Source organism: Dokdonia sp. Dokd-P16, from assembly GCF_003095655.1.
Lineage (GTDB): Bacteria > Bacteroidota > Bacteroidia > Flavobacteriales > Flavobacteriaceae > Dokdonia.
In genome coordinates, this window is the sequence record NZ_CP029151.1 from 57,672 (window position 1) to 173,014 (window position 115,343).

The window sequence follows — 115,343 nt, forward strand, 5'->3', positions numbered from 1 at the left end:
TCAGCAGCTTACTGGAAATCAAAAGCTCATTAATAACATCCCGCTTTCCACAGAAAAAACGGTTACCATAAACGACTCTTTTAAAGACACCTCTGCATACTGGTTACGTGAAGAAGGAACTTTAGGAATGTACCGTGTAGACGATCCTACCATGATAGGAAAGCCAGAAACTCCACAACAAAACACGGTGAAGTTTGATCTTACCATTGCTGGAGTACCTATTTCGATAGAAAAACCAATTGTTTTTAAATACAATGATCGTGTGAAAGGTGAAGTGTACGAACCTTTTGAAATAGTACCAGCAGTCTCATCAAAGCTAGACTCGAAAGTGATTATTTTCGCGAAAGCGGAATCAAAAAATATCCCTGTAACGGTAACAGCACATCAAGATAATTTTAACGGTACCGTATCACTCGATGCCCCTAAGGGCTGGAAAATCACGCCAAAAAGTGTAAACGTATCCATCGCATCAAAAGGTACAGAACAGCAAGTTATGTTTTCTGTAACGCCTCCTAATACTGATAGTGAAGGTGATCTTACACCAATAGTCACCGCCGGAAATAAAACGTACACAGAGGAGCTTGTAACGATAGACTATGCCCATATCCCATTACAGTCACTCTTCTTGCCCAACAAAGCAAAAATTGTACGACTTGATATCGAGCGTAAAGGGGATTATATAGGCTACATTCAAGGAGCTGGAGATGCAGTGCCAGATAATCTCGCACAGATAGGCTACCAAGTTGCTATCATAGAACCTAATACTATCACTCCAGAGCTGCTTGCACAATTTGATGCAGTGGTTGTGGGAATTAGAGCTTATAATGTAGTAGATGAGATGCAAGCAAAGCAGCCACTTTTACTCGATTACGTAAAGTCCGGCGGTACACTTATCGCACAATACAATACCTCTGGTCGCTGGGGTGATACAAAAATAGGAGCTCCTTATGAGATGCAACTTAGTAGAGACCGTGTAACCGATGAAAATAGCGAAGTGAGAATCCTTGCCGAAAATCACCCAATCATGAATTTCCCAAATAAGCTCACTCAAAAGGACTTTGAAGGCTGGACGCAAGAACGTGGCCTTTATTTTCCAAACAAGTGGGATGCTGCCTACACTCCTATTCTCTCCATGAATGATAAAGGAGAAACGGCAAAGGATGGTAGTTTGCTAGTCGCTCCATACGGTGACGGATATTACATGTATACAGGCTTGAGCTTTTTTAGAGAACTGCCTGCAGGAGTTTCTGGAGCTTATAAATTATTTGCAAATATGCTAAGTATAGGAAAGCAAGAAAAGAGCGAGATAAAGCAATGAAAAATGTATCCAAATACCCATGGAAAAAAAAGTACACCATAGTACTGCTGGTTAATCTAGCTTACATTATCGTGTTTTATCTATTAATGACCTCATTCTCTTAATATGGAAATAATAGACTGGGCAGTACTAGCATTTACGCTCATTTTTATAGTTGTTTATGGAACCTATAAAACACAAGGAAGCAAGAACGCAGAAGAATATATAAGAGGTGGTAATACCTCAAAATGGTGGACGGTAGGCCTTTCTGTAATGGCTACACAAGCAAGTGCCATCACTTTTTTATCTACCACAGGTCAAGGATTTTATGACGGTATGGGATTTGTCCAGTTTTATTTTGGGCTTCCCATTGCGATGATTGTGATTTGCTTGGTGTTTATACCTATCTACCACAGACTAAAGGTTTTTACAGCCTATGAATATCTTGAAAGTCGTTTTGATTTAAAAACGAGATCACTCGCAGCTATTTTATTTTTAATACAGCGTAGTCTCGCTGCAGGGATTACTATTTATGCACCAGCTATTATTCTCTCGGCAGTATTGGGTTGGGATCTCACTATGCTCAATATTATTATAGGGATTGTAGTGATTATCTATACCGTTTCTGGTGGTACAAAAGCAGTTAGCATTACTCAGAAGCAGCAAATGGCGGTGATTTTTGCCGGTATGGCAATTGCCTTTTACCTCATTCTTGATAAACTACCGGAGGACATCAGTTTTACAGATGCCTTGAGTATCGCAGGTGCTGGAGAAAAAATGAATCTGTTAGATTTCTCTTTTGATTTAAGCAATAGATACACGGTGTGGACAGGCTTATTAGGAGGAACTTTTTTAATGCTTTCCTACTTTGGTACAGATCAAAGTCAGGTGCAACGCTACCTTTCTGGAAAGAATGTAAAGGAAATGCAAATGGGTCTTCTCTTTAACGGAGCCTTAAAAATCCCGATGCAGTTCTTTATTCTTCTTGTGGGAGTGATGGTTTTTGTTTTTTATCAGTTTAATAGTGCACCGTTACACTTTAATCCTGCCGCTACCGAAGCCGTGAAAACGTCAATCTATGCAAGCGAATTTGAATCACTAGAACAACAACTCGCTCAAAACCAAAACAACCAGAAAGAAGCTGCCTTTAATTATGCTAAAGATCCTACACTCGATATTTATGAAGAGAATGGAGCTCAAAAATCTTTAATAGATAAATACGAAGGTATTGACAAGGAAATAAGATCTGTAGGTAAAGTGCTCATTGCAAAAGCAGCTCCAGATGTAGAAAATAATGACAAAGATTACGTCTTTATCCACTTTATACTCAACAACCTTCCCAACGGACTAATAGGCCTCTTACTTGCTGTAATACTGAGCGCTGCAATGTCATCTACTGCGTCAGAACTTAATGCGCTAGGCGCTACTACCGCTGTAGATCTTTATAAACGTAATTATAAAGGAACTATGACAGACAGACATTACGTGCGCAGCACAAAAGGTTTTACACTCATGTGGGGTGTGCTCGCCATAATTGTGGCTTGTACGGCAAGCCTTTTTGAAAACTTAATTCAGCTGGTAAACATCATAGGGTCTATTTTTTACGGTAATATTCTAGGGATATTCTTACTTGCATTCTTTATCAAATTTGTAAAAAGTAATGCCGTGTTCATAGCAGCACTCATCACGCAAGTAATTATCATTATCGTGTACGGACTCATACATTTTGAGATTATAGAATTCCCATATCTATGGCTCAACGTGGTAGGATGCGCCCTCGTAATGGGACTAGCCATGTTACTACAAGTAAGCTTTGGAGGTTCTAAGGATGACTAATAATGGGTAATTATGCTTTCGCGAAAATGTGAAACAACTAATTAGTATCGCTATAATTAAATACGATCTACATGACTAAAGAAACTAACTGGGCAATACTAGGCTGCGGAAAGATAGCTGACAAATTTGCAAATGATGTGCAACTTACTGAAGGGGCACATCTTTATGCTGTAGCAAGTAGAAATATTGACAATGCAGCAGCTTTTAAGGATACTCATAACGCGACTATTGCATATGGTAGCTATGAGGAAATGCTTCTAGATCCTAAAGTAGATATCGTTTACATTGCTACGCCTCACATGTTTCATAAAGAGCAAACGCTTTTATGTCTCACACATAAAAAAGCAGTGCTTTGCGAGAAAGCTTTTGCAATGAATCTTGAGGAAGTTGAGGAAATGATTGCTTTCGCGAAAGCGCAACAAACCTTTTTAATGGAAGCGCTGTGGACACACTTCTTACCTCATTACCAATTTGTATTGGAAACTGTTCATAGTGGAGATTTAGGAAAAATCACAAATCTCGCTGCCAACTTTGGTTTTGACGCAGCTTATGATGTAAACGCGCGCTTGTATAATAAATCACTAGGCGGTGGTAGCTTACTAGATGTAGGTATTTACCCAGTCTTTGCTGCACTGACGCTATTAGGTTATACAGAGAATATGAGCGCTCAAGCCCTACTCGGGCCAACTGGTGTAGATCATCACTGCTCCATGAAATTAGAATATCCTAATCAAGTAGAAGCAAATTTATTTTCGGCTATTGATGAAAAAACAGACACTACTTGTCACATCACTCTAGAACATGGCGAAATACTCATAAACAGTCGTTTCCATGAGCCAACTAATGTTACCATAACTAAAGATGGTGCTTCAAAAACATATGATTTCCCTATTCCGGAAAGTGTGAATGGATATCATTATGAGATACTGCATTGCCAGAAAATGCTTGAAAGCAATAAGACCGAGAGTGATATTATGACTTTTGATAAGAGTAAAGACCTTATTAAAATGCTAGATACCATTAGAAAAAACATTGGGTTAGTGTACTGATAAATAACTACAAACGGATTTAGATTACGAATTCTCACAGTTCAGTCATTGATTTTTACAGTTGGGTAATAGAAGATTTTTTTCGCGAAAGCGTGATGATATATTTACATCATCAACAAAAAACAATAACTATCTAATACTATCAATTATGAGAACAATTATCTTTTTATTACTCGCAGCGGTATCAACAATTTCTTTTGGACAAGAAGCAAAAGGTGTTACCATCACAGTGACGATTCCTAACTTAACAAATAATGATGGTGCAGCCTCTGCAGCATTATATAACGAGGCAACTTTTATGAAAGCTGCACCCTTAGATTCTCAAGGAGCAACGCCAGAAAACAATATGGTTACCTTAGTTTTTGAAAATGTAGCACCTGGAGATTACGGGATTATCACATTACATGATCAAAATGGAAATAACCGTATGGATTTTGAAGCAAACGGGATGCCTAAAGAGGATTATGCAACATCTGGTAGTGGTACAGGTTTTGGACCTCCTAGCTGGAATAATGCAAAATTTACCGTAGGTACAGAAGATGTACAACTAGAAATTAAAATGTAATATCACTTTCTATATATTACAAAGCCAGCAGTCATCTGCTGGCTTTTTTTGCTATAAGAAAAAACTTATAAATTGATGTTGTACATAGGTACACTCAATGATTTTCTTACTTTTGTGTTATATATTAGAACATGACTATTACTCAACTTAAATATGTGCTAGCGGTGGCAGAGCACCAAAATTTTACAAGAGCAGCTCAAAAGACATTTGTTACTCAGCCTACGCTTAGTATGCAAATACAAAAACTTGAGGATGAGCTTGATATTCTCATTTTTGACCGTAGTAAGAAGCCTATAGAGCTTACAGAAATAGGGTCAAAAATTGTACACCAAGCACGTAATATTGTAAACGAAGCAAATCGCATTACAGATATTGTAGATCAGCAAAAGGGTTATATAGGAGGTGAATTTAAGCTAGGAGTTATCCCAACAGTAATGCCTACGCTACTGCCTATGTTTCTCACTAATTTTATAAAAAAATATCCAAAGGTCAAGCTCAAGATTGAGGAACTCAACACAGATCAAATCATGGAAAAGCTTGAGGAAGGACATCTAGACGCAGCCATTGCTGCTACTCCTCTTGAAAATCCTATGATTAAAGAAAGACCTTTATATTACGAACCATTTGTTGCTTATGTTCCGCATAACCACAGACTGAGTAATAAAGAGATTTTAGAAACTTCAGATCTAGACATGCAAGATATGCTAGTGCTAGAGGATGGACATTGTTTTAGAGATGGTGTGATTAATCTATGTGCTACGCCTAGAAATATGAATAATGAGAAATTCTCATTAGAAAGCGGAAGTTTTGAAACGCTAGTAAAACTAGCAAATGAAGGATTAGGTATGACGCTTTTACCTTACTTGCATACTCTTGATATACCTGTAAAAGAGCAAGAGCTTTTTAAATCATTTAAAGAACCTTCTCCTGCTAGAGAGATAAGTATTATCTATCATAAGAGCGAACTTAAGATACAGATTATAGAGGCCTTAAGGTCTACCATTGCTGGCGTGGTAAAAGGTGCAATCACCTTTCAAAATGTGCAAATTATAAGTCCTATTTCAAAATAAGACCCATTCTTATATTGAAAAAGCCCCATTGCTGGGGCTTTTTTTATGATTTTAAATAAATTAGACAATGACCAAGATCAGGATTGGTTTTAATCAATGCATTGATCCAGATTCTAAGTTCATCTATTTCATAAGGTAATAGTCGTTTAATTGCTTTCTCTAGTTCTTTACAAAATAGCGAGCTATCAAAACTTACCTTATCTAAAATAGTCTTCGTGTATTCAAACATTGCTCTCGCCATATTCGAAGGGTTTTATAGGGTTAGATTTTAAAAAGTAGTTTGATGCTATAGGCTATATTTTATGTTATTGAACTCTATAAATATAATGCTTAAAGAATTATAAAACACGTGTTTCGTCATATTTCACTATCTTAAACTTAAGTTAAACACTTGTTAAATAAGCAGTTGCAACAACTGTTAAAAACGATTATCGCCATCAAGCAAGTCACCTAATCCACCTAGTATAGAGCCTTCCCCTCTTTGCTTACCTCCCGCCTTTGGAGCCATTGCTAGCACACGGTTTGCAAGACGACTAAAAGGAAGTGACTGTATATAAACAGTCCCAGGACCACTTAATGTGGCAAAAAATAACCCTTCACCACCGAAAATGGTATTCTTAATACCTCCTACAAATTCTATATCATAAGCCACCGTACTATCAAACCCGATAATACATCCAGTATCTACTTTTAAACGCTCTCCAGGAGCAAGTTCTTTTTTAAGAGTAGTACCACCTGCATGCACAAATGCAATACCATCGCCTTCTAGACGCTGCATGATAAAACCTTCTCCTCCAAAAAGACCTCTACCTAGCTTACGCGAAAATTCGACTCCAATAGAAACACCTTTTGCCGCACAAAGAAATGCATCTTTCTGGCAAATAAACTTCCCTCCTATTTTATCTAGATCAATAGGTATTATTTTTCCTGGATAAGGTGAGGCAAAACTCACTTTTTTCTTCCCTACCACATCATTGTAAAAGGCTGTCATAAATAAGCTCTCACCTGTGAGTAGACGCTTTCCTGCTCCAAAAATTTTACCCATCACGCCAGTATCCTTTGCAGAGCCATCCCCAAAAATAGTTTCCATACGGATACCATCTTCCATCATCATAAAGCTACCAGCCTCTGCAATTACACCTTCTTGCGGATCTAACTCTACTTCTACATATTGCATCTCTTCTCCAAAGATCTCATAGTCTATTTCATGTGCGTTCATTCTTGTTGATTTTTTGATTGTAGCTATAGGTAGCTATAAACCTTAACTTGTTACACTCATACAAGCATAAAAAAAGCCCAAAGATCTCTTTGGGCTTCATTATGAATAACAATATTATTTATTATAGCGGTTGTAATGTAAATGACCTTGCAACAGTAATTACGTGACATTCATCTTCCTCTACCATAAAAGTCTCTGTGATGATGGTCTGGAAGTTTTCTTTTTGAATAATTAAGAAATAGCTTCCCACACGCTCATCCGGTCCTACATATACTCCAGGACTTTCTTCTGTAAGCGTAGCTTCAAACTGTTGGTCTTTGGCAACGATACTTACTCCTTCTAATAAAGAATTATCATCATTATTTCTAATGGTAATTCTAAAGGATGGCACCACTTCAGTAGTACAAATCTCCACTATTGGGTCTGGTTGGTCATCATCACCACAAGAAATAAACATCACTAGACAGCATACAACAAGTAAATATTTCATAGACTCTTATTATTTTTTCACTAAGATACTTCTTTTATAATACTACTTCAAAATGAATATGCGCACTATAGATTATCTAGCTGGCTACTATTCTTATCATCACTAATGGTCCAGAAAAAGCCTACAAAAAAGAATTGGTCTGTTGCTGGACGTAATGCTCTACGGTCAAAGGTACCTGCAGGATTAGGAGCATCTGCATATTGATATCCATTTACGTTTCTTAAGCCAAGTACATTGTTTACAGAAAAATACAGGATCTTTTGCTGCGATAATAAATACGCCCAGTTTATACTTAAACTATTAAAGGACTTTGCGTTTGCTTGTAAGAAACCACTTCTATTTCTGTCTGTGTACGTACGCCCAGAGCTATGCTGGAAACTTACACCCACTTGCGATTTCCAGTCCTCCACAAAATACTTCCCCACCACAGATAGGTTATGAGGACTCGCAAAAGACGGTCTAGCTTGCTCCTCAAAATTAAGATATTTCCTTTCTGAATCTAAGTAGGAATAGCTCACCCAGTAATCCATATTTTTTATACTGGTATTATCTCTCCAAAAAACATCCACTCCCTGCGCATAACCATTTCCCTCATTTGCAAAAACGCTCTCTGGATTATTAAATGCAGTATTAGAAGTAATCAAATCACTATAACTCTTACGGTACGCCTCTGCTCTAAATATTCGCCCATTGTTGCTATACTGATAGTTTGCTATGTAGTGCGTCGTCTTTTGAGCATCAAGATCAAGACTAAATTTTAAAAAGTCATTGAGCGGATTTTGATAAAAATCTCCATATGCCAAAGAAAACTGACTGTTTTTACCTGTTTTATAGGCTACACTCGCTCTAGGCGAAAATGTGACTCCTTCCATATAATCTGTATAACTCGCCCTAGCGCCCAGCTTCAATGCAAAATTGCGAGAGAAAATGATATCACTTTCTACAAAAACCGCAGAAATATTACTCTTAAAATCATAGGCTGCTACGATATTCTGATCATCAAAGACTCCATTAAAATCCTCTTGAAAATCTGTTATAAAATGCTCCGCACCAAAGGCTAGTTTAAGCCTATTTGAAAAACGCTTTTTAAGTTTGACTTTAAAGTGCGCACTATTCTCTTTATTCTCAATTGAAGTAGTCGATTGTAGGGATGTATCATTTTGAGCACTCGTATAACTTCCTCCGGTTTGTATACTCCAAGTATCACTTAGCATTTCAGTATAGCTAGTATTTAAATAGATATTTGTGTTTTTCAAACCAAGCGTGAATCCTTCTGGATTATTAATATCTTCTTGCGTAATGTCAAAACTTGTCTTGTCTCCTGCTGCATATAATTTAAACAAACCATTTTCTGTCCTGTAGCGATAGACCGCTTCTCCAGAAAAGGTTTGAAAAGGCTTATTAAAATTATTACGATTAGAAAACAATGCTACATAAGGAGCTAGGTTTATGTAAGAGGTACTGAGACTGAGCGAACTCTTCTCCCATCTTCTGGTAATTCCTAGTCCGCCGCCTACAGACATAAGAGAGATATCTGTCTTATTTTGATCTGGCTCATCTATGGTATTCAATAGTAAAACACTTGACAAAGCCTCCCCATACTCCGCCGAGTATCCTCCAGTGGAAAAAGTAATCCCGTCAAAAAGAAAAGGGCTATATCTGCCACGAGTAGGCGTATTATTTGCTGTAGGTGTATATGGAGTAAAGACACGTATGCCATCTATAAATATCTGCGTTTCTCCGGCATCACCTCCACGCACAAAGAGTCTACCATCCTCTGCAACGGTCGTTGTACCAGGTAGCGTTTGTAACGCACCTACAAAATCTCCTAACGCACTTGCCGTAGTCACAACATCCAGCGGCTTGAGCACAGAGACTTTACTATTATCACTAGCCTCAAAGGTCCCTGCCGAAAGTACAACTGTATCTAGTGAATTTACATCTTCCCGCAATGTGATTTTAAGATCTTTAAAAGTCGTTACTTCCATAAATGACTCATACGGTTCGTATGATAAGAAGGTGACTTTAAGTAACTGCGTTCCCTCTTCACTTGTGGTAAAAGAGAATGATCCATCTTCTGCTGTGCTGGCTCCATCATAAGTGCCATCTATAAAAATGTTTGCGCCTTCTATGGGAATTCCTTTGGAATCTGTGACTTTTCCCGAAACGACGGTTTGGGCAGCTAATTGATAACATAATAGGCAAACGAGAATGTGTAAGAGCGATTTCATAACTAGTTCGGTTGATTGATTGTTGAGCAAATATGGAGCGAACTACGCTTTCGCGAAAGCGTAATACTCCCAACCGTCATTTTAGAGTTCCCAGTTGTAAATCATAAGGTTGAAGTCCTAAAAAAATAATTTTTCACATAGAAGTTTAAGAAGGTTTTAAAGCAAGAAAAACATTTATAACGTTTGCGTAATGACCATAACATTTGCTTTTATCTGAGAAGTAAAAAAATTCAAAAAAAAATCAAAAAAAAATTAATTTTTTAATGAACTATAAACGTGTTTACTAAAGCTACAACAAGCAATATTTAGTAATTGATTTTACTTAAACGTAACATATGAGGATGTGCTTACACAACTATTATATCTATATTTATCCCGTTGAAAGTTCAAGAATTTAACAAGTAAGAAAAAACCTCTGCAATTAGGGAGCAGAGGTTTTTTTCTTTTAGGCATCTACTAATTGATCATCTCAGGCTTCAATTATATAGCGTCACTTGGACGTTACCAGAATTAGAATAAAACTTTTAGAATTATTCTGTAACACTTTGTAAGAAATCTCTACTTACCATTAACTAAGCCACCAACCATTGGATAAAACAGTCGAAGATAATTTTGTAACCCTTCTGGAAGAGAACCAGAACATTGTGCATAAGATATGCCGTTTGTATACCAACAATCGGGATCAACACAATGATCTTTTTCAAGAGATTACGATACAATTATGGCGTGCCTTCCCAAAGTTTAGAGGAGACTCAAAGTTCAGTACGTGGATGTACCGAGTGGGATTAAATACCGCCATCACTTTATATCGTAAATCTAAAAGAACGGTCCAGACTCAAGATTTTGATTCTGTCATGTTTCGTATATCATCACAAGAATATGATGATACCGTTGAGCAACAATTAAAGTTGATGTATAGTGCAGTAAAAGAGCTTAATGATATAGATAAGGCACTCGTCTTTTTATATCTAGAAGATAAAAACTACAGTGAAATCTCTGAAACCCTAGGTATCACAGAGGTAAATGCAAGAGTGAAGATGAACAGAGTGAAGAAAAAGCTCAAAAAAATATTAAATCCATAAGCTATGGTAGATGAACTAGAAATGCTAAAGAAAGATTGGCAAAAGCAGGAAGGATCACTTCCTAAATATACGAAGGCAGACTTGTACCCTATGCTACTTAAAAAGTCATCTTCTGTAGTAAAGTGGATACTTTTTGTAAGTATCATTGAATTTTCCTTTTGGATAGTACTCAACTTTGTTTTGGACCATAGAGATGCTAATGTAGCTTTTGAAGAAAAGGCCGGAATAACTAAAATTGATAAAATTTTACTTGTAATAAATTATATCGCCTTAGCTTACTTTGTTGTTTGTTTTTACTTGAATTACAGAGCTATTAAAGCAACAGATAGTGCTAAGGAATTGATGAAAAATATTTTAAAAGCGAGAGGTACTGTCAAGCTTTATATATGGTTTAATGTAAGCTTTATCTTCATAGGTTCATTACTAGTGTTTGGCGTAGCATATTACAATGACCCAAAAACCTTCGACATTGCAAGTCCTCTTGTTCTTATAGTAGTATTATTTCTACTATTAGGTTTATTTATTGGAGTCCTGCTTTTGATTTATAGACTTATATATGGCCGTTTAACAAAAAGGCTAAAAGCTAATTATGATCAACTTAAAAAATTGGAACTTTAAATCTAGGGGGTTTGAGTTCTGATTAAGGCAATAGGTCAAGCTGTTGCCTTTTAAGCATATAAAAAGCGAGAGCGACCTTACGGTTGCTCTCGCTTTTTTTCTTAGTAAGGTGAGTATATTAATACTCCCACTTTCTCTTTTTATTAAGCTCTTCTTCTGCTTCTATCTCTTCCATTGGGATAACCTTTAAGAAAGATGGATGTTGCTCGATTGCATATTCTAGTTGCTCTACAATCTTCTCTACAGAGTCGTTCTCATAATCAATTACAAGTGGTTCTTTTACCTCAAAAGATTGAAGAATACCACGTTTTTTAATACGCAGCCCTTTCTTGTCAAAACTCCTTCTAAAACCATCTATCACTATAGGCACTACAATAGGCTTGTAGTTCTTAATGATGTGAGCGGTTCCTTTTCTAATAGGTTTCCACGGTTTTGTAGTTCCTTGAGGGAACGTAATTACCCAGCCATCATCTAAGGCAATACCTATATTTTCTGTATCCTTGAAGTTTACCTGTCTATCTATTTCTTTACCCTTTTCTCTCCAAGTACGACTTACTGTAATTGCTCCTGCATATGCAAAAATACGAGGCAGTAAACCTGTTTTCATAGTTTCCCCAGCGGCAACGTAGTAAAGGTTAAGTTTTGGATCCCATAGATATCCTATATTTTTTATAGAATCTGTACGACCGCTTAAACTCGCGTTAAATACGTGAAACATGGAAACCACGTCTGCAAAATATGTTTGGTGATTTGAAACAAATAATACGTTTCTATCTGGAAGATTAGTCAGTATTTCAGACCCTTCTATCTGTAATTCATTAAAACCGCGATAACGTCTATGCGTCATTGCACCAGCAATTCTTATAAGCCAGCGTTTTAAGAATAGTATATGTCCAAATGGATTTTTTTTAAATATCCCCATTGTATCGTTTAAAAATTGGTTGTGTTTGAGTGCGCTTTCGCGAAAGCGTACTTGGTTACAAACAGCCTGTAAAGATACAAAAGGCGTTACAATTTTAAAGAAGTGTTAAGAAGCGATCGTACCTCACTGAGCATCATTGCCGTAGCCCCCCAAACGATATGACCTTGCAATTTATATGCGGGTACTTCCATATCATCCATATACGAGGTTGAGAGCTTTTGAGTCGTTATACAAGTATCAGAGAGAAACTCAGAAAGTGGTACAGGTATTAAAGACTCGACCTCACTTTCTTGAGCAATAAATGCTGGAGTATGATCTAGATGTCCTATAAATGACTGCACCCAGAAATTACTAGGTGGAATGTAAATATTTGTGAGTTTGCGAGTAATTACAACATGAGATTGCGGGACGCCCACCTCCTCTTCTGTCTCTCGCAACGCTGTATGAGCAAGGTCTCTATCTGTAAGTTCTACCTTTCCTCCAGGAAAACCTACCTGATTAGAATGAACACCTTCATAGGTCTTACGTAAAATGAGTATAAACTCCGTATCACCATCTGGCGTAGGATAAAACAAGCACATTACACCAGCCTGTCTAGGGTTACGCGTAGAGATCTCAAGTTCCTCGAATTCTTTAAGGCGTTCTGTAGGTGCCATCTCTAGTTGCACATCCCGTCCTGGAAGCGGGAGATTTCCTATTTTTGAAGCTAATTCTAAAAATGATTCAAATTTCATTTATGCGTACGTATCTCTGGATTATTATAGCGCTACTAGCGAGCACAAGTTGTCAAGATAAGAAATCTGCACCTAATTCTGTAAAGGAAGAAGTAGCAAAAAAAGACACGCTAGCACTGCAACAAAAAGACATAAAAAAAATAGACCCATCACTCGTAATGGGCACCATAAAAGAGCCTACTATTACGAGTCAAGAAATGGTTATTGATTTTCTTACAGCCTATGGTGAGTTAAATCCTGAGACTAAGGTTAAGATTACTACACGTTTTGGAGAAATCGAAGTAGCGCTTTTTACAGATACTCCGCTGCACAGAGCAAATTTTATCATGCTTGTAAAAAACGGTTATTTTAATACGACGCAGTTCCACCGAGTATCGCCTAATTTTGTGGTACAAGGAGGTAATAATGATACGCAAGGCACTGCGCGAAACAGAGCGAGCTTTGGGAGTTATTTAATTCCAAATGAAGCAAATCCTACACATACACACACGCGTGGAGCATTTTCATCGGCTAAATATACCGAGCAAAATGTGAGTAATGCGACTGCTCCTTTTGAGTTTTTTATTGTGCAGCCAGAACGTGGAGCCCATCACCTAGATGGAGATCACACCGTTTTTGGCCGAGTGACAAAAGGAATGGATGTTGTAGATGAAATTAATAAGCTAAAAGTGGACGGCAGCGAGTGGCCAGTTGCAAATGTATATATGAAGATTGCGCTTGTTGATTAAGCTTATTTTTATTCTTAAAACACCTATTATCCGCGTTGCCTGCGTGCTTCAAAAACTAAGATTCCCGCAGCAACAGATACATTCATAGAGTCTATTTTACCACGCATTGGGATTTTTATATTTGTACCCACCGTGCGCCATTCTTGAGATAATCCTGTAGCTTCTGTTCCTACCACAATTGCTGTAGGCGTTGTATAATCTTGTGCTGCATAGTCTACCGCCTCTTGTAAAATAGCACTGTAAACCGCTATTCCTTTTTCTTGTAAAAATGAAATCACCTCAGCGGTTGTTCCTGTTGCAATTTGTGTGGTAAACACACAGCCTACACTTGATCGTATGATATTAGGATTGTATAAATCTGTTTTGGGATTTGCGATAATTACTGCATCTACTCCAGCAGCGTCTGCTGTTCTTAATAGTGCGCCTATATTTCCAGGCTTTTCTGGTGCTTCGGCAATTAATAGTAGCGGATTTTTAGGTAGCGCCAACTCTTGTAAGGTTTTAGTTTCCGCTTTCGCGAAAGCGATAACTCCCTCCGTCCCTGCTCTATAAGCGACTTTCTGGTATACCTCGGTAGATAAGCTTGTCATCATCGCTGTGTCATTTACCATCCCAGCAACCTCATCTTCTGAAATTACAGCTTCATTAAAATAAACCTCTGTAATCTTGTATCCTCCGGCAATAGCAAGTGCTATCTCCCTCACACCTTCTATAATAAAACCACCCTCCTTCTTACGTGCGCGTGACTTATCTTGAAGTTGTAGTAGTCTTTTTACAGCTGGATTCTGGATACTAGAAATATATTTTGACATAGCACAAATGTAGAATATTCTGAAGATTAGAGAAAAACTAGAAGAAAATAATTGCCTGAGTGCACAAGAGTCTTGGCAAGCTGAGTAATTTACAGTTACCTCATTATTTTAAACAATAGATGCTATGCTTTTATCAAGCGATAGATGAATTTTTCTCTTTATCTGAAAATGATTGACGAGTTTTGTAAGACTATAAATTCAATACGACTACAATATAAATTCTAACCAATAATATACTATGAACAAATCTATCCTATTCCTTGCTGGACTTATTGCCTTTGCAAGTTGCAAAAATGAACCAACCGTAAATACCGAAGAAGTTGCTGTCGTAGAAACTCCATCAAGAGTGTACCCAGATCAAATTTCTAAAGTTTTTGAAGCGCACGGCGGTATTGATACTTGGAATAACATGAATAACTTATGTTTTACATTACCTAAAGGAGACATAAACGAAATACATACTGTTGATCTTAAATCTCGTAAAACACGTATTGAGACTAAAGATTTTGTTCTAGGATATGATGGTAAAGATTTATGGTTAAAACAAGATACCATCGCTTTCCAACCAGAGAGAGCTCGTTTTTATCATAACTTGATGTTTTATTTTTATGCAATGCCATTTGTGCTAAGTGATGAAGGAATCACATACTCAGAGGTTCCTGCTTTAGAAATGGATGGTGTAAGCTACCCTGGGACTAAAATTAGCTTTGGTAGCGACGTAGGTGATAGTCCTGATGATAATTACATCCTATATAATGATCCTACTACAAACGAAATGGCATGGCTAGCATATACAGTGACAGCAGGTAGTGATGGACCAAGTGAACGTTACAGCTTTATTAAATATGCAACATGGCAAGATGTAAATGGTCTCAAATTACCTAGCGAACTACAATGGTACAAGGTAGTAGATGGCAAGCCTACAGAAATGAGGAATGCTATGAATTTTACAAATCCAACAGCAACTACTACGCAACTAGATGTAGCAACTTTTTCAAAACCTGAAGGTGGAGTACTTGTAGAGTAATCGGTTACCACATAATTAGCAATACAAACGCCATTCTTGATGAATGGCGTTTTATTTTTACCACAACTCGCTGATTATCAAAATTAAAAGCCATAATCTACCACTATCAGCATATTGCATCTTACTGCTATTTAGGCATATTTCTGATTAAAATCTATTAGATTTACTTTACAAACAAAATGCATAATTTTAGTTAGCTAGTTGTCTATATATGAAATACTACAGCCTTAATAAGCAAGCGCCAAACGTTACTTTTGACGAAGCAGTAATACGAGGAATTGCTCCAGATAAAGGACTTTACTTTCCTGAAAATATCCCAGTACTTCCTGCTACTTTTTGGGAAAAGATTGAGCATTTATCTAAAGAAGAGATCGCTGTAGAAGTTATGAAACCCTTTGTAGGCGATAGTATGGACGAGGCTACGCTTACAGAAATTGTAGCAGATGTACTTTCTTTTGATTTCCCGCTAGTTCCTATAGAAGATAATGTGGCAACGCTAGAGCTTTTTCATGGACCTACTATGGCCTTTAAAGATGTAGGAGCTCGCTTTATGGCGCGATGTCTAGGTCACTTCTTAAAAGAACGTAATCAACAAGAAGAAGTTACTGTACTTGTAGCTACCAGTGGCGACACCGGTGGAGCTGTTGCTAGAGGTTTTTATAAAGTGCCAGGTATCAAAGTGGTAATCCTCTACCCTTCAGGTAAAGTATCTGATGTGCAAGAGCGACAGCTCACCACCTTAGGAGAAAATATCACCGCACTTGAAGTAGATGGCACTTTTGATGATTGCCAGGCAATGGTGAAGAAGGCATTTTTAGATCAAGAAATTACAAGTATAAAACAACTCACCTCTGCAAATAGTATTAATGTCGCAAGATGGCTTCCGCAGTCATTGTATTATTTATTTGCTTATAAAGAATTAAAGAAGCAAGGAAAAGCAGATTCCCTCGTGTTTTCTGTTCCTAGCGGGAACTTTGGTAATATATGTGCTGGTATGGTAGCTCATATGATGGGAATGCCTGTGCACCAATTTGTAGCAGCGGTAAATAGCAATACAACCATCCCTAGATACATGCAAAGCGGAAAGTATACTCCTACAGCAACCGTTGCGACCATAAGTAATGCAATGGACGTGAGTGACCCTAGCAACTTTATAAGAGTATTACAGTTATTTGAAAACGACAGACAGTTATTATCTCAAAAGTTTTCATCATACTCCTATTGTGATAATGCTACACGTGCTGCGATGCTAGATTTACATCAACATCATAATTATATAGCAGATCCCCACGGCGCTGTTGGGTACTTAGGGCTTAAGGCATATTTGCATGACAAACCAGCCGCTTACGGAGTCTTTTTAGAAACCGCACATCCCGTAAAGTTTTTACCAGCAGTAACGCCTGTAGTAGGTGAGATTGAGCTCCCTGAACAAATTAAGGAGTTGATGGATAAAAAAATGGAGACCATCCCCGTGAAGAATTATGAAGATTTAAAGACGTATTTGTTGGGATAATTCGCTTTCGCGAAAATCGTCCCGAATTCACTTCAGGAAGCATTAATAATATAATATCAATTAAGGAAGAACACTATCTTTTGAAATAACGATACCCAATAGCATTAATACTGAAGTGTTCTCACAACAGTCATGCAAACGTCTTATAAAATCATAAGCGGATTAGGTAATTAGTCCCAATCTACAATGGCTGCTGTATTCCCAGAGAGTACTCGTATGTATTTTGTGCCTTTTACGATCTCTGCGTGTTTAAGGGCAAGACGCTTTATTTTGTAGGTATATCTTGTATCTAGAAGATTACCTTGCTCATCATAGTATTCAAGTCGGTTGAAACGTTTTGCAGCATTTGATCTAAACACTGTACGCTTTTTTCCAAATCGTTTCTTTAAAATTTCATCAAAAGATTCAAGGTTTTTAATTCCATAATTAATCACCCAGATGTCACTTACTTCCTCTTCTTGTCCATTACCACTGTCTGAATCGGCATAGCTCATCCCAGAGATGATCACTTCGTTGTTTTCCTTTTGTAAAGCACTTGTAAGATATTCTTTACCAGAACCACCAAGTTCTAGCTCCCATCTTACGATACCTACTTTATTAATTTTAATAATAGAAAAGTCTTCTGTAACTCCGCCATTTTGAGTTGTACGATATTGATTTTTTGCTATAATTGCTTTTGTGCCTCCTAGTAAAATATCTCCATTATCTAGCTCTTGTAGGGATGTAAGCTTATCATCTGTAAAATTTCCAAAACTACGCTGCCACAATATATTACCATGACTATCTATCTTAACAACCCACCAGTCTGTTCCCCCTAGATTTTTAGTTGTTTTCGTTCCTCCTATTCCAGACTCAGAGATACCGCCTAGTATAAAACCTCCATCTTGAGTGGCAATAGTTTTTACAATCTGATCGTCTTTTGCTCCACCTATGGTGGTAGACCATTCTAATTTTCCTGCCTTCCCGTAACTTGCTACATAAAAATCTTTATCGCCTAAGGTAGTTGCGTCGTCTGTTATAGCTTTGGTCGTATATCCTGCAGCTAGTGTACTTCCAGAGGCAGCAGTAGTTACACTACGTAACTTACGCTCTGTACCAGCAAGCTGATTTTTATTCCAATTCATTTGTAAAGCTGGGTCAAGATGTAGTCTCCACAAATCATCTTGAGACGCTGTGACTTCTATTTCTGTAACTTCTTGTTCTAAAAATGTAGGGTCACTGTAGCTATCTTCTAGTGTTTTATAACTTGATCTACTGGAACGCACCATTCTAGATTGAATCTTTTGTGGTGGTTCAGGTTTTTGAGAAATAGCAAATTGGTCTGTATTTATGGATGCTATACTATCTGCGTTTATTACTGTAGATCTAATAAGCCTAGCCTCTTCTGGCGATTGAAAAATTCTTTTAAGAACGGCTTTATTTCTTGAAGCCACTAGTCTCTCCCAGTCTACAGCGCCTTCTCCATCTAGCTTGACCATCCAGACATCGGTCTCTGCAGTTGCATACTGGTCTAATGTGGTTTTTTTATTAGTATGCCCACCTATAATATAACCACCGTCTGTAGTTAATTGAGCCTCCGTAGTTCTATCTACAGGGTATGTATCAAGTCTTTTCTCCCAAATAATACCTTCTTGCGACCACGCAAGAGCTGGTATCAAGACAAGTAAAAAAAGAACGGTTATATTTCTCATAATCATTACTGTAGCATAACCGTCAAATTTAATTATTAATTAAATAACAGAAGATGCTATATATGCTTTAAGCCCATATTGCCACAGACGTCGTTTATTGAGGTATTACATCGATAATTTACTTTTTATTTACCTCGCAAACTGCCACCTTTTCATACATTTGTGTAACCAAAAGAACTATAATAAAGATGAAAAATACAGCCTTAACTGAAGTACATGAATCTCTAGGAGCAAAAATGGTCCCATTTGCTGGTTATAATATGCCGGTTTCTTATGAAGGTGTAAATGCAGAGCACGACGTCGTTAGAAGTGGTGTTGGAGTATTTGACGTATCACATATGGGTGAATTTCTTGTGTCTGGAGAAAATGCACTGTCATTATTACAATGGGTTTGTTCTAACGATGTTTCAAAAATAAAAGTGGGCGGAGCGCAGTATAACTGTTTTCCTAATGATACAGGAGGAATTGTAGATGATCTTATTGTGTACCGTATTAAGGAAGATCAATATATGCTTGTAGTAAATGCAAGTAATATAGATAAAGACTGGGCATGGCTAGAAACTCAAAATACATTAAAGAGTTTTAATGCAGAGCTACGTAATATCTCGGAGGGACACTCACTTCTCGCTATACAAGGGCCTAAAGCTATTGAAGCTATGCAATCGCTTACAGAAGTAGATCTTGCTGGTATTAAATTTTATACGTTTGAGGTGGCACCTTTTGCAGGTATTGAGAACGTAATTATTAGTGCTACAGGATATACTGGTAGTGGTGGTTTTGAGATTTACTGTAAAAATGAAGATGCTGCACAACTGTGGGAAAATGTCTTTAAAGCTGGTGCAGACTGGGGAATCAAACCTATAGGTCTTGCTGCTCGTGACACACTGCGTTTAGAAATGGGATATTGCCTCTATGGTAATGATATAGATGACAGTACTTCTCCGCTTGAAGCAGGTTTAGGATGGGTAACAAAATTCACTAAGGATTTTGTAAATAGCGAGCACCTAAAAACTCAAAAAGAACAAGGACTTAAACAGAGACTTGTAGGTTTTGAACTTACAGAAAGAGGAATTCCTCGTCAAGGATATGATATCGTAGATGCAGATAGTAATAAGATAGGTCACGTAACTTCTGGTACTATGGGCCCTTCGGTAAATAAAGGTATAGGTATGGGGTATGTAGATACCGCTTTCGCGAAAGCGGACTCAAAAATTTTCATACAAATACGTAAGAATCTTGTACCTGCAACCGTTGTAAAGACACCTTTCTATAAAGGATAATAAACCGAAAAGCTACTCCCGAATTCCAAAGGACTAACTTTTGGAATTCGGGAGTTTTTTATTTAAAAAATTGTAGTTATCGCATTTAAAAAATCAAAAGATAAAGTTTTAATACTAGGCGCTAGTGGCTTTCTAGGAGGTGCTTTATACAAGGAATTGTATAGGTACTACAACACCTATGGCACCTATCACTCTGGAAAGATATACAGTGATAATCAACACTATTTACGATTTGATCTTGTAGAAGATGATGTGTATGAAGTGCTACTCAAGATAAAACCATCTGTAATTATAGCGGCACTTAGAGGTCCTTTTGGCGACCAGCTAGAGGCTCATGAATCTATGATTGCTTATGCTCAAGAATCTGGCTGTCGTATTGTATTTATTTCTAGTGCAAATGTTTTTGATGCTTTTACGAATTACCCTAGTTATGAGAATGATAAAACACTCTCAGAAAGTATCTATGGTAAATTAAAAATTAGAATTGAGACGCTCTTAATGCGTCACTTACCAGAGTCGCAATATGCGATTGTGAGACTTCCTATGGTTTTTGGCGTAGGATCACCAAGAATTGAAGAACTCAAAAATCAATTATTACTAGGAGATGCTATAGAAGTTTTTCCGCATCTGGTGATGAATACTACTACAGATACCAAACTCTGCCAGCAGGTACACTATATCATAAACAGGAAACTCTCTGGTATTTTCCACTTAGGAAGTACAGATCTCATTCATCATAAAGAATTTATACATGAGCTAGTAATAATGCTAGACCTCAACAGGAAACCTATGTATAAAAACGTATTTACTAGTAACTCAGATCGCTATCTTGCGGTCTTACCTAGAGACAATAAACTGCCTAAACACTTACAAGTAACTAATGAAGGCGTAGTGGCAGGAAGCAAAAAATACAACGCCGAGTTTTAAGATACATCTTTCTTAATTTACAATTCACAGTTGTACCTTTATAAAACACCCTAATTTATAGCTTATGCCTTGGCATTTTTACGTTATGTCTATTATGTACACCCTTGCAGGTGTTATGCATTTTATAAAACCTCGAGTATATGGAGCTATTATGCCTGCCTATATTCCTAAAAAGAAAGCAATGGTCTTTTGGAGTGGTGTGGCAGAAGTTGCTGGAGGCATAGGATTACTTTTTGAAGAGACCAGAGTTATAGCAATCTGGGGAATTATTGCGATGCTCATTGTGTTTTTTACAGTACATATTGATATGCTAAGTAATGAGAAACTCAAGGGTAAATTTCCCGTGTGGGCATTATGGCTGCGCTTACCATTACAATTAGGGTTAATTTATTGGGCTTATCAATATTTATAAATGTCACTATTTCCAGAAGAACCATACTCACTAGATCTTCCAGATGCAGCAGTTACCTATTATAAAAACATGCTCACCGAAGAAGAGGCGGCTTCTTATTATGAAGCGCTTCTAGAAGAAATCTCGTGGCGTCATGATGACATCAAAGTTTTTGGAAAAGTATACCCACAGCCTAGACTTACTGCATTATATAGCTCTAATACAAAATCATACTCGTACTCAAATATTACCATGGTTCCTGAGCCATTTACAGATACGCTACAAGCTATAAAGAAACGTGTAGAAGACATCGCTGGAGTGACCTTTACTACTTGTCTCCTTAATTTATATCGTGATGGTAATGATAGTAACGGCTGGCACGCAGATGATGAGAAGGAGTTAGGTAAAAATCCTATTATAGCTTCTGTAAGTCTTGGAGCTCCTCGCCTATTTAAATTTAGAAACAAGGTTGATAAAAGTCAGCAAGCAAAGATTATTCTCGAGCCTGGGAGCTTATTATTAATGCAAGGAAGTACGCAACATCACTGGCATCACCAGTTACCTAAAACTGCGAAAAAAGTGGCGCCGCGTATTAATCTTACCTTTAGAATTATCGCATAAAAAAAGCAAACGTTTAGGGGAAACGCTTGCTCTTAAAAACTTCTCATTACAAGAAGGAACATTGTCCACTTAGGGGTGAAAGCCGTATACTTTTAAAAAGCCTTAGAAATTACTTATCTGCTAGTAATCTAGGGGTTACTCGACATCATTGTAAATAGTCTCCTAAGGCCAAATATTTTTATGATAAACACCTAATACTTCGCATCTTTTGCTGTGGTATTGGACATTTATTACAAGAAAGAAAGAGGTGCTGTATATGAAACATCAAGACATCGTGCTTCACTCTAACACATGTCTAAAAAAAAACCAACAAACTAACCTTAAAAACAAAACACCACAGCACCTCTGTAGTTTCTCTCTCTAATTCTGGTGCAAAGCTATGCGTGCATAGTATATTTTAACTTGTATAAAACTCATTTTAAATTGTACAATATTTAGAAAAACTTTAATATCTAACTAAATGTTTATTTAAAATAAGTTCGTATCTTAAACAGTATCAAATCTTTAATCCCCAAATCCTATGCAAAGATTCAGTTTACAAGATACTTTTCTGATAAAAAAGTTCAAGAAATTAGACAGACATCAAGACGAAGATAAACGTACTTATTTTGAGATAATTTTTATAGAAGAAGGAAAAGGAAAACATTTTATCAATGAATTTATTATCTCTTACAACGCAGGTGATATTTTTTTAATAGCTCCAGATGACACTCACTGGTTTGAAATAAATGAGATAACAACTTTTTGCTACTTTCAATTTACAGAGTCTTTGTTTTCAAGTAAGATGAATCTACCTGATAGATCTTACTGGTTACATCGTATAGAGCGTATTATACAAAACCCTAATCTTATACCTGGTGATGTTATAACCGCAGACTCAGATAAGGAACTCATCTGGCAAATTCATAACGCCATTGTACTTGAGTACGAAATGGCCAAAGAGTTTTACAAACACAATATCTCAAACATGGTAAGTACCACCTTGAGTATAATTGCGAGAAACATTACACGTGATTTGAAGCCTAGGTCTGTTTCTTCTAGAAAAGATCAACACACTACTATTGATGATATCTTAAACTATATAAGACAGCATGTTTATGATAGAGATAAAATGAAGGTAGCAGCAATTGCCGAGAGATTATCCATGACTAGTAGTGGCTTAAGTGCATACTTTAAGAAAAAGACTGGAGACTCGTTACATCATTATATCATCATGTATAAACTACACCTTGTAAAGTACAGACTAAAAAACACAGACTTTACAGTATCTGAAATTGCCTACCAGCTAGGCTTTACAGATGAAAGTCACCTCACTAGAATTTTTAAAAAATACAATGAGATGACTCCAAAACAATACAAAACTAAAGAGGACGAGGTACTAGAGGATGATATTACGCTAACCAAGTAACTCATTAAGAAGTTGAGCTAGGCGCACACCTCCCTTTTGTAATTGACCTCTTAATGTATCAAAGTAGTCATACATATAACGGTAGCCTAGTTTATCTCCTTTTTTAGTTTTTGAGTAGATATCTTTTACAAGATTCCTACTATCTTCCATCCACTCTTTATAGGTGCCTGCCGCCATTGCCTCACGTTGCCTTTTTGTGATTTCTGGCATATTATCTGCTAGTTCGGTATAACTCATACCGTAGCTTTCAATCATTTGTGTATCCCATACTCGGTGTAAGTTTGTACCATCATTATACCATTGTACTTGAAAATCATTACCACCTTTATCTTCTCCTATACCAGTGTGAAGTGGTTGGTGTAAGTCTCCTATAAAATGTACTAGCATGCGTAAGTTAAAGGCTTTCTCCTCCTTTGTAGAAGTTTCAGATTTTATAACATTTATACATGATTCAATCCCTGTAATAATATCTCCTCTTTCATTTTTAGGGTGTGCGTCATAGGTTGTGTCAAACGGTACATTTACATAATGTTGCGTACCATACTTTCTATATTGAGAATCACTTTTAATATCATCTGCATACGTAGACACTAGTGCTAGCGACTCGCCATCAAGCAATTCGGCGATGGCTTTTCTTGCTTTTTTAGACAGATATTTTTCGGCGATGGCTCCTGTGGTTCTATGGCCTGTCTTTCCCCAGTCGTACGCAGAGACGTTTGATGTAAACACAAGAACTAGTAATAATGAAATAAGTATACGCATTGAATATTTTTTTGCCAAATGTACAATGAAACTTCTATGTTGCGTGTTATAAAACTATTAAGAATAGATACGCTTTCGCGAAAGCGTGAAACTACACTATCTTTATCATGGCAATAATAAACATCCTTATGATTACATATACTTTTTTCACTAGAACCAAATTAATCTTTACCCTCATACTTATTGGGCTTATACAACAAGGGCTCATCGCACAAGAATATGGAGGAAGCAGTGATGTGCGTATAAGTGACATGGTCTATGGCACTTTACTTACTCCTGAAGTTCCTACCTCAAAAATTGCGATTATCATTCCTGGATCTGGCCCTACAGATCGCAATGGTAACCAGCAAATGATGCGTAATAATAGTCTTAAACTTCTGGCTGAATCACTAGCCAAAGAAGGTATTGCAAGCCTAAGATATGACAAGCGTACACTCACCCTATTAAAGAAAAACGCCTTGCAAGAGGAGCGTTTAGATTTTAATATGTTTATAGAAGATGCTGTTGCTACCATTGATTATGTAAAGCAGCAAGGACGTTTTAAAGAATTATATGTAATAGGTCATGAACAAGGTTCGCTCATAGGAATGGTAGCTGCACAGCGTGCCGATGTACAAGGCTTTATTTCAATTGCGGGTTCTGGGCAATCTATAGACCAGACAATCATCCATCAAATAGGATTACAAATGCCAGATCTTAAGGATAAAGCTATTCACGCTTTTAGTACTCTTAAAAAAGAAGGACGTGTCACAGATTACTCTCCTGCACTTACCTCTATTTTTCGTCCATCTGTGCAGCCGTTTATGGCAAGCTGGATGCAATACGATCCTAAAGTTGAAATAGGCAAACTTACAATCCCTACTCTTATTATTAATGGTACAAACGACATACAGACCTCCAAGCAAGAAGCTATTTTATTACAAGAAGGCAATAGTGAAGCTACTCTTGCTATTATAGAAGGCATGAATCATGTGCTTAGAATTATAGATGGTGACGATCTAGAAAACACAAAGTCTTATAATAATACGAAGCTTCCTCTAGCTAAAGAGTTAATAAGTACCGTTGCTGGGTTTATCACAACGCACTAGAACCTATCAAAATTTATAGATAAGATAGAATTACTACATTTGACTACTAACAGTCACTCATGTTTACAATTTTCAAGATGAAAAAGATCTATTATATTATTGCTTGCTCTATACTTATAGTAAGCTGTGATGTTCTCAATAAGCCCCTTGCTAGTTCTAATCTAGCTACTCAAAAAAACAAACTAACCCGTAGTGCCATAGATCTTGTAAGCTTGAGCAATGATCGTATTAAAGTTCGTGTACAACCTGCGCCTATATATAAGGACGTAGCAACTTTTTACATTCCTGAAACAGTACCGGGTACTTACTCTGATGATGATTATGGTAAGTTTATAGATAGTGTTGCTGCTTACGGTACTTTTGGAAAAAAGCTTAAGGTCACCAAAACCTCAGATAATACGTGGGATATTAAAAATGCACGTAACCTAGATTACATAGACTACTATGTAAATGATACCTATGACGTAGAAGCAGAACACACTATTTTTTCTCCTGCGGGGACCAATTTTAAAGAAAACGAGCAGTTTATGCTCAATTTACATGGAATTCTTGGGTACTTTAAAGACCAAGAGGAAATGCCTTATTATGTAGATATCAATAGACCAGAAGCTATGGAGGCTACTACTAGTCTTCCACGCTTTGCAGACTCACTCTATGTAGCGCAAGATTTTGGAAATACAGGAATTACAGATACTTACAAAGGCGATAGATATTTTGACATTGTCGATAATCCTATCATGTACAATGTACCTAACAAAGAGGTATTTACTATAGATGATATTACGATTGAGCTTAGTGTATACAGTCCTACTGGAACGGTAAAAGCGTCAAGCCTTAAGCCCAATATAGAGCGTATGATAAAAGCGCAAAAGAACTATCTAGGTAGTTTTAATGCAACAGATCGTTATACCATCCTACTATACCTTACCACAGGCGAAGCAGATGATGCACAAGATCTAGGAGCGCTAGAACATCATACCTCTACGGTGGTGGTACTTCCAGAGTCTATGCCTCAAGAAAATCTTGATGACGCCATGGTAAATGTGGTATCACATGAGTTTTTTCATATCGTGACTCCGCTTAATTTACATGCTACGCAGATACACAAATTCAAGTACAATGATCCTGAGATGAGCATGCACTTGTGGATGTATGAAGGAATTACGGAGTACTTTGCACAGCACTTCCAAGTGCAGCAAGGACTCGTTACTCCAGAAGATTTTTACAACACACTCGTTCAAAAAATAAGTAATGCAAAAAGATATGATGATGCCATGTCATTTACTAAGATGAGTGCAAACATTCTTGAAGAGCCATATGCATCAAATTATGGTAACGTATATGAAAAAGGAGCTCTTATCGGGATGTGTCTTGATATACTTATGCGTAAAAACAGTGATGGCGAGCGTGGTGTTCTTGATCTTATGAAGGAGCTTACGTATCAATATGGACCTCACAGACCTTTTGAAGACAGTAATCTTATTCCACAAATCACCCAACTCACCTACCCTGATGTGGGCGAATTTTTTACAAATCACGTGATAGGTACCCAACCAATACAGTACAAAGACTTTTTTGACCTAGTAGGACTTGATTATAGCACTACGCTAGTAGATACAGGCTTCTTATTAGGAAAGCAACGTCCTTATATTAATGGAAACAATGATGATAATACTATTTATGTACTACCAGGAAACCTCAATACATTTCTCACTGCGCTGGGCGTACAAGGGAATGATGTGATTACCGCAGTAAATGGAACTGCTTATGATCTTTCTAATGTAAACGACTTAATCACGATATCAAACACTTGGAAGGTAGGCGACGCTATTACTATGACGGTACAAAGAGATGGTGAAGAGGTGGAACTTTCTGGAACGATTATCACACCACAAACTCCGCAGGCAACACTGGTAGAATTACAGACGTACGACGATGGCTTAGAGCAAGTTCTACGTGAGAAGTGGCTAAAAGGTTCTTAAGTTTTATCGCATACAAGACATTTTTTTGATACATTCGGGGGAACTAACCATGCCTGATGTATAAATTGTTACTCTGTGTACTCCTTGCTGGAGTAAGTACAGCGCACTACGCTCAAACCAAAGAAGTAGGTGTCTCCTTTATAGAAACACCTATTACCATAGATGGTGTACTTGATGAAACTGCCTGGAACAAAGCAGTCCCAGCAACAGACTTCTGGCAATACTTCCCTACAGATACCATACAGGCTCCTTATCAGTCTGAGATACGTTTTTTATATAATGACAAAACCTTGTATGTAGGCATCAAAGTCTATGCGCAGGGCAACGATTATATAGTCCCATCGTTGCGCCGTGACTTTAGAGCTGGCGGGAGTGACAATATCACCTTGATGTTTGACACCTTTAATGATGGTAATAACGCATTTCTTTTTGGCTCCAACCCTGCTGGGGTGCGCAGGGAAGCACTAGTATCTGGTGGCGGAAAAGATTTAAGAGGTTTTACCACTAGTTGGGATACCAAGTGGGTGGGAGAAACCACGGTACATAACGGCTACTACGTTTGTGAGTGGGCAATCCCGATGAGCGCTTTTAAATATAGGGAAGGAGAAACCCGCTGGCGTTTTAATAGCTACCAGTTTGACACCCAAGATAACTCCCGCAATACGTGGATACAAATCCCTCAGAATCAGAATATTTTTAATCTCGCTTACATGGGAGATATGGTTTTTGAGAAACCGCTAGGTAGCTCAAAAAGTCCTATTTCTATAATTCCTTATGTAAATGCCATTGCTGGACAAGACAGAGAACTAGACGATAACTTTACCGAGATCAAGGTGGGCGGTGATGCTCGCTTTACAATAGGCAACAGTCTTAATCTTGATGTTACTATCAATCCAGACTTCTCCCAAGTGGAGGTAGATAATGCTATTACAAATCTCTCTCGTTTTGAGGTGGGATTACCTGAGCGCAGGCAGTTTTTTATAGAAAATAGTGACCTCTTTGCAGATTTTGGTGATCCCGGGGCGGCAAATCCTTTTTTCTCGAGGCGCATAGGCATAGCCGAAGATCTTGATGGGAACACGGTACAGAATAATATTGTGGCAGGTGCCCGCTTGAGCGGTAAACTGACAAACAAGCTACGCGTAGGTATTCTCAATATGCAAACAGAAAATGATGAACCCATTGAGATTGCGGCGACTAATAATACGGTGGTTGCCTTACAGCACAGCGTTTTTAGCAGATCAAACATAAGTGCCATTTTTGTAAACAAGCAGAATACCAGTGATGCTACCTTTGTACAACCTGATGAAGAATACAACAGACTTATAGGTCTTGATTATAACCTAGCCAATAAAGACAATAGCTGGAATGGTAAATTTTACCTCCATAAATCCTTTACTCCAGGTATTGATAGTAAGGATTACTCTGGTGGAGCGCGTATGGAGTACAATAAAAACAACTGGCGCGCGACGAGTGCTACGCTATTTGTAAATGAAGATTTCAACTCAGAGCTTGGCTTTATACCTCGTAAAGATATCTTTAGAAACTTCAGTAAACTGGAAAGGCTCTTTTTCCCGAAAGGGGGACCAATCAATAGGCATATATTTTCTTTAAACTCATTCTTTGTATGGCGGCCAGAAGTCGATTTTACCCTAGGCGACCGCACGCTCTCGCCACAGTGGGAAGCACAATTTAAAAATACCAGCAGCCTGAGTGCAAAACCTAGAACGCGCTACACAAAACTCTTTGATAGCTTTGATCCATCGCGATCTGACGGACTAGAACTACCAGAAGGAAGCGAGTACCGTTATACCAATCTAGAGGTGGAGTACAAATCTGACCAGCGCAAGAAGTTTTACTACACGGCAAATACTACCTATGGCGAGTTTTTTAATGGGGAGATACTCACCTTGCGAGCAGAAGCCACCTTGCGCCTGCAGCCTAAACTTGTGCTAGGAATAAACGCCCGCTATGATAAGATAGACCTCCCAGCTCCTTATGCAGATAATCGTATCTGGCTTGTAAGCCCGCGGGTAGATGTTACCTTTAGTAAAAACCTGTTCTGGAATACGCTTGTGCAATACAGCACCTTGCAAGATAACTTTGGGGTTAACTCACGCTTGCAATGGCGATTTGCCCCACTTTCAGACTTATTTTTGGTGTATAATGACAACTATTTTACAGATACCACCTTTGCTCCTCGCTTCCGGAGTATTAATTTAAAACTTACTTACTGGTTATATTTATAGGGATTTTGGTATTTTCGGATTCCTTTGGCGGTAAGCCTTAGTTTATTTTTTATGCTTCTCGAAGTGAAAGTGATCCCATTTTCGCGAAAGCGTAATTACCCACATTATTATGGAAAACACACCTTATTTTACAAATGACGCCATCGTTTTTGGCCTCATTGCGCTTGCACTTGCATTTATATTTTATACCTCGAGTAAGAAGACAGGCTTCTGGGGCAAATTTTATGGCATTGTACCTGCCCTACTGCTATGCTATCTCATCCCTGCGATTTTTAATAGCCTGGGACTGATAGATGCAGAGAGTAGCCAACTCTATTATGTGGCGAGTCGTTACTTGCTGCCGGCGTCGCTGGTGCTTATGACGCTTAGTATAGACCTTAAGGCAATTGTAAACCTAGGTCCTAAGGCGCTTATCATGTTTTTTACAGGAACGATAGGGATTGTGATAGGTGGCCCGCTGGCGATACTTCTCATCTCTTCCGTATCACCAGAAACAGTAGGTGGCGCAGGACCAGATGCGATATGGCGTGGTCTCTCTACACTAGCGGGAAGCTGGATAGGCGGTGGCGCAAACCAAGCTGCGATGCTTGAGATTTATAAATACAATCCAGAAAAGTACGGAGGTATGGTGCTGGTAGATATTGTGGTGGCAAATGTATGGATGGCGATATTATTACTAGGTATAGGTAAGAGTAAGCGCATAGATACATGGCTTAATGCAGATAATAGTGCGATAGAAACGCTCAAGGAACGCGTCTCCACCTTTGCCGAAGGGGTTAAGAGAAACCCTACGCTTTCTGATCTTATGGTCATGGTGGGGCTTGCCTTTGGCGCAGTGGGTATTGCACATTGGGGAGCTGGTGGTATGAGTGCTTTATTTTCTGATATCCCAAAGGAATCTGCGCTTGCATCCTTTGGCTCTACTTTTTTCTGGATGGTCACGATTGCAACTGCGATAGGGATTTTACTTTCTTTTACAAAAGCCAAAAACTACGAAGGTGCTGGTGCTAGTAAAATAGGCAGTGTATTTATTTATATACTCGTTGCGAGTATAGGGATGAAAATGGATCTCACCACTATTTTTGAAAATCCAGGGCTTATAGCCATAGGTTTTGTGTGGATGGGGATACATGCGGGACTTCTCATACTGGTAGCAAAACTTACAAGATCTCCCTTTTTCTTTCTTGCTGTGGGAAGCCAGGCAAACGTGGGCGGGGCAGCCTCTGCTCCTATAGTCGCCGCAGAGTTTCACCCGTCGCTAGCTAGTGTAGGTGTATTGCTAGCCGTTTTTGGCTACGTGGTGGGAACTTATGGTGCGATACTCTGTACAATTTTAATGGAAATGGCAGCTGCGGGCTAGTATTATATGTAAAATAGTAGCATATTTGCCGTCTATAATTAAAACCAATTATGAATAAAATAGTATACATTCTCTTATTAAGCATCTTGATGGTCTCTTGTTCAAAAACAGGAAATCTTACAGTCACTGGGACGGTAAAAGGTCTTAAAAAAGGAACTTTATATGTACAGCATATACAAGACACCATGCTTGTAAATCTAGACTCGCTACTAATAGATGGTGAGCCAGAATTTGAGTTTATACTTGATGTAAAAGAACCAGAGGTGTATTACTTACACCTTGATAAGGCAGATGAGTCTGGGTATGATGACCGTATTCCTTTCTTTGCAGAGGCTGGTATTATTAATATCACTACTTCTCTTAAAAACTTTGAAGGATTTGCTGCTGTAACAGGATCTGAGAACCAGATGCACTGGACGCAGTTTAAGAATATGAACAAGCAGTTTAATGATAAGAATCTTGATCTTATAAAAGGTTCTTTTAACGCTAGACAGCGAGATGATCAAGAAGAGATTCTTGCTTATGATGATTCTTTACAGCAACTACTTAAAAGAAAGTATCTATACACGGGGAACTTTGCAACAACAAACAAGGAACTTGAGATTGCTCCTTACCTTGTGATGACCCAGATACCAGATGCTACTACACCGTATCTAGATACTTTATATAAGACTTTCCCTAGAAAAACTAGAAATTCTAAATACGGGAAGCAGCTCAAGAAGCTTATAGAGGAACGCAAGAAACAGTAAGCACATTTAAGATCGTACTTACTATTACAAGCATGATGTGATTTTACATAAAAATGTAAGGTTCATGATTATAAATTAAACTACTTTTGCAGTCAAAATTAGAACAATGGCAAATATTAGAGATTTAAAAAAGGATATCAATTTTGTACTAGGTGACATCATTGACGCAGTATATGTTTGGGAAGCACTTAATCCTAAGGCAGACAGAAAGGAAAGTGAAGCGATTATAGATGATGCTATCGCAACTTTTGACACTTTAATTACAAAAGTAAACGACCGTAAAGTAGAGAATAGAGGTAAAAATCTAGTGGCTGTACGTGTAGATCTTGAGAAGGAAGGACAGGCACTTATAGACCGTATTAATAAGCTATAATTTTTTTAAAAAAAAGGGTTGCATATATAATAAATGCTATTATATTTGCACCCGCAATGCCGATGTAGCTCAGCTGGCTAGAGCAGCTGATTTGTAATCAGCAGGTCGTGGGTTCGAGTCCCTCCATCGGCTCAAAAAGGTCTTCTTTTATTAGAAGGCCTTTTTTGTTTTATATAAGTTCTTGATGTGGTGTAGTACGCTTTCGCGAAAATGTGAGGTTGTTATAAAAAGTCTAGCGGACTTTTAACCTGTTGCATAGACCTTGTTGTCACGTGAGTATAAATCATAGTCGTTTTAATATCACTGTGCCCTAAGAGCTCTTGTATCATACGGAGGTCTGTACCACTATCCATAAGATGAGTAGCATAGGCATGACGCAGACTATGCAACGTTACTTTCTTCTTGATACGTGCTTTCTTACAACTAGCTCTAAAAACCGAACGTAAGCTTGCAGCAGTGTATTGCGGCTTAGACTGCCCCTCAAAGAGATAATCTGTGGGTTTATATTCTTTATAATACTGACGAAGTAAAGGTTTTAAACTTTCTGGAAAAGGCAGCTGGCGATCCTTTTTACCTTTCGCTGCTTTTATGGTAATAGTGTTACGCTTTTTATCCATAGCGGCAAGCCTTAAATCTACTAGTTCACCTACACGTAAACCCAGTGCATATATAGTAGTGAGAGCCGCTTTGTGCTTGAGATTTGTGGTATGGTGTAATATGCTTTTCACCTCATAGGTAGATAGTATGTCTGGCAGTACACGCTGTGGCGAGCGCGGTCGCAAGCTGCTTAAATCTATCTCCTGCCTGAGCGCTTCTTTATAATAAAGGCTCACGGCACTTATGAGCTGCTTCTGAGTGTTGAAGGTATATTCTTTTTTTAAAATAAAGTCTCTTAGTGTTGTGATAAGGTATGACGGGTCAAGCCGGTCTAGGGGACGACTGTCACCTAGGTAATTTTGATAGCTTACTAGCAAACCTATGTAAGTGGTTACAGTGCTGTCACTATATCGCTTTGCTGTTAATATTGTGTTAAAGCTATCAAACATTCGTTTATACGTTGAAAATCGAGATTGCTCAATATAAGTAAAAACATTCGTTTATACACCCACTTCAGGTATGATAACTTATATGTTTTTAGTAACTTGCGTATATATATACGTTCTACACCATTTGACAACGCAATGAAACTTTTCAATAAAAACAATAATCACGAACACGAAAATCGATTAAGACTTCAAAAATTAGTCGATAAAACAATAAAATCTGAAATTCCGACAGGTTGGAAAAAAGAAACATTTGCAGTTGGAGGATTAAGCGAAGTTGGATTTTCTAAAGAATTCCCTGAATTGTTGTTAGTTGTTTCAAGTCAAGGTCGTGGAATAATTGACTGTTCAAAATTTGAATTAATTGACAGAGATAATAATGACGATTTTGATTGGTTTAATTCATACGAACTTTGGTCTATAGGAATAGGAAAACTTGCGAATGAAAAAATATCAGTTGGTGGATTATGTGGTGGTGGATTACCACTCTTGAATCAATTTGGAGATGGAATTCAATATATGGCGACTGAATGGCCAATAATTGATTTAATATTTGAACCGAATTTTAAAAGTATATATAAAGAAGATGACGGAAAAGATTGTTTCAGAATCTTTCACGATTACGAAATAAGAGCTTATGGATTTTCATACAATGGAGAATATTTTATTACAGCGACAAGTAGTGAAATAAATGTATATCGGAAAGAAAAAACGGTGTAGAACACCGTATATAATTTATTGCTGGCTTCTTACCTACTTGCGAAAGTCCTCGCGGACTTTCTTGGTCGGTAATTATTTACTAAATTAGTTGCTTGAAACACGCAACAAACCATATACAACAACGTGGACGGCTGATTGCCAAAGGACATGTTTTTTATCTCAAGATAAGCCACATCCAAGGCAGTAGCATACTTGCAAATTCCCGCCGTCGTATGGCTCCGCTTCAAAATAAGAACACCTCAAAAGTCATTGAAATATCGAAGAGTTGGGTATAGATCAAGTTAGAGCAAATCCGCTAGGATTTTAAAGCTCCCACCCTACCAATCAGCCGTCCACAGGCCACTACTCAAAAATGCCTAGGGTATATATCTCAATTATAGAAAGCTCACACGTAGTTGCAACCAGCCACAACTATTACATAACGCGAATACGACATTTTTGAAAGCTCTACGCGCGGCGCACAACTCCAAAATTCATTGTATATTTAGATCAAACAAACCAGACCGCAAACTAAAGCAGACCGGCAAAATGCCGCACTCGCTTTATGCAGTGGCCTGTTAGCAACAACCCAAAAAAAACATTCATCCAAAATATGAAACTCATAAAACAAACATTTTACTTTTTAGTTCTTCTAATCTTAATTCCATTAGCTGTTAACAGTCAAAATAAATACAATTTAGACTTTAACGATTTTAAACCAGAAAAAGAAAAAATGCCCAAAGGATGGTTTAAGTGGGGGAATTTTGAAAATTTAACGGGAGAAATTATTAGCGAGGGCAATTCTGTTGGGAAAGTTGTTTCCGATAAAGAAGGGAAATTTGGCTGTATTACTTATAGGATACCAGCAAATTATGTTGGAGACACCATTGTACTTTCTGGTCGAATTAAATACGAAAATGTAAAAGGATTTGTTGGGCTTTTAATGCGGATTGACGGAAATTCAAAAAAAAGTTCTTTAGCATTTAAATCAATGCAAAATCAAAAAATAAGAGGAACAAGTGATTGGAAAGAATATTCTATAAAACTACCTTTTCCATCTAATGCTAAAACTATCTACGTAGGCGGAATTTTAGGTAAAAAAGGAATCGCTTGGTTCGATGACTTCAAAGTGAGAATTGATGGTAAAGACATTCAAGAATTAAAGGAAACAGAAAGAAAAACTTTAGAAAACTATAATTCTAACGAGCTTGAATCGGCATTATCAAAATCTACAAGAAAATTAGACTTTTCGAACGAAGAAACTCTGCGTAGTAGTTTAGACCCATTGATAGAAAAAATCGGCAACAAAAAGATAGTTGCAATTGGAGAAAGCACACACGGAACGTCAGAATTTTATCGCCTTAGAGAAATCATAACAAAAAGACTAATAAAGGAAAAAGGGTATAATCTTGTAGTTTTGGAAAACCCTTACGATGATATTGAAATTTTGAACAAAGATTTGGATAAAACACCCTTAGATAGTTTAATGCGAAAACACTTATTTTCAATTTATCAAACCAAAGAAATGAAATCTTTCTTACAATGGTACAAGGAAAATAAAACCCAATACAACATTAAGTTTAAAGGTTGCGACGATTCATATTGGGTTTTCTATGAACTACTAAAAGACAATATTAATCCAATAAATGATAAAACGTTAAATAAGCTTTTGCAAGAATTAGAATCCAATATTGCAAAAAGTCCAACTGATAATTTGAAAAAAGAATACAAGGTGAATAATTCTATTTACAATAACATCTTAGAAATTGAGAATTATTTAGAAACTACAAATAAAATAACTAAATCAATCAGAGAAATTCTATTCAATGGAAAAAACACATACATCAACTATGTGAACATTAAAAACCAAAAACCATTTCAGAGTCGAGATGAAATAATGGCAGATAGAATATCATTTTTAGCAAAAAATTCGAATAGTAAAATTATTGTTTGGGCTCACAACGCACATATTTCAAACGAAATTATCACAGATAATGAAATAGGGATAATGGGTAGAAACTTAAAAAAAGAGTTCAATAGCGATTATTACACAATTGGACTTACGACATTGAAAGGCAGCTATGCGTATATGGATGAAAAATTTATAAACGGAGACCACAGTTATAAGGAGAAACTTAAAACTGAATCATTTAAACCTATCGACAGCTTGTTTTGGGAAAATAGACTATCTATAAATAACAAATCGTTTATTATAGATATGACGAACTTAAAAAATGAACTAAACACGGATGAAATAATCGCCCCTACAAGGCTAATTGGTTATGCAAAAGAATCGGAAGAGGATATATATTATCTTCAATTAATCAAAAATTTTGATTCGTTGATTTTTATTGAAGAAACTAATGCAACCAAATCAATATTCGAGTGAAAAAGGGCAGTTGCTAACAATGTATATAAAACATAGCTATTATGGGCTTTCCCAGAGGTTTGTGTGTATTTGCAAAGTCCACCAAATTTTTTAATTTGGCTTTTGTAGAAAATAAGATAAAAAGAAAATTAAAAAATTCGACTCGTGCATAATATGAAAGGTCAGCGTCTATTTACACGCTACGTTTCATATACGAGACGTGGACGGCTGATTGCCAAAGGACATTTTTTTCATCTCAAGATATGCCACATCCAAGGCAGCAGCATACTTGGAAATTCCCGCCATCGTATGGCTCCGCTTCAAAATCAGAACACCTCAAAAGTTATTGAAATATCGAAGAGTTAGGTATAGATCAAGTTAGAGCAAATCCGCAAGGATTTTAAAGCTCCCACCCTACCAATCAGCCGTCCACAGGCCACTACTCAAAAATGCCTATGGTATTTATCTCAATTATAGAAAGCTCGAAACGTTGTTGCAACCAGCCACAACTACAGCATAAAGCGAATGAGACATTTTTGAAAGCTCTACGCGCGGCGCACAACTCCAAAATTCATTGTATATTTAGATCAAACAAACCAGACCATAAATTAAAGCAAATCAGCAAAATGCCGCACTCGCTTTATGTAGTGGCCTGTTATGTGCAAGCTGAAAAAAATCCCAATTGAAATTTGAAAGAAGAAGTAACTTATAAACTTGACCGAATAGCTAATATATGGAATCACTTCATTTGGGAATATGACTTTTGTAAACGGAAAATAAAGTTCACACCGGAAATTCAAACCAATTACTTCGGAGATATATTAGACTATTTCCAAGATACTTTTGATATAATTTTTGACAATAAAGAGTCGGAATCACATTCTGACCGATTTTCAAACCAAATAAGTCTTTTACAGAGTATTTATGTACAACAAGATTTCATAGAAGAATTATTGTACATATTTAAATGCGGAATTGATAAAGGCGATTTAAAAAAAGATTCAAACTATTATATAAACAGAGACATAAGGAATGAATTGGTTGGTCATCCAATAAGAAAATACAAAGGAGAATTTATTTCTTCTTGTTTATTTGGTTACAATGGAGGTCAAAATAAAGTTGTTTATTTAAGGTATCACAAAGACAATGACTATAAGTTTGAATCGATGGAATTTCCAATCCCAGAGATTGTCGAAAGACACAAAGAATTTTTAAATGTTTATTTCGATAAAATTCTTGCAAAACTGAAACGTATTTTATTGAGTTTTGCGAAACAAATTGAAAAAGTAGAGAGGTTAGTTGATTCACAAGATTTTAATGAAATTCTGAATATAGCTTCGGTCTATTATGAATCAATATTCAAAGACACATACATATACGACAAAGAATCGCTATTAAAAATATATGCCCGTAAAGATGAACATAGAAGATATCAAAACCTAATTGATAAATTCTACAAAGATTTAAGAAACGGATTAAAAGAAACCAAAGAATATTCAATTGAGCTATTCGAGCCAAGAAAACAGATTGATATATCCGAAAGAGAAAAACCTATATTTGATATTAAATTTATTGACACCAAAGAAATAGGCTTCTCAGACATAGAAAGACCTGTTACTTATCACTATGAACTTGGAAAAATTGCTACAAAGCGAAATCCAATGGATTTTGATTTTTTTGGAGGTTGTTTGAAAAGAAAATGTGCGAAAAATAAATTAGTGCTAAATGAATTGGACCATATGGAAATGAATATGTATGATGATATTGAGTACTATACAGCTTATCAATTAATTTGTACTGAATTGAAAGAGGAGTAAAAGCCTGCACATAACAATGTATATAAAAAATAGCGCAAGTCATTGCTAACACTATGGTTTGGGCATTTTTGGAAAGTCGCCAAATTTTTAAATTTGACAAATTTCCAAAAACAAAATAATTAGTAAATTTAAAAATTCGGCTTGTGTTTAATCCGAAAAGTAACAGCTCATTTTCAGCGCTACTTTTCATATACGAGACGTGGACGGCTGATTGCCAAAGGACATTTTTTTCATCTCAAGATATGCCACATCCAAGGCAGCAGCATACTTGGAAATTCCCGCCATCGTATGGCTCCACTTCAAAATCAGAACACCTCAAAAGTCGTTGAAATATTGAAGAGTTTGGTATAGATCAAGTTAGAGTAAATCCGCAAGGATTTTAAAGCTCTTGGTGTCTTCTTATTGATTATTCGTTATGGGATGACTAAGCGGTTCTTTGATGCCTTCCTCTCGCTATGCTCGTCGGAGGCAGGACTCAAAAATGCCTAGGGCATACATCTAAATTATAGATAGCTCGAGATGTGGTTCCGCCTGTGCATTCCTCTCGCTCGTCCCTCACTCGTCGGATGCAAGAACTACAGCATAAAGCGAATGTTGTGCCTTCCTCTCGCTGCGCTCGTCGGAGGCAGGTTTGAAAGCTCTACACGCGGCGCACAACTCCAAAATTCATTGTATATTTAGATCAAACAAACCAGACCGCAAATTAAAGCAAACCAGCAAAATGCCGCACTCGCTTTATGTAGTGGCCTGTTGGCAATAATATAACAGACGAACAAAAAAATGAACAAATTGAATAAAACCGAAATTCTGACAAACCTATTGTGGACAGTATTTGGAATAATTGGCGGAATAAGTTATTATTCAAAAGCGGAATATTGGATTTGCGGAATTATGTTTTTAATCGGAATTTTATATGCCTATAAATTAATTAAAACAGTAGTGGAAAAATGAAAAGAATACATTTTGACAATTTAGGAAAAAATAAATATTGGATAATAATTATACTTTTATCTCTGGTTTTAATTTTTATAGAGGAATTACCAATTGAATTTGAAAATCCAAAATTTTATAAATATTTACGTGCAAGCGGATTTTTATTACAAGCAATTTATTGGAGTAAATTATTTTGGTTTAAAAATACTATTCAATGGAATAAAAAAGGAGCAGTAATTCGAATTAATTCTTTTATGGGGAAATCTTTGAGTTTTGACCAAATAAAGAAAACCGAACTGAACGAAAACAAATTGATTATCACAAAAAATGGCGGAGAAATAGTAACATTTGACTTAAATGAAATTGCGGAATCTGATGCACAGAAACTGAATGAAATAATCGTAAAAAATACTATTGCCAACAAAGAACTGAGTTAAAAAACAAGCCGTTTATAATTCATTGCTAGTTATCGCCTACTTACGAAAATCCTCGCGGATTTTCTATTCGGTTTGTATTTGCTAATTTAGTTGCTGAAACACGCAACGAAATCATACACAATCACGTGGACGGCTGATTGCATAAGGGCTCGCAGTTCACGACAAAATAAGCCACATCCAAGGCAGTAGCATACTTGTAAATTCCCGCCATCGCATGGCTCCGCTTCAAAATCAGAACACCTCAAAAGTCGTTGAAATATCGAAGAGTTGGGTATAGATCAAGTTAGAGTAAATCCGCTAGGATTTTAAAGCTCCCACCCTACCAATCAGCCGTCCACAGGCCACTACTCAAAAATGTCTAAGGTATACATCAAAAGCATAGAAAGCTCACACGTAGTTGCAACCAGCCACAACTACAGCATAAAGCGAATGAGACATTTTTGAAAGCTCTACGCGCGGCGACAGATCCACAAATAAGTGTATATTTAGACAATCAATTAAAAAACAAAAAACAGGCTATCCAGCAAAATGCCGCACTCGCTTTATGTAGTGGCCTGTTGTGTCTAATTTTCAAAAAATAGAAAAATATTTGAAAAAACTTAGTTTTAACATAAGATTGAATAAAGAATTTCAAATGCCAAAACTCATAGATTTGGCGTCTGAAATATCCAAGTTATTCAATCCTCAATCATACTTTTTTGAATATACTATTGATTTAGAAAAATTAATATACGCTGAAAAAACCTTCAACACCTTTGAACTCTTTAAAGCTTATTATAATAAAGAAAACTTCAAATTTGATTTATTAAAATTAGAAAAAGAAGACGACGACAGGTTTATTGGTTTTCAGCAAAGTAATGGAGCATTACGTGTATTTGGGACATTAGAAAATAAGGACATTATCTATAAACTTCTGGACATAGTTGACAACCAAATATTGTATGCTCACATTCATAGTAAGTTGGATATGATTTTAAGCCGTTCTAAAAAGTATAGAACATGGATAAGAAGATTAGGGGAAATTCCTTCTTATGTGAAAATCTTGGATAATCCTAGAAGTATGAGTGAGCGCGATAAATACATTATCGACTTAGAATCTATGCCAACACATCAACACTTGTTAAAAACTGGCGATAGATTATGGTTTGGAGCTTGTGCAGAAATGTATTTTTCTAAACAATATTACGATTACATACCTGAAGATAAATGGATAAAATTAAGTAATTGTAAATCGAATGAAGTTTTAGAAAATGGAGTTCGTAAAATAATCTTGTATGATAATTTTGATGAATTTGAAAATCCTGTAAATAGAAAAAAACAATGGGATTTCAGAAACGAACTGGAAATAGATAAGGTCGCAAGCAGGCTGAAAAAAACTAAACACAACAAAGCCTAAACGTAATGCGGTCTTTAGGGTAAAAACGAAAGGTCTGTGTATATTTATGAAGTCGCTAAATCTTTGGGATTTAGCTTTGAATAAAAAAAGAAAAAGCGAAACCAAAAGCTTTAGCTTTGTGCATAGACGGAAACGAAAAGTTTCCTTACTACCACACTACGCTTAGCCCAGCCGTTAGCAGCAAGCAAAAAAAACACCTCTGATAAATAATGAACAATCGTCAAACTGAATTTTTACAAACTGTAGGCTTCCCTAAAATAACACCATAGCCTTGTGAACCGATTTAAATCTAAAACTATACGAATATTTTCTTTTTTGTTATTTACCTTTTTGATAAGTTCTTGCGGTGTTAAAAGTTCTTGCGATAATAATGAATACCAGAAAATTGAATTCACAAAATCAAGTATTGTTCAGTTGAACAAATCGGTAAAATTTATACATGATAATCTTGACACGCTTTATTCTTTTGGCTGTTCAAGAGATGGTGAATGTGATTCTACTTCTATAAATGACAGAAATTATGTTTATTTAAATTCGCATTTAATTGAAAAGTGTCTAAATACCAACGACGTAAAATATTGGTATAAATTAACCGAAATTAAAACGAAGAAAAATACCTATAAAATAGACGAAGTCAACTTTAGTAGAGACAAGGTTATAAATTTTTCTAATATTAAAACTGAAACAAAAAGCGATACCACAATTAAACATAGTTTATTATATATACCTAAAGGTATAATACTAAACAAAAGAGGCTATTATGTAGAACATTCATATTCTGAAAAGCTAACTGATAATTGGGTTTATATCATTACAAAATGCGTTTATAATGGTGATGATTGCGAATACATAATAGAAAAATAATTTTTATAATGATGTTGAAATTTTAATAGGGCATAACTTACTCGCGTTATAAAAAGACACATTGCTCAAAATTTAAAATAATTCTATGAGATTAACCCTTTTAAACATTTTAATCATTGCAGTTCTTTCTTATTTTTTGATTGCCGATGGTCTAATATTAAAAGATAATTATCATGAAAACACTTTTGAACATCTGATTGAGAAAAAGGTAATTTCAGATAGTCTAAACTGGAATAGAAAAAAAGCAAAAATTACGGTTGTTAGTGAGAGTTATGGAAGAAAACACTTTTATAACAAAGTCCTTTTAGGGGTAGAGTACAATTATAAAACTTCAACAAATCGCAAAGCCTATAACCTCATAGAAATACCCTACTTGCTACTCATTGGAACCACAAAAAAAGTTGGTGACAGTGTTGATATAATCTATAACGACAACATAGAATGGTCAGAAAGAGTTAATGCAATTTATTTACCCTCGAAAAAAGATTTATTAGATAAAAAAATGATAAGCGGTATTAGACTACTAATCATGCTTATTTTTTTAGTGCTGTTTATACGTGATGAAAGAAAAAAAAAGAAGTCTTAAGAAAATACTTCTGATTTCCGATTAATATTTTAATATGAGAAAATTTTAAACACTACATTATGCATAGTATTCTGGTCAATCATGATCTACGCTTTAATTTTGGCATCAAAATATTTAAAGGCTACAAACCACAAATAACTGTATATTTAAAGAATCAATTAATAAACAAATAAATACAGGCTATCCAGCAATCCCGATAGCTATCGGGAGCCGCACTCGCTTTATGCAGTGGCCTGTTGTACGCAATATCCCAAAAAAACATTACGCAGAAATAAATGTTCAGCTTCAGAAAAAATAATTTAGATAAAATCAAGTCATTCATTCGGAATTCGGAAGAAATCGAAATCGAAAAATCCGACAAAGAAAAACTAATCAAAATGATTAGACCAACTGTCGGAATTCGGACTAAATCGAGTAATGATAAAAACCTAAAAGTTGGAAAATCAAAAATTGGTGGAAAACCTGATTTACCAAAAGACTTTGAATGGCCTAAATCAGACAATAAATCAATGTTATTTTGTGCTCAATATAATTTGTCTGAATTAACAAAATTTGACAAAGAAAACATCTTGCCGAAAAAAGGTTTCTTTTACGTCTTTTTAAGCCTTGACCAAGACTGGAAAGAATTTAATGGTATAAATCAGCCATATAAATTTATATTCAGCGAAACTGAAAATATCATCCGAACTGAATTCCCAAATGACCTTGAAGATAATCAGACATTCAAAACAGCGGAAATCGAGTATTTTCAATTTTACACAATACCAGACGACGAGAATTATAAACTATTCGAGTTTGAGAAAAAATATGATGATTTTTACTTTTATTTTTATCAACCAACCGATGAATATCTAATAGAAGAGCTTTATGAAGATTCAAATAAAATGCATCAAATTCTGGGATACGACAGGTCAATCCAATCAAGTGTAGTTTATGAATTCGCTTCAAAAGAATTAGGTCTTTATTTAACCGAAAGTTCAGAACATAAAAAACGTTGGAATGATATATTAGAGTTGTCAAAAACTTATGAATTACTCTTGCAACTGGATTGTGATGACTCAAATACTGATTTATCGAAATATGGTGGAAGTGGAACTTATTATTTCGGACTATCAAAAACTGATTTAGAAAATAAGAACTTTAATGATATTAAAATGTCGTTTCAAATGACATAAAATACTGCGTACAACACCGTGTATAATTAATTGCTTGGTCACTGCCGACTTACGTACATTCCTGCGGAATATTCTATCTGTGATTTATTTGCTAAATTAGGTGCTTAACCACGCAACTAACCATACACAATCACGTGGACGGCTGATTGCCAAAGGACATTTTTTTCATCTCAAGATATGCCACATCCAAGGCAGCAGCATACTTGGAAATTCCCGCCATCGTATGGCTCCGCTTCAAAATCAGAACACCTCAAAAGTTATTGAAATATCGAAGAGTTAGGTATAGATCAAGAAGGAGCAAATCCGCTAGGATTTTAAAGCTCCCACCCTACCAATCAGCCGTCCACAGGCCACTGCTCAAAAATGTCTAAGGTATACATCAAAAGCATAGAAAGCTCGAAACGTGGTTGCAATCAGCCACAACTACAGCATAAAGCGAATGAGACATTTTTGAAAGCTCTACGCGCGGCGCACAACTCCAAAATTCATTGTATATTTAGATCAAACAAACAAGACCGCAAACTAAAGCAGACCGGCAATCCCGATAGCTATCGGGAGCCGCACTCGCTTTATGCAGTGGCCTGTTGTAAAGCATTTAAAAAAAATAAATTGATAAACTATATTTTTGATTTTTGTAATGTTTTAAGAATAGATCTATTCTATACTTTTGGATTTTATTCAATAATCTACTTTATAACGACTAGATTTTCTAAAGATATAACTCTGCTAAATAAATTCGATAAATATGCTGTGAATGCAATAATTTCTGGTGGAATAATATGGTTTAGTTTATGGTTAATTGGTACTTTTCTTTGGTATTTTGAACTAAATGATGAACTAGATAAAATTGATTATATAGATAGAATTTTTTATTCGGATTACAGCTTTTACTATTGGGGACAAAATATTTTTTGGCTGATATTGACTCAACTCTTTCGTTTAAAAAAGATTTCAAAAAAATTGATTTTAAGAATATTAACAAGCCTTATGTTCGTTCTAACATTTGAAAGGATAATTATTCTGATTACAACAATTCATAGAGATTACTTACCAAGTTCTTGGTCTATGGATAATGAGTTTGGTTTTGTAACAAACAATTTGGCTCTAAATTTGACAATAAAATTATTGACCTTTATAACTTTAGTACTGATAATAAGTTATGGTTCTAAAAAAATAAAAACGCTTTACAACACTATATAAAAAACATAGGGCAGGTTAAATTTTTTCAAAAGGTTGTTGTTTTTTTGCTAGGTCGCCAAATATAAAATTTGACATTTACGTTTGAAAAGATAAATCCAAAATATTTATATTTGGCTTAGTGTCAAATCGAAATGCAGTAACGATCATCTGCCCTAAGATTTCTTATACGAACCGTGGACGGCTGATTGCCAAAGGACATGTTTTTCATCTCAAGATAAGCCACATCCAAGGTAGTTGCATACTTAAAAATTCCCGCCATCGTATGGCTCCACTTCAAAATCAGAACACCTCACAAGTCGTTGAAATATCGAAGAGTTAGGTATAGATCAAGTTAGAGCAAATCCGCTAGGATTTTAAAGCTCTTAGTGTCTTCTTATTGATTATGGGTTATGGGGTGACTAAGCGGTTCTTTGATGCCTTCCTCTCGCTATGCTCGTCGGAGGCAGGGCTCAAAAATGTCTAAGGTACACATCATAATTATAGAAAGCTCAAACGCTGTTGCAACCAGCCACAACTACAGCATAAAGCGAATGTTGTGCCTTCCTCTCGCTACGCTCGTCGGAGGCAAGTTTGAAAGCTCTACGCGCGGCGCACAACTCCAAAATTCATTGTATATTTAGTCCAAACAAACCAGACCATAAATTAAAGCAAATCAGCAATCCCGATAGCTATCGGGAGCCGCACTCGCTTTATGTAGTGGCCTGTTACCACACATTTGAAATGAAAATTGTTAGTGCAAATTTAAACTTCATTCTTCTCGACATAGTTGACGAGAAAAACTCAAGCGGATTAAAGTTAAAACTAACTCATACAAATCATTTTCCGAGAAAGTTGGAGCCAAACCAATTCAAGAATTATGAATTACAATTGAACGGAATAGAAAAAAAAGAAAAGCTAAAAACGGAACTCGAAAAATTTATTGATGACTATTTAGATATTGAACAAACCGAAACTAAAACGCTGGATTTTTGGAGTGACGGACATCAAATTGGGGAATTTAAAATAGACAGTTTTCTTGAAATTGTAACGGAATTAGAAAAAGAAGATTGGATTGAAAATTATCAAAATCTGCTGAATTTCTATTATCAACAATCTGACCTTACTAATAAAGAAAGTCGTTTACAAACTAAATTTCTTGACCGATTAAAAAAACTAAAAGAGGAGGAATTGAAAAAATACGAGCGAAAGTCGGAATTTTTCAAAGATAATAAGGACAAAATTAATGAGCTGAATGAAAGAAGGAATTTAGCAAATCGAATTGAACAACTACGACAGCAGTTTATATCTGAATTGAAGAATATCGGATAAAAAACGAGTGGTAACAACGTATATAAAAAATAGCACGAGTCGTTGCTAACAGAAAGGTTCGGGCATTTTTTGGAAGTCGCCAAATTTTTAAATTTGACAAATTCCAAAAAATAAAATAATTAGTAAAATTTAAAAATTCGGCTTGTGTTTCATCCGAAAGGTTAACGCTTATTTTCAGCGCTACTTTTCATATACACAACCGTGGACGGCTGATTGCCAAAGGACATTTTTTTCATCTCAAGATATGCCACATCCAAGGCAGCAGCATACTTGGAAATTCCCGCCATCGTATGGCTCCGCTTCAAAATCAGAACACCTCAAAAGTTATTGAAATATCGAAGAGTTAGGTATAGATCAAGTTAGAGCAAATCCGCAAGGATTTTAAAGCTCTTGGTGTCTTTCTATTGATAAACGGTGATTGGGTGACTAAGCAATTCTTTGATGCCTTCCTCTCGCTATGCTCGTCGGAGGCAAGAACTACAGCATAAAGCGAATGTTGTGCCTTCCTCTCGCTACGCTCGTCGGAGGCAGGTTTGAAAGCTCTACGCGCGGCGCACAACTCCAAAATTCATTGTATATTTAGATTAAACAAACCAGACCGCAAATTAAAGCAAACCAGCAATCCCGATAGCTATCGGGAGCCGCACTCGCTTTATGCAGTGGCCTGTTAGGCAACATATGAAAAAAAACATTCTGCTCATATTTACAATTCTGATTTTTACGGCAAAATTGTTTGCCCAAGATTGTGGATATGAGGAATATTATTCTTTAGTTGACATTGCTTCCAAAAATTACAATGACAAAAATTACAAAGACGCTGAAAAGAATTTAAAACTTGCTTTTACGAAAACAGACCATCCTTTAGGTGCTGATTTACATTTAGCCTTTTCGGTTGCAAAAAAACGAAATGATGAAAAATGGGCTGAGCAAATTGCTATCCGATTGGCAAAAGGTGGAATTCCTTTGAGATACTTTAGATATTACAAAAAGTCAAGTTGGTATGAGCAATTCAGCGCTGATTTTCAAACCTATTCTGATTATTACATTGCGAATTATAAACCAGAATTAAGAGATGATTTACTTGACTTAATAAGCCGAGATAAAGAATTCAATAGTAATTATCACGACTGGCGAACTCGAAAAATAGAATTATCTTTAGATAAACTGATAAATGGAGCGTCTAAAATTATATCAGATTTTAAACAGATGACTGATAAATACGGTTTTCCAAATGAGCGTCTGACTGGCTACAACTATGTTCGACGAAAAAATAGTGTGGAATATTATAATACCGATGTTTTAATAATTCATATTTATCAACGTGGCGTATTGATTTTTAAAGATGAAATTCACGACATAGTTTGTGAAGGTGGTTTACATCCAAATTATGAAGAAACGCTAAAAAAAATACGTGGTTTCGGAAATAGTACAGGTGTAGAACAAGAAATGAAAGTAAGATATAAAATGTATAGGCAGACGGAATAAATACGTTGCCTAACAAAGTATAAAAACAATAGGGCAATTGGTGGCTTAACCAAAAGGTTTGGGTATATTTCGAGGTCGCCAAATATTTAAATTTGGCTTATTGAGAAAAGAAAAATAATAATCAAAATTTAAAAACTCGGCTTGTGGCTCAACCGAATGGATAGTGTGCAAATCCGCCCTACTGTTCTTATACAAATCCGTGGACGGCTGATTGCCAAAGGACATGTTTTTCATCTCAAGATAAGCCACATCCAAGGCAGTAGCATACTTGCAAATTCCCGCCGTCGTATGGCTCCGCTTCAAAATCAGAACACCTCAAAAGTCGTTGAAATATCGAAGAGTTAGGTATAGATTGAGTTAGAGTAAATCCGCTAGGATTTTAAAGCTCTTGGTGTCTTCTTATTGATTATTCGTTATGGGATGACTAAGCGGTTCTTTGATGCCTTCCTCTCGCTATGCTCGTCGGAGGCAGGACTCAAAAATGCCTAGGGTATACATCTAAATTATAGAAAGCTCTAAACGTTGTTGCAACCAGCCACAACTACAGCATAAAGCGAATGAGACATTTTTGAAAGCTCTACGCGCGGCGCACAACTCCAAAATTCATTGTATATTTAGTCCAAACAAACCTGACCATAAATTAAGGCAAATCAGCAATCCCGATAGCTATTGGGAACCGCACACGTTTTATGTAGTGGTCTGTTAAGCACAATTCTAATTGAGTTTTATGTATACTAAACTTTCTAATAACCTAAATTGGAACTTTATTAAAATGAAAATTTATTTAATATCAATTATTTTCTTAACACTGTTTAGTACTTTATGAGGTATGCAAAATATATAGAGCCCATTTTGAGTATTTTGATATTTGTTGTGTTTTTTATTCACCTAAATAAAGTTGAAACACCAAGTATTGAATCAATTATTATAATACTTAGTGCAGATTTATTAAACAGAGTAACCATAAAATATTATTCATTAAGATTAATATCTAAAAGGAAATTAGTACTTATAAAAACTAAAAAATCATTTCTGATGAAATTGTTTGATGTTTTTTCTTTAATAACCGTTGCGGTACTCTTAGGTTTTACTTTCATTGTAATGAAACCATCAATAGTAAATAGTATAGGTATAATAATTCCTGCCTATATTGTACTTTCTCATTTTATTTTCTCAAATAAAAGAGGTGACTTTTATATTGACTCTTTTGGTCTTATACCTACCGAATTATTAAAGAAAAACTACTCATGGAATGAAATAGAAAATTTTAGAATTGATAAAGATTCCATTCAGTTTAAAATAGACGAAACGGACTATGAAGTTGAAATAAAAAAAACAATAAAATATCAACTTGAAAATCTTAAAACTGTACCTAACAACGGCTATGAGTAATGCGGGAGTAAACGCTAAATTCAAACATAGCGCTTCTTTTTCCGCGCGCAATTAGTATCTTTATTAAAGGAAATAACAAACATAAAAATGGCTCGCTACTTTAGTGCTGAATTTAAACTTTTAGACTTATTTGCCCCGCACTATACATAACCTGAAACGTGGACGGCTGATTACCAAAGGACATGATGTTTATCACAAGATAAGCCACATCCAAGTCAGTTGCATACTTGTAAATTCCCGCCGTCGCATGGCTCCACTTCAAAATTAGAACATCTCAAAAGTCGTTGAAATATCGAAGATTTAGGTATAGATCTAGTTAGAGCAAATCCGCTAGGATTTTAAAGCTCTTAGTGTCTTTTTATTGAATATCGGTTATGGCATGACTAAGCGGTTCTTTGATGCCTTCCTCTCGCTATGCTCGTCGGAGGCAGGACTCAAAAATGCCTAGGGTATATATCTCAATTATAGAAAGCGCGAAACGTTGTTGCGCCTGTGCATTCCTCTCGCTCGTCCCTCACTCGTCGGATGCAAGAACTACAGCATAAAGCGAATGTTGTGCCTTCCTCTCGCTGCGCTCGTCGGAGGCAAGTTTGAAAGCTCTACGCGCGGCGCACAACTCCAAAATTCATTGTATATTTAGATCAAACAAACCAGACCATAAATTAAAGCAATTCAGCAAAATGCCGCACTCGCTTTATGTAGTGGCCTGTTGTGTGTAATGCGATAAAAATCCGAACTAATAAGAAAAAAAAAGACGAAAACTATTTAGTTTTCGTCTTCAGGTTTGATAAATTCTGACTGATATTTTTCTAAAAATTTCTTCTGTCTTGCAATCATTTGTTGCCTTAATTTGTCAATGTCCATAAAGTCATTACCAAAATTACTTCCAAAAAAATCATCATTAAAGAAATGTTTGCTGAAAAGTGAATCTTGAGAAAAAACATCATCAAATCCTTGATTTTTAAATCCTGAATAGTTTGAGAAAAATCGTGATTTAAAAGATTGCATCAAACTATCTTTATCAGACAATGAGAGATTATTGAACTTATCGTTGGAAGACCAAGAATAAATACTGTCATATCTAATTAAGTTTCCGTTTTCATCAAATTCTTTATCAACTTTCCAAGTGCCTTTAGGCTCTTCAACTATATCAGTTTTATTATCTTCGTTTTCAACTTTTTTAGTTTCATTTTCTTGTCCTTTACAACTAATACTTAACAAGCTAACCATAAATATTAAAATATACTTTTTCATCACTTTATATTTAAGTTAAACTTAATTTTGGGTTTGTTGTAACTCTTTTTAACAAACCACCAGTTTCTATCAATTTAATCAATTTGTTTTGGTGGAATACTTTTGATTTTCTTTCACCATTTTTATACCAAACACATTCCAAATAAGTGTCATTATTAACTAAACCAAATATTGAATCTTTTTTTGGAACATATTGGATAACTTGCATTTTTGGGGAGGTAAGTTTTCCTTTAACTGTTACCCATTCCCCAGAATTGAACTTTCTTGGCATAACATTATAATTTTAAAGAATTAAACTTATTCTTAAGAGGATGCTGAAAAAAATCAGCATCCTTCTTAATATTTTACTCTAAAATTTAGTGAAACAATTATGAAATCTTAATGCTTCTGGCAGGCTTTTGTTTTGCCTCTTCTTTTTTTGGTAAAAGAATACTTAAAATACCATTTTCATAATTTGCATTAATCTTTTCATCATTTACACTTTCTGGTAAATTAAAGGTTCTTTTGAACGAAGAATAACCAAACTCTCTACGAGTATAATTTTCTTCCTTGTGTTCATTTTCTTCCTTTGTTTCTGTAGAAATCGACAATACTTGATTATCGAGGTCAAGCTGAAAATCTGACTTTTTTAAACCTGGAACAGCCATTTCTACCATAAAAGCGTCGGCAGTTTCCTTAATATTTACTTTTGGCAAAGTAATACCAGTATTGAAATTTGAAGTAAATACTGATGGTAGGTCTCTATTAAAAATGTCATCTAACCAATTTGACAAAGTTGGAAAGTTTTGATTTGAATTTCTGTTCGCTAAACTTCCATTTTTAGGAACAGTTGCTAAATTGCTCATAATTACAAAATTTAAATTAAACATTATTTCAAATTTGAAATATTTACGACTTCAGTAACCTTTAAACAAATAAAATACCAAAATCGATTAACTAGATTTTATCGCAATTATTACACATTATTCCGTGTAAATTTGTCATAATTCTGAATAATTGTCATATTTACTCACAATAATATGACATATTCACATTTAGAGTTTATAATAAAACTGGAAAATAATTGTGGAAAATATAAGCTTGGAATAAGCACTACACACAACACCGTGTATAATTAATTGCTTGTTTTAAGCCTACTTACGAACATTCCTGCGGAATATTCTATCTGTGATTTATTTACTAACTTAGTTGCTTAAATCACGCAACTAACCATACACAATCACGTGGACGGCTGATTGCCAAAGGACATGTTTTTCATCTCAAGATAAGCCACATCCAAGGTAGTTGCATACTTAAAAATTCCCGCCATCGTATGGCTCCACTTCAAAATCAGAACACCTCACAAGTCGTTGAAATATCGAAGAATTGAGTATAGATCAAGTTAGAGCAAATCCGCTAGGATTTTAAAGCTCCCACCCTACCAATCAGCCGTCCACAGGCCACTGCTCAAAAATGTCTAAGGTATACATCAAAAGCATAGAAAGCTCGAAACGTGGTTGCAACCAGCCACAACTACAGCATAAAGCGAATGAGACATTTTTGAAAGCTCTACGCGCGGCGCACAACTCCAAAATTCATTGTATATTTAGATCAAACAAACAAGACCGCAAACTAAAGCAGACCGGCAAAATGCCGATAACCATTGAGAGCCACCCTCGCTTTATGATGTAGTTTGTTATAGATAAGCTCATAAAAATCTCAATTATGGAAAAGAACTCATTCAATGGACCTTCGTGGATGACAGATGAAATAAAGCAACAATTGGAAAAAAGAGATAAGATAGTAATTAATGAAGATATTAAAGGTCTGTTTTCATTGCGTGATAATTCTGACTTCTCCATCGCTTTACATGAAATACTAGTAAAAAGATATAATAAAGACCCTAATTCACTAAACCCGAAACAACTGAATTTATTTCTTTGTATGCATTTAGAAAATGCGGGGCAAGCAGATAGTATATTAAGTTTTCTACAAGAATGGTTTCCTGAACACAAAGAGCAAGTAGTAATATCTTTAAATGAAATTGGCGCAACTGAGTCTGCCAAAATAATTAATCAAGCTATAGCTTTAATACCCAAAGATAATACTTGGTTTTTCAAAACTTCTAATGAAGTGAGTGAAGAAAAAATGATGGAGTTTGACAGTGCTTTTTCCAATTATCCAGATGGATTTATGCGAGATTTATATCGTAAATATGCTGATGATAATAAGAATTATTTCTAATCATAAAAATGTTGGCAAAGAAACCTATCTATAATATTATGAATAATATAGAGCATTTGTACTTGATTGAAAATTAGTTATCTAAATACAAAGTCCTAACTCCAAAATTCATTGTATATTTAGATCAAACTAAAAGAATAAAAACCAGAGACCACAGTCCTCACGATAGCTATCGGAAGTTGCACTCTTATTATGCAGTGGCCTGTTGTAAAACATTTAAGACACATGAAAAAAAATCTAAACCTCCTATTAGTAATTGCTGCAATTTTAACAATTTTCGGTTGTGGAAGTGACGAGTCTAGTAATGAGGAAATGACAATAACTCCAGTTAATAGTGCTCCAAACTCGTTCTCACTTTTGACGGTAAGTAATGAAGCAGTAAATGTAGCCCTAAAACCTACATTAACATGGAATGCGTCAATAGATTTAGATAATGATCCAGTCACTTACGATTTAATATTGGACAATAATCCTAGTCCAAATACAGTGATAGCTTCCAACTTAATAGAAACTGAATTTACACTTAGTGACCCGTTAGAATTTCCACAAATTTTTTATTGGAAAGTTATAGCTAAGGATAACAATGGAAATTCAACGGAAAGTGGCATTTTTAGTTTTACTACAATTGATTTATTTTCTCAAACAACAGATGTGGTGACAGGATTATCCAACCCTGCTGGATTAGTATTTGATGGAAATGATTTATACGTTGCCGAAGTTGGGGCTAATAAAGTATCTAAAATAAATGTTCAAGCTACTAACCCTGACGCAACAGATGTTTTAACAGGATTATTTACCTTCAGACTAGCTATCTCTGGTAACGAATTGTATATCTCACAGCCTCAGGCTAACCTTATCTCTAAAACGGATATCACAGCAACTACACCTACTGTAACACCTGTAGTCTCAGGAACTAATGGTGCTTCTGGATTAGCATTTGATGTAAACGACTTATACGTTACTGCACCAGATGCTAATGAAATCAATAAACTCGACATTTCAATTGCAAATCCTACGCTTGAGAATGTAACGATACTCGATTGCTGCGTAAGACCTGATGAATTATTACTAAATGGCAATGATTTATATATAGCATTAAGAACTGCTAATAAAATTATTAAACTCGATATCTCAACCACGCCACCTACATCAATAGATGTGGCGACAGGATTATCCAACCCTGCCGGATTAGCACTTGATGGTAACACACTATACATTGCCGAATACAATGGCAATAAAATATCTAAAATTGATATTACTTCTACTACGACAACTGTAACAGATGTAATAACGGGATTGTCTGGCCCAAGAGGATTAGCACTTAATGGCAACCAATTATTTATTGCCGAATACAACGGAAATAAAATATCTAAAATTTATGTTCAATAAGAGAAATGTCTCGAACAATAAGAAATGGACCTAAAGAAATGCTAGTGGTTTATGCTTTTTTCAATTAATGGTAGCATACCAATAATTCCATCATAGAGTAAAGGAAATAGGGTTTTACAAAACAACTTCTATGCAATACTGGCTTCGATGACATTCGAAGCTTTTGCATGTTAATTGAAATCTACAAAACCTTTAAAGTTTCACTTTCAACTAAAGATAATGACAAGAGATTTTGCTGTATTGTCGGCGGAAAGCAAATGCTAGTTTACTCCCGTAATCCTCATAGTTAAAGCCGTGGCGCATGAACACCAAAGGACATGTTTATCATCTCAACATAAGCCACACTTATACTGAGATTCAGGTAACCCTAGTTTGCGACTTTTTTTATTTTAAGTTTTAGCGAAAGCGCACTATTATAATTTATTTTTAATAATTTACCGAACCCTATTGCTCAAAACATATTAAAAATTTCTTGTTTATTACATTTGACTTAGGCAAAATAGTTACAATTGATATTTACCTTTATCTTCTATTTTGATTCTATTAAAAAAAAATAAAAAACAAATGAAAAGAACTCTTAAAATCATTCTGAAACTAGGTGTAATATTACTGTTGATCTTAGGAATTTTTATAGTAATAAACTATACCCTTTTAAAAAGAGTAGTGACCTACCCTACTAACAACGAAATTTCAAATACTGAATGGTATACACCTAAGGCCACCATAAAAGGTAACAACACAACAAACTACACACTTTCTGATAGTTTAACAATTGATAGAAGAGTGTTAGAAGAAATTAGCTCATATGCCGAAAATCAGAATAGTAATGCCCTCCTCATTTTGCACAAAGGTAAATTACAGTTAGAAAATTATTATAATCAAACCACTAAAGAGTCCACATCAAACTCGATGTCTATGGCAAAAACCATCACCTCTATTTTAATAGGTATAGCAATCGATGAGGGTTATATTGAGTCTGAGAAAGAACTCGCTTCTGCCTATATTACAGACTGGCAAGATGATCAAAGAAATACTATTACTATAGAGGATCTATTATTAATGCAATCTGGTTTGAGAGTTGATAATAATGTGCAGAATATCTTTTCTGACGTTATAAGTTTGTACATGGGGACAGATGTAGAAGGCACCGCTCTTAAAATTCCTCTAAGCAAGGAGCCTGCTACAGCTTTTGAATACAATAATGCAAACACACAGTTGCTAGCTATTATAATTGAAAAAGCTACGGGCTTACCAATTGAACAATATGCTTCTTCTAGATTATGGAAACATATTGGAGCGGCAGACGCTGGATGGTGGTTAGATAAAGAGGATGGTATGCCTAGAACATTTTGCTGTTTCTTTGCTCAGGCAGAGGACTGGATGATTATAGGACAATTACTTTTACAAAATGGTGAGTGGAGAGGTGAACAAGTAATTCCTAAAAAATGGATATCAAAGATGCTCACCCAGAGCACCCTAGAGAGAGATTATGGCTATCAAATATGGCTCAATTATGAATCAGGCGGGAATCGAGAAAAGGACAGAACATCCCCATTTTTGGCTAAGAATTTTTTAATAGACGGCACTCATAATCAAGAAGTAATGGTGGTTCCTCAAGAGGAGATTGTCCTTGTGCGCATTGGAGAAAAACCAGCTAGTTGGGACGAATCATTTATGATAAATAAAATACTTGTTTCTCTTAATAAAGAACAATCGTTAGACGTTAATTAAGTCCCATTGAGTTTAAAAAATAGTCTGACTTGGTTAAACTAAAACGGGATTTTGAGGTTATATTGATCTATAGTTTTCATCAAAAAATCTTCTTGAATTTGTGATGATTAAAGCTTATTTGAGGACTTGTTTTCTTAGATAATGGGTGTTTTAAATGTTCTTATTCTTGTTCCGCTTTCGCGAAAACATACTTATAACAAACATTCCTAAAAGCGCTACACACGACGTGCACCTGCAAAATTCATTGTATATTTAGTCCAAACAAACAAGACCGCAATTTAAAGCAAACCAGCAATCCCAAGAGCTACCGGGAGCTATACTCGCTTTATGTAGTGACCTGTTGTGCGTCATTTAAGAAAAATCTAGAATGAAATAAAAATTATGGGAATATTTGATTTTTTTAAGAAAAACACAAACAGAAAAACTAATGAAAATCCGATTGACGAAACGCAAGTAGAATTTATTGAAAAATCTACAAATAATGCTGAAAGACTAGTTTCAAGTTTCAACGAACGAGTTGATGACGGATTAGATTATAGTGAATCTAGTTTAACTGTTTTAGATGACGAAATTTTGAGTTTATTCTCGGAAAACAAAGACGATATGGATTCTAGCATGTTGGAAGATATAATCGCACAAGCTGGCTCATATATTTTTGAAGTTGCGAGACGAAATTATGGCGGAAAATATTATTGGCACGACCAATTAAACCAACCAATTTTAGTTACTGGACAACCTGAATTTGAAATTTCAATTCTAGCTTTTGAGAAAGTTAAGCAACGAATCGAAAACGGAACTCAAGATAATATTCCATTCTTTTTCATAGGTTATTCAGAACGTGTAAAAAAAGGAAAAAAAGGAGATAAAGCATTGATAACTTAAAAAACGAACGCACAACGAAGAACTCAGTAAAAAATAAGTATTGTTAAAGCTAATTTTGATCTATAATTCTAATAGCAGGGCCTTCTTGATTTTATGATGGCAAAGGTTTGTTTTAAAAACTTATTTAACTCTTTTAAGAGTACTCTTCCTACTCTTCCATCTTACTCATAACGTTTTCGCGAAAGCATACTTACTCCAATCAACTTTGAAACCATTGAGCATGGCGCACAACTTCAAAATTCATTGTATATTTAGACCTAACAAACAAGACCATACGATAAAGCAAACGAGCAATCCCGATAGCTATCGGGAGCAGCACTCGCTTTATGTAGTGGACTGTTGGAATTCATTAGACAGAAAAATGAAAATTGAATTAGATGACATCTTGAAATTAGTACCAAAGGAAGTTCTATTCTCTGAAATCATTGAATTTGACAAATTGGATGAACGAATTTCAGCAGTTGGGGTTTTATTTGCGAACACAATCGGTGTGAATGAGAAATCAATTGCATTTTGTCCAGATGACGAACCACCACTAATTGAAGAAATTATTTCTTGGATTTGGACTTTTAGACCAGATTTAGGAGTTGAAATTCTTAATCAAGAATTATCAGACGATTTAATGAAACTTATATCTGCATATGAAAATAATGAGATGGAAAAATTTTGGGTTTATATAAATGAATAATGCGAAAATGAAAAAAATAAACTTTGAAAATTTATCTTGGAATTGGACTAGAATTGCTCTTTTAATATTAGCATCGTTATGTTTATTAGTAGGTTACGGACTAATTTTAAACTATAAAAATGGACTGATTACAAGTTTAGGGTTTATGATTTTGGTAATTATGCTCAGTAAAAGATTTTGGTATAAAAATTATGTAGAGTATAATAAATTGGGAATTGTGATTAAGCTTAATTTGATAACTGATAGAACTATTAAATTTAGTGAAATTGACAAAATAAAACTCAATGATGATAAGTTAATCGTTCAATTAAACAGTGAACGAAAAATTGAATTTCAAATAACGGATATAGATAGTTCTGATATAAATAAGCTTCTTAGAATATTAGTTGAAAACTCAAAATCTATTTTTACTGATAACAGAACTGAAAAATTACTATTGCCAATCTAGTAGACGGCTCTGCTAGCAACTAACAGAGTACGCCTATTACATCACCGCACGTACTGGTCTATTGGCATTAATTAGGGGTAACACTCTCAAAACACTTATAATATGGAACAAAGAGCTCAAAAAAAGAAATGGATTTTTTATGTAAGCATTGGAATTGGAATTTTTATGTTTTTAATGATAAAAGACTATCTATGGTCAATGATTTTTGAATAACAGTAAAGGCGTAAAAAGATAAGGCCAAAACCATAGAATTTATTCTTCATCTTATAATAAACCATATCCAAATTAGCTACATCATTAGACTATACAAACAATAGTATAAAGCACATTACACTAACCTATTATAGGGCAATAACAACATGTTTATAGATCAAGAGGAAAAATTTAAAGAAGTACTATCGCAGATAGATGGGCGTGTTAATGAACAAAGTTTCTTTAATAAGTTCTTAGAACTGTATCCAGAAGTTTGGAAAAAGCATAAGATTACTTTCTCAAAATTTAATAAAAGTAAACAGGCTAGGCAATCAATTCCGTTGCCAAAACCTGAAGTTTCTTTGCGGAAAGAAATTAGGAAATGGTTACAAAAACAATGATTTCCAATTCGCTATTTTGAAAAAACATCAATACCATCACCCATTCATATTTTCGCGAAAGCGTAATTCCCTCAACCCAAAATGAGAAGATAGACACGCCTGACTATATTTCTTGATTAGAATGCTAGTTAGCTTTAGGTAGTGTCGTTCTTTTTACGAGTTTCTCTACGGTGAGTCCTTGCACTAAGATGGAAAATACCACAATGATGTAAGTCATCACGAGAAACATATCTCTATGCATATCTTCAGATAGACTGAGCGCTAGTGCTATAGAAATTCCACCACGTAGGCCGCCCCAGGTCATAATGAGGTTTGTTTTTGGTACAAAATCTAGCTTGTCTTTAAAGACTCTTATAGGTAACCATAATGACACATACCTGCTTGCTAGTACTAATGGTATGGCGATTACTCCAGCAAGTAAATAATTATTTTGATACGTAAGTATGAGCATTTCCATCCCTATGAGTACAAATAAAATGGCGTTGAGCAAGATGTCTATGAGCTCCCAGAATTTATCTACATAATGCTCTGTAGTCTCAGACATTGCTGCTGTGCGAACTCTATCATTCCCTATCAATAATCCAGCAACTACCATTGCTAGTGGAGCAGAAAGGTGAAGCTTTGTTGCTAGCACTGTACCCACCATGACGGCAGCAAGTGTGATAATTACTTCTGTACTAAAATCATCTATAGATTTCATCATTTTATACGTGATCCACCCTATAATCATCCCTAATAGTATACCTCCTAGTACTTCTTGACCAAATAATGTCAATATATCTACCGGTGTCACAGGGCTATCTTTTGCACTCGCTATCCCAAAAATGGTCAGAAACACCACAACTCCTACTCCATCGTTAAAGAGAGATTCTCCCACGATTTTGGTTTCTAGTTTTTTAGGCACTTTTGCTTTTTTAAGAATCCCAAGAACGGCAATAGGATCTGTGGGCGATATAAGAGACCCAAAAAGTAGACAGTAAATAAAATCTACCTCGAGCCCTGATAATTGTAGTAGATAAAACACGAGCGTACCTACTAGAAATGTAGAGACAAGTACGCCTAAGGTTGCAAAGGCGAGTATAGGCCAGCGCTGCGCTTTAAGCTGTTCAAAATTAGTGTGTAACGCTCCTGCAAACAGTAAGAAACTAAGCATATAGTCCATCAATACTTTCTCAAAATCTATCTCCTTGATGAGTTGTATTTCGGCTCTGAGTAAGGTGTCATCAAAGTAGCTTAAAGCGAAAACAGCTAGGGTGTACACGATGGTAATGAGCATAAGCCCTATGGTAGTAGGCAACTTAAGAAAACGGGCATTTATAAACCCAAATAGAGCGGCAAGAAATATTAAGGCTGCTATAATGATGTAATAATCCATAGTATATCTTCTTACATTGCAAGTCTTCTATCACGCAGATAGTCGCATTGCACATTTTTTATTGAATTTACAGGTGCCGTACCTACTGGCACATTACCATGGTAAAAATAATACATCTACTGTTGCTATAATTGCTTGTTTTGTTTTCTGTGTGTGTCAACTCTTTATCTACAATCAATGAGTACCTTAATTAAAAACTTGGCGCCACAAAAATTCCTTGTATATTTAAGACTAGTATATCATGATTGTGTAAAACAACTAATAATAATCTATCACTACATAATACCATCTTTTTATATGAAAAAGCTTTTACTACTGTTGTCTCTATGTGGCATACTCGCTAGCTGTGCTAAGCATCAAACACCTATAAATGATGTGATTCCAGAACATGATAGTCTTACTATAACCTCAACATTATTAAAAGAAGATCGAGAGATTAATATTTGGACTCCACCATCATACACCACATCTAGCGATCGTTTCCCAGTGCTTTATATGGCAGATGGAGGAATTAAAGAGGATTTTCCGCATATTGCAAATACGCTGGCCCAGCTTATTGCAGAACGTAAAATACCTCCTTACATACTCGTGGGGATTGAGAACACGGACCGACGCAGAGATTTATCTGGCAGTTCTCAAGTAGCTGCAGATGAAGAATATTGCCCTCTCACAGATGGCGCAAAAAACTTTAGAGCCTTTATTGCAGAAGAACTAATCCCAACTATAGATAGCAACTACAGGACTCAGGAACAAAAAGCTATTATAGGAGAGTCACTTTCTGGTCTGTTTGTGATGGAGACATTTTTCTTGCAACAAGCACTTTTTGACACCTACATCGCAATGGATCCTTCCTTGTGGTGGAATGACCAGTATCTAGTAAAAAGCACAACCGCACTCCTAGAAAATGCTCCACAAAAGCAAACGACACTTTGGTTTGCTGGTTCGAGTGCGCAAGATATTTTTATAGCGACTAACGAGCTTGCTGAGAAACTCCAAACTATAGAAAATCCAACACTTACGTGGAAGTATAGCGATGAGCCTAGCGAGCAACACAATACTATCTTTAGAGCTACCAAAGAGAAAGCACTTATATGGGCACTCAATAAATAGAAAACTTTATTCAAAATTTCTCTATGCGCTCTTTCCTACTACTACTTTATCTATGCTTTAGCGTAGCAGTGAGCGCAAATGAGTGGTTACCTGAAACCAAAGAACCCACCATAAAAATCCTCTTTATAGGCAATAGCCTGACCTACACTAATAATCTACCCAAACTTGTAAAAGCACATGCCAAAACCAAGGGGATAAAAATTAAGACACGCATGGTTGCATTACCTAATTATGCACTAGAAGATCACTGGAATGATGGCAACATACAGCAGCTCATCGCAACTGGCGGGTATGACTATGTCATTATTCAGCAAGGGCCGTCTTCGCAACAAGAAGGTCGCGACATACTTATTGACTATGGTAAAAAGTATGCTGCCCTCTGCAATAAGCATAATGCTAGGCTTGCTTACTTTATGGTTTGGCCTTCATTGAAGTATTACCATACGCTAGATGCTGTCATAAAAAATTATCAAGATGCTGCAACTATCAATAATGCCATCATACTTCCCGTAGGTATGACTTGGAAGGAACACCATAATTCCAGCAAGAGGAACGATTACTATGGTATTGATGGTTTTCATCCTTCGCTTAAAGGAAGTAAAGCAGCTGCGGCTACTATTGTCTCTAGTTTATTTTAGCCTTAAATCACAGCATCACTTTGAAAGCACTTATTGCAGCTCTTATTAGTTAAGATTGGTTTTAAGTACGCTTTCGCGAAAGCGTAACCACAATAACATAGCACTCTTATAATCACATGCGGCTCTTATAAAAGCGCTACATTCTCCTAAATGCTTATTAAGATACGAGTGACAACTCTTAAAATCACTCACAAAGTTTTACTAATTAAGCATCATTATTAAAAACTGAATTACATTTGCGACGTGAAAACAACGCTAAGACATATAAGTGCATTTATTCTAGTAGCCCTTTGCAGTATTGCAATGAGTGCTATGGATACATCATTTGTTAATCTAAGTGATAATACCACTACTTCTTCGTCTACAGAAAAAGTAACTGCCGCAGTTTCGGCAACTATTGTTGGAGAGTTACCGCAGTCTGAAGTTGTCATAGAGACGCCTAGTACTATGAGTACTCCCAGTCTCAAGAACTTCGTTTCTAGCTGTGGAAATTTATCACACACTACAGATGTACTCGCTAGTAGTACATATGCACAGTACACAAAGACCTCGATCAATGTTTTGATATATCATCGTAAGACAGATCACATCTTTCCTTTCCATTACTTCTGGTAATTTTTTTGTATTGCTTCCGGGGCGTTATAATCCCTTCTGGAAAACATTTAAGGCATTGCAATAATTGCAGTGCCCAGTATACCAATATCAAAAAAATAATATCATGGATTTAGGAAGTATTACCGTAGGAACAATCATTGTTGCAATTTGCATCATACCATTTGTGATGATGGCAATCAATAAAAAGAAGAAAGAAAATAAGATGCTACAAGCGCTTAATCATATCGCAACTACTCAGAATCACACTGTAAGTGATTACGAGTTTTGTGGAGATTTTGTAATAGGAAGAGATAAAGAATTAAATGCCATTTTCTTTTACAAGGAGAGTAATGGACAAGCACAATCATCCTCTGTAGATTTATCCACTATAAAGAACTGCCAGGCAGTAAAAGGGCATAGAAATATAAAGAGTGATGGTGAGCAACTTACTATTACAGAACGTGTAGCTCTAGCTTTTACCCCATCTAATGGCGCTAATCAAGAAGTAAGCTTCACATTATATGACGTAGATAATATGCAACTTAACGGCGAGATACAACTTGCAGATAGCTGGAGTGCGCTTATTAATAAAAAGCTACAGATAGCAAGCTAAATTTTAGAGCCCTATAAAATTTATAGGGCTTTTTTATAGTTACTTAATCCTTATCACATGCTTATATCTAAAAGTATGCTGCTTGGGACTAGCGAGTAACACATAATTTAAATCAACCTAATGAACTGGATACTATTAATTATTGCAGGACTTTTTGAAGTGGGCTTCGCGACATGCTTAGGTAAAGCAAAACAAGCCGAAGGAGCTGAGAGTACCTACTGGTATATTGGTTTTATACTATGCTTGATCATAAGTATGCTTTTAATGATTAGGGCGATACGTGAATTACCTATAGGTACCGCCTACGCAGTGTGGACAGGAATAGGCGCTGTGGGAACTGTGCTCTTAGGTATTTTTGTATTTAAAGAACCAGCTACCTTCTGGAGATTGTTTTTTATCTTAACACTAATTGCTTCTATAGTAGGTTTAAAATTTGTGTCGAATTAATGAAGTGGCTTAGAATTTAAAATTCGCATGTGATAATTCACCGCAGCAATTTTTAAAAAGCAAAAGGTCTAGCATATGCTAGACCTTTGTGTTTGTATGTTTCCATGTATGACACTTAGATACTATTTGTAATTATAGTCTTCGTCTTTTCTTCTCTGCTTTAAGTAATTCCAGTTCACGGTTAGTTTGTCCTGCTACTGAGGTATTCTCCTCTGCTCGTCTCATTAAGTATGGCATCACATCTTTCACTGGGCCAAATGGAAGGTATTTTGCTACATTATAGCCTTCCTTAGCGAGGTTAAAGCTTATGTGATCACTCATTCCATAAAGCTGTCCAAACCATACTCTATTGTCATCTTTTGCTATTCCCATTTCACCCATCAGTTTTACAGCTAGCAACGAGCTATCTTCATTATGAGTTCCTAAAAAGAGTGAAATGTCATTTAAGTTTTCAATAATGTAACGCATGGTTGCATTAAAGTTTTCATCCGTAGCTTGTTTACTAGCGCATATAGGAGTTGGGTATCCTTTTTCTTTAGCTCGTTTATTCTCTTTCTCCATGTAAGCACCACGAACGACCTTTATACCTATAGTAAATCCTCGAGCGCGAGCTTCTAGGTGTAATTTTTTTAAGTAATCTAAGCGATCATGACGGTAACATTGTAATGTGTTATATACAATAGGCTTTTCCTTATTGTATAATGCCATCATTTCTGTCACTAGATCATCTGCAGCGCCTTGCATCCATGATTCTTCTCCATCTATCAATACTTCTACATCACGCTCATAAGCAATCTTACAAATTGCGTTTACACGCTCCTTGATACGCTCCCACTCTACTTGCTCTTTGGCATCGAGTTCTTCTCCTTCGGTAAGCTTTTGCCAGATAGCAAAACGACCAACGCCCGTTGGTTTAAAAACAACAATAGGCATCGCTTCTTTCTCGTCTGCAAACTTCACTAGCCCTATTACCTTATTCATGCACTCATCAAAAGATGCTGCTTCCTCTTTTCCTTCTACAGAGTAGTCAAGTACAGAGCATACATTTGCACTGTAAAGCTTATCTACAGAGGTCATGGAATCTTGCTCATTTACACCACCGCAAAAATGATCAAACACCGTAGAGCGTATAAGACCTTCTACTGGTAAGTTTGCACCAAGAGCAAAACGGGCAGCAGCTGTACCTATACGCACAAGTGGTTCTTTAGAAATCATTTTAAATAAAAAGTAAGCGCGTTCTAGTTCGCTATCTGATTTAAGAGCAAATGCAGTTTCAGTATTTTCAAAAAGAGAGGTTTGCATATCAATATATTTGTTACACAAATATACACCCACTTTAAACTTTTTTTACTCAAAAGTGAGTAATTTGCAACCGTTAAAATTTCAAAAATAATGACTGCCATACAAGCCGCTACTTACGACATCGTTTTTAATGAATCTGGATATGATGCCCTGAATGTATTACTACTACAGAGCAACTACAGTAAGATATTCGTTATCGTAGATGAGCACACACACGAGCACTGTCTTGCACCTTTTTTAGGCAATCTCGCGACAGAGATTCCTATTGAGGTTATTGAGATTCCTCATGGAGAAATTAATAAGACTATAGAAACGTGTATTGGAGTGTGGGATGCACTAGCAAATCTAGATGCAGACAGAAAAGGACTTATTATCAATGTAGGTGGTGGGGTTGTTACAGACCTTGGTGGTTTTGTAGCAAGCACTTTTAAACGTGGTATGGATTTTATAAACGTTCCTACCTCTTTACTCTCTATGGTAGATGCTAGTGTAGGTGGTAAAACTGGTGTGGATCTGGGTACTTTGAAGAACTTAATTGGGGTTATTAATAATCCGCAGATGGTATTGATAGATGGTGGCTTTCTTGCAACCTTACCTCCAGAAGAGTTACGTTCTGGACTTGCAGAGATGTATAAACACGGTCTCGTAGCAGATAGGACATATTGGGATAAGCTCAAAGATCTGAGCAATATGACAACAGATGACTTGAGCCAACTCATCTACGAGAGCATTATCATTAAGAATGATATTGTCATAGAAGACCCACGAGAGCAAAATGTGCGCAAAGCGCTTAACTATGGGCATACGCTAGGTCACGCCATTGAGTCGTACTGTCTAGCATCTGAGGATAGAAAGACCTTACTACATGGTGAAGCCATTGCAATTGGGATGATTTTGGAAAGCTTCATTTCGGTGGCGCTTTCTAGTTTATCAAAAGATGAACTAGATGAGATTACTGCAACCTTTAATGATATGTATGATGCGGTAGCTTTCGCGAAAGCGGATATAACCTCCATTATAGAATACTTAAAGTACGACAAGAAAAATGCCAACGGGCAAATAAACTTCGTACTTCTAGAAAGCATAGGAAAGCCAGTGATAGACAAGCAAGTCTCAAATGACCTTATCCACGCAGCCTTTGATTATTACCAGGCTAGCACTATAGATTAAAGATAGCGCTCCTTAATAATTCTAATGTGGTGACGCTCGTGACCCGCTGTGATAAATGCAGCTGCGCGAGGACTCATCGGGCTTCCGCTTGCGGTGCCTATGTTTGCAATAGTCTGCGCTGTCATAGACGCATATAATAATAAACTACACTGTCTTACAGAGACATACTCGGCAATAAGAGAGTCTACAGTGCGACTGTTTGCATCACTAGATAGTACAAAATCATCTTGTTCAAAACCTTGTAAAGGCGTGCTATCCATTCTCGAGAAACGTAACGCACGATAACTAAAAATGCGTTCTGTATCTATAATGTGCAACAGCACCTCTTTAGGGGTCCACTTCCCTTCTTCATAACGCAACAACAACTCACTCTCAGAAAGCGACGTAAAGAAGTCTCGGGTCTCTTCCATACCTTTCTCTAGCGCTTGAGCGATGCCTAGTGAGCCGGGCACTTGATCTATATACTGTTTGTAATACTCATTGTACTCTCCTACTTTAACTGCGCTAGTGGTTATCATCGTTTTTGTTTTAAAATCTAAAAGTAACAAAAAACCCTTTCTCAACAGAGAAAGGGTTTTAGTAAAATGAATTCTTATTGTAATTACACTAGGTCTTGAAAGATAGAGTGCATTAATCGTTTTTTATCGTTGATGCTCTCTTCTAGAGAGATCATTGTCTCTGTACGGTACACGCCATCAATATCATCAAGTAAGAAGATTACATTCTTTGCATGATTCGTATCTCTTGCACGTATCTTACAGAAGATATTAAACTTCCCAGTAGTTACGTGAGCCACAGTTACAAATGGAATTTGAGCGATGCGCTCAAGTACAAATGTAGTTTGTGATGTCTTATTAATGTACACTCCTACGTAAGCAATAAAAGAGTAACCTAATTTTCCGTAATCAAGTGTAAGTGAGGAACCTGTAATAATTCCAGCCTCTTCCATTTTCTTAACACGTACATGGACTGTACCTGCTGAAATAAGAAGTTTTTTTGCTATATCTGTAAAAGGAGTCCTTGTATTTTCGATAAGCATATCGAGAATTTGGTGATCTACCTCGTCTAATTTAAATTTTGCCATGCAACTGTATATTTTGAGTATAATGCAAAAATAATAGAATAATACTGATTATTCTGTAATATTTTAATCTATTTAACGATAACGTTATCGCAGCCATTTTACCCATTAAAACGGGCACTAAATCGATAATTATTAAGGAAGTTTAAATGCAGGTGCACTATCTAGCAAAGCATGGGCAAATTTACCATTACTCAACGATGCCTCCAGTGTTGTTGGTTCAAAAACTATCTCCCCACCCTCTACACGCTCTACATAATATATCCCACGCTTGCCGTCTACATCCTTTACATGCACATCACAGTAACAAGCACTATGCTCAGGTATACTTTTATAGTCACTTACATCATACTCCAGCTCCTTACTACATGCTTCAATCGCATATAATATTGCAGCAAATACATAAGCTCTAGTTTTCTCTCTAGCATAATCACCTGGATAGTGACCAGCTTCAAATAACACAGTTGGTACTCCCGCTTCTTGAAAAGCATCACCCACACAATTATTATTAAAAGCGTCATTATACAACCCTATGTTACCATCAAGATTACTATGGAGATTGTTAAAAATATGAGCGATGATACTTGCAGACCGCTTTCGCGAAAATGTGAAACTCCTCTCCACATCTGCCGACGGTGCAAGAAAGGAAAGTATCGATGGCTTACCTGTTTCTTCAAAACCATAGATGGTTCTTTGCCCATGTAAATTGAAACAATAATCAGGTTTAAAAGAATCAAAAACACCACGCAAAATTTTTGATTCTGGCTGACTCAAATCTTGTGCATCGCGATTGAGATCTACCTCATTTGCATTTACTCTTGTCCAGTTTTTTGAGCCATCTGGATTAAGCATCGGGATCATAAAAAAGGTGCAATTTTCAATCACTTTTTTATAGAAATCTGAGTCTTTTTGTTGCTCTAAAAAACAACAAAAATCGAGCATAGATTTAGTGGTTGTAGATTCATTTCCGTGCATCTGTGACCACATAAAAATCTTCACTTTTCCTGTGCCAAAAACTACCGAATGAATAGGTCGTTTCTCTACCGAAGTACCTAGGGTATCCACGCTAAAATCTGACGATAATTGAGAGACAAAATTAGTGATAAATTCCGGTGATATATATCTGCCAGAAATAGATTCTTCACGGGATTGTGAAAACAGTTGTAATAACTCAGGTAACTCCATACGTATTCTTTGGACTACAAAGATACTTTTTTTACAACTCTTCATTAAAACGTACTGTTTACAATTGTAAACAGTACGTTTTATATACAGAAGTAACGTTTTACTGGAAGATTACCACCAATTAAACAAAATTCACTTTATAAAAACTCTAATAATTTTAAATCAGTATTTTAAGTACTCAAAACTAAAGTATTAATTTAATACAATAACCCACCCAAATTAACTATTTACACATAAGAACATCTATAGTTTACATTTGTAACGTATCTTTGCTGTATACAAATGGAAACACTCATAAACAACATAAAATTTGCGCAACGCCTCCAAGAAATCATGGATGCAAACGAATTGAGCGCAACTGCTTTTTCAGAAAAACTACAGGTAGGAAGAGCTACCATATCTCATCTTATGGCTGGAAGAAATAAGCCCAGTTTAGACTTTGTAATGACCGTGGTTGCCACCTTCCCAGAAGTAGAATTACAGTGGCTTCTTTATGGTACAAAATCAAGTCCAAAAATCACCGCTCCTACTCCATCAAACCACACTACTTTTTCGTCTGATGTGCCTTCAAAAAACGCTCAAGAATTTTCGTCAAAAACAAGTGCTACTCCACCATCAAACACGGAGCAAAAAACACTCAAAAACATCACTGCTTTTTCCTCTTCAAAATCACCTATTAAGAGAGTGATTATATTTTTAGAAGATGGAACTTTTGAGAGTTATGAGATTTAAAATTTGCCTACACCTCTTCTTCAAAAATCACCTTAATACGAGTACATTTTTGATAAGAAATTTTCAGTCATTTTACTTCTTTAAAATATCTTAAGACTTACTCTCTATTACTCACATTCCTGTCTTATTTTTGTAACCTATGAAGAATCAATGGAAAGCTTTTTTTGTGATAATTAGTGTTTTCGCTTTAAGCTGTGAAAGTCCAGAACGTGACTGTACAGATTTTAAAACAGGCACATTCACGTTTGAAACATTACTAGATGGGGAACTCGTTGCAACCACTTTTAAACGTAATGATACACTGGAAATTGATTACTTTAAAGGTAAAGCAGACTCCTCTTCTGTGCGATGGATTAACGACTGTGAGTACATCGTCAAGAAACTCCACCCACGTAGCATGAGCGAAGAAAAAGCGCTACACATGAAAATAATAGCTACTGACGGAGATTTTTATACCTTTGAGTACTCCCTTGTAGGAGAAACCAACAAACAACGTGGCATCGCCAAAAAAACAACTGACTAATGTTTGACATTCTTACCACTGCAGATGCTTGGGTAGCACTGCTTACGCTTACCTTTCTTGAAATCATATTAGGTATTGACAACATCATTTTCATCTCCATAGCCGCCGAAAAGCTCCCACAAAAGGATCGCAAGAAGGCTACAAACATAGGTCTAGCCCTTGCTATGGGAATGCGTATTGCATTACTCTTTGGTATCTCATGGCTAGTTGCGCTTAGCGCACCATTCTGGCACATTAATCAAAGCTGGATCACTGGAGGCATAAGTTGGCAAGCGGTTATATTACTAGCAGGAGGATGTTTCTTGATCTGGAAGTCTGTACATGAGATTCATGAAAAAGTAGACGAGACAGGTCTTGAGGAGGAAGAAATTTCAAAAAAGAGTTCTACTACATTAGGTAATGCCATTGTGCAGATTGCAGTGATTAACCTTGTATTCTCCTTTGACTCTATACTTACTGCCGTAGGGATGACTAATGGCCTTTCTGATAATCCAACAGATGCGTTAATCATTATGGTGATTGCAGTAGTAATTTCTGTTGGGATCATGATGCTTTTTGCAAACCCTGTAGGAAACTTTATTGCAAAGCATCCATCACTACAGATATTAGGCCTCTCATTCTTAATTTTAATAGGTTTTATGCTCATTGCAGAAGGTGCTCACCTATCACACTTAGAAATCTTTGGATCAAGCGTAGGGGCTATTCCTAAGGGTTATTTATACTTTACGATTGCGTTCTCGCTTCTGGTAGAGTTTATAAACTTTAAATACCGCGCTATGAAGACTAAAGACTCTGGTGCTCAAATCCAAATGAAGAAAAACGTAGAGCACCTTACTAAAAAGTAATATTCTGCTCGCTAGCATAAAAAATCCCCTTGAAACTACGTTTCAAGGGGATTTTTCTTTTCGTTATGACTATAACAAGCAGTAAGAAGTTTGATTAAAAATTCTCATCCTCCATAAGCTTTTCTACCTTTTTACGCTCCCACGCCTTGTTAAACAAAGGGCTCCACCCAAACACTTCTGATGCATGACCAGCAACTCCCCAGCCCCATCCTAGTATAGGAAACAAAGCCCAAGGAAAGCTTGTAGACTGCACGTTAAAGTATATAAATACAGGTACCATAACCGCATAAATCGTAAAGTGAATGTAAAAACCTTTAAGGTCTTCTACCTTCTTCTTTGCACGCTGGTAACGTTTATCTGCAAGGAGTTCGCTCTGCCTGGGCTCAAATGTCACCTGCTCTGCTTGTGTCAATAGCGGTATTCCAACTTGAAATGTCTCACTATCATCTACTATATGCACCTCACTATTGGATAGTAAACTATATCGCTGCTTGATATTTTGCAAGCCTACACCACTACTCTTTTTTACAACCTGTTTGGCCTGGATGTTATTTTCAATAAAGAGCCTATTCCCATCTTCGTAAATCTTAATGTATAGTTTTTTGTTAGGCGTTACCTGATTGTGTTTTACAGCGTTTTCAAGTAATAACTGTAAGGAAAGCGGCACTACTTTATATTCTTGATGTGAGGCACTTTCTGGGATTTCCACCACAATACTATCTTCAAAACGCATTTTGATGAGATTCATATATGTACGTGCAAAAGTGAGCTCCTCTTCAAGCGGCACTAACTCTTTATTCTTTTGCTCCAGTACATACCTGTACACTTTTGAAAGCGAAGTGGTAAACTTGGTTGCCTGTTTTGGGTTTTCCTCAATAAGACTTGCCAGCACATTTAAACTGTTGAATAAAAAATGAGGATCCAGCTGATTTTTAAGCGCATCAAATTTTGCCGAAGCGGCTCCTGCAATAATCTTAGACTGTTTTACCCTGCTTTCCTGCTTATTTTTCCAGCGGCTCACTGCATAAAATGAAGAAGTTGCAACGGCTGTTATCAAAAATGGAAAAATGTAATCCTCAAACCCTTCACTAGCCACATACTCATCAAATGGAATTTTATAATATCCTGTAATAAGTAATAATCGAAGTAGAAAAACGGTAATCAAAGTCACAACAATGTGCGTCACTAGTGCATAAGCGAGTACCTTAAAATTCCACAGACTGCCTGTAAAACGTTTTCTAAAGTTCACAATAACCATAGTGTTCACTGCATATAGCGCTACAGAGAATATTTGGTTTTGTATAAAAAAGGTTATTGCACCATCTCCATACCAAGGATTACCCAGCACATACAGTATGATACTGTGAACGATAAATATTGATAAGCCTACAATATTTGCCTTTGCAAACTCTTTTAGATAATATTTCATTTCTTCTTAATTACAAGCCTCGGCACTTTCTAAAGCTCTTTTTACATTTCCTTTAGGATGGAACTGCGACTCAGGTTTAAAGGTAGCAAAAAGCGTGATGGCACGCTGCAACTCTGCGCAATATGGCTCTATTGAGCTCCCAAAGTACTTTGCACTCCCCATGTCCCATTGTGCCTTTTCTGCTATAAAAATAGGATTGTCTGGCTCCTTATTTACTATTTTTTGATTGAGTTCTCCTATAGTACCTGCATATTTCATCCCGTATTTCATGCCATCGTGAGCAACCCAAACTGTATGAAGCTGCGCTTGCAAGTGATCTGCATACGGATTATCTGGAGCTATCGTACGCATTGTATTTATAAACTCTTGCGCCTTACCTAGCGTCGCCTTCATAGTAGCTTCCTCTCTGTTTTCAAAGTCTCTCCAGTTACGTATTATAGCAATTTGAGCAACATAATACGTAGGCAGCCAGTTGTCTTTTTCTACAGTAGCAATGCGCTCAAAGAGATTTGAAGCCTCATCGAGCTTGTTTTCTTCCCAAAACTCCATAGCTTTTGTCATTCCTTGCTCGTACTTAGTTTGAGCCATAAGAAATGTACTGCTGCATAATGCGATAATAAGAAGTAAATGTTTCATAATATATTGATTTGTGATTGATGATGTAAAGATGGTTTTAAGTACGCTTTCGCGAAAGCGTAACCTACCCAACCGTCGTTTATAAAGTCTCAGTTGTAGTTTTCTTGCGAGGTTTTGTTTTACGTAACCAATAACCAATGAATAAAACACCGAATATAGTAGGCAGTAACCAGCTCAATAGCGCTGGAAGTACTTGATTTGTGACAAAGAAAGCAGTAAAAGCGGCGATATACCCGCCTGTTATTTTGCCTATATGAAGTCTAAGATATTTTTTACGCAATGACGCTATATCTCTCATTGCACGTATATCTCCTACAGCATTAAGAACACCAATTCCTCCAAAGATTATAAGAATCCACCCCATAGAAGAACCAGAAAGCAATGATAACGCACCATAAACTATCATTGCCAGACCTATGAAGAGCATAGACCAAGAAATGATTTTGTCATCACGTAACTCACTCGCCTCCTTTATCTTTTTAAAACGGAGTGCTCTATACCCGGATAGCACTAGATACACACTAAAGAGTCCTACCACAAACAGAAACGGATTGTTATGATCTGGAAGCAGTGATGCCACAATACCTGAAATACCAGCGGTAAGCATCCCATAATAAAAAACCATTCCTGACTTTTTATGCCAGACATTTCCTTTGGGAGCAATTACAGATATAGTTCCCGCTATGAGGGAGATAAAACCACCTATGGCGTGTAGTGTTATAAATATCTTGAAGAAAGTATCGTAGTTCATCGGTAAGATTTTTAAATATTGAGACGCTATCTCTCATGATTGACAGTACAAATATGAGCCAGAATTCAGTAATCATAAAAAGGTTGCTACTCAATTGCCATAACAGGCTACCGAATTGTAGTTTTACAGCACCTAGTATAGATACCTATGATAATTAAAGAGCTTTTTCCAAGATTTCATCCAGACCTCATTAAGGAAATAACTACACACGGCATCATAAAGCAACTTCCTGCGCAAACAGAATTACTGCGAGAAGGACAGTATGCAAAGGTTATTCCCATCGTAATACACGGACTCATAAAGGTATATTCTCGCTATGAAGATAGAGAACTTCTACTTTATTATATAGAACCGGCAGAGAGTTGCATCATCTCTTTTTCTTCTGGAATCTCACAATTACCCAGTCGCGGATATGCAATTACAGAAACAGATACAAAACTTCTTCTTTTACCTGTAAACAACGTACAGCAATGGCTTAAGACGCACCCTGCGCTCAACACCTTATTCTTTAAAAACTATGATGCGCGTTATCTTGACATGATGAACGCTGTAAATCATCTCCTCTTTGATAAAATGGATGCACGCATTCTAGATTACTTAAGAGAAAAAGCGCGTGTTAAAGCAACTCAAACACTACATATAACTCATAAGGAAATAGCAATAGATCTAGGCACGGCAAGGGAAGTCGTAAGCAGGATCTTAAAAAAACTGGAGATTGAAAATCACATAACCCAAGAAGGACGAACCATAAAAATCATGTAAGTGTGACTATAGTCACCGTTTACAAGAAATCCTCCCATTACATTTGTGCTGTATTACTTCTAAAAACAACACACTATGAAAAAGAATATGGGAAATTTAGATCGCGGTATACGCATAGCGGCTGCAGTGATTATTGGTATATTATATGCAGCTAACGTTATAAACGGCACGGTGGCAATTATACTGGGTGTGGTTGCACTTATTTTTATTGCGACTAGCTTTATTTCTTTTTGCCCGCTTTATGCTCCCTTTAGACTAAGCACCTACAAAGTAAAAAAATAACATACCCTTACATCTTTAACCCTTACAAGTTATCTTGTGAGGGTTTCTTTTTTTTACTTGCGCGAAAACGTTACCGTAACTCCCGTAAATGCGCTATAGCTATCCCTTAAGAATACACTATCTTTGCGGCTTCTTAAAAACAGCCTTATGAAGCGTCTTTTCAACAATTTCACCTCTAATCCTAAGAATGATATCGTTTCTGGTATTACGGTTTCATTAGCCATGATACCTGAAGTAGTTGCATTTGCATTTGTGGCTCAAATAAGTCCAATTGTGGCATTATTTGGGGCATTTGTAATTGGGATTATCTCAGCACTTTTTGGTGGTAGACCAGGATTAATCTCGGGAGCAGCAGGAGCAGTTGCCGTGATTTTTGTACAGATGATTCAAGAAGGGCATGCAAAGGGATTACTCTTTGATCAGCCTGTTGAAAATATGGGATACTTCTATTTACTCGCCGCGGTGGTATTAATGGGAGTTATTCAGGTTTTTGCGGGTTTATTTAAGTTGGGGAAATTCGTACGCTTGATTCCGCATCCTGTAATGATGGGGTTTGTAAATGGTCTTGCTATTGTGATATTCCTTGCACAACTAGGGATGTTTAAAGAAAACAAAAAGGATTATGCTGGTGACAACATGCGTAAAACAGCTTCAAAAGAGCTTGTTTATACTGTATCTGATAACGAAGTAAAAGACAAAGTCTCTAATACTGTATTATTTACAATAGAAGGAAACTCTGTAATAAACAAGGCAACAAACAAGGAGGTGTTTGTATTATCTGACGGACAAGTATATGATACAAATACGCAAAAGGTAGTTTTTAATGCTTCACAAGATGGTTTCTACTCTGTAAAAGACAAAGGAGTCGTAAAAACGTGGATGCAAGGAAAGTCACTATATACCATGATAGGGCTAGTATTACTCACCATGCTCATCGTATGGGGACTTCCTAAAATTACACCTAAGATTCCTGCAGCATTAACGGCCATTCTTATTGTATCGTTAATATCAATTTTTGGCGGATTGGACTCTGTAAACGTTGGCGAATTTATTAGAGATGGAGGTGGCGCAGGGCTCAATGGTATGGCAGAAATATCGAGTAAACTCAATGTTTTTGATTTATGGAGCAGCCTACCTTTTAATTTAGATACGCTTAAGTTTATAGCGCCTTATGCTTTTCTTGCAGCCTCAGTTGGTTTGATTGAAACGCTTATGACCATGAACTTGGTAGATGAGATGACAGACTCAAGAGGTAATGGAAACAGAGAGTGTGTAGCACAAGGAGCTGGAAATATCGTGAGTGGTGTTTTTGGAGGAACTGGTGGTTGTGGTATGATAGGCCAAACGGTAATAAACATTAACGCTGGAGGACGAGGACGACTATCTGGGGTGATGATGGCAATTACACTACTTACCTTTATCTTATTTGCAGACCGCTTTATTGAGCAAGTACCTATCGCTGCACTAGTGGGTGTAATGTTTATGATGGTTATTGAGACTTTTGCTTGGTCTAGTTTTAGAATTTTAAAGAAAATACCAGTATCAGATGCATTTGTGCTTATTATAGTATCTGCTGTAACTGTATTCTTTGATCTTGCCATTGCAGTATTTGTAGGTGTCATTATTGCTGCCTTATCATTTGCTTGGAGCAGCGCTAAGAAAATTAGAGCTAGAAAGAGATTTAAAGCAGACGGAACAAAGGTGTACGAAATCTGGGGCCCATTATTCTTTGGAAGTATTCAGAGTTTTAATTCTAAGTTTGACATCAACGGTGATCCAGATCATATCGAAATTGACTTTATCGAAGCAAAAGTAGCAGACCACTCTGCCCTTGAAGCTATTTTTGTACTCCTTGAGAAGTATGAGGCGGTAGGTAAAACAATTACGCTCAAGCACCTGAGTACCGAGTGTAAAGACTTAATGCGCAAAGCCTCTCCTAAGTTTGACAAGGTAATTGAAGAGAGCGTAGACGATCCTCGCTATCACGTACTTTCTGGAGTATTAGATACGGAGTCTTAGATGAAGTAGGATTGAGGAAGGCTTTTTTCTGAAAAAAGCTTTTTTCCCCACCCTGAAGGGTGAGCTTAGTTTGAAAAAGCTTTTCCCCGCCCCTAAAGGGAGAGCTTTTTTTTGTACGTAAAAATTTTTCTTGGCATTTGAAGGTGAATTTTTGATTCCAAAAAGCTTTCCCCCGGCCCTAAAGGGTGAGCTTGTTTTAAAAAGCTTTTCCCCGACCCTAAAGGGTGAGTTTTTTTCTCTCAATACTCTTTACGACCATCAGTGATAAGCTTTTCCTGATTAACAACTGCACTAACTGCTAGCCCCGATTGTAATGGAAATCCCGCAGTGTAGCGATAGCGAAGCGAGGAATTGCAATGAAAGCGGGAGACTACTATTGTGAATAAGCGCAATGTGAGCGCTCCAAATACTTGCTAAAAACGTAAATAAGAATCCCGCAGTGAAGCGAGGAATTGTAATAACATGCCAGCTTTTAATTTCAAAAAGCTTTTCCCATCTCTGAAGGGTGAGTTTGGTTTGAAAAAGCTTTTCCCAGACCGTGAAAGTGAGCTTTTGATTCCAAAAAGCTTTTCCCCAGCCCTAAAGGGTGAGCTTTTTTAAACCTAAAGATTTTTACGTACTCATAAAATTGAGCTTTTGCAGATTAACAACTGCATTAGCCACTAGCCCCGATTGTAATGGAAATCCCGCAGTGTAGCGAGGAATTGTAATGCAAAGCGGGAAACAACCCTCGCAAAGAAGCAAAACGCTAATGCTCCTCCAGCTAACGATTAGACACAAAAAATCCCCTCAATAACTATTGAGAGGATTTTTTTATACTTAAACGAACTTCTTATTGATTCATTGAAATCAAGAATTCCTCGTTATTTTTTGTGCTCTTAATACGATCACTCATGAACTCCATTGCTTCTACTGGATTCATATCTGCAAGGTATTTACGTAATACCCATAGACGCTGCGTGGTGTCTTTACTGTGTAGTAAGTCATCACGACGTGTAGATGAAGAAGTAAGATCGATCGCTGGGAAAATACGGCGGTTTGCAATATTACGATCCAGTTGTAGCTCCATGTTACCTGTACCCTTGAATTCTTCAAAGATTACTTCGTCCATTTTTGAACCTGTGTCTGTAAGTGCAGTAGCAAGAATGGTAAGTGATCCACCTCCTTCTATGTTACGTGCTGCTCCAAAGAAACGCTTAGGCTTGTGTAATGCATTTGCATCTACACCTCCAGAAAGAATCTTTCCAGATGCTGGCTGTACGGTATTATATGCACGTGCGAGACGTGTGATAGAGTCTAGAAGTATTACTACATCGTGACCACACTCCACAAGACGTTTTGCTTTTTCAAGAACAATGTTTGCAACTTTTACGTGCTCATGCGCTTCTTTATCAAATGTAGAGGCTACCACCTCTCCATTTACATTACGTTGCATGTCTGTAACTTCTTCTGGACGTTCATCTATAAGAAGTACAATTTGGTATACTTCAGGATGATTTGCTGCAATAGCATTTGCCACATCCTTAAGTAACATGGTTTTACCCGTTTTAGGTTGTGATACAATCATACCACGTTGACCTTTACCTATAGGTGCAAACATATCCATCACACGAGTAGATATACTCGCTTGACGATCTGCTAGGTTAAACTTTTCTGTAGGGAATAATGGGGTTAAGTGCTCAAAAGAAACACGATCTCTAACGATGTTAGGGTTCAAACCATTAATCTTACTTACTTTAATAAGAGGGAAATACTTTTCTCCTTCTTTTGGAGGGCGTATTACACCTAATACAGTATCACCAGTTTTAAGACCAAAAAGTCTTATCTGTGATTGTGATACATAAATATCATCTGGAGATGCAAGGTAATTGTAGTCAGAACTACGCAAAAAGCCGTAGCCATCTTGCATAATATCTAAAACTCCTTCACTCTCTATAATTCCTTCAAATTCATAATCTGGCTCGCGGTAACGGTTACGGCTATCCTTGTTACCATTGTTACCATGCGTATTTCCGTCTTTTTGATTACGGTTATTGCGTGGCGTATTAGCACGTGTATTTGAGTTGCGATTATTATCGCGAGGTGCACGCTTATCATTGCTTTGACGGTTGTCATTGCTGTTGCGCTTATCGTTATTACGAGTATCTTTTTGATTATCTCGTTTTTGTGGTGTCTTTGTATCGTCTCCACCTTTACCCTTTGCAGGCTCACGTTTTACCGCTTCTCTTTTTGCTTGAGGTTCTCTTTTTGCAGGAGCTTCCTTTTTTACAGGAGATTTTCCTTTTGCAGGAGCATCTTTAGCTTCCTCAGTGTTTGCTGCAGGAGCATCCTTGGTATCTTTTGCAGTTTTTGCTGGACGTGGAGCACGAGGTTTACGCTCTTCTCTAGGCTTACGTTCTGTCTTAGGAGCAGGAGCTTGTGCAGCTGCTTCCTTTACTTTAGGCACTACTGCCTCAATTTTTTTTGGGTCTGCTGCTTGTAAATCAAGTATTCTGTAAACAAGGTCTAGCTTTTTTAATGTTCTGTATTTAGGAACATTAATCCCTTTTGCAATCTCTTGAAGCTCGGGAAGCTTCTTTGCTTTTAATTCTGAAATATCAAACATCTAGTAATGTGGGTAAATTATTAATCGGGTGATTAGAGCGTACCAAAAGAAGAATTTGATACTGTAAATATTAAGCAATTAAGTAACAAGCGGAGAGCCTTTTACATAATCACAAGACAATGATACAATTTTATTTTCAAAGTTTTCTTAGCAATATCACAAAATGAGACTTATTTTTACCACAGTTTAAAATGAGAATCACGTGATACAACGTATACAGACTATATATCTTTTACTAGCAGCCTTAGTTTCACTAGGATTGCCATACGCCTTTAGCCTTTATTCTAATATGGATGGTGAGGCCGTGTGGGCAGTAGATGACATTTCTTACATAACACTTTTTAGTCTTAGTGCTGTATTCTCATTTATTTCCATATTTTTATGGAATAATAGAAAGAACCAATTCGTCTTAGGACGTCTCAATATCTTATTAAACTTTGCATTATTAGGTATTTTGGTATATCGATCACAAATGTTATCTGGAGGAACGGCGGTTCTTGAGAAGGGTATTGGGATGATCATTCCGCTTGTTTCTATCGTTTTACTAGTCTTGGCAAACAAGGCAATCAAGCGCGATGAAGATCTTGTAAAATCTGTAGATAGGTTACGATAAGTCTATAATCTTAGTTTTATTAGTGCGTAAAGCCTCTCATTTATTTGGGAGGCTTTTTTTATGCTTACGCGAAAATGTGAAACCAAAAATTACCCGTTATCAAATAAGCCCCCTTCCCTCTTGTATATAATGCTCGTCAATGAGCAGTAAAACTTAGGATTCACTTTTGTGCTATTTAAATCAGTAATAAACATACAGAACAAAGAAGTTTAGTAAATTACAAGCTCAATAACCCCACACGCATTAAAATCTCTATGAGCCAAAAAGACTTAACATACGATTATATTATAGTAGGAAGTGGCTTTGGTGGCTCTGTAAGTGCTCTACGCCTATCACAAAAGGGATATAAAGTGCTCGTTGTTGAAAAAGGAAAATGGTACAAAGCAACCGACTTCCCCAAAACCAACTGGAATCTTAGAAAATGGCTCTGGATGCCATACCTGCGCTTTTTTGGGATTATGAAACTATCCATATTTAAACACATTGCCATTATTTCTGGAACTGGTGTAGGTGGCGGCTCCCTAGTATATGCAAATACATTACCTACTCCTAAAAGTGCTTTCTTTAACTCTGGAAGTTGGAAATCGCTTAATGATTGGGAAACCGACTTAAAACCTTACTATAAGGAAGCATTAAGAATGCTAGGTGCAGCGCAAAATCCTTCCTTATATGACGGAGATAAAGCTCTCAAAGCCGTAGCAGACGATTTAAATATCGCACAAAAGTTTAATCCTACACGTGTCGCTGTATTCTTTGGAACTCCTAATAAAACAGTAAAAGACCCTTATTTTAATGGAGAAGGACCAGATCGCGCTGGATGTAATTTTTGTGGTGCTTGTATGACTGGTTGCCGCCATAATGCAAAAAACACGCTTGACAAGAACTACTTGTACCTTGCTCAAAAACACGGAGCCACCATACTAGCCGAAAATGAAGTGTATGATGTACAACCATTAAATAAAAATGACAGCGCTCTAGGATATGAAGTCTCCATAAAGAGAAGTACACGCATCTTTGGTAAACATCAAAAAATCACCACCAAAGGCGTTATCTTTTCTGGCGGCGTACTAGGAACAATAAAGCTCTTGCTAGCTTTAAAAACTAATTCGTTACCACATATATCAGATCATCTAGGTGAGGATATACGTAGTAATAATGAAACACTCATAAGTGTCTCTACACTTGAAAAAGATAAAAATCTCTCAAAAGGTGTCGCTATAGGAAGTATTCTGGATACAGATGAAAATAGTCATCTAGAAATATGTAGATATGGAGAAGGATCTAATGCTTGGAAACTTGCACATTTACCTTACGTGACAGGCTCAAACGTGTTCTCAAGACTTTTTAAAACAGCCATCAAGCTAATCAAAAATCCAGTAGACTATTTTAAAATCTACATTGCTAATGGCTGGGCAAAAAATACGGTTGTCTTATTATTTATGCAAACGCTAGATAGCACATTACGTTTTAAAAGAAATGCTTTTGGGAAGATGACATCTACAGTAAGTTCTGGAAAGGCTCCTACCCCATTTATACCAGAATCTATAGCGCTTGTGAAATCTTACAGCAAGGCTATAAAAGGAGTAAGTACCTCTTTTGCTTTAGAAACACTTGCTGGAATACCATCTACAGCACACATACTAGGCGGTGCAGTAATGGGAGAAAATACAGAAAGTGGAGTTATAGATAAAGACAATAAGGTTTTTGGCTATAAGAATATGCTTGTGGTTGATGGGTCTATGATTTCGGCAAATCCTGGTGTAAATCCGTCACTTACCATTACTGCCATTGCAGAACGAGCGATGGATCAAATACCAAATAAGCAATAAGACAAAGATTAAGATGCGCCTCCCTTTAACCAACAAGGTATCATCTCAAACCACAAAAAAATCATCTTCCCAGATATAAAAAAGTGATACTTTTCCCTTTTAAACACTACCTTCACCGCCACTATGGAAAAAACAGAATTTTTAGAACAGCACTTATTTAATGGTTTGACTAATCTTAACAAAGAGTCAGAGGCAGATGACTCTTATCAGTTCTCTGAGGCAGATTTTGAGATTGTACTTCAGCGCGCAGAGCATTTTGGATTAGGTGTCTTTACCATCGAATCATGGTACAACGGAGTAACTACTGGTGTATCAAAGCATGAAGATTTTAGAAAAAAGGCAACAGATGCCAAGTGGTATAAAAAAGCTTTTTTGACTTCTAGAAAAGGTCAAGCAGGACTTACCTATGCTGGAACATATAAGATTTCTAGTAAATTGTTATCAAGAGAGTCTTTTCAAGAAGAGGAAGAGTAAGTCCCACAGACAATTTATTGAACGTCTACAGGTTTTTAAAAGTAACAGCTCACAAATGTTGGCAATTATTAAATGACTTAGAATTTTTTTTGCGAAAGCTTAATACATCTATTTTACAGCATAATGATTACTAAAACCGACACATAAAAAAAACGCAACCATTGCTGGTTGCGTTTTCCAATTGAGTGTTCTCACCTTTTACTAATCAAACTTAAACAACATCAACTTCATTCTTTTTTACAGCTAGTGCATAAATCACTAGTCCAAACCCTATCTTATTGATAGCATCTGCAATGTTATAAGCGACATCTACACTTCCTTTTCCTAATATGCTCGTGTACCATCCATCTGTACCTAGCATATATCCTAATGGATAAATAGCCCAACCTACGAGTACGAACCAGCATAGTATTTTATGTGCTTTAAGAATATCTCCACCAGCAGCAACTGCAAGTTTCTTTGCGCTTCCTAACCATATTTCATATACTATATAGAAATATGCAGCTCCAGAAATAGCTCCCCATAATGCTGCTTGATCTTGGAATACCGCTTCTCCAAAGTATCCTGTTACTAACATGATAACTGAGAATAAGATAAGCTTCCACATAAGTGCAGGTTTTGCACCAGCTACTTTTAAGATTAAGTAGAATTCAACACACATTAATGGAACGGTAAGCACCCAGTCTACATATCTAAAAAATGTAGGAGACTCTTGAATAGCAAACCAGTAATCTCTCATGTACCAGTAGTGCACTGCGGCAATAAAAGTAATTAAACCAGATACAAGGACTGAGGTTCGCCACTTCTTGTTAAATTGGTTAAGCGATAGAAAAAAGAAAGCAGAAGCTGCCATCATCGCCATCGCACCCACAAAGAATGTAAATCCTACATAATCACTTGGATCAAGTTTTGTAGGGTCGGCCAGTAATAGTAATAAAAATTTCATAGCATTGATATTTTTAATTAAACATTTGTTTAAGTAAATTTAAATAATGTTAAACAAATAAATAATTATTTTCTCATAATTTTTTACTTAAAATTATCAATACAAAAATCATTAATGAAAAAAATTCATAATATCACAATTATAGGCAGTTTTGCAGGATTATGGGTTGCCACACTATTTTCTACTAAAGTTGAGCTGATTTTGGGTTTTTTACTTATTCTCACCTTTGGTATCATACACGGATCAAATGATATATTATTAATAGAGAAGTTATTTACTAAGGAGAAAAAAAGGAACTTCCTTAAATCGCTCTTCTTTTATGTGCTTACAGTGTTGCTTACTTTTCTAGCATTTTATACCATCCCTTCTATCACAGTAATTCTATTTATCATTTTTAGCGCATATCATTTTGGTGAACAGCACTGGGAGTCTAAAGTTGATTCAAAACACAAGTTATTATCCACTATACTACAACTCAGTTATGGGGCGCTTATACTCATGATATTGTTTTATTTTAATGAGCAGCAAGTGGAGAGTATTGTTATGGCAATTACTGGAGTAACTTTTCCTCATTTATTTCTCTTATACTCCTTATACATTGTGCTCGCAGTATTTATTATAACAGGAGCCATACTAACTTATAAAAGTGATAGTTTTAAAAAACTCATATTAAAAGAACTCTTCTTTTTAGGCTTGCTTATTGTAATCTTCAAAATGTCATCTCTCATCTGGGGTTTTACTATATACTTCGTGTTGTGGCATAGTCTTCCATCTCTTTTTGAACAAATACACTTTATATACGGTAGATTTACTAATCAAACTATCTGGCTCTATATAAAAAATGCGTTGCCTTATTGGATTATTTCAATCATCGGGATTGGTTTAAGCTACTTTTGGCTTAAGGAAAGTGTGCTTTTCTTTGCAATTTTCTTTTCCTTTATCGCCGCAGTGACATTTCCACACTCGTTGATTATATCATTGATGTTCAAAAAGAAAAACAATAACAACAAAACTCCATAACATGAAATATACTTTCTTACTTTTTTTAAGTCTCGCTTTCGCGAAAGCGTATGCTCAACAACCCGTATCTACTCCTGGTAATGTCATAAGTGAGTTCGGAAAAACCTATGAGGTTGACAATCCAGATTTTAAAACAGATACTACGGCTATTTTCAAAGTAGTGTTTGATGTGGCAAAAGCACCTGAAAATCCAAGTCAGCGCAATCCATACATCGAGACAATGGCTAGATTTCTTAACATGCAAGAGAAAGCAGGAGTTCCCGTTGCAAATATGAATATACGCGCTGCTATCCATGGACAAGCAGCCTATGGAATGCTTACCAATGAATTATATAAAGAGAAATTTGGCGTAGATAATCCTAATATTGAATTACTAGAAGCCTTAAAAGAAGCAAACGTATCACTCATCCTTTGTGGTCAAACTGCTGGAGCGCGTAATATTACTAAAGAGCGAAGACTGAAAATGATTGATGTAGGACTTTCGGCAATGACAGTTTTAAGTCAATCGCAAATGGAAGGTTACACGCTCATTGCTTTTTAAAGCTACTTTACATTCATAAATCTGCACCATTAGATAATTACACTCACATGCGCTTACTATTTACCCTAGTTTTTTCTTTTATCACACTATCTGTGTTTTCTCAAGAGGCTACCCGTCAAGACAGCCTTCGCGGATCAATCACTCCACAAAGAGCCTGGTGGGACCTTGTTCATTATGATCTTTCTGTTACGGTGATGCCAGAATCAAAATCTTTAATGGGCACTAATATAATGACCTATCGTGTACTAGAAGAAGGCACGACCGAGTTACAAATAGATCTTCAATCCCCTATGGAGCTCACAGCAGTAATGCAAGACGGACACTCTCTTAACGTGCGTTCTGAAGGTGCGGCCCATTTTATACAACTAGAATCTGCTCAAAAAGCAGGAGAACTAAAAGCAATAAGATTAAGCTTTGAAGGTAAACCTCGCGCTGCTGTAAACCCACCATGGGATGGCGGTATCACTTGGCAGCAAGATAGTAACGGCAAACATTTTATCGCGTCTTCAAATCAAGGAATAGGATCCAGTGTCTGGTGGCCTAATCGTGATCACCCAGCAGACGAAGTGGACAGCCTAGACATGCATGTTACAGTACCTAAAGATCTTGTAGATGTATCTAATGGACGATTAGTGGGTATAGATAGTACAACATCTTCAAAAACTTATCACTGGGCTGTGAGAAATCCTATAAATAATTACGGAGTTAATCTTAATATAGGAGATTATGTAAACTTCTCTGAGGTATATAAAGGTGAGAATGGGCAACTAGAAATGAGCTACTGGGTACTTCGTGAAGATGAGGAAAAAGCGAGAGCTCAGTTTACACAAGCCCCTATGATGATGGAAGCTTTTGAACATTGGTTTGGTCCTTATCCATTCTATGAAGATAGTTTTAAACTCGTGCAAGCTCCTTACTTAGGCATGGAACATCAAAGCTCTGTAACTTATGGAAACAAGTTTGAGAATGGCTATTTAGGAAGAGATTTATCTGGTACAGGACAAGGACTCAAATTTGATTTTATAATCATACATGAATCTGGTCATGAATGGTTTGCAAACAACATTACAAATAAGGATGTTGCAGATATGTGGATTCATGAGAGCTTCACTAACTACTCAGAAAATCTATATCTAGATTATCATTTTGGAAAAGACGCTGCTAGCGAATATGTAATTGGACTGCGTAAAAACATTAGAAATGATAGACCGATCATAGGCACTTACGATGTAAATCGCTCTGGAAGTGGCGACATGTACTATAAAGGTGCAAATATGCTACACACCATACGCACCATTGTAAATAATGATGAGCTATGGCGAGAGACGTTGCGTGGACTTAATAAAGAGTTTTATCATAAAACTACCACAAGCGCAATGGTAGAAGATTTTATGTCTAAAAAACTGAATCAGAACCTCACTCCTATATTTGATCAGTATTTAAGAACGGTAAAAATCCCAACCTTTGAATATAAAGTGAGTAAAAAGAAGCTGAGTTATCGCTACACAAATGTGATAAGTGATTTCTCTATGCCACTTTCTATAAAGATAAATGGTACATTACAATGGCTCGCGCCTACAGATCAGTGGCAAGAGTTTAAAATGTCTAAGAAAATAATTGACATGAGTATACCAGAGGATTTCTATATACATACAAGGAAACTGTAGTTAATTAAACCAATACACTGTTGCTTTATAATGAGCAACCATCTATCATATGCTATTAAAATGGAGTTTACTCTTCTTATGCTTGTTCATTACTGTGCCTTCAGTGACCTTAGATGAATTTTCAAAAGGAAAACAGCAACAGCACTTCCCAAAAAAGCTTAAAAAGAAACAACTGTACCTTGGTATGACTTTAAAAAAGTTCCACAAGAAAGCGCCAAATGCTACTCGTATAGATACAGCGTCGGAGTTTAAAATAGAATATACAGAAGCTATAAGTGATAGCTCAATTACATCATATAGCTATTTATTTACAAAAGATCAAGAGCCTTTATTATATGCCATCACCATTGCGTATAAAGATATGAGCACCGTACGAGCCCTTGCCGAATCACTGATGGGCAAACCTAAAAATAACGAGGAGTGGCGTATGGAGCCCTCCATGATAAAAGAAGACTTTACAATGGGCGCATGGACCTTTGGTCACAAGCTAGTTTATGGAGCAACTATTATCAATAGCGAATGGGAACAAGGATTTCAATCTAATTAATCACTATAATCAATTACTCAAAACGTATTGCTTTTACTGGGCTTATTTTAGTTATGATATAAGATGGGATAAGAAGTATAAGAACACACACGACAAACACACCTACATTAAGAGATAGAATATGCCAAAAGTCTATAAGCACTGGCGCCTCACTTACATAGTATGTGGATGGATCAAGCTTTACAAAACCAAATATTTTCTGAGCATATAATATTCCTAAGCCTATAAGATTACCCCAGAAGAGCCCAAGACCTATTAAGTACATTGCATTATAAATAAAAATCTTACGCACACTCCAGTCTGACGCTCCAAGTGCCTTGAGTACTCCTATCATTTTTGTACGCTCTAGCACTAGTACAAGCAGCGCCACAATCATATTAATACCAGCAATCAATATCATGATAACAATGATTAAAATGATATTGAAATCAAATAGTTTAATCCACTCAAAAATATTGTAATTACTCTGTATTACAGAGATAGATCTTAAAGTAGAACCAGAGTTTTCATACACCTTATTATTCAGTGCCTCAAGATTATCAAAATCATCTACAAAAACCTCAAAAGCTCCTACCTCATCTTTCTCCCAGTTATTAATACGGGTAAGGTGACGGCGATCACCCATAATGTACACTTTATCAAACTCTTGATATGCACTTTCATAAAGTCCTACAATCTCTAAGGCCCTCGGTCTAAAACGCGTGTTATCTTTATTTACAAATTGTATGATAGCTTTATCACCTACTTTAAAGCCTAAGCGGTTTGCTAGATACGTACTAAAGATAGTCTCATTATTAAGCGCTCCCGTAAGTTCTGGTTTTCTGCCTTCTACTATATATTCCTCGATACGATTCCAGTCATAATCATCACCCAACCCTTTATATATTACTCCTTCAAAGGTTTCTGCAGTCCTTATAACGCCAGCTTTTACAGTAATTGCTTGTACATGTGTAACCTCTGGTACTGCGTTAAAATCTGGGTAAAAATCTTGATCTATAGAAATTGGATTTGTCGTCTCTTCACTATTATTTCCGTCAAAATTTGACACGACAATATCTCCAGAAAAGGCAGACACTTTTTGTCTTATCTCTCGCTGGAGTCCTAGTCCTGTAGCAATCGATATAAGCATCATCACCATTCCAATCGCAATTGCTACGATAGCAATTTTAATTATCGTACTGGAAGCACTACTTTTATACGATGTCGCGCTACTTAGGCGTTTGGCTATAAAATACTCTAAATTCAAATGCGTCTCATTTTCTTCAAAAATACCCTTTTTTTAATGCTCACACTGCTTATTTCTTGTGCAAATAGCGGTGGAGATAGTAACGCTTTCGCGAAAGCGGAATTTAAAAAAGAAACTGTACTACAAGAAACTCCTTCTCAAGAACCCATCGTTACCGCTGCCAATAGGACAGCGCTCTACTTACCGTTACTTAAAGATAAAAAAGTAGGTGTAGTAACTAACAAAAGTGGACTCATATTTAAAAGCACTCCGCATACTGAAAAGGAAAGTACACACCTAGTAGATTCTCTTATCTCAAGCTTGATTACAGTTACACGTGTTTTCTCACCAGAACATGGATTTCGCGGTGATGTAGATGCTGGAGAGCAAGTAAAAGATGGTAAAGATCCAAAGACTGGTCTCAATATTATCTCTCTTTACGGTAAAAACAAGAAACCAAGCCAGGAACAACTAGAAGAACTCGATGTAATCCTCTTTGACATACAAGATGTGGGTGTTCGATTTTATACCTATATATCTACACTCACCTACGTAATGGAAGCCGCTGCCGAGAAAGGAATTCCTGTGATTGTACTAGACAGACCTAACCCTAACGCTCATTACATAGACGGTCCTACGCTAGAAAAGGAGCACTCCAGTTTCTTAGGGATGCATGAAGTGCCTTTAGTGTATGGTATGACCATAGGTGAATATGCGATGATGGTGAATGGTGAGGGCTGGCTCAAAAATAAAATGCAATGTGATATTACGGTGATTCCATTAGAAAATTGGGATTACACGACTCCATATTCTTTACCTACGCGTCCTTCTCCTAATTTACCTAATGATAAAAGTATTAACCTCTACCCTAGCCTAGGCTTCTTTGAAGGAACTACCATTAATGCCGGAAGAGGAACAGAAATGCAGTTTCAAATCTTTGGGGCTCCAGATTTTTCACCTAGCAATTTTACATATTCTTACACTCCTCAGCCTAACTTTGGCTCAAAAGATCCTAAACATAATGGACAGCTTTGTTATGGCATGGACTTACGCGATCAAGAGTACATGAGCCGTGTAAATCTTGAGTGGGTCATAGAAGCTTATACCGCAAGTACTGATAAAAAGAACTTCTTTAAAACCGCTAGTTTCACGCTTCATGCAGGTAATAAAAAATTACAGCAGCAAATTCAAGATGGATATACCTTTAAAGAGATTAAACGTGACTGGATAAAGGATATAGAAAACTTTAAAAACATACGTAAGCAGTACCTTATGTATGAATAACGATTCTTTTAATAGTGCGCTTAAAGCGAAAATTGGACAGGTTTTCACTCAATTTAAAAGTCAGTCTATAACAGCAGAGCAACTAGCTATAGCTGAAGAAGGATTTGTATTCTCTGAAGTAAATCCTCAAGCCAAAATACTAGTAATGGGCATTAATCCCTCGTTAAGAAATGACTTTGTAAGCAGTAATGGATATAGCTACAACTATGACCACTTAAGTACTGATCGCTACTTCAAAAAATTCTCCACGCTACTTAAAGATTTTGAACAGTTTGGAATTACCTATTGTGATTTATTTTATCAACGTCATACAGAGCAAAAACAAATAGAACATTTCCTAAAAGATGAGAATGGCCGCGACTTCTTAAAAAACCAATTAGCCATCACAAAGGAAGTTATTGAGCATATTTCACCAGAGCTCATCTTACTATTTAATAGAAAAGGAGCTATGTTTTTTTCTAAAGAATGGATTGGTTATAGATTAGAACAACAAGCACAGCAAGAACCTCACTTTGAACAGATCGATGATTTATATAATATAAACGAGCTAGAAACCTTAATATATTGCTCCTCTTTCCTAGGTTACAGAACCCGCAAAGAGACATACACTCGCATCTACAACGATATCGCACTGTTAATCAAGTCGGTAACACGGTTCTTAAAGAATTAGCATAAAAGTCAGTGACAATGGCTGCTCGCATCCTCTTTTCTAATGAAAAATATAAATTATCTGATTTTTATTAAAAAATAGATATGAAATATCAGTTTGCGTTGAATTTTTATCTTAGTTTTAACACAAATTAACAGGTATTTAATATCTGTTAAAATTTATAAACTAACAAATCAACTATGCTCAAACTCAAGTTAACTCTTTTAGGTCTATTAATTGGTATGACCTCATTTGCCCAAGTTACTGTTACAGGTACGGTGACAGATAAAAACAATGTTCCCATCTCTGGCGCAAACGTCATTGAAAAAGGAACTACCAATGGCGCTATCACCGATTTTGATGGTAATTATAATATCACGGTACAAAGCGACGGTACTTTAGAAATAAGCTACTTAGGTTTTGATACAAAACGCGTAGCAGTAAATGGTAAATCATCAATTAATGTAACACTTGAAGAAGGTGTAGGTCTTGGTGAAGTGGTACTTGTGGGGTCAAGAACTGCTCCTAGAAGTCAGGTAGACACTGCTGTACCAGTAGATGTAGTATCTGCAAAAGAATTACAAACTACAGGACAAGTGACATTTGATAAAGCCTTACAGTATAAGATACCATCATTTAATACAGTACAAACTCCTGTAAATGATGCAACTTCTCTTCTAGATCCTTATGAAATAAGAAACATGGGGCCTTCTAGAACCTTAATCTTAATTAATGGTAAAAGAAAGAATTTAAGTGCACTTCTTTATACTCAAACTTCTCCAGGACGTGGAGAGACTGGTGCAGATATCTCTGCTATACCTACAGATGCAATAAAGCGAGTAGAAATTTTACGTGATGGTGCATCTGCACAATACGGATCTGACGCAATTGCCGGTGTAATGAACGTTATCTTAAAAGACAATGATAATCAAGGATCGGCGACGCTAAGAACAGGAATCACTTCTGAAGGTGATGGCGAAATGGTAGGAATCAGTGTAAATAATGGCTCTACTATAGGAGATGACAAAGGTTTTATAAATTATACTGTAGACTTCTCTAAAGTAAACCTTGCAAATAGACCTGGTACTGTTGATGCTGCTGGAGAAGCTGGTGACTTTGAAGCAGACCTTGCAGATGTTCAAGAATTTTTATCTCGTAACCCAGATGCAAATAACATTAACGGATCACCGGAAACTGCATCTTCAAAATTTCTTGTAAATGGAGGTTTTGATTTAAGTGATAATACTGAGTTGTATTTCAATACCGCTTATGTTTATAAGAAGGTAAATAGTTTTGCAAACTACAGAACTCCATATTGGAGAACTATAGAAGAGTTTCCTTATTTAGCAGACTTTTTCCCAGGTGATAACCCTAACAACCCAGGTGGTTATGATGGATATGTACCTACCTTCGAAGGACTTCTTAATGATTATAATGGTACAATTGGAATTAGAACTACCATTAATGACTGGAATGTTGACGCTAGTTATACAACGGGTGGAAACACACAAACGTACCAAGTAAATAACTCTCAAAATGGAAATTTTGTCTACTCTCCTGCCGTATTTATTGATGAAAATGGTAATGGTACTGTTGAGGATGGAGAACTTACGGAAGGATCTCAACTGTATAGAGAGAACAGTGCTAGATCATTTGATCCGGGTGGAACAAAGTTTACTCATAATGTAGGTAACATTGATATCTCTAGAGTACTTTCAGACAAAGTAAGTATTGGATTTGGAGCTGAGTTTAGAAACGAAGTTTTTGAAGTAATTGAAGGAAAACTAGACTCTTATGATGGTGGTGGAGCAGATTCTTTTGCAGGTAACAGCCCAGAAAACTCTGGAAAATTCAACCGTTATAACTTTGGAGGATATTTCTCTTTGGATTATGACGTTACTGATGCCTTCTTGTTAAGCGGAACAGTTAGAACAGAAAATTACTCTGACTTTGGAAATACGTTTGTTTATAAATTTAGTTCTCGCTATAAGCTTACAGACAATCTTACAGTAAGAGGTTCACTATCTACTGGATTTAGAGCTCCAACATTACACCAGATTTATACACAAAAAGCACAATATAGCTTTATCCCAGGACAGGGGATACAAGTGGGAGGTTTAGTAAATAACGTGTCTACACAAGCACAATTATTAGGAATCGATGAACTAGATGCAGAAACATCAAATAACTTCACCATAGGTTTTGGTGGTAAACTAGCAAACAATCTTACGTTTACAGTAGATTACTACAACATTGCTGTAAAAGATCGTATTGTTTTAGGATCTGAAATTACAGGAACTGCTTTTGATGATGATGGTAATAATATAGGTACTACTCCACTAGATGATATTTTAAGAGACAATAACCTGAGCGATGTAAGCTTCTTTTCTAATGCTATTGACACAAGAACTTCTGGACTTGACGTGGTTATTAGTAAAAGAAATATCGAGCTTGGTAACGGTAAGCTTGGACTTAATCTATCTGGTAATTATACAATTACAAATGAACGTGATGGTTCTGTAAAAAATCCACAACTTGTTGAGGATTCTGGACAGTCTGTAGTAAATGCTACGCAAGAAGCATTATTCTTCACGTCTAGACCTAGAACTAAATGGATTTTAGGTGGTAACTATGATATTGGGAAGTTTGCTTTCTCTCTAAACAATACATATTTCGGAAAGACTACATTTAAGCAACAAGGGCTTGATGACAACTTACGCACAGAGTTTATCCCTAAGATTGTTACAGATCTTGGTATCAACTATAACGTAACTGAAAAGATCACGCTTGCACTTAACGTAAACAACTTATTGAATGTATTACCAGAGTGGGAATTTAAAGCAGAAAATGCAGCAGGGTCAGCTATCCTAGCAGATGCTGCAGCAACGCAAAATCAGTCTAATTTAATAACTTTTAATCAGCGTTATTCTCAGATGACGTATGATGGTTATCACTTTAGCCAGTTAGGTACGATGTTTAACTTATCTCTTAACTACCAGTTCTAAGGATCTGATTTTTAATAAAAACCTCTCTATATTCATTTATAGAGAGGTTTTTTTATGAAATTACGTGATTCCTTGTAATCTTTGCTGTGCTATTACGTTTAACTATATTTACAGTAAGTCACATTAAACCCTCATTATTGATGAAAAACATAACACTCCTATCACTTTTACTTCTTGTATTCTTAAGTTCTTGTGATGATGACCTTGATGATAATCTAAGACCAGCTAGTAGCACAGAAATCTCGGACTTTGTATATCGAGGGCTAAATTATTGGTCTTTATACAAAGAAGACGTACCAGAACTAGCAAATGACTTTTTTGATAATGACGCCGCAAGATTTGATTATTTAAGTCAGTTCTCTTCTCCAGAAGCGGCTTTTGATGCGCTTACATCTACAAGAGATCGCTTCAGTATATTAAGAGATGACTATGTTGCTCTTGAAAACTCCCTTGCAGGTATACGTACTTCTTCTGGATTAAATCTATCTTTATTAATTATGCCTAACGATCCTACTACTGCTTTTGGAGTTGTACGTTACGTAGTAAATGATAGCCCAGCAGATCTTGCCGGAGCAGAGCGAGGAATGATATTCACACTTGTAGATGGACAACCACTCACAAGTAGCGATGGACAAGCGATAGATGGAAGCACAAATTTTAATAGCTTTTTTGCTCCAGATACTTACACCATAGGATTAGCAACCTATGATGGAACAGACTTTACCACGACAGGGGAAGAAATTGTAATTACAAAAACTGAACTCACCATAAACCCTGTACATACGGTAAACGTACTAAGTGTAGGAGGTAATGAAATAGGATATTTACATTACACAGGATTTACTAATGAATTTGATAGCGAACTCAACGCTGCTTTTGCACAATTCCGTAGTGCGGGAGTTACAGATCTTGTTCTTGATCTAAGATATAATGGAGGTGGATCTATAGAAACCGCAAATGATCTCTCTACAATGATTACTGGACAGTTTAACGGTGAAGAATTCATAACGCAAGAGTATAACGCAGATAGAAATCAAGCAAATGAATTTGTGAGAAGATTTAATAATAACCTGGGCTCTGGAGATGATGGCCCTGCTATAAACAGCTTAGGCTTAACGAGAGTTTTTGTATTAACAACAGGAAGATCTGCAAGTGCGAGCGAGCTTATACTAAGTGGTCTTGATCCTTACATTGAGGTAATTCAAATAGGAACTAACACCGTAGGTAAATTTGAAGGTTCATTTTTATTATATGATGCTCCTTCACCTAATTTCCGTCGTTCTGAGGCAAATCCTAATCACCGTTATGTAATGCTTCCATTAGTATTAAAATCTGTAAACGCTGATGGGCTAACAGACTACTTTGATGGGTTTACACCAGACTTACTAATTGCCGAAGATTTTGAAAACTTTGGACAACTAGGTGAACAAGGTGAGCCACTATTAGATGCAGCTATAGACATTATATTAAATGGTAGAAGTAGCACAAACTATAATACCAGCATACAACGATCTATTTACGATTCAGAACAAGAAGATCCATTATACCAGCGTATGATGGTGGATCGCATCGATTTATAAACATCAATTTAAGAGTAATAAAAAAAGGGGTAACAATACGTTACCCCTTTTTTATTATAATCTATTCTAGAAATGAATACTACTCATTAAAATAAATGTTTTCAGGTATGACACCAACTGTAAGTGTATTAATTAACTCTCCTGTTGAAACATTATAAACTTCAACCGAACCGTTGCTTGCAAAATCTCCTGCATTTGTACCTAATAAAGTATCTCCTCGTACAATCATATTAAATAAAGATAATCCTGTTAATTCTGGAGTCGTAGGTATTTCAAAATCTGTAGTAGAAGAAACAAAAACCTCCCCATTTAAATAGTAATAAAGGTTCTGGCCTTCTATATTAATATAGTTAGGGTGATCTGTCACTCCAAAATCAAATGAAGCAGATACAGTATTGGTAGTTGTATTGATTACAGATAAACTCCCTGCAGTCTCAGTACCTGTAAATGATGGTGAACCACCGGCAAGCACCCATAAATTCCCTGAGCTATCTAACTCTAATCCATTAGGCGCATCACCTACTGGTATTGTTGTTACCACAGTATCTGTAGCAGGATCAATTACCGTAACAATGTCATTTACGCCAAAACCACCTTGGTTTGTAACATAAAGATAAGTCCCGTTGTAAAGGATTTCCTCAGGTCCTTCTTCTACTGCGATAGTATTTGTAACTGTATTAGTGCTAAGATCTATAACTGCGATATAATCATCTGTAGCATCTGCTCCATCTCCCCAGTTAGTCAAATATCCTTTCCCGTTTGCACTTGTAAAAAATCTTGGATTAGATAAACCAGTCTCTATACGAGCTACTTCCTCAAATGTAAATCTGTCTACTATCGTTAGTCTATTCCCAATATTTGCAACCACATAAGCATTATCCTCTGTAAACCCTATTGATTGTACAATGTTACCTAGGTTATCATCATTTACCGTTTGATAAATATTATTTTCTGAAGTAGTTAATCCTTCGTCGATAAACGAGACTGTTCCAAAACCATTATTAAAAGGTCCTTGATTAGTCACTAAAAATCCATTCTCGTAGGCCTCATCTTCTACTTCTACTTCTATAATCGGCTCTGTGAAGTCATCATCACTTTCACAAGAGAAAGCAAATAGCGATAGTACGGATAATAAATAAATTGTTTTTTTCATAATTGTGTTTAAAAAGTGTACGTTGTTTGTATTAAAAAGTTGCGGCCAGGATTAGGTCTAAAAGCGACCGTCTGGTAATTTGTATTCAAGACATTATTTAATTGGGTAGACAAGGTCATCTTATGATTTCCATTCTTAAAAAGCTCTGCACTTATGCCTGCATTTGCAACAAAAGACTCTGCCACTGTTGAAGTATTATCTGTTGTAGTAAATACACTTCCATTATAAATACCCTGCACATATGAACTAAGCCAACTATAATTATAACTCACTCCCGCAGTTCCTTTATTTTTAGGAACATAAATAAGTTGCTTATTAGTTTCTACATTCTCTGCAATTGTATAGGCGTATGCTGCGCTTGCTGCAAGACGATGCTGTCCTATTTTCTTATCTATATTAAAAGAAAATTCAGCACCATAATGCTCCGTATCTTCAATGTTTACTGGACTCCATATTCCCGCACTATTGGGTTGCCACTTAATGAGATCGTCCGTATCTATATAAAAACCTCGCAAACCTAAGGTGATGTTGTTCTTGCTTCTAGAAACCCCTAACTCGGCTTGTTTACTAGTTTCTGGTTGAATATCTGGATTCCCTCTAGCCCCAGATCCTGCCCAGTAGGTGTCATTAAATGTAGGTATACGGTAATTGCGGGAAGCGTTGAATGAAAATTTATACGCTTTCGCGAAAGCGTAATCCAAACCAACCCCTAGTAAGAATGGACTACTATAATCTTCAACAACTTCCTGCCTTACCTGTATTTCATAACTTAATGCCGACAGCAATTGGTGTTTCCACAATGCAACAGCAGATGCACTCGTTCTAGATGCTTTCTCAATAGAAGCTCCCGCTGCCGAAATGGTGTTTATTTCTCCCAAAAAAGTAAACCTCTTGGATGGATCTATTTTTAAAGTCCCCTCATAATTTGCTAGATAGCGCGTGGCTTTTCCTAAGTCATTGAGGTCTGACTCATTGTTTGCAAAATATCTGAATTGCTCGTAAATATGAGCTAGTCTCAAGATTCCATCATATCGCTTGCTTAGATTTTCCCAACTTACTAAGGTTCTCGTGTTGCAATCCTCATAAGCATCATTAGATGGTGCGGTAAGCGTACCAGAAAAATTACGATCGCCTACGTATGTGTTATGGTGTAATTTTAAAATTTGAGTATTATCTCCATCACTTGATAACAGGTAGCCAGCATTGAGATTGAGATCTAGATTCTCGTATTGACCGTTAGCATTGAACAAGTTATCTGTATCCAGATAGTCAAAATCATTTTCAGACTGCTGGAAATCTGCTCCTACATCGACATATAACTTCTCTGTAGAAAATCGAGTTTTGGCATGTGCTACCTGCGTATCAAAACTCCCGTAACCAGCAGAAATTGTAGTCTCAGCACGTTTGTAGAACTGGATTTCATTATTAAGGTGGACGCTCCCTCCTATTGCTCCTGATCCATAAATGATACTACCACCACCTGCACGTACATCAAGATTGTCATAATTATTGGTGGAGATAGTATTAAAATCAGTTTGACCTGTGAGCTGACTGTTGATGTTGATACCATTCCACACCACGGCTGTTTGAGAAGCATTTGTTCCTCTAAAAGACGCCGAAGAAACCCCACCAGGACCATTTTCTCTAAAGTATATACTTGTATTATTCTTTAAAACATCTGTAAGAGATGTTCTAGATTGCTGTAATATACTATCAGATATTTTTTGAATAGCAATCCCCACGCTGTGCTCTCGCAACTTTATGTCACTCAAAATCACTTCAGGTAAAACTTGAAGTGTATCTATCTGTCCAACAGATGCGTGTGCATACAGCATCACTGCAATAAAAAGAAAAATATGTCTCATTATCTACCGCCTCTTTACCCGAGAGTCGCTTGATTTTAATTAAGAATTGTGGCAGGTCTCCTGGCTTGCTTTTGTTACACCTTCCCATCACAACACCTTGTGACAGTGGCTTTGTAGTAGTAACAAACCCATAACGGGCTTAGCTTACAGTTGCGGGAACAGCTTCCGATTTTAACGGAATTCCCTATTAATCCTCCGTGCTCGTGTGACACATCAGAACCAAAATTCGGCACAAATATACATAACTATGTTTCAGTCTATCTATAAATAGTTGAAAACTAATCACAACCTCAAGTCGCAAATTTCTAAACTTAAATGAGCCCTTGTCGCATTGATTATTTTAATGCTACTTTTGACAGATGAAGAATACTACCCTATTTCTAATTGGCATATTATCGCTTTTCATTTCATGTAAAGAGAAATCAAAAAAGGTTAAAAACAACGAAAGCCAAGGCACTTCTTTGTCTATAGATTATGCAAACGGATTCTCTATAAAACAATACACAAATCATACAATTATTACAGTTACAGAAGCATTTCCTGGAGCGCAAAAGGAGTTTAAATATGCTCTAATACCGAGAGATTCTTCTGGAAATAATACAGATATAGAGCTGTCTAAAACACTAGAAGAAACGCTTAAATCACAAGGTGTTGATGCAATTCTCAAAACGCCGTTAAACACTGTTGTCGTTACTTCTACGACACATATTCCTTCGTTAGAAATGCTAGGTGTAGCAAAGACTTTAAAAGGCTTTCCTAATCTTGATTATATTTCTAGTCCGCTTTCGCGAAAGCGTATTGCAAACAAAGAAATTATTGACCTTGGGCAAAATGAATCACTCAATACAGAACTCACTATCGAGCTGCGTCCAGAAGTAATTATAAGTTTTGGTGTAGAGGGAGAAAACAAGTCGCTTAACAGTGTAGAACGAGCTGGAATTCCTGTACTATATAATGGAGATTGGGTAGAGAAAGACCCGTTAGGAAAAGCAGAATGGATAAAGTTTTTTGGCGCACTATATGGCAAAGAGCGAGAGGCAGATAGCATTTTTAATCACATAAAAACGAACTACAACCTACTAAAAGAGCAAATAGCCAATATAGAAAATAAGCCCACAGTTTTAAGTGGCGGCATGTTTAAAGATATCTGGTATCTACCTAAAGGTGACAGCTGGCAAGCAAAAGTACTTGAGGATGCTGGCGGTAATTACTTGTGGTCTGAGACCGAAGGAGCTGGAAGTATCGCACTAAGTATAGAATCTGTGTTAGAAAAAGGACAGCAAGCTGACTTCTGGATAGCACCAGGACAGTACACTAGTTATGCTAAGCTTGCGAGTGACAATCCCACTTATGCTCAATTTGACGCATTTAAAAACAAGAAGGTTTACACGTTTGCAAAATATAAAGGAGAAACTGGCGGATTGTTATATTACGAGTTAGCACCTAACAGACCTGATTTAGTATTGCGAGATCTTGCAAAAATCTTACACCCAGAAATAATCACAGAAGACTTTACATTTTTTGACACACTAGATGAATAATAGTAGTTACAGCCTTACTTTTCTCATTCTTGCTCTTGTTTTGATAGTATGTATACTAGCAAATCTAAGTCTAGGATCTGTTGCTATACCTATAAAGGATGTTATTGCGAGCCTTGTAGGTTCTGAGGTTTCAAAATCTTCTTGGGAATATATTATTTTAGACTACAGATTACCTAAAACTATCACTGCAATTATTGCCGGATCTGGACTTGCGGTATCTGGATTGCTCATGCAAACACTTTTTCGTAATCCGCTGGCTGGTCCTTTTGTATTAGGTATTAGTAGTGGAGCAAGTTTAGGGGTTGCATTATATATTCTGGGAGGTACCGCTCTGGGACTTTCTACAGCACTTCTTTCTGGAAAATGGGGTCTTATAATCGCTGCCAGCGCAGGTAGTTTTCTAGTATTACTTATGGTTATAGGAGTTGCCACACGTGTAAAAGATACCATGGCATTGCTCATTATAGGCCTTATGGTAGGCAGCCTTACTAGCGCCGTAGTGAGCGTTCTCGCTTACTTCAGTAAAGCTGAGGAGTTACAGCGTTTTGTTTTTTGGTCTTTCGGGAGTCTTGGTGATTTATCCTGGAGTGGCGTTGGAATTTTGGCACTTTGCTTTGCCGTAGGATTAATTTTATCCATCGCAAGTCTAAAATCACTTGATAGCTTTTTACTTGGCGATGCCTATGCAAGAACATTAGGAACTAGATTCTCACGTTCAAGATTACTTATTATCATCGCAACTAGCCTGCTAGCCGGTAGTATTACTGCCTTTGCAGGTCCTATTGCTTTTATTGGGCTTGCAGTACCGCATCTTATTCGTCAGGTGATAAAAACCACAAGACACATTATATTATTACCAGCGGTAATTATGGGAGGTGCTATTTTAATGCTTATTTGTGACACAATTGCGCAAGTACCTTTTAGCGAATTTACACTTCCCATCAACGCAATTTCTGCGATGGTAGGAGCTCCTGTTGTAATTTGGTTATTAGTCCGCAAAAAGAAATTACTTTTCTAGATGAATAACCCGAGCTCACATAGCATTTTACAAACTAGAGATCTTTCCATAGGCTATCTGGCATCGCCAGTAAATACTGTCATTGCTAGCGACATAAACCTAGATATAAACAAAGGAGAACTCGTAGGTGTTGTGGGAATTAACGGCGCAGGAAAGTCCACATTGCTCCGCACATTATCAGGATTGCAACCTGCTGTGAGTGGTGAGGTTACGCTTTCGCGAAAGCAAATAAAAAACATTACTCCATCCCTACTCGCACAACAACTTAGTGTTGTACTTACTAACCAACCTATCTCAAAAAATCTATCTGTTGCCGAACTTGTAGCCTTAGGAAGACAACCCTACACCAACTGGTTAGGAACCATTTCTGATACCGATAGAAAAGTAATTATCGAGGCTCTTAAAAATACGGAGACCTTCACACTCAAAGATAAAAAATGCTACGAGCTTAGTGATGGGCAGCTGCAGCGAGTTTTAATAGCACGTGCGCTCGCTCAGAACACAGACGTAATTTTGCTTGATGAGCCTATGACACATTTAGACCTACATCACAAGGCTTCTTTGTTAAAACTACTTACGTCTATTGCCCATACGCATGGTAAAACAATATTATTCTCCACACATGATATCCCTTATGCGCTAAACGCCTGTGACAAAATGATAGTCATGAAAAGTGGTACAACGCACTTTGATACACCATCTACCTTGATAAGCGACGGAGTTTTTGATACATTGTTTCCTTCTAAACATGTAGCGTTTGACAGAGAAAAGCGTATCTTTTTTCTCAAATAATCAAAATGAAACGTTTTTACACAAGTATAGTACTCCTAATAATCATTACGAGTTGCTCGACGTATACCAATACTATAAAAGACGTTGCCGAGATTAATAAAATACACGCAGAGGATCCAATAACGTCAAATGAAGTTTATAAAATTATAGATACCACAAAACTGTATAAGCTTGTCGCTCATTATTATAAGTATGATGAAGATAAGGTAAACGCAGTGACTACTTATAATTATAAAAAATACTTGAAGTTTTATAAAGACGGCAGGCTAGCGGTTTTTGATGCATTTGACTTGAATAGTCTAGATACACTAAGAGCTCAAAAAACAGACCAGGGCTATTATGACTATAATTACAACACCTTATCTACGAGGAACTATATTACAAATAAAAATGGCAAACAGCTCTATAATCCGCAATATCAAGAGCTCGCGGGAGATACCTTATCTCTTTATTCTCAAAGTACAAAGAACATAAGCCACTATCTTTCTGTCGATATCCCATCACATGTTTTTGTTGAAAAAGCAAACTGGTAAATCGAGTGTATGTTTACCACTTCTCCTATCTTTATAGCATATTTCCAAATATTAGGAATTACTATCAAAAATAAAGAGATCGATGACTGATAAAATAAAATGCCCTAATTGTGCTCACAACTTTGACGTAGAAGAGGCGTTATCAGGAAAACTACAGGCGCAGTTTAAAGCGCAATACGAACGTAAAGTAGCCGAACAAGCCGAAAAATTTAATGCAGAACGTGCAAAGCTTGAAAAGGAAGTAGCACTCTTTGAAGAAAAAAAAGAGCGTGAGAATGAGCTTTTTAAGGCAAAATTAGAGCAGCGCCTAGTTAAAGAGCAGGAGAAAATCGAAAAGTCAACTCAAGAAGCTTTTGAGCAACAATTAAAATCACTTCAGTCAGAAAACGACAAGCGCAAGGAAGAAAACCGCGCATTAAAGTCGGCTGAAATAGATTTACTCAAGCGTGAAAATCAGCTAAAAGAACAAGCCGAAGAGTTACAACTCACCATGCAAAAACAGCTCCTTGAAAGTCAAAAAGAAATAGAAGATAAAGCTCGAGCAAAAGAGCGTGAAGCCATGTTCCTTAAAGAAAAGGAATTTGAAAAAAAGCTGAACGATCAAAAGAAGCTTATAGACGAGATGAAGCGCAAGGCAGAGCAAGGAAGTATGCAAATGCAAGGAGAAGTCCAAGAACTTGCACTAGAGGAGCTACTGTCTCACTCCTACCCTTTTGATAACATTAGTGAGGTAGGTAAAGGAATACGTGGTGCAGACTGTATTCAAACCGTGATGAATAGACTCCAGCAACAATGCGGTTCTATCGTTTATGAAAGTAAGCGTACCAAGAATTTCTCAAATGACTGGATAGAAAAACTCAAGCAAGATCAAATACAATGTAAGGCAGATATTGCTGTTATTGTTACCGAAACGTTCCCTAGCGATATGGATCGTTTTGGGGAGAAAGATGGTGTCTGGATTTGTGGCTTTCATGAGGTAAAAAGTGTATCATTTGTGCTGAGAGAAATGCTCATTAAAACGCAATCTGTAAAATCATCTGACGAGAATAAAGGAGACAAAATGGAGCTTCTTTATGGATACCTTACCAGTAATGAGTTTGTCCAAAACATAAAACGCATTGTAGAGAACTACGACGGTATGATTAATCAGCTCAACTCTGAGAAAAAAGCGATGCACAGAATATGGGCATCTCGTGAGAAGCAAATTTGGGTGGTACAAGAAAATATTTCGGCGTTATTCGGCTCTATAAAAGGGATTGCTGGTAATGCGCTCGAGACTTCTGCCGTATTGGATTTACCAGACACTCAGATAGATTAACTCTAGTAAATAGCCATTTTCAAAATTTCTTATCACCTCTTTAATTATATGGATAACACACTTCTTCTTATTATCGTTGGTTCCTTGGGCATTCTCGTAGGAGGACTATTAGGGTTTTATATTGCAAATCTTAAGAAGAAAGGACAGCTTATAAGTTTACAAGAACGCCTTCACAATGAGCAAGAGAAGGTAGTTGAGGGTAAGACCGCTTTCGCGAAAGCGCAACAAGAAACCACATCGCTTCGACAAGAAAGCAGTAATCAGCTTCATGCACTACGCGCCGAAAGTGACAAGCAAATAGCTTACATAAGAGAAGAGAAAGATCAATTTCAAAATGAGCTTACGGCACGTAATGTTGCCTATGAGAATCTCAAACTTCGCATGGATGAGAAGACCAACGAGCTAGAGCAATTACAAGAAAAATTCACCAAGGATTTTGAAATTATAGCTAGTAAAATACTCGATGAAAAGTCGAATAAATTTACGCTACAGAATCAAAAGAATATTGACAGTATATTAAAACCTCTTCAAGAAAAAATAGAAAAATTTGAACTTAAAGTAGAATCTACCAATAAGGAGGCAATACACAGAAGTTCTGCCTTGCACGAGCAAATTAAAGGTCTTACCGCTCTCAATGAGCAAATGACTAAGGAGGCAAATAATCTCACCAAAGCACTCAAAGGAGATAGTAAGATGCAAGGTAACTGGGGAGAGCTTGTACTAGAAAGAGTGCTAGAAAAATCTGGTCTAGAAAAAGATAGAGAATATTTTATACAACAAAGCTTTACAACAGATGAAGGTAACAGAGTATTACCAGATGTGGTGATTCACCTCCCTGATAACAAGAAAATGATTGTAGATAGTAAAGTCTCACTTCGCGCTTATGAACGTTTTGTAAATGAGGAAGAATTACATTTACGTGACGCACATTTAAAAGATCATGTAGCTGCTCTAAAACGTCACATACAACAGCTAAGTGATAAAAATTACCACGATCTTTACCAGATTGAAAGTCCAGATTTTGTATTACTTTTCATCCCTATTGAACCAGCGTTTGCGGTTGCGATAAACTATGATAACCAACTATATAATCAAACTTTTGAGAAGAACATTGTGATTGTTACTCCATCCACGCTGTTAGCAACATTGCGCACCATCGATTCCATGTGGAATAATGAGAAGCAACAACAGAACGCACTAGAGATTGCAAAGCAAGCCGGAGGATTATATGATAAATTTCACGGCCTAGTGACCGACTTAACTGCTGTAGGCAAAAAAATGGATGATGCTAAGACAGGATATTCGGCAGCAATGAATAAACTTGTAGAAGGGAATGGAAACCTAATTACGAGAGTTGAAAAATTGAAAAAAATGGGAGCAAAAGCAAAGAAGCAACTTCCAGAAAACATCGTTAATCGCGCTATTGCAAGTGATGACGATATAACTTTAATAGAATAAATCAATTATGAAAAAAATATTATTTGTAGTGTTAACTACCATATTTCTTATGGCTGCGGGATGGTTTGCATTTATATATTATGTGCCTTATAGTAAAGGAACTCGCGCTGGAGAACTTATAAAATTTTCAAATAAAGGAGTGGTTTTTAAAACTTGGGAAGGTGAGATAAGTCAAGGTATAAGTGGCGCACAAATATTTAGTTTCTCAGTATTAGATCAAGAAAAAGAAGCTATTGAAGCGCTTAATGAATATCAAGGGCAATATGTGAAGCTAGAATATATAGAACGATTTGGGACATTTTCTTTTTGGGGAGATTCAAAATACTTTGTGACAAAAGTAATTCCAGAACAATCACCACATTTTAATAGACAATAAAAAAAGCCGCAAATTGCGGCTTTTTTTATGAGTATGATTTTAGTGCTAATTTTTAACTAGCCTCTTTGTAGTAGTGCGTTTACCATCTGTAAAAGAAACTATATAAATACCCGCTTGTAATCTTGTTATATCAATGTAATCATCATTTCCAGTGACGCTTTTACTTAGCATGGAATCTCCTAAGATATTATAGATTTCGACCTTAAGTTTACTATCAGAATCATTAGAGATTTGAACTTTATCAATCGCAGGATTAGGATAAATAGATACCGCTTCTGCAAGAGAATTTTGGCTTACATTATCGAGCTTTTTATAGTTATTTTGAGCAACAACCGCACTTACCGATAGGAAAAAGAAGCTCAATAAAAGTAATTTTTTAATCATCAATGGGGGGAAAATTAATTGTCTGTTCTTACAATATAAGATTGATTTTTTTAAAATCTTATCATTGAAAGAATAAACCTACAATTATCTTACAATAGCACGTCAAAATGCAAAATTTTTAACAATATTAAGCAAAGAAAGTAAACATTATACTCTCATGTACAGCTTGTTAGTTTTATTTGAGCCAACTGTTTAGCACAAAAAAGCCTACTTAATCAAGTAGGCTTTTCAAAATTATTATGAGGTAATATTTAATTACTCAAGTACATTTTTCTACGAGCATATAGATCATAAAATGCATCATCTCTTAAGTTGTCAATAAAGAGTATACTTTCTCCAGTACTCTTCATTTCTGGTCCTAAGTTTTTATTCACATTAGGAAATTTATTGAAAGAGAATACTGGCTGCTTGATCGCATATCCTTCTAGTTTCGGGTTAAAAGTAAAATCCTTTGCTTTTTTAGCTCCTAGCATTACCTTAGTTGCATAATTTACATAAGGTTCTTTGTAAGCCTTAGCAATAAATGGAACCGTACGAGATGCACGAGGATTTGCCTCTATAATAAACACCTTATCATCTTTAACAGCAAACTGGATGTTTATAAGACCTACCGTATCAAGAGCTAGTGCAATTTTTCTAGTGTGATCTTTTATTTGCTCCATTACAAGATCTCCAAGGTTAAAAGGAGGTAATGTTGCGTTAGAGTCTCCAGAATGGATACCACACGGTTCTATGTGCTCCATAATACCTATGATGTAAACATCTTCACCGTCACATATAGCATCTGCCTCTGCCTCTATAGCTCCATCTAGGTAATGATCTAATAATAATTTATTGTTAGGGATTTTACGAAGTAAATCTACTACGTGCTCCTCAAGTTCATTGTCATTTATTACAATCTTCATTCCTTGCCCTCCTAATACATAAGATGGTCTTACAAGAATAGGGTAATCAAGTTTTGCTGCTACGGCTAGAGCTTCATCTGCTGTTTCGGCAACATCAAATTCTGGATAAGGTATATTAAGATCTTTTAGAAGTGTAGAAAAACTTCCACGGTCTTCGGCAAGATCAAGTGCTTTATAGCTTGTTCCTAATATTTTGATACCGTAACGATCTAACTTTTCAGCCAACTTAAGAGCTGTTTGCCCTCCTAGTTGAACAATTACACCTTCTGGTTTCTCATGACGAATGATGTCATAAATATGTTCCCAGAATACAGGTTCAAAGTAAAGTTTATCTGCCGTATCAAAATCTGTAGACACCGTTTCAGGATTACAGTTAATCATGATTGTTTCATAACCACACTCTGCAGCTGCCATTACACCGTGTACACAGCAGTAATCAAATTCTATTCCTTGACCTATACGGTTAGGACCAGAACCTAATACGATAACCTTTTTCTTATCTGAAACAACACTCTCATTGTGAGTAGTTAATGTTCCGTCTGCAAGCTCTACATCATTCTCAAAAGTAGAATAGAAATAAGGAGTTTTTGCAACAAACTCTGCTGCACAAGTATCTACAAGCTTAAACGTTCGGTTTACACGCAGTTCGTCGCGTTTAAATGTTACTTCGCTTTCTAAGCATCCTAACATATGTGCAATCTGACGATCTGCAAAACCTTGTTGCTTAGCTTCCATAAGTAAATTTCGCGGAAGCGTATCTAATTTATAGGTAGAGATTTCTTTCTCCATTGCATGCATCTCCTCATATTGTTTAAGGAACCACATGTCAATTTTAGTAATCTCATGAATACGATTTAATGGAATACCCATCTGGATGGCATCATAAATTACAAATACACGATCCCAACTCGCATACGTAAGCTTCTCTATAATCTGATCATAGCTTTTATAACCCTTACCATCTGCTCCTAATCCATTACGCTTAATCTCAAGAGATTGTGTTGCTTTGTGTAATGCTTCTTGAAAAGAACGACCTATACCCATCACTTCTCCTACAGATTTCATCTGTAAGCCAAGTGTGCGATCACTTCCTTCAAATTTATCAAAATTCCAACGTGGGATTTTTACAATAACATAATCTAATGTAGGCTCAAAAAGTGCCGATGTAGACTTTGTAATTTGATTATCAAGCTCATCGAGGTGGTAACCTATAGCTAGCTTAGTTGCAATTTTTGCAATAGGATATCCAGTTGCTTTAGATGCTAGTGCAGATGATCTTGATACACGTGGGTTAATTTCAATTGCAATAATCTCCTCTTCATTATCTGGATTTATTGCAAATTGTACATTACATCCTCCTGCAAAGTCACCTATACTACGCATCATATGGATAGCCATATCACGCATTTTTTGATAAGTCACGTCAGAAAGTGTCATCGCTGGAGCTACTGTTATAGAATCTCCAGTGTGGATTCCCATAGGATCCATATTCTCTATCGCACAGATTATTACTACGTTATCATTTGCATCACGTAATAATTCTAGCTCATATTCCTTCCAGCCTAAAAGAGCCTTATCTATCATTACCTCGTGTACTGGCGATGCTTCAAGACCATGTGAAAGTAATTTATCAAAATCTTTTTCTTCAAATACAAATGAAGCTCCTGCTCCACCTAGTGTAAATGAAGATCGTATTACTAATGGAAAACCAAACTCTTGCGCAATCTCCTTTCCTTTCAAGAACGAGTTTGCACTTGCTTGTGGTGCCATTGGTATACCTATGTCGCGCATTAAGTTTTTAAACTGATCGCGATCTTCTGTAATATTAATCGCAGCAATATCAACCCCTATAAGTTCTACACCAAAGTCTTTCCAGATTCCTTTTTCATCTGCCTCGATACAAAGGTTAAGCGCAGTTTGTCCACCCATTGTAGGAAGTACAGCGTCTATCTGAGGATGTTCCTTTAAGATTTGAACAATTGACTTCGTATTTAATGGTAATAAATAAACATGATCCGCCATTGTCGGATCAGTCATAATAGTAGCAGGGTTAGAATTGATAAGAATTGTCTCAATACCATCTTCTCGTAAAGAACGTAGAGATTGAGATCCAGCATAATCAAATTCACACGCTTGACCAATGACTATAGGCCCTGAGCCTATAAGTAGAATCGATTTTAAGTTTTGATTTTTAGGCATTTACTTAATTTTTTTTCTAATGTTTTCTAAAATTAGGAACTTACAGGGTATAAAAAAAGGTGTCACTTAAAAAAAGCAACACCTTATATATACATCTTAAAGATGCATTATTTTTTGTGACGAGTTTCAGAAGATACACTGATTTTCTTTCTTCCTTTAGCACGACGACGTGCTAAAACTTTACGACCGTTTACTGAAGCCATACGCTCTCTAAAACCGTGTTTGTTTCTTCTTTTTCTTTTTGATGGCTGAAACGTTCTCTTGCTCATTTTGTATCTTCTTTAAGGTCTTTATAAGACCGCCTTTAATTTCTTTTTATTACAGCTCTCTAAGCTGGGCGCAAATATACGAGAAGTTTTTACTTCTGCAAATGGAAAAATGAAAATATTTTATCTCCTTTTGTATACCTTTGCAATCGCCTCACAGAGTCAGGCAAAAATAACAAATCATTCGACCTAAATACAATATATGTTCAATAAAAATATCAAACTTGTTCTTGCCCTAGCCACACTGGCCGCTGCTGTATGGCAGTTTATTGAGAATGAAATAGGAAATGGCATCATGCTCTTACTATTAATGGGAATATTTATATTCTTATACTTTAAGAACGAAATTATACTCCTAGCCTTCTTACGCCTACGTAAACAAGACTTTCCTGGAGCACAGAAATGGCTTGAAAAAATCAAAACCCCAACCACTGCACTCGTAAAAAAGCAAGAAGGATATTACAATTACCTGCAAGGATTAATGGTATCACAAACTAATATGAGCCTTGCCGAAAAATATTTTAGAAAAGCTATAGAGCTAGGTTTATCTATGGACGCAGATCTTGCAATGGCAAAACTTAGCCTTGCAGGTATCGCAATGAGCAAGAACCGCAAGCGAGAAGCACAAGTCCTTATGAAAGAAGCAGAGTCTCACGATAAGCACAATATGCTAGGTGACCAACTCAAAATGATGAAAGAGAATATGAAACGTGCGGGTAACCAACCTAAACAACAGTATGGACAGCGCACATCTGCCCGTGCTGGAAGAAGGCAAGGGAGATAACATAGCCCTTATTATTCTTTAGAAAAACGTGTTTTTGATTTCGCTTTCGCGAAAATTTGAGATCTCCCAGTGTCATCTACTATTATATGAAATCAGATTTCCTCACCTACCAAGCGCAAACCACTCCGCATCCACTAGCGATGGAAGTGGCACGTGCAAAAGGAAGTTATATATATGACACTGCAGATAAAAAATATCTAGATTTTGTCGCTGGAGTTTCTGCTTGCAGCTTAGGACATCAACACCCTAGAGTAAAAAAAGCAATTACAGATCAGCTAGACAAATATCTACACGTAATGGTCTATGGAGAATATGCACAATCTCCTGCCGTACAACTCACAAAACTTCTTGCACAACATCTTCCTGAGTCACTAGAGAGCACGTACCTCGTAAATAGCGGCACAGAGGCAATAGATGGTGCTATAAAACTCGCAAGACGTGCAACAGGAAGAACAGAAATAATTGCTGCCGTAGATGCATATCACGGTAATAGCTATGGAGCGTTAAGCTTGATGAGTAACGAGGAGCGCACAGCGCCCTTCCGCCCTATGATAGGTGATGTCGCTTTTATTAAGTTTAATTGCGAGCGTTATCTTGAGCGTATAACAGAAAAAACTGCTGGTGTCGTTTTAGAAACAATCCAAGGTGGAGCTGGTTTTATAGAACCTACTCATAATTTTCTAGCAAAAGTTAAAGCAAGATGTCAGGAAGTTGGCGCTTTATTAATCTTGGACGAAATTCAGCCAGGAATGGGTCGTACTGGCAAACTCTTCGGTTTTGAGCATTATAATGTGACTCCAGATATTCTTGTTACTGGAAAAGGATTAGGTGGCGGTATGCCTATAGGCGCATTCACTGCTTCACGAGAGATCATGTCTTTGCTTTCAGATAATCCAAAACTTGGTCATATCACCACTTTTGGCGGTCATCCAGTAATTGCAGCGGCAGCGCTGGCTACACTTCAAGAAATTACCGAGAGCAACCTAATGCAAGAAGCATTAGAAAAAGAACAATTAATCAGATCATTATTAGTTCACCCGCTTATCACAGAAATACGTGGCCGCGGCCTCATGCTTGCTGCCATGACACCTTCGGCAGAGATTGCTTCTGAAGTTATCCTTAAGTGCCAAGATCGCGGTTTGATTTTATTCTGGCTACTTTTTGAAAGTACTGCGATAAGAATCACACCGCCACTTACTATTTCAATGGATGAAATTAAGGAAGGTTGTGAGATTCTTTTGAAAGCTTTGGACGAGGTTCACTAAGCACTTTCTCTATAAATAGATTAGGTTTCATTATTTCTAACATTTCATTGGGAGTCTCACGCTTTCGCGAAAGCGTAAAAACTCGTAATTTTATAAAAAATTCTGCTCTTGAAATTCAAACTTGAATCACCCTTTAAACCTACTGGCGATCAGCCCACTGCTATTAAATCGCTAGTAGATGGCGTTAACGCAAACGAAGCTTACCAAACACTACTAGGTGTGACCGGAAGTGGAAAGACATTTACCGTGGCAAACGTGATTCAAGAAACGCAAAAACCAACACTGGTTCTTGCACATAACAAGACTCTTGCTGCCCAATTATACAGCGAGTTCAAAGCATTTTTTCCAAATAATGCCGTAGAGTATTTTGTTTCTTACTATGATTACTACCAGCCAGAAGCGTTTATTCCTTCCTCTGGAGTTTATATTGAGAAAGATCTGTCTATTAATGAGGAGATAGAAAAAATGCGATTGAGCACCACCACTTCCCTACTTTCAGGGAGACGTGATGTGATTGTGATAGCCTCTGTTTCTTGCTTATACGGTATAGGAAACCCTGCCGAATTTCAAAAAAATATTATTGAAATTAAGCAAGATCAGGTCATTGCACGCACGATGTTACTTAAAAAGCTAGTGCAAAGTTTATATTCTAGAACAGAGAGCGAGTTTAATCATGGGAATTTTAGAATTAAAGGAGATACCGTAGAGGTGTTTCCTGGATATGCAGATATGGCTTTTAGGATTCACTTCTTTGGTGATGAGATTGAGGAGATTGAAGCTTTTGACCCAACGTCTGCAGAGGTGATAGAGAAGTACTCGCAGTTACGCATCTACCCTGCAAATATGTTTGTAACCTCGCAAGATGTTCTGCAAGGAGCAATAAATCAAATAGGGGAAGATCTCACGAAGCAAGTTGGCTTTTTTGAAGGCGTAGGCAAACACCTAGAAGCAAAACGCCTTGATGAGCGCACTAATTTTGACCTTGAGATGATACGTGAACTAGGCTATTGCTCAGGTATAGAGAATTACTCAAGATATCTTGATGGCCGTGAGCCAGGCACAAGACCGTTCTGTTTATTAGACTTTTTTCCAGACGACTATTTAATGGTAGTAGATGAAAGTCACGTGACAGTTTCTCAAGTAAGTGCAATGTATGGTGGCGATAGAAGTAGGAAAGAAAATCTAGTTGAATACGGTTTTAGACTCCCCGCAGCGATGGATAACAGGCCTCTTAAATTTGAGGAATGGGAAGCAATGCAGAACCAAGTCATATACGTATCTGCAACTCCAGCAGATTATGAATTACAGAAAACGGAAGGAGCCTATGTAGAGCAAATCATTAGACCTACAGGCTTACTAGACCCTATTGTAGAAGTACGTCCATCCCTTAACCAGATAGATGATCTTATAGAAGAAATCACAAAAGTTACTGCCCGTAATGAACGTATTCTAGTCACTACACTTACCAAGCGTATGGCAGAAGAACTCACAAAATACCTCACAAGAATAGACATAAGAACTCGCTACATACACTCTGATGTAGATACGCTAGAACGTGTAGAAATCATGCAAGATTTGCGTAAAGGATTATACGACGTACTCGTAGGAGTGAACTTATTAAGAGAAGGACTGGATCTTCCGGAAGTCTCTCTAGTGGCTATTCTAGATGCAGATAAGGAAGGTTTTTTACGTAGCAATAGATCGCTCACACAAACGATAGGTCGTGCTGCCCGTAATATTAACGGTAAGGCGATCATGTATGCAGATAAAATTACTCGCTCTATGCAAGAAACCATAGATGACAGTAATTACCGCAGGCAAAAACAAATAGACTACAATACCAAGCACGGATTGAGCCCTATGGCAATTAAAAAATCGCTTGATAATGCAATGACTCAAAAAGAAGCTTATAAAATAGAAGCCGAAGAGCTTGTAAACCTAGCTGCCGAAGATGCTCAAGAATATCAAACAAAACCACAGATTGAAAAGAAAATAAGAAGCACTCGTAAGGCTATGGAAGCTGCTGCAAAAGAACTAGACTTTATGCAGGCTGCAAAGCTCAGAGATCAGATTAAGGTCTACCAAGATAAACTTAAGGAACTCGCATAAATAAGAAAGGGTCTCCTTACGGAAACCCAATCTCAAACTAACCAACTTAAATTGTTATGCTATCTCGATTAATCGAGATGGCTGCACACGTGCTTCCTCACGTTTAGGCAATCCTATTGCAAGAATTCCATCTACATATTCGGCTGTTATTTTTGCTGTATTTACAGACTCAGGTAAGTTGAACGAGCGCTTAAACGAAGTGTAATTAAATTCTCTTCTCGTAAATTTCTGAGTTTCTACAGTCTCTTCATCTTTCTTAATTTCAGAAGAGATTGTGAGCAAATCATTATCTAACTGAATATTAAAGTTTTCTTTCTTGAGACCCGGAGCAGCTACTTGTACCGTAAAGGAATCGTCCTTCTCTATAATATTTACAGAAGGAGTTGCAGTTGCAAATGTGTTTGTTCTTCCACCTAGCCAGTCAGTATTTAATAATTCTTCAAAAACTGATGGTAAATATGGAGCTGTATTTTTTCTAACTAAAGTCATAATTATAAATTTAAAGTTTAACTGATTTTGCTATGGGTTAGGCAAATTCAGTTCCAATGTAAATTTTATGACGTTTTGACAGATTTACAGTATTTAATACTGTCTTTTTGTCAATTTTTGGTTAATTATAAAACCGTCTAAAAATCTCAACAAGACGATGAGAAGGAATCATTTTATGCTCATAATCTCCCATTTCACTTAGGATTTGCTGCACTGCTTCTGCGCGTATACCTAGCTTTAAGCCGTAATTGCGTAGCGTGTCAATTTCAACAAATTGAGTTTCCTCGTCTACATTCATAACCAATAAGAGCCTATGAAACTGCGTGAGGCGTTGCATTTCTGTCTTATACACCATCTTATCTTGAGGACTTTTTACAAGCGCATCAACCTCATCTTTTGATATTCCCATGCGTTTTGCAACCATAAGTATAAAATCATACTCGCGTTCATGTAAGTGATTATCTGCTTTTGCCATGAGCAACATATCAGATATAATTTGGAGATTTTCGGAGTTCATAGTATTTCTTTAAAGCGCAATGTAATTGATAATTTAGAGCGAGCGACATCCCTCCTATTAATAGTTGGCTATTTTGTAATTTTAGGACTTAGCTTTCAGGAACTACGCTTTCGCGAAAGCGTAACAGTAAAACCAACTAAAACAGATACCATCAATTATATGAAGTATATATACTCAATCTTAGCGATACTTTTACTACTAGTAAGTTGTAAACCTAAGGACACAACGCCCGCTTATGACCTCAAGATAAGCAATGTCTCCATTATAGACGAAAATGGAGCGCTAAGTAGTAATAAAAATGTGTATCTCAGTAATGATTCGATTTATAAAATTGAAGAGATAAGCACTCTTTTGGATGACAAAGATGGTAATGTAATAGACGGTAGTGGTAAGTTTTTACTTCTTGGGTTTTGGGATAATCATACTCATTTTCGCGGAGGCGAAGCTCTTATTCCTCAGAATGAAAAATTTCTTGAACAATTTATAAAATATGGAATTACAACCGTGCGCGATGCTGGTGGCGATCTCACTACTCAAGTACAGCAATGGAATGAAGAAATAAAAAATAAAAAGCGCATAGGTCCTACTATTTATACATCTGGACCCAAACTAGATGGAAAAAACGCTCGCTGGGCAGGTTCTATAGGCGTGAATACAGATGACGAGATAAGCAAAGCACTAGATTCTTTGCAACAACTAGGCGTTGATTATGTAAAACTCTATGATAGTACGATCGCTAGAGAGACTTACCTATCCATAATAACACAAGCCGAAGAGCGCGGAATGATCACTTCTGGACACATGCCTTTTACAGTGACACTAGATGAAACCGTAGCTGCTGGAATCGATAATATTGAACACCTCTATTATATCTTGAAAGGATGCTCTTCTCGTGAAAATGAGATCACTCAAGACATAAAAGATGGAAAGCTAGGGTTTTGGGGAAGCATGGAACAGCTTATAGCAAGCTATGATGAGGAAACAGCGCTAAGTACTTTTGAGAAATTAAAAAGCAATAATGTTTACGTCACTCCTACTTTATACATAGGCGATGTGCTAAGTTATATGGACGAGGTAAATCACAGTGATGATGCCTATTTAAAAACGTTAGATGCAGATTTTATAGCCACTTATGAAGGGAGGAACAAAGGAGCATTGAATGCTAGCCCAAAAGCCAAGCAAGATAGAAAAGAGCTGCAGCAATTTTTTCTAAAACTCGTTGCTTCATTAGATAAAGCTGGAGTTAATCTCCTTTCGGGATCAGATAGCGGCGCTTACAACTCATATATCTACGCAGGACCATCGTTACATGGTGAGTTACAAGAAATGGTAAAAGCTGGCATCACTCCAGCAAATGCAATCGCAACGATGTATCAAGGTGCAAATTTTTTACACAAGAAAGGCTACCAGTTAGCCCCAGGTAACAAAGCAGATTTAGTGTTGCTTAATAGTAACCCGCTACTAGATATAAGCGCTACACAAGATATACATCTGGTGATTAAGGATGGTACAATCGTACACATTGAAAAATAAATTTATAAGCTTATTCACTTATAAATAGGCTTTATAAGCATATACACTTATAAATGCACTCTATAAGCTTATTTACTTATAAATGTATTCTATAAGCATATTTGCTTATATTTGAATATTAAAGTATTCAAAAGGTGGATTATACCAATCATATAGTAATTTCTGGTGATTTTATTGCCTATACAAGTTTAAGCACGGACGAAAAGAAAACGCTCGAACAACAACTCTTGCAGCTGTTTCAGCAACTAGAGACTAAGTATAACACGTTCTCTAGACTCATTAAAGGAGATTATCTTGAGTGTGTAGTTCCAGATCCCGAAAATGGACTAGCCGTAGCGCTGGCAATCAAAACATTTATAAAGTCTCTAGAAATAGAAGAAAAAGTAGAAAATAACAGAACAAGAGTTTTTCAAACCTATAGTATTCGCCTTGCTATGGGTTTAGGCAGACTAGATAGATTTAATAGAGCAGAAAATATTATAGATGGCGATGCTATCTACAGGAGTGGTCGCGCCATAAGCAGTGAAAGCACTCATAATAAAGAGCGTATGGTTATAAAAAATACGCTATTCTTTAGCTCTATAAATGAAGAACTTAACCTCAACATAGATGCGATTATCTCATTACTAGATCACTTACTAGCACGAGCAACTAGCAGACAAAGCGAGGTCTTATTTCTAAAAATCATGGGTAATAGCGAGAAGGTCATAGCAAAAAAATTAGGCGTAAGCCAGTCTTCTATTAACCAGCACTCCACAGCCTCTGGATGGAATGGAATGGACAAAGCCATCAGGTATTTTAATCACACGTTAAGCAAGATTTCGTAATGGATATAGCAACTCTCATCGCCCTACAAACCATAGGTCATCTACTAGCAGATTATACCTTTCAATCTAAGAAAACTGCAAAGTCAAAGGCAAAAAAAGGCTTTAAAAGCAAACACCTCAAGTGGCATATTCTCACAGTGTTCTTAAGTTCTTTTATCATCTCTCTTGACTTCAGATTTCTTCCTTGGGCCATAGCAATAGCTGGTATACACTGGATTATAGACGGCTTAAAACCTCAATTACTTAACAACAAATGGTTACATAAAGGTGCATTCTTTATCGACCAGTTACTTCACATCATCACTTATGTGGCAGCAAGTATTCTTTATGTAAATATTGTGAGGTGGCAACCACTTATATTAGATGCTACATACTTTCCAATAATATGCCTTATTGCTATGTTTTTACTTTGTACAAAGCCAGCAAACATTGTGATAAAAGAGATTTTCAATCTATTTTCTGTATCGTTTACAGAGAAATCACAAGACTTACCTAACGCTGGCCGACTCATAGGTATCACAGAAAGATCGCTAGTACTTGTGCTTAT

General features: G+C 36.6%; 106 protein-coding genes, 1 tRNA gene and 1 riboswitch (2 of these 108 cut by a window edge). Of the genes, 76 read left to right on the forward strand and 31 right to left on the reverse strand.

Translation table 11 applies throughout. The annotated features are described in order from the left end of the window. The 5 genes from DCS32_RS00200 to DCS32_RS00220 all read left to right on the forward strand — a co-directional run. Positions 1-1,318 carry the 3' portion of a PIG-L family deacetylase gene (locus DCS32_RS00200; RefSeq protein ID WP_108876467.1) on the forward strand. It extends 1,217 nt beyond the left edge of the window, so the window shows 1,318 of its 2,535 coding nt (coding positions 1,218-2,535); its start codon lies off the left edge, out of view; it ends in the stop codon at positions 1,316-1,318. 105 nt (positions 1,319-1,423) lie between these two features. Beyond that, on the forward strand, positions 1,424-3,133 hold the full coding sequence (locus DCS32_RS00205; RefSeq protein WP_108876468.1) for a sodium:solute symporter: 1,710 nt from the start codon (positions 1,424-1,426) through the stop codon (positions 3,131-3,133). Between the two features lie 71 nt (positions 3,134-3,204). Next, entirely contained in the window at positions 3,205-4,182 is a 978-nt protein-coding gene (locus DCS32_RS00210) for a Gfo/Idh/MocA family protein (protein ID WP_108876469.1), read from the forward strand. Positions 4,183-4,330: 148 nt separating this feature from the next. After that, on the forward strand, positions 4,331-4,747 hold the full coding sequence (locus DCS32_RS00215) for a DUF2141 domain-containing protein (protein ID WP_108876470.1): 417 nt from the start codon (positions 4,331-4,333) through the stop codon (positions 4,745-4,747). 131 nt (positions 4,748-4,878) lie between these two features. Beyond that, the gene (locus DCS32_RS00220; protein ID WP_108876471.1) at positions 4,879-5,817 is read left to right on the forward strand and encodes a hydrogen peroxide-inducible genes activator; all 939 of its coding nucleotides are present in this window, start codon (positions 4,879-4,881) and stop codon (positions 5,815-5,817) included. Positions 5,818-5,860: 43 nt separating this feature from the next. On the opposite strand, the gene DCS32_RS00225 is transcribed toward DCS32_RS00220, so the two are convergent. The 4 genes from DCS32_RS00225 to DCS32_RS00240 all read right to left on the reverse strand — a co-directional run bounded on the left by DCS32_RS00225 (position 5,861) and on the right by DCS32_RS00240 (position 9,757). Next, positions 5,861-6,058 (reverse strand): hypothetical protein, encoded by a 198-nt coding sequence (locus tag DCS32_RS00225; protein ID WP_108876472.1) that lies wholly within the window; start codon positions 6,056-6,058, stop codon positions 5,861-5,863. 177 nt (positions 6,059-6,235) lie between these two features. Next, positions 6,236-7,036 carry a TIGR00266 family protein gene (locus tag DCS32_RS00230; RefSeq protein ID WP_108876473.1) on the reverse strand — a complete coding sequence of 267 codons (801 nt, stop codon included), beginning with the start codon at positions 7,034-7,036 and terminating at the stop codon, positions 6,236-6,238. Positions 7,037-7,157: 121 nt separating this feature from the next. Next, a complete protein-coding gene (locus tag DCS32_RS00235; RefSeq protein ID WP_108876474.1) occupies positions 7,158-7,526 on the reverse strand; it encodes a hypothetical protein in 369 nt (122 codons plus the stop codon). Between the two features lie 65 nt (positions 7,527-7,591). Further along, positions 7,592-9,757 (reverse strand): TonB-dependent receptor, encoded by a 2,166-nt coding sequence (locus DCS32_RS00240; RefSeq protein WP_108876475.1) that lies wholly within the window; start codon positions 9,755-9,757, stop codon positions 7,592-7,594. Positions 9,758-10,344: 587 nt separating this feature from the next. On the opposite strand from DCS32_RS00240, the gene DCS32_RS00245 reads away from it, so the two are divergent. After that, positions 10,345-10,839 (forward strand): RNA polymerase sigma factor, encoded by a 495-nt coding sequence (locus DCS32_RS00245; protein WP_108876476.1) that lies wholly within the window; start codon positions 10,345-10,347, stop codon positions 10,837-10,839. 3 nt (positions 10,840-10,842) lie between these two features. Further along, complete coding sequence (locus DCS32_RS00250) at positions 10,843-11,457, forward strand: DUF1049 domain-containing protein (protein WP_108876477.1); 615 nt, start codon at positions 10,843-10,845, stop codon at positions 11,455-11,457. 118 nt (positions 11,458-11,575) lie between these two features. Here the strand turns inward: DCS32_RS00250 and DCS32_RS00255 are convergent, their stop codons facing one another. Further along, on the reverse strand, positions 11,576-12,379 hold the full coding sequence (locus DCS32_RS00255) for a lysophospholipid acyltransferase family protein (RefSeq protein ID WP_108876478.1): 804 nt from the start codon (positions 12,377-12,379) through the stop codon (positions 11,576-11,578). A gap of 86 nt (positions 12,380-12,465) precedes the next feature. After that, positions 12,466-13,113: an NUDIX hydrolase gene (locus DCS32_RS00260; RefSeq protein WP_108876479.1), complete on the reverse strand. Its 648-nt coding sequence runs from the start codon at positions 13,111-13,113 to the stop codon at positions 12,466-12,468. 2 nt (positions 13,114-13,115) lie between these two features. On the opposite strand from DCS32_RS00260, the gene DCS32_RS00265 reads away from it, so the two are divergent. After that, positions 13,116-13,841 (forward strand): peptidylprolyl isomerase, encoded by a 726-nt coding sequence (locus DCS32_RS00265; protein ID WP_108879206.1) that lies wholly within the window; start codon positions 13,116-13,118, stop codon positions 13,839-13,841. Positions 13,842-13,867: 26 nt separating this feature from the next. Here the strand turns inward: DCS32_RS00265 and DCS32_RS00270 are convergent, their stop codons facing one another. Continuing rightward, the gene (locus DCS32_RS00270) at positions 13,868-14,653 is read right to left on the reverse strand and encodes a TrmH family RNA methyltransferase (protein WP_108876480.1); all 786 of its coding nucleotides are present in this window, start codon (positions 14,651-14,653) and stop codon (positions 13,868-13,870) included. Between the two features lie 238 nt (positions 14,654-14,891). On the opposite strand from DCS32_RS00270, the gene DCS32_RS00275 reads away from it, so the two are divergent. Continuing rightward, the gene (locus DCS32_RS00275; RefSeq protein WP_108876481.1) at positions 14,892-15,680 is read left to right on the forward strand and encodes a DUF6503 family protein; all 789 of its coding nucleotides are present in this window, start codon (positions 14,892-14,894) and stop codon (positions 15,678-15,680) included. 211 nt (positions 15,681-15,891) lie between these two features. Further along, positions 15,892-17,193 (forward strand): threonine synthase, encoded by a 1,302-nt coding sequence (thrC, locus tag DCS32_RS00280; RefSeq protein ID WP_108876482.1) that lies wholly within the window; start codon positions 15,892-15,894, stop codon positions 17,191-17,193. Between the two features lie 170 nt (positions 17,194-17,363). On the opposite strand, the gene DCS32_RS00285 is transcribed toward thrC, so the two are convergent. Then, positions 17,364-18,884 carry a hypothetical protein gene (locus DCS32_RS00285; protein ID WP_162533553.1) on the reverse strand — a complete coding sequence of 507 codons (1,521 nt, stop codon included), beginning with the start codon at positions 18,882-18,884 and terminating at the stop codon, positions 17,364-17,366. Positions 18,885-19,072: 188 nt separating this feature from the next. Here DCS32_RS00285 and gcvT point away from each other — a divergent pair, with 188 nt between their 5' ends. From gcvT to DCS32_RS00310, 5 genes are all read left to right on the forward strand, one after another. Then, complete coding sequence (gene gcvT, locus DCS32_RS00290; RefSeq protein ID WP_108876484.1) at positions 19,073-20,164, forward strand: glycine cleavage system aminomethyltransferase GcvT; 1,092 nt, start codon at positions 19,073-19,075, stop codon at positions 20,162-20,164. 156 nt (positions 20,165-20,320) lie between these two features. After that, on the forward strand, positions 20,321-21,091 hold the full coding sequence (locus DCS32_RS00295) for a sugar nucleotide-binding protein (RefSeq protein ID WP_239057541.1): 771 nt from the start codon (positions 20,321-20,323) through the stop codon (positions 21,089-21,091). A gap of 64 nt (positions 21,092-21,155) precedes the next feature. Beyond that, positions 21,156-21,503 (forward strand): hypothetical protein, encoded by a 348-nt coding sequence (locus DCS32_RS00300; RefSeq protein ID WP_108876486.1) that lies wholly within the window; start codon positions 21,156-21,158, stop codon positions 21,501-21,503. Continuing rightward, positions 21,504-22,103, forward strand: a complete 600-nt coding sequence (locus DCS32_RS00305; RefSeq protein WP_108876487.1) for an alpha-ketoglutarate-dependent dioxygenase AlkB family protein — start codon at positions 21,504-21,506, stop codon at positions 22,101-22,103. Positions 22,104-22,623: 520 nt separating this feature from the next. After that, entirely contained in the window at positions 22,624-23,511 is an 888-nt protein-coding gene (locus tag DCS32_RS00310) for an AraC family transcriptional regulator (RefSeq protein WP_108876488.1), read from the forward strand. Here the strand turns inward: DCS32_RS00310 and DCS32_RS00315 are convergent. Continuing rightward, the gene (locus DCS32_RS00315) at positions 23,500-24,273 is read right to left on the reverse strand and encodes a S1/P1 nuclease (protein WP_108876489.1); all 774 of its coding nucleotides are present in this window, start codon (positions 24,271-24,273) and stop codon (positions 23,500-23,502) included. The two genes, DCS32_RS00310 and DCS32_RS00315, sit on opposite strands and share 12 nt — an antisense overlap. Before the next feature lie 128 nt (positions 24,274-24,401). On the opposite strand from DCS32_RS00315, the gene DCS32_RS00320 reads away from it, so the two are divergent. The 7 genes from DCS32_RS00320 (at position 24,402) to DCS32_RS00350 (ending at position 32,206) form a co-directional block, all read left to right on the forward strand. Then, positions 24,402-25,361 carry an alpha/beta hydrolase gene (locus DCS32_RS00320; RefSeq protein ID WP_162533554.1) on the forward strand — a complete coding sequence of 320 codons (960 nt, stop codon included), beginning with the start codon at positions 24,402-24,404 and terminating at the stop codon, positions 25,359-25,361. Between the two features lie 77 nt (positions 25,362-25,438). Beyond that, positions 25,439-27,343: a peptidase M61 gene (locus tag DCS32_RS00325; RefSeq protein WP_162533555.1), complete on the forward strand. Its 1,905-nt coding sequence runs from the start codon at positions 25,439-25,441 to the stop codon at positions 27,341-27,343. A gap of 56 nt (positions 27,344-27,399) precedes the next feature. Continuing rightward, positions 27,400-29,592 carry a DUF5916 domain-containing protein gene (locus DCS32_RS00330; RefSeq protein ID WP_108876492.1) on the forward strand — a complete coding sequence of 731 codons (2,193 nt, stop codon included), beginning with the start codon at positions 27,400-27,402 and terminating at the stop codon, positions 29,590-29,592. Positions 29,593-29,701: 109 nt separating this feature from the next. Continuing rightward, on the forward strand, positions 29,702-30,952 hold the full coding sequence (locus DCS32_RS00335) for a DUF819 domain-containing protein (RefSeq protein WP_108876493.1): 1,251 nt from the start codon (positions 29,702-29,704) through the stop codon (positions 30,950-30,952). 50 nt (positions 30,953-31,002) lie between these two features. Next, positions 31,003-31,701 carry a DUF4369 domain-containing protein gene (locus tag DCS32_RS00340; protein ID WP_108876494.1) on the forward strand — a complete coding sequence of 233 codons (699 nt, stop codon included), beginning with the start codon at positions 31,003-31,005 and terminating at the stop codon, positions 31,699-31,701. 106 nt (positions 31,702-31,807) lie between these two features. Beyond that, on the forward strand, positions 31,808-32,074 hold the full coding sequence (locus DCS32_RS00345; protein ID WP_013751747.1) for a hypothetical protein: 267 nt from the start codon (positions 31,808-31,810) through the stop codon (positions 32,072-32,074). A 58-nt stretch (positions 32,075-32,132) separates the two neighbouring features. After that, positions 32,133-32,206 (forward strand) — tRNA-Thr (locus DCS32_RS00350). A gap of 89 nt (positions 32,207-32,295) precedes the next feature. Here DCS32_RS00350 and DCS32_RS00355 read toward each other — a convergent pair. Further along, complete coding sequence (locus DCS32_RS00355; RefSeq protein ID WP_108876495.1) at positions 32,296-33,120, reverse strand: tyrosine-type recombinase/integrase; 825 nt, start codon at positions 33,118-33,120, stop codon at positions 32,296-32,298. 135 nt (positions 33,121-33,255) lie between these two features. Here DCS32_RS00355 and DCS32_RS00360 point away from each other — a divergent pair, with 135 nt between their 5' ends. From DCS32_RS00360 to DCS32_RS16020, 11 genes are all read left to right on the forward strand, one after another. Next, entirely contained in the window at positions 33,256-33,837 is a 582-nt protein-coding gene (locus tag DCS32_RS00360; RefSeq protein WP_108876496.1) for a hypothetical protein, read from the forward strand. Between the two features lie 592 nt (positions 33,838-34,429). Then, positions 34,430-36,205, forward strand: a complete 1,776-nt coding sequence (locus tag DCS32_RS00365; protein ID WP_162533556.1) for an erythromycin esterase family protein — start codon at positions 34,430-34,432, stop codon at positions 36,203-36,205. Between the two features lie 668 nt (positions 36,206-36,873). Beyond that, positions 36,874-38,001 carry a hypothetical protein gene (locus DCS32_RS00370; protein WP_162533557.1) on the forward strand — a complete coding sequence of 376 codons (1,128 nt, stop codon included), beginning with the start codon at positions 36,874-36,876 and terminating at the stop codon, positions 37,999-38,001. 947 nt (positions 38,002-38,948) lie between these two features. Next, entirely contained in the window at positions 38,949-39,371 is a 423-nt protein-coding gene (locus DCS32_RS00375; RefSeq protein ID WP_108876498.1) for a hypothetical protein, read from the forward strand. 634 nt (positions 39,372-40,005) lie between these two features. After that, positions 40,006-40,767, forward strand: coding sequence for a hypothetical protein (locus DCS32_RS00380; protein ID WP_162533558.1), 762 nt, complete (start codon positions 40,006-40,008; stop codon positions 40,765-40,767). 949 nt (positions 40,768-41,716) lie between these two features. Next, complete coding sequence (locus DCS32_RS00390; RefSeq protein WP_108876501.1) at positions 41,717-42,217, forward strand: hypothetical protein; 501 nt, start codon at positions 41,717-41,719, stop codon at positions 42,215-42,217. A 377-nt stretch (positions 42,218-42,594) separates the two neighbouring features. Further along, on the forward strand, positions 42,595-43,392 hold the full coding sequence (locus DCS32_RS00395; protein WP_162533559.1) for a DUF1963 domain-containing protein: 798 nt from the start codon (positions 42,595-42,597) through the stop codon (positions 43,390-43,392). 363 nt (positions 43,393-43,755) lie between these two features. Then, on the forward strand, positions 43,756-44,592 hold the full coding sequence (locus DCS32_RS00400) for a hypothetical protein (protein WP_108876503.1): 837 nt from the start codon (positions 43,756-43,758) through the stop codon (positions 44,590-44,592). Positions 44,593-45,312: 720 nt separating this feature from the next. Continuing rightward, positions 45,313-45,900 carry a hypothetical protein gene (locus DCS32_RS00405; protein WP_108876504.1) on the forward strand — a complete coding sequence of 196 codons (588 nt, stop codon included), beginning with the start codon at positions 45,313-45,315 and terminating at the stop codon, positions 45,898-45,900. A 678-nt stretch (positions 45,901-46,578) separates the two neighbouring features. Further along, on the forward strand, positions 46,579-47,385 hold the full coding sequence (locus tag DCS32_RS00410; protein WP_162533560.1) for a hypothetical protein: 807 nt from the start codon (positions 46,579-46,581) through the stop codon (positions 47,383-47,385). A 1,035-nt stretch (positions 47,386-48,420) separates the two neighbouring features. Then, positions 48,421-48,777: a hypothetical protein gene (locus tag DCS32_RS16020; RefSeq protein ID WP_162533561.1), complete on the forward strand. Its 357-nt coding sequence runs from the start codon at positions 48,421-48,423 to the stop codon at positions 48,775-48,777. A gap of 765 nt (positions 48,778-49,542) precedes the next feature. Here DCS32_RS16020 and DCS32_RS00420 read toward each other — a convergent pair. The 3 genes from DCS32_RS00420 to DCS32_RS00430 all read right to left on the reverse strand — a co-directional run bounded on the left by DCS32_RS00420 (position 49,543) and on the right by DCS32_RS00430 (position 50,876). After that, entirely contained in the window at positions 49,543-50,031 is a 489-nt protein-coding gene (locus tag DCS32_RS00420; protein WP_108876507.1) for a hypothetical protein, read from the reverse strand. 10 nt (positions 50,032-50,041) lie between these two features. Continuing rightward, positions 50,042-50,302: a hypothetical protein gene (locus DCS32_RS00425; protein WP_108876508.1), complete on the reverse strand. Its 261-nt coding sequence runs from the start codon at positions 50,300-50,302 to the stop codon at positions 50,042-50,044. Between the two features lie 97 nt (positions 50,303-50,399). After that, positions 50,400-50,876, reverse strand: coding sequence for an Hsp20/alpha crystallin family protein (locus DCS32_RS00430; RefSeq protein WP_108879208.1), 477 nt, complete (start codon positions 50,874-50,876; stop codon positions 50,400-50,402). An 859-nt stretch (positions 50,877-51,735) separates the two neighbouring features. Between DCS32_RS00430 and DCS32_RS00435 the strand changes: the two genes are divergently transcribed. The 7 genes from DCS32_RS00435 (at position 51,736) to DCS32_RS00465 (ending at position 57,985) form a co-directional block, all read left to right on the forward strand. Next, on the forward strand, positions 51,736-52,254 hold the full coding sequence (locus DCS32_RS00435; RefSeq protein WP_108876509.1) for a hypothetical protein: 519 nt from the start codon (positions 51,736-51,738) through the stop codon (positions 52,252-52,254). A gap of 192 nt (positions 52,255-52,446) precedes the next feature. Next, a complete protein-coding gene (locus DCS32_RS00440) occupies positions 52,447-53,643 on the forward strand; it encodes a hypothetical protein (protein ID WP_162533562.1) in 1,197 nt (398 codons plus the stop codon). Between the two features lie 564 nt (positions 53,644-54,207). Beyond that, positions 54,208-55,374, forward strand: coding sequence for a serine hydrolase domain-containing protein (locus DCS32_RS00445; protein WP_108876511.1), 1,167 nt, complete (start codon positions 54,208-54,210; stop codon positions 55,372-55,374). Between the two features lie 381 nt (positions 55,375-55,755). Further along, positions 55,756-56,256 carry a hypothetical protein gene (locus DCS32_RS16110; protein WP_204161791.1) on the forward strand — a complete coding sequence of 167 codons (501 nt, stop codon included), beginning with the start codon at positions 55,756-55,758 and terminating at the stop codon, positions 56,254-56,256. Between the two features lie 361 nt (positions 56,257-56,617). Continuing rightward, positions 56,618-56,944, forward strand: coding sequence for a hypothetical protein (locus DCS32_RS00455; RefSeq protein ID WP_162533563.1), 327 nt, complete (start codon positions 56,618-56,620; stop codon positions 56,942-56,944). Between the two features lie 7 nt (positions 56,945-56,951). After that, positions 56,952-57,392 (forward strand): hypothetical protein, encoded by a 441-nt coding sequence (locus DCS32_RS00460; protein ID WP_162533564.1) that lies wholly within the window; start codon positions 56,952-56,954, stop codon positions 57,390-57,392. 359 nt (positions 57,393-57,751) lie between these two features. Next, positions 57,752-57,985 carry a hypothetical protein gene (locus DCS32_RS00465; protein WP_108876514.1) on the forward strand — a complete coding sequence of 78 codons (234 nt, stop codon included), beginning with the start codon at positions 57,752-57,754 and terminating at the stop codon, positions 57,983-57,985. A gap of 124 nt (positions 57,986-58,109) precedes the next feature. Here the strand turns inward: DCS32_RS00465 and DCS32_RS00470 are convergent, their stop codons facing one another. Beyond that, positions 58,110-59,360, reverse strand: coding sequence for a cation:proton antiporter (locus DCS32_RS00470; protein WP_108876515.1), 1,251 nt, complete (start codon positions 59,358-59,360; stop codon positions 58,110-58,112). A gap of 297 nt (positions 59,361-59,657) precedes the next feature. Between DCS32_RS00470 and DCS32_RS00475 the strand changes: the two genes are divergently transcribed. The 5 genes from DCS32_RS00475 to DCS32_RS00495 all read left to right on the forward strand — a co-directional run bounded on the left by DCS32_RS00475 (position 59,658) and on the right by DCS32_RS00495 (position 62,762). After that, entirely contained in the window at positions 59,658-60,470 is an 813-nt protein-coding gene (locus DCS32_RS00475; RefSeq protein ID WP_108876516.1) for an alpha/beta hydrolase, read from the forward strand. 23 nt (positions 60,471-60,493) lie between these two features. Further along, the gene (locus DCS32_RS00480; protein WP_108876517.1) at positions 60,494-61,108 is read left to right on the forward strand and encodes a hypothetical protein; all 615 of its coding nucleotides are present in this window, start codon (positions 60,494-60,496) and stop codon (positions 61,106-61,108) included. Positions 61,109-61,351: 243 nt separating this feature from the next. Further along, a complete protein-coding gene (locus tag DCS32_RS16025; protein ID WP_162533565.1) occupies positions 61,352-61,723 on the forward strand; it encodes a hypothetical protein in 372 nt (123 codons plus the stop codon). Positions 61,724-61,826: 103 nt separating this feature from the next. After that, positions 61,827-62,315, forward strand: a complete 489-nt coding sequence (locus DCS32_RS00490; protein ID WP_108876519.1) for a hypothetical protein — start codon at positions 61,827-61,829, stop codon at positions 62,313-62,315. Between the two features lie 120 nt (positions 62,316-62,435). Next, complete coding sequence (locus tag DCS32_RS00495; protein WP_108876520.1) at positions 62,436-62,762, forward strand: DMT family transporter; 327 nt, start codon at positions 62,436-62,438, stop codon at positions 62,760-62,762. Between the two features lie 132 nt (positions 62,763-62,894). Here the strand turns inward: DCS32_RS00495 and DCS32_RS00500 are convergent, their stop codons facing one another. Next, positions 62,895-64,064 carry a proline dehydrogenase family protein gene (locus DCS32_RS00500; protein ID WP_108876521.1) on the reverse strand — a complete coding sequence of 390 codons (1,170 nt, stop codon included), beginning with the start codon at positions 64,062-64,064 and terminating at the stop codon, positions 62,895-62,897. Between the two features lie 90 nt (positions 64,065-64,154). Here DCS32_RS00500 and aroB point away from each other — a divergent pair, with 90 nt between their 5' ends. Next, positions 64,155-65,234 (forward strand): 3-dehydroquinate synthase, encoded by a 1,080-nt coding sequence (gene aroB / locus DCS32_RS00505; protein WP_108876522.1) that lies wholly within the window; start codon positions 64,155-64,157, stop codon positions 65,232-65,234. Here aroB and DCS32_RS00510 read toward each other — a convergent pair. The 3 genes from DCS32_RS00510 to DCS32_RS00520 all read right to left on the reverse strand — a co-directional run bounded on the left by DCS32_RS00510 (position 65,231) and on the right by DCS32_RS00520 (position 67,545). Next, positions 65,231-65,752: a DinB family protein gene (locus DCS32_RS00510; protein ID WP_108876523.1), complete on the reverse strand. Its 522-nt coding sequence runs from the start codon at positions 65,750-65,752 to the stop codon at positions 65,231-65,233. The genes aroB and DCS32_RS00510 overlap by 4 nt on opposite strands. Positions 65,753-65,835: 83 nt before the next feature. Further along, a complete protein-coding gene (locus DCS32_RS00515; protein ID WP_013751723.1) occupies positions 65,836-66,318 on the reverse strand; it encodes an Lrp/AsnC family transcriptional regulator in 483 nt (160 codons plus the stop codon). Positions 66,319-66,450: 132 nt separating this feature from the next. Next, positions 66,451-67,545, reverse strand: a complete 1,095-nt coding sequence (locus tag DCS32_RS00520) for a M14 family zinc carboxypeptidase (RefSeq protein ID WP_108876524.1) — start codon at positions 67,543-67,545, stop codon at positions 66,451-66,453. A 237-nt stretch (positions 67,546-67,782) separates the two neighbouring features. Here DCS32_RS00520 and DCS32_RS00525 point away from each other — a divergent pair, with 237 nt between their 5' ends. From DCS32_RS00525 to DCS32_RS00535, 3 genes are all read left to right on the forward strand, one after another. Then, on the forward strand, positions 67,783-68,232 hold the full coding sequence (locus DCS32_RS00525; RefSeq protein WP_108876525.1) for a helix-turn-helix domain-containing protein: 450 nt from the start codon (positions 67,783-67,785) through the stop codon (positions 68,230-68,232). A gap of 139 nt (positions 68,233-68,371) precedes the next feature. Continuing rightward, complete coding sequence (locus DCS32_RS00530) at positions 68,372-68,755, forward strand: DNA topoisomerase IV (protein WP_108876526.1); 384 nt, start codon at positions 68,372-68,374, stop codon at positions 68,753-68,755. Further along, entirely contained in the window at positions 68,755-69,600 is an 846-nt protein-coding gene (locus tag DCS32_RS00535; RefSeq protein ID WP_013751719.1) for a TerC family protein, read from the forward strand. Before DCS32_RS00530 ends, DCS32_RS00535 begins: the two co-directional genes overlap by 1 nt. A 94-nt stretch (positions 69,601-69,694) precedes the next feature. On the opposite strand, the gene DCS32_RS00540 is transcribed toward DCS32_RS00535, so the two are convergent. The 3 genes from DCS32_RS00540 to DCS32_RS00550 all read right to left on the reverse strand — a co-directional run bounded on the left by DCS32_RS00540 (position 69,695) and on the right by DCS32_RS00550 (position 72,416). Then, positions 69,695-71,029: a histidine kinase gene (locus DCS32_RS00540; protein ID WP_108876527.1), complete on the reverse strand. Its 1,335-nt coding sequence runs from the start codon at positions 71,027-71,029 to the stop codon at positions 69,695-69,697. 6 nt (positions 71,030-71,035) lie between these two features. Continuing rightward, entirely contained in the window at positions 71,036-71,665 is a 630-nt protein-coding gene (locus DCS32_RS00545) for a hypothetical protein (protein ID WP_108876528.1), read from the reverse strand. Between the two features lie 79 nt (positions 71,666-71,744). Beyond that, positions 71,745-72,416, reverse strand: a complete 672-nt coding sequence (locus tag DCS32_RS00550; protein WP_108876529.1) for a DUF2306 domain-containing protein — start codon at positions 72,414-72,416, stop codon at positions 71,745-71,747. A gap of 147 nt (positions 72,417-72,563) precedes the next feature. On the opposite strand from DCS32_RS00550, the gene DCS32_RS00555 reads away from it, so the two are divergent. The 3 genes from DCS32_RS00555 to DCS32_RS00565 all read left to right on the forward strand — a co-directional run bounded on the left by DCS32_RS00555 (position 72,564) and on the right by DCS32_RS00565 (position 75,479). After that, positions 72,564-73,178 carry a Crp/Fnr family transcriptional regulator gene (locus DCS32_RS00555; protein ID WP_108876530.1) on the forward strand — a complete coding sequence of 205 codons (615 nt, stop codon included), beginning with the start codon at positions 72,564-72,566 and terminating at the stop codon, positions 73,176-73,178. A gap of 75 nt (positions 73,179-73,253) precedes the next feature. After that, a complete protein-coding gene (locus DCS32_RS00560) occupies positions 73,254-73,460 on the forward strand; it encodes a DUF2892 domain-containing protein (RefSeq protein ID WP_013751714.1) in 207 nt (68 codons plus the stop codon). A gap of 147 nt (positions 73,461-73,607) precedes the next feature. After that, positions 73,608-75,479 carry a SulP family inorganic anion transporter gene (locus DCS32_RS00565; RefSeq protein WP_108876531.1) on the forward strand — a complete coding sequence of 624 codons (1,872 nt, stop codon included), beginning with the start codon at positions 73,608-73,610 and terminating at the stop codon, positions 75,477-75,479. An 832-nt stretch (positions 75,480-76,311) separates the two neighbouring features. Here the strand turns inward: DCS32_RS00565 and rho are convergent. Further along, on the reverse strand, positions 76,312-78,084 hold the full coding sequence (gene rho / locus DCS32_RS00575; protein WP_108876533.1) for a transcription termination factor Rho: 1,773 nt from the start codon (positions 78,082-78,084) through the stop codon (positions 76,312-76,314). 202 nt (positions 78,085-78,286) lie between these two features. Between rho and DCS32_RS00580 the strand changes: the two genes are divergently transcribed. The 3 genes from DCS32_RS00580 (at position 78,287) to DCS32_RS00590 (ending at position 81,000) form a co-directional block, all read left to right on the forward strand. After that, the gene (locus DCS32_RS00580; protein ID WP_108876534.1) at positions 78,287-78,697 is read left to right on the forward strand and encodes a DUF4293 domain-containing protein; all 411 of its coding nucleotides are present in this window, start codon (positions 78,287-78,289) and stop codon (positions 78,695-78,697) included. A 254-nt stretch (positions 78,698-78,951) separates the two neighbouring features. Further along, positions 78,952-80,526, forward strand: a complete 1,575-nt coding sequence (locus tag DCS32_RS00585) for a GMC oxidoreductase (RefSeq protein ID WP_108876535.1) — start codon at positions 78,952-78,954, stop codon at positions 80,524-80,526. 123 nt (positions 80,527-80,649) lie between these two features. Then, on the forward strand, positions 80,650-81,000 hold the full coding sequence (locus DCS32_RS00590) for a hypothetical protein (RefSeq protein WP_108876536.1): 351 nt from the start codon (positions 80,650-80,652) through the stop codon (positions 80,998-81,000). Between the two features lie 211 nt (positions 81,001-81,211). On the opposite strand, the gene DCS32_RS00595 is transcribed toward DCS32_RS00590, so the two are convergent. Continuing rightward, positions 81,212-81,946, reverse strand: coding sequence for a bacteriorhodopsin-like (locus DCS32_RS00595; protein ID WP_013751708.1), 735 nt, complete (start codon positions 81,944-81,946; stop codon positions 81,212-81,214). Positions 81,947-82,060: 114 nt separating this feature from the next. Between DCS32_RS00595 and DCS32_RS00600 the strand changes: the two genes are divergently transcribed. From DCS32_RS00600 to DCS32_RS00615, 4 genes are read left to right on the forward strand one after another with little or no spacing between them, the layout of a single operon-like run. Continuing rightward, on the forward strand, positions 82,061-82,966 hold the full coding sequence (locus tag DCS32_RS00600) for a Brp/Blh family beta-carotene 15,15'-dioxygenase (protein WP_108876537.1): 906 nt from the start codon (positions 82,061-82,063) through the stop codon (positions 82,964-82,966). A 1-nt stretch (position 82,967) separates the two neighbouring features. Beyond that, on the forward strand, positions 82,968-83,507 hold the full coding sequence (locus tag DCS32_RS00605; RefSeq protein WP_108876538.1) for a DsrE family protein: 540 nt from the start codon (positions 82,968-82,970) through the stop codon (positions 83,505-83,507). Between the two features lie 47 nt (positions 83,508-83,554). Continuing rightward, the gene (locus tag DCS32_RS00610; protein ID WP_108876539.1) at positions 83,555-85,174 is read left to right on the forward strand and encodes a M1 family metallopeptidase; all 1,620 of its coding nucleotides are present in this window, start codon (positions 83,555-83,557) and stop codon (positions 85,172-85,174) included. 49 nt (positions 85,175-85,223) lie between these two features. Further along, positions 85,224-85,721, forward strand: a complete 498-nt coding sequence (locus DCS32_RS00615; RefSeq protein WP_108876540.1) for a hypothetical protein — start codon at positions 85,224-85,226, stop codon at positions 85,719-85,721. Between the two features lie 13 nt (positions 85,722-85,734). On the opposite strand, the gene DCS32_RS00620 is transcribed toward DCS32_RS00615, so the two are convergent. Continuing rightward, positions 85,735-86,967: an ABC transporter permease gene (locus DCS32_RS00620; protein ID WP_108876541.1), complete on the reverse strand. Its 1,233-nt coding sequence runs from the start codon at positions 86,965-86,967 to the stop codon at positions 85,735-85,737. A gap of 36 nt (positions 86,968-87,003) precedes the next feature. Between DCS32_RS00620 and DCS32_RS00625 the strand changes: the two genes are divergently transcribed. The 4 genes from DCS32_RS00625 (at position 87,004) to DCS32_RS00640 (ending at position 93,464) form a co-directional block, all read left to right on the forward strand. Further along, positions 87,004-88,230 (forward strand): exo-beta-N-acetylmuramidase NamZ domain-containing protein, encoded by a 1,227-nt coding sequence (locus tag DCS32_RS00625; protein ID WP_108879209.1) that lies wholly within the window; start codon positions 87,004-87,006, stop codon positions 88,228-88,230. After that, positions 88,223-88,900 (forward strand): hypothetical protein, encoded by a 678-nt coding sequence (locus DCS32_RS00630; protein ID WP_108876542.1) that lies wholly within the window; start codon positions 88,223-88,225, stop codon positions 88,898-88,900. The genes DCS32_RS00625 and DCS32_RS00630 overlap by 8 nt, the downstream gene beginning before the upstream one ends. Before the next feature lie 179 nt (positions 88,901-89,079). Then, a complete protein-coding gene (locus tag DCS32_RS00635) occupies positions 89,080-91,884 on the forward strand; it encodes a TonB-dependent receptor (protein ID WP_108876543.1) in 2,805 nt (934 codons plus the stop codon). Between the two features lie 140 nt (positions 91,885-92,024). Then, entirely contained in the window at positions 92,025-93,464 is a 1,440-nt protein-coding gene (locus DCS32_RS00640) for a S41 family peptidase (RefSeq protein WP_108876544.1), read from the forward strand. Between the two features lie 79 nt (positions 93,465-93,543). Here DCS32_RS00640 and DCS32_RS00645 read toward each other — a convergent pair whose 3' ends face one another. Both DCS32_RS00645 and DCS32_RS00650 read right to left on the reverse strand, forming a co-directional pair. After that, on the reverse strand, positions 93,544-94,617 hold the full coding sequence (locus tag DCS32_RS00645) for a YncE family protein (protein WP_108876545.1): 1,074 nt from the start codon (positions 94,615-94,617) through the stop codon (positions 93,544-93,546). An 8-nt stretch (positions 94,618-94,625) separates the two neighbouring features. Further along, a complete protein-coding gene (locus DCS32_RS00650) occupies positions 94,626-96,482 on the reverse strand; it encodes a TonB-dependent receptor (RefSeq protein ID WP_108876546.1) in 1,857 nt (618 codons plus the stop codon). Positions 96,483-96,514: 32 nt separating this feature from the next. Then, positions 96,515-96,721, reverse strand: a riboswitch (cobalamin riboswitch). A gap of 120 nt (positions 96,722-96,841) precedes the next feature. Here DCS32_RS00650 and DCS32_RS00655 point away from each other — a divergent pair. From DCS32_RS00655 to DCS32_RS00685, 7 genes are all read left to right on the forward strand, one after another. Continuing rightward, a complete protein-coding gene (locus DCS32_RS00655) occupies positions 96,842-98,023 on the forward strand; it encodes an ABC transporter substrate-binding protein (RefSeq protein WP_108876547.1) in 1,182 nt (393 codons plus the stop codon). After that, on the forward strand, positions 98,016-99,041 hold the full coding sequence (locus DCS32_RS00660; RefSeq protein ID WP_108876548.1) for an iron ABC transporter permease: 1,026 nt from the start codon (positions 98,016-98,018) through the stop codon (positions 99,039-99,041). The genes DCS32_RS00655 and DCS32_RS00660 overlap by 8 nt, the downstream gene beginning before the upstream one ends. Then, the gene (locus DCS32_RS00665) at positions 99,042-99,833 is read left to right on the forward strand and encodes an ABC transporter ATP-binding protein (protein WP_108876549.1); all 792 of its coding nucleotides are present in this window, start codon (positions 99,042-99,044) and stop codon (positions 99,831-99,833) included. It begins immediately after the preceding gene. 5 nt (positions 99,834-99,838) lie between these two features. Then, the gene (locus DCS32_RS00670) at positions 99,839-100,366 is read left to right on the forward strand and encodes a hypothetical protein (protein ID WP_108876550.1); all 528 of its coding nucleotides are present in this window, start codon (positions 99,839-99,841) and stop codon (positions 100,364-100,366) included. 82 nt (positions 100,367-100,448) lie between these two features. Next, positions 100,449-101,684 (forward strand): DUF2130 domain-containing protein, encoded by a 1,236-nt coding sequence (locus tag DCS32_RS00675; protein WP_108876551.1) that lies wholly within the window; start codon positions 100,449-100,451, stop codon positions 101,682-101,684. 48 nt (positions 101,685-101,732) lie between these two features. Next, positions 101,733-103,142: a DNA recombination protein RmuC gene (gene rmuC / locus DCS32_RS00680; protein ID WP_108876552.1), complete on the forward strand. Its 1,410-nt coding sequence runs from the start codon at positions 101,733-101,735 to the stop codon at positions 103,140-103,142. Positions 103,143-103,149: 7 nt separating this feature from the next. Then, positions 103,150-103,518, forward strand: a complete 369-nt coding sequence (locus DCS32_RS00685) for a hypothetical protein (protein ID WP_013751691.1) — start codon at positions 103,150-103,152, stop codon at positions 103,516-103,518. 45 nt (positions 103,519-103,563) lie between these two features. Here the strand turns inward: DCS32_RS00685 and DCS32_RS00690 are convergent, their stop codons facing one another. The 3 genes from DCS32_RS00690 to rpmH form a co-directional block, all read right to left on the reverse strand. Beyond that, positions 103,564-103,902, reverse strand: coding sequence for a T9SS type A sorting domain-containing protein (locus DCS32_RS00690; protein ID WP_108876553.1), 339 nt, complete (start codon positions 103,900-103,902; stop codon positions 103,564-103,566). A gap of 251 nt (positions 103,903-104,153) precedes the next feature. Then, a complete protein-coding gene (carB, locus tag DCS32_RS00695; RefSeq protein ID WP_108876554.1) occupies positions 104,154-107,006 on the reverse strand; it encodes a carbamoyl-phosphate synthase large subunit in 2,853 nt (950 codons plus the stop codon). A gap of 107 nt (positions 107,007-107,113) precedes the next feature. Beyond that, positions 107,114-107,275, reverse strand: coding sequence for a 50S ribosomal protein L34 (gene rpmH, locus DCS32_RS00700; RefSeq protein WP_013751688.1), 162 nt, complete (start codon positions 107,273-107,275; stop codon positions 107,114-107,116). A gap of 199 nt (positions 107,276-107,474) precedes the next feature. Between rpmH and DCS32_RS00705 the strand changes: the two genes are divergently transcribed. From DCS32_RS00705 to uvrB, 3 genes are all read left to right on the forward strand, one after another. Next, positions 107,475-108,056: a hypothetical protein gene (locus DCS32_RS00705; protein WP_108876555.1), complete on the forward strand. Its 582-nt coding sequence runs from the start codon at positions 107,475-107,477 to the stop codon at positions 108,054-108,056. An 86-nt stretch (positions 108,057-108,142) separates the two neighbouring features. Next, positions 108,143-109,321 carry an aspartate aminotransferase family protein gene (locus DCS32_RS00710; protein ID WP_108876556.1) on the forward strand — a complete coding sequence of 393 codons (1,179 nt, stop codon included), beginning with the start codon at positions 108,143-108,145 and terminating at the stop codon, positions 109,319-109,321. Between the two features lie 108 nt (positions 109,322-109,429). Further along, the gene (uvrB, locus tag DCS32_RS00715) at positions 109,430-111,430 is read left to right on the forward strand and encodes an excinuclease ABC subunit UvrB (RefSeq protein ID WP_108876557.1); all 2,001 of its coding nucleotides are present in this window, start codon (positions 109,430-109,432) and stop codon (positions 111,428-111,430) included. A 54-nt stretch (positions 111,431-111,484) separates the two neighbouring features. On the opposite strand, the gene DCS32_RS00720 is transcribed toward uvrB, so the two are convergent. Together DCS32_RS00720 and DCS32_RS00725 are read right to left on the reverse strand one after the other, a co-directional pair. Beyond that, positions 111,485-111,919 (reverse strand): Hsp20/alpha crystallin family protein, encoded by a 435-nt coding sequence (locus tag DCS32_RS00720; RefSeq protein WP_108876558.1) that lies wholly within the window; start codon positions 111,917-111,919, stop codon positions 111,485-111,487. 121 nt (positions 111,920-112,040) lie between these two features. Further along, the gene (locus DCS32_RS00725; protein WP_108876559.1) at positions 112,041-112,436 is read right to left on the reverse strand and encodes a hypothetical protein; all 396 of its coding nucleotides are present in this window, start codon (positions 112,434-112,436) and stop codon (positions 112,041-112,043) included. 159 nt (positions 112,437-112,595) lie between these two features. On the opposite strand from DCS32_RS00725, the gene DCS32_RS00730 reads away from it, so the two are divergent. The 3 genes from DCS32_RS00730 to DCS32_RS00740 form a co-directional block, all read left to right on the forward strand. Further along, complete coding sequence (locus DCS32_RS00730; protein WP_108879210.1) at positions 112,596-113,969, forward strand: amidohydrolase family protein; 1,374 nt, start codon at positions 112,596-112,598, stop codon at positions 113,967-113,969. Between the two features lie 134 nt (positions 113,970-114,103). Next, positions 114,104-114,796: a fumarate hydratase gene (locus DCS32_RS00735; RefSeq protein ID WP_108876560.1), complete on the forward strand. Its 693-nt coding sequence runs from the start codon at positions 114,104-114,106 to the stop codon at positions 114,794-114,796. Continuing rightward, positions 114,796-115,343, forward strand: the 5' portion of a protein-coding gene (locus DCS32_RS00740) for a DUF3307 domain-containing protein (RefSeq protein ID WP_108876561.1). Its footprint extends 169 nt past the window's final position; the window shows 548 of its 717 coding nt (coding positions 1-548); its start codon is at positions 114,796-114,798; its stop codon lies off the right edge, out of view. Before DCS32_RS00735 ends, DCS32_RS00740 begins: the two co-directional genes overlap by 1 nt.

Coding starts and splice junctions, on each gene's coding strand:
- DCS32_RS00470 (WP_108876515.1), bottom strand. CDS start 59,360: ATGGATTATTACATCATTATAGCAGCCTTAATATTTCTTGCCGCTCTA.
- DCS32_RS00640 (WP_108876544.1), top strand. CDS start 92,025: ATGAAAAACATAACACTCCTATCACTTTTACTTCTTGTATTCTTAAGT.
- DCS32_RS00725 (WP_108876559.1), bottom strand. CDS start 112,436: ATGAACTCCGAAAATCTCCAAATTATATCTGATATGTTGCTCATGGCA.
- DCS32_RS00535 (WP_013751719.1), top strand. CDS start 68,755: ATGTTTGACATTCTTACCACTGCAGATGCTTGGGTAGCACTGCTTACG.
- DCS32_RS00495 (WP_108876520.1), top strand. CDS start 62,436: ATGAACTGGATACTATTAATTATTGCAGGACTTTTTGAAGTGGGCTTC.
- DCS32_RS00555 (WP_108876530.1), top strand. CDS start 72,564: ATGATAATTAAAGAGCTTTTTCCAAGATTTCATCCAGACCTCATTAAG.
- DCS32_RS00225 (WP_108876472.1), bottom strand. CDS start 6,058: ATGGCGAGAGCAATGTTTGAATACACGAAGACTATTTTAGATAAGGTA.
- DCS32_RS00460 (WP_162533564.1), top strand. CDS start 56,952: ATGAAAAAAATAAACTTTGAAAATTTATCTTGGAATTGGACTAGAATT.
- DCS32_RS00730 (WP_108879210.1), top strand. CDS start 112,596: ATGAAGTATATATACTCAATCTTAGCGATACTTTTACTACTAGTAAGT.
- DCS32_RS00230 (WP_108876473.1), bottom strand. CDS start 7,036: ATGAACGCACATGAAATAGACTATGAGATCTTTGGAGAAGAGATGCAA.
- DCS32_RS00600 (WP_108876537.1), top strand. CDS start 82,061: ATGAAAAAAATTCATAATATCACAATTATAGGCAGTTTTGCAGGATTA.
- DCS32_RS00360 (WP_108876496.1), top strand. CDS start 33,256: ATGAAACTTTTCAATAAAAACAATAATCACGAACACGAAAATCGATTA.
- DCS32_RS00310 (WP_108876488.1), top strand. CDS start 22,624: ATGCAAAGATTCAGTTTACAAGATACTTTTCTGATAAAAAAGTTCAAG.
- DCS32_RS00400 (WP_108876503.1), top strand. CDS start 43,756: ATGTCTAAGGTATACATCAAAAGCATAGAAAGCTCGAAACGTGGTTGC.
- DCS32_RS00285 (WP_162533553.1), bottom strand. CDS start 18,884: ATGAGAAATATAACCGTTCTTTTTTTACTTGTCTTGATACCAGCTCTT.
- DCS32_RS00595 (WP_013751708.1), bottom strand. CDS start 81,946: ATGAAATTTTTATTACTATTACTGGCCGACCCTACAAAACTTGATCCA.
- DCS32_RS00380 (WP_162533558.1), top strand. CDS start 40,006: ATGCCAAAACTCATAGATTTGGCGTCTGAAATATCCAAGTTATTCAAT.
- DCS32_RS00300 (WP_108876486.1), top strand. CDS start 21,156: ATGCCTTGGCATTTTTACGTTATGTCTATTATGTACACCCTTGCAGGT.
- DCS32_RS00205 (WP_108876468.1), top strand. CDS start 1,424: ATGGAAATAATAGACTGGGCAGTACTAGCATTTACGCTCATTTTTATA.
- DCS32_RS00710 (WP_108876556.1), top strand. CDS start 108,143: ATGAAATCAGATTTCCTCACCTACCAAGCGCAAACCACTCCGCATCCA.
- DCS32_RS00545 (WP_108876528.1), bottom strand. CDS start 71,665: ATGAAACATTTACTTCTTATTATCGCATTATGCAGCAGTACATTTCTT.
- DCS32_RS00375 (WP_108876498.1), top strand. CDS start 38,949: ATGAAAAGAATACATTTTGACAATTTAGGAAAAAATAAATATTGGATA.
- DCS32_RS00455 (WP_162533563.1), top strand. CDS start 56,618: ATGAAAATTGAATTAGATGACATCTTGAAATTAGTACCAAAGGAAGTT.
- carB (WP_108876554.1), bottom strand. CDS start 107,006: ATGCCTAAAAATCAAAACTTAAAATCGATTCTACTTATAGGCTCAGGG.
- DCS32_RS00275 (WP_108876481.1), top strand. CDS start 14,892: ATGAACAAATCTATCCTATTCCTTGCTGGACTTATTGCCTTTGCAAGT.
- DCS32_RS00540 (WP_108876527.1), bottom strand. CDS start 71,029: ATGAAATATTATCTAAAAGAGTTTGCAAAGGCAAATATTGTAGGCTTA.
- DCS32_RS00240 (WP_108876475.1), bottom strand. CDS start 9,757: ATGAAATCGCTCTTACACATTCTCGTTTGCCTATTATGTTATCAATTA.
- DCS32_RS00335 (WP_108876493.1), top strand. CDS start 29,702: ATGGAAAACACACCTTATTTTACAAATGACGCCATCGTTTTTGGCCTC.
- DCS32_RS00255 (WP_108876478.1), bottom strand. CDS start 12,379: ATGGGGATATTTAAAAAAAATCCATTTGGACATATACTATTCTTAAAA.
- DCS32_RS00610 (WP_108876539.1), top strand. CDS start 83,555: ATGCGCTTACTATTTACCCTAGTTTTTTCTTTTATCACACTATCTGTG.
- DCS32_RS00490 (WP_108876519.1), top strand. CDS start 61,827: ATGGATTTAGGAAGTATTACCGTAGGAACAATCATTGTTGCAATTTGC.
- DCS32_RS00330 (WP_108876492.1), top strand. CDS start 27,400: ATGTATAAATTGTTACTCTGTGTACTCCTTGCTGGAGTAAGTACAGCG.
- DCS32_RS00670 (WP_108876550.1), top strand. CDS start 99,839: ATGAAACGTTTTTACACAAGTATAGTACTCCTAATAATCATTACGAGT.
- thrC (WP_108876482.1), top strand. CDS start 15,892: ATGAAATACTACAGCCTTAATAAGCAAGCGCCAAACGTTACTTTTGAC.
- DCS32_RS00405 (WP_108876504.1), top strand. CDS start 45,313: ATGAAAATTGTTAGTGCAAATTTAAACTTCATTCTTCTCGACATAGTT.
- DCS32_RS00720 (WP_108876558.1), bottom strand. CDS start 111,919: ATGACTTTAGTTAGAAAAAATACAGCTCCATATTTACCATCAGTTTTT.
- DCS32_RS00440 (WP_162533562.1), top strand. CDS start 52,447: ATGCAGTGGCCTGTTGTAAAACATTTAAGACACATGAAAAAAAATCTA.
- DCS32_RS00645 (WP_108876545.1), bottom strand. CDS start 94,617: ATGAAAAAAACAATTTATTTATTATCCGTACTATCGCTATTTGCTTTC.
- DCS32_RS00605 (WP_108876538.1), top strand. CDS start 82,968: ATGAAATATACTTTCTTACTTTTTTTAAGTCTCGCTTTCGCGAAAGCG.
- DCS32_RS00410 (WP_162533560.1), top strand. CDS start 46,579: ATGAAAAAAAACATTCTGCTCATATTTACAATTCTGATTTTTACGGCA.
- DCS32_RS00345 (WP_013751747.1), top strand. CDS start 31,808: ATGGCAAATATTAGAGATTTAAAAAAGGATATCAATTTTGTACTAGGT.
- gcvT (WP_108876484.1), top strand. CDS start 19,073: ATGAAAAATACAGCCTTAACTGAAGTACATGAATCTCTAGGAGCAAAA.
- DCS32_RS00420 (WP_108876507.1), bottom strand. CDS start 50,031: ATGAAAAAGTATATTTTAATATTTATGGTTAGCTTGTTAAGTATTAGT.
- aroB (WP_108876522.1), top strand. CDS start 64,155: ATGACTGCCATACAAGCCGCTACTTACGACATCGTTTTTAATGAATCT.
- DCS32_RS00260 (WP_108876479.1), bottom strand. CDS start 13,113: ATGAAATTTGAATCATTTTTAGAATTAGCTTCAAAAATAGGAAATCTC.
- DCS32_RS00430 (WP_108879208.1), bottom strand. CDS start 50,876: ATGAGCAATTTAGCAACTGTTCCTAAAAATGGAAGTTTAGCGAACAGA.
- DCS32_RS00340 (WP_108876494.1), top strand. CDS start 31,003: ATGAATAAAATAGTATACATTCTCTTATTAAGCATCTTGATGGTCTCT.
- DCS32_RS00560 (WP_013751714.1), top strand. CDS start 73,254: ATGAAAAAGAATATGGGAAATTTAGATCGCGGTATACGCATAGCGGCT.
- rpmH (WP_013751688.1), bottom strand. CDS start 107,275: ATGAGCAAGAGAACGTTTCAGCCATCAAAAAGAAAAAGAAGAAACAAA.
- DCS32_RS00500 (WP_108876521.1), bottom strand. CDS start 64,064: ATGCAAACCTCTCTTTTTGAAAATACTGAAACTGCATTTGCTCTTAAA.
- DCS32_RS00635 (WP_108876543.1), top strand. CDS start 89,080: ATGCTCAAACTCAAGTTAACTCTTTTAGGTCTATTAATTGGTATGACC.
- DCS32_RS00325 (WP_162533555.1), top strand. CDS start 25,439: ATGAAAAAGATCTATTATATTATTGCTTGCTCTATACTTATAGTAAGC.
- DCS32_RS00565 (WP_108876531.1), top strand. CDS start 73,608: ATGAAGCGTCTTTTCAACAATTTCACCTCTAATCCTAAGAATGATATC.
- DCS32_RS00305 (WP_108876487.1), top strand. CDS start 21,504: ATGTCACTATTTCCAGAAGAACCATACTCACTAGATCTTCCAGATGCA.
- DCS32_RS00250 (WP_108876477.1), top strand. CDS start 10,843: ATGGTAGATGAACTAGAAATGCTAAAGAAAGATTGGCAAAAGCAGGAA.
- DCS32_RS00660 (WP_108876548.1), top strand. CDS start 98,016: ATGAATAATAGTAGTTACAGCCTTACTTTTCTCATTCTTGCTCTTGTT.
- DCS32_RS00685 (WP_013751691.1), top strand. CDS start 103,150: ATGAAAAAAATATTATTTGTAGTGTTAACTACCATATTTCTTATGGCT.
- DCS32_RS00590 (WP_108876536.1), top strand. CDS start 80,650: ATGGAAAAAACAGAATTTTTAGAACAGCACTTATTTAATGGTTTGACT.
- DCS32_RS00265 (WP_108879206.1), top strand. CDS start 13,116: ATGCGTACGTATCTCTGGATTATTATAGCGCTACTAGCGAGCACAAGT.
- DCS32_RS00215 (WP_108876470.1), top strand. CDS start 4,331: ATGAGAACAATTATCTTTTTATTACTCGCAGCGGTATCAACAATTTCT.
- DCS32_RS00435 (WP_108876509.1), top strand. CDS start 51,736: ATGGAAAAGAACTCATTCAATGGACCTTCGTGGATGACAGATGAAATA.
- DCS32_RS16020 (WP_162533561.1), top strand. CDS start 48,421: ATGAAATTGTTTGATGTTTTTTCTTTAATAACCGTTGCGGTACTCTTA.
- DCS32_RS00320 (WP_162533554.1), top strand. CDS start 24,402: ATGATTACATATACTTTTTTCACTAGAACCAAATTAATCTTTACCCTC.
- DCS32_RS00235 (WP_108876474.1), bottom strand. CDS start 7,526: ATGAAATATTTACTTGTTGTATGCTGTCTAGTGATGTTTATTTCTTGT.
- DCS32_RS00655 (WP_108876547.1), top strand. CDS start 96,842: ATGAAGAATACTACCCTATTTCTAATTGGCATATTATCGCTTTTCATT.
- DCS32_RS00510 (WP_108876523.1), bottom strand. CDS start 65,752: ATGATAACCACTAGCGCAGTTAAAGTAGGAGAGTACAATGAGTATTAC.
- DCS32_RS00220 (WP_108876471.1), top strand. CDS start 4,879: ATGACTATTACTCAACTTAAATATGTGCTAGCGGTGGCAGAGCACCAA.
- DCS32_RS00520 (WP_108876524.1), bottom strand. CDS start 67,545: ATGAAGAGTTGTAAAAAAAGTATCTTTGTAGTCCAAAGAATACGTATG.
- DCS32_RS00315 (WP_108876489.1), bottom strand. CDS start 24,273: ATGCGTATACTTATTTCATTATTACTAGTTCTTGTGTTTACATCAAAC.
- DCS32_RS00615 (WP_108876540.1), top strand. CDS start 85,224: ATGCTATTAAAATGGAGTTTACTCTTCTTATGCTTGTTCATTACTGTG.
- DCS32_RS00395 (WP_162533559.1), top strand. CDS start 42,595: ATGATTAGACCAACTGTCGGAATTCGGACTAAATCGAGTAATGATAAA.
- DCS32_RS16110 (WP_204161791.1), top strand. CDS start 55,756: ATGGGAATATTTGATTTTTTTAAGAAAAACACAAACAGAAAAACTAAT.
- DCS32_RS00475 (WP_108876516.1), top strand. CDS start 59,658: ATGAAAAAGCTTTTACTACTGTTGTCTCTATGTGGCATACTCGCTAGC.
- DCS32_RS00210 (WP_108876469.1), top strand. CDS start 3,205: ATGACTAAAGAAACTAACTGGGCAATACTAGGCTGCGGAAAGATAGCT.
- DCS32_RS00525 (WP_108876525.1), top strand. CDS start 67,783: ATGGAAACACTCATAAACAACATAAAATTTGCGCAACGCCTCCAAGAA.
- DCS32_RS00515 (WP_013751723.1), bottom strand. CDS start 66,318: ATGGCAAAATTTAAATTAGACGAGGTAGATCACCAAATTCTCGATATG.
- DCS32_RS00465 (WP_108876514.1), top strand. CDS start 57,752: ATGTTTATAGATCAAGAGGAAAAATTTAAAGAAGTACTATCGCAGATA.
- DCS32_RS00690 (WP_108876553.1), bottom strand. CDS start 103,902: ATGATTAAAAAATTACTTTTATTGAGCTTCTTTTTCCTATCGGTAAGT.
- DCS32_RS00585 (WP_108876535.1), top strand. CDS start 78,952: ATGAGCCAAAAAGACTTAACATACGATTATATTATAGTAGGAAGTGGC.
- DCS32_RS00355 (WP_108876495.1), bottom strand. CDS start 33,120: ATGTTTGATAGCTTTAACACAATATTAACAGCAAAGCGATATAGTGAC.
- DCS32_RS00630 (WP_108876542.1), top strand. CDS start 88,223: ATGAATAACGATTCTTTTAATAGTGCGCTTAAAGCGAAAATTGGACAG.
- DCS32_RS00530 (WP_108876526.1), top strand. CDS start 68,372: ATGAAGAATCAATGGAAAGCTTTTTTTGTGATAATTAGTGTTTTCGCT.
- DCS32_RS00550 (WP_108876529.1), bottom strand. CDS start 72,416: ATGAACTACGATACTTTCTTCAAGATATTTATAACACTACACGCCATA.
- DCS32_RS00270 (WP_108876480.1), bottom strand. CDS start 14,653: ATGTCAAAATATATTTCTAGTATCCAGAATCCAGCTGTAAAAAGACTA.
- DCS32_RS00650 (WP_108876546.1), bottom strand. CDS start 96,482: ATGAGACATATTTTTCTTTTTATTGCAGTGATGCTGTATGCACACGCA.
- DCS32_RS00625 (WP_108879209.1), top strand. CDS start 87,004: ATGCTCACACTGCTTATTTCTTGTGCAAATAGCGGTGGAGATAGTAAC.
- DCS32_RS00365 (WP_162533556.1), top strand. CDS start 34,430: ATGAAACTCATAAAACAAACATTTTACTTTTTAGTTCTTCTAATCTTA.
- DCS32_RS00675 (WP_108876551.1), top strand. CDS start 100,449: ATGACTGATAAAATAAAATGCCCTAATTGTGCTCACAACTTTGACGTA.
- DCS32_RS00425 (WP_108876508.1), bottom strand. CDS start 50,302: ATGCCAAGAAAGTTCAATTCTGGGGAATGGGTAACAGTTAAAGGAAAA.
- DCS32_RS00665 (WP_108876549.1), top strand. CDS start 99,042: ATGAATAACCCGAGCTCACATAGCATTTTACAAACTAGAGATCTTTCC.
- DCS32_RS00480 (WP_108876517.1), top strand. CDS start 60,494: ATGCGCTCTTTCCTACTACTACTTTATCTATGCTTTAGCGTAGCAGTG.
- DCS32_RS00445 (WP_108876511.1), top strand. CDS start 54,208: ATGAAAAGAACTCTTAAAATCATTCTGAAACTAGGTGTAATATTACTG.
- rho (WP_108876533.1), bottom strand. CDS start 78,084: ATGTTTGATATTTCAGAATTAAAAGCAAAGAAGCTTCCCGAGCTTCAA.
- DCS32_RS00390 (WP_108876501.1), top strand. CDS start 41,717: ATGAGATTAACCCTTTTAAACATTTTAATCATTGCAGTTCTTTCTTAT.
- DCS32_RS00705 (WP_108876555.1), top strand. CDS start 107,475: ATGTTCAATAAAAATATCAAACTTGTTCTTGCCCTAGCCACACTGGCC.
- rmuC (WP_108876552.1), top strand. CDS start 101,733: ATGGATAACACACTTCTTCTTATTATCGTTGGTTCCTTGGGCATTCTC.